The organism is Paenibacillus terricola (assembly GCF_014779765.1).
In the GTDB taxonomy this organism is placed as follows: Bacteria; Bacillota; Bacilli; order Paenibacillales; family Paenibacillaceae; genus Paenibacillus_T; species Paenibacillus_T terricola.
Genome location: NZ_JACXZA010000001.1, coordinates 1,095,757 through 1,211,099, shown reverse-complemented (window position 1 = coordinate 1,211,099; position 115,343 = coordinate 1,095,757). Strand labels below are relative to the sequence as shown.

Here is a 115,343-nt window from a genome sequence, read left to right as displayed (position 1 = left end):
TTACAGCATGTTTCGCTGCTTCCCGAGCAACCGTCAGAATCGTTCCCTCGACTGGCTTTACAACTGCTTTGTAGGCCATATCAACGCCATACTGCAGTGCAGCAGCCAATTGTGCAGGGCCTGCTTCCTCCGATGCGGCCAGCGATTTGGCGAAGCCGCGGAACAGCTGTGACAGGATAACGCCTGAGTTGCCTCGGGCACCCATCAGCAATCCTTTGGATAACGCTTCGACGACCTTTCCGAGATGAGGCGAGGTTTTGCCCTGCAGCTCCTTCATCCCCGATGTCATCGTCAAATTCATATTCGTACCCGTATCGCCGTCTGGTACTGGAAACACATTCAACGCGTTAACGCGCTCTGCGTTCCGATTCAATAGCTCAGCCCCGGCAGCAGCCATTCGGGCAAAATCGATTCCGTTAATCGTGCGCTTGCTCAACGACTATTCCCCTTCCTAACTACTTAAGTACCCGCACGCCTTGCACAAATATTTGTACTTGATCAACCTCAAGTCCGATCACATCATTGAGCACATATTTGACCTTTGTTTGAATATTATGCGCAACCTCGGATATTTTGGTTCCATAGCTCACGATTATATGCAAGTCGATGTGCAGGCGATCCTGCTCGTGCCGCACTTCGACACCTCGGGACAAATTGTCCCTTCCCAGCAGTTCAGAAATTCCATCTTTCAGTTGCTTGCGGGAAGCCATACCGACAAGACCGTAGCATTCCAATGCCGCAGACCCTGCAATAACGGCAACGCATTCATCAGTAATTAACACTTTTCCAAGTTCAGTGCTCAGTTGCAGTGGCATGGAAACTCGCTCCTTTTCCTCATGTATCTCTATTGTGGACTTTCCAACATTGTACTATAAAGAATACAGATATAGAAGCGTATGCCACTCCAACTTTCAAGTAGATGTAAACGCATCCAATCTTAGACAGACTAATGCCCTTGAGTCGAACGGCTCTACACCTGTGCAAGCATAGCTCCTTTGACACACTTGAAGCTTCAAAGTATGAGTATAAGAGGTAAGTACTTAAAGCTCAGTGTTAACGACATTCTACAATGTTTTTCGACATTCGGCTAGTTCTAATGCGATAGATTGGCTTAATTCGCTCGTTTTCTTAGGAATAGCGTATCGAATGGCCAGGAATCCGCAGCGAGCGCCCCCTCAGGACTAGACAAGGAAAAGGAAATTGTGATACGATACTTGGGTATGTTTATATGCCGCTTCTTATGGGAAGCCGCAGTATTCGATGACGTATAACAAGCGACTTTCAGCGGATGCTTTTCATGCTGTTCTGCTCTGCCTCATGTGGGCGGATGCTTGCGAAGCCGTATGCTCCGCTTCAATTAAGGAGGTGTATCCATGTCTCGCAAATGTGCAATCACTGGCAAAGCGCCAAGCACGGGCAACCACGTATCCCATGCTAACAACAAAAACCGCCGCTCTTGGGGCGTAAACGTACAAAAAGTGCGCATCCTCGTCGACGGCAAACCGAAACGCGTATGGGTGAGCGCTCGCGCGCTGAAATCCGGCAAAGTAACTCGCGTATAATAGCCTGCGATAACTCGCAGCAACGAAAGACCGCGTCCTACGGGATGCGGTCTTTTTGTTATTCATTATATTAGTTGTCGGCTAATCCAAGATCCAAGACACTCTATCACGCACAATAAGTAAGCTGTACCCCAATGGGGCACGCGACTCGAAGCACGTAGTAAATGAGGAACGACTCTGTCCCGCCATTCTCCCACTCCGAGATCCATGAATCGGAACCCTAGAGGAGTCCTCCCGAGCAGGAAGAATTCAGCTAGGCAGAGTTAGTATCAGGCAGCATGCGGCGCTTGAGGGCATGTTCCGAGCATGCGCAGATGGAACACCCCTCGTGTACCGTTCCACGATCGTACTATCGCCGAGCCGGCCGTATTTAGTTTTTTTGGAACGTATTCAAGATGGCCTTGACGAATCCGCCCAAAAATTTCGGCAGCTTGATCGTGTAAAATTTCATGCTCCATCCCTCCTCAAAGCGCGCTCATCGAAATGTGGTACTGACTGCCTACATAGATGCTGCACGAAGCTTGTAACCCCAGTTCATCTCAAGAGCCTTCGTTCATGTAACCATCCTATGCATGATCTAGTCGTCCTATTCCAGAGCGGACAAGAGGCTAACCGTTTGTGGGCAGCGGATTATCCTGTGCGTACTGAACAAAAGCAATAATGATCGTAAGCAGCAAATACCATATAATCGACAGGCTGACAAACCAAATACGCGGCCCGACCCGATCCAGCTTACCGAACATTTTGATCCCGACAATAAGCGCTAGAAGCGAAAATAAATATTTGAGCGGACCTGAGATCGAAGCAAACAAGCTCAGACATAGGCCGCAAACAAAACTGAATGCAATAACGATAAGGACTGTGCGCGGTTTGCGCTCTTCATCAAGATCGACGTCAATGACTGGTTTCACTTTTTTACTCATCGCGATTACCTCAGTGATGCGACAGCCGCTGCACGATCCGGCGAGCCGTATACATAGTTTCCTGCTACAAGCACATTCGCGCCTGCCTCACGTACGATTGCTGCAGTTTCAGCGTTAATGCCGCCGTCTACCTGCACATGCATATCCGTAAGTCCGCGCTCCTGCAGCATGCCGCGCAGTTGGCGGAGCCGTGCTGCCGATTGCGGAATGAACGATTGTCCGCCGAAGCCCGGGTTAACCGTCATGAGCAGCACGAGATCCACATCCTCCAGCACCGATTCAACGGCCGATACCGGCGTACCTGGATTGATCGCCACACCTGCCGGCAGACCAAGCTCCTTAATCATATGAATAACGCGGTGAAGGTGAACGCATGCCTCTGCATGAACCGTAATCCGGTCTGCGCCAGCCTTAGCAAAGGCAGCGATGTACAGCTCCGGCTTCTCGATCATCAGATGAACGTCGAAGGGCAGCTTCGTGTAAGAACGAATCGACTCGACCACGAGCGGACCGAACGTAATATTCGGAACGAAGTGACCATCCATAATATCAATGTGAATCCAATCCCCGCCGGCTTGCTCGGCTGATCGAACATCCTCCCCCAGCTTAGAAAAATCGGCCGATAAAATCGACGGTGCAATAATAGTCATACGTTAGTACCTCCGCTTTCTCTCTTTCATCTCATTCATAAACGTTATATAGTGGGCGTGCCGCCCGGCATCCACCGTACCTGCCGCCAGCCCCTCTAGGACGGCGCAGCCCGGCTCATGCACATGCGTACAGCCTCTGAACTTGCACGTTGGAGATAGCTCTCGCATCTCGCGGAAACAGTAGCCTAAGTCTTCAATGCCAAGCTCTTGAAAATCAAGCTGGCTGAAGCCTGGCGTATCCGCAACGAGACCTTTATTCCCGATGTCAATGAGCTCGACATGCCGAGTCGTGTGCTTGCCGCGTCCGAGTCGATCGCTTATCGCATTCGTCTCAAGCGTCAGGCCTGGCACAAGGGAGTTAAGCATCGACGACTTGCCGACGCCGGATTGACCGGCGAAGACGGATAAACGTCCATTCAGCGTCTCCCGAAGACGGTCGAAGCCCTCTGAACGATTGGCACTCGTCTCGAATATTTCATAGCCAAGCGGCTTATATACGCTCTTTACACGTTGAAGCGCTGCGCGGGCCGATTCGCCGTCTTTGCCCTCTGCTTCCGTCAGATCGCTTTTGCTTAGGCAGATGACGGTGTCGAGACCGGCATGCTCAATATGCACAAGAAACTTGTCCAGCAGTTGGAAGCTAAGCTCTGGTTCCGTCACAGAGAACACGAGCACTGCAAGCTCGATATTCGCGACTGGAGGACGAATGAGCTCCGTCTCGCGCGGTAAAATCTCTTCAACCGTTCCTTCTCCATTATCCGTCAGCGAATAATGGACGCGGTCGCCGACGAGCGGCGACACGCCTCTTTTCTTGAAAACACCTCGCGCACGGCATTGTACAGGTTCAGCCTGCACATCGGCAGGCTGAACGTAGTAGTAGCCGGCAAGCGCTTTGACGATCGTGCCTTGCAGCTCTTTATTATTAGTCATGTTGATGGGTATCCTCATCCCCGCCATCCGGCGGGTTGGTGTCCGTTGTGGGCTGATCATTGGTTGTGGCGGTTGGATCATCGGTTCCCACCGTACCGGTAGTCGGCTGCGATGGCTGCTCGGTCTCCGGCTGGCCTTGACCCGGCACCGTCTGGTCCGTAGGCGTTTGATCTTCATAGGTAACCGTAAACGAATTGACGAACTGATTATCCCGAATAACCGTGACTGTGGCATCCTTGTTCGGCGCTACAATCACTTTGACGGAAAATTTCTGTGTATCTTTAATTTTGCGAGTTCCCCATACTATATTCTCGCCTTTTGCATCCGAATACGTAATTTTGATTTCACTGGTCGTACCTGCCTGTGCCGGCGAAATCATGATCGGGAGCGTCTTCTCAAGGGCATCCTTCGGCAATCCCGAGCTTACCGTAATCGATACCTCGGCTCCTTTGCCAACGTCTTCGCCCTCTTGATATGGGAATTGCTTAATGACGGTGCCTTCAGGTTCGTAGCTTGGTTCTCTAACGATATTATCATCCTTCAGCACCAAGCCCAGCTGACTGAGCATTACCTTAGCTTCCGCTTCTTTCTTGCCTACCAGCTTCGGCATGACAACCGTTTCTTGCCCTTTACTTACTATAAAATGAACCGTTTCTGTCTTCGGATCGAATTGTGCATTCGCTTCAGGCGTCTGCGACAGAATCGTACCTGGCTCTTGGTCGCTAAACTCCTGCGTGGTCGTTATACGGTCGTCACCGACGCCTAATGCTGCCAGATCTTCCTTCGCATTCGCGATTGGCTGGCCGACATAGCTGGTCATCGTCGAAAGCTCGCTGCCCTTGCTGACATACAGCTTAATAGACGCGCCTTTCTTGACCTTCATGTTCGCTTTGGATTGATTATAAACATAGCCCGCTTCAACCTCATCCGAATATTCACGCTCAATCGGATCTTCAACAACGAGGCCAGCCTCTTCAAGCATCTGCTTTGCTTCATCCTCGGTATGATTGATGACATACGGTACGGTGACCTCAGGCACATCCAAGCTGTTAGTAACCGCCCGAACCGCAAAATAGAGTCCTGCGATAATGACAAGCGTCGTAATGATCATCGTTGCAGGACGCTTCCACCACGCTTTGCGCTTCGTATCCTCTTCCCACTCAATCTGCTGCGTACCAGACAACGCAGCCCCAGCAGCGGTCCGATCCCGAGACTGAACGGATTGGTCATCCGCTGAACGGTTGGCCCCCGAGGTCTGCCGAATCGCAGGCATAATACGCGTCTCGTCCATATCATCAGCGATAGGCGTGAATACCACTTTCGGCTCATGCAGCCGTTCCGGCAGCATGCACGTTTCCAGATCGCGCAGCATATCGCTAGCCGATGCGTAGCGTTCGGCCGGATTTTTGCGCATAGCGCGCAAAATGACGTTCTCAACGCTTTGCGGAATGAGCGTGTTAATGACACGCGGCTCCACGAACGTCTCCTGCAAATGCTTAAGCGCAACGCTAATCGGGCTTTCGCCGTGGAATGGCAGCTTGCCGGTCAGCATTTGGTACAGCACGATGCCTAATGAATAAAGGTCGGACTTCTCCCCCGTGCTTGTCCCCTTCGCATGCTCTGGCGAGAAATAATGCACAGAGCCAACGACCGAACCGGTCTGCGTAATCGTTGATGCGGTAACGGCGCGTGCGATGCCGAAGTCGGTCACCTTCACCCTGCCGTTCTTGCCGATAAGAATATTATGAGGCTTAATATCACGATGAATGATCTGATTCTGATGCGCGCTTACGAGCGCATCGCAGATTTGCGCAGCAATATGTACCGCTTCCTCAGGCTGCAAGGGAGCGCGTTCATGTATAATTTCGTTCAAATTGCTGCCTTCCACATATTCCATAACGATGAAGTGCACATCTTCTTCCTGTCCGACATCATAGATGCTGACAACGTTCGGATGCGACAGCGAGGCCGCAGCTTGCGCTTCACGGCGGAAACGGCGAATAAATTCCTCGTCATGCACGAATTGTTGACGAAGCACTTTCACCGCAACTTTACGGTTGAGCAGAACGTCATGGGCTTTATATACGAGCGCCATGCCGCCGCCGCCGATCCGCGAAATAATTTCGTAGCGTCCTCCGAGCTCATGGCCGATCATTGTAAGGTACCCCCCTCGATTCTGTTGGCGTCACCTTGCAAGAGAACGACGGTAATATTATCATCGCCGCCTGCATGCAGCGCCAGCGAAACGAGACGTTCCGCCTTCCCGTCAAGATCCAAGCTTTCTGTTAACAGCGTCTCCACCATTTGTTCATGGCTGACCATATCGGTTAAACCGTCGCTGCATAACAAGAGGATGTCTGATGGCGACAACGTATAAAAGGATACATCAGCACTTACCTCAGGATCTGTACCAACGGCGCGCATGATCACATTGCGGCGAGGATGAACAGCTGCTTCTTCTGCTGTAATTTGCCCAGACTTCACGAGTTCGTTGACTAGCGTATGATCGTCAGTTAGCTGTACGAGTCCGTCTGCATTTGCTTTATAGACGCGGCTGTCGCCGACATGGGCAATGACTGCCCTTTCACCTTCAACAAGCGCAATAATAACGGTTGTTCCCATATTGCTGTACTGTTCATTGCTCGAAGCTGTCGTGTATACGACTTCATTCGCCTGCTTGATAGCAGTCTGAAGCAGAGCTTCGCATTCCTCGTTCGTTAGCCCGGCAGCAGCGCCGCTAATCGTTGCCTGAAGGGAATCGACAGTCATCCGGCTTGCTACCTCGCCAGCCAGATGACCGCCCATTCCGTCTGCAACGACTGCAGCAACAATGCCGGAAGGCAGTTGTTCAACCCAAAGACTGTCCTCATTCACTTGTCGGACGCGTCCGATATCCGTCCGGTTAGCAATAATCAATCCGGATCACCTCGCAGTGGATTCCATATGCTTCGCCCGCAGCTGGCCGCATGCAGCCGCGATATCGTGGCCCTGCTCCCTGCGGATCGTCGCATTAATTTTGTTCCTTTCGAGAATGCGCTGGAATTCAAATATATCGTCGCGCGGTGTACGCACGTAGTTGCGTTCAGGCACGTGGTTAACCGGGATAAGGTTAACGTGGCACAACATGCCTTGCAGCACTTGCGCAAGCTCTTCTGCATGCTCAGGACGGTCGTTCACGCCGCCGATCAATGCATATTCAAACGTAATGCGGCGGCCGGTCTTCGCAATATAGTAGCGAAGCGACTCCATCACATCGTTGAACGGGAAGCGGCGGTTAACCGGCATCAGCTTCGAACGGAGCGCGTCATTCGGCGCATGGATCGAAATTGCCAGGTTAATCTGCGTATTCTCATCGGCGAAGCGATAAATGTTCGGTACGATGCCACTCGTCGAGACCGTAATATGGCGTTGACCGATATTGAGTCCCTTCTCATGAATCATAATACGCAAGAAATTCATCGTTGCGTCATAATTCTCGAACGGCTCGCCTATTCCCATAATAACAATACTCGAAATACGCTCATTAGTTGCATCAAGCAGCTGCTGCGCCCATACAACTTGTGCGACAATCTCGCCCGCTGTCAGGTCCCGCTTCAGGCCGCCAAGCGTCGAGGCACAGAACGTACAGCCGACTCGGCAGCCGACCTGCGTCGTAACGCAAATGCTGTTGCCGTAGTTATGCCGCATAACAACGGTCTCGATTGCATGATTGTCATGGAGATTGAACAGAAATTTGACCGTTCCATCCTTCGACTCGAACTTCGTAATTTCGGTAAGCGTAACGAAACCAAAATGCGATTCGAGCTTGTCACGCAGCGACTTCGGCAGGTTCGACATCTCCTCGAAGCTCCGTACGCGTTTGACATACAACCAGTCAAACAATTGTCCAGCACGAAATGCTGGTTCGCCGTTGTCCTTCATCCATTGCTGCAGCTCTTCGAGCGTATAGTCATATATGGCAGGCTTTTCCGGCGGAATAATTTTCTTTGCCATTATCGTTATCACACCTACGTCTAAAATAAGGCGGACGCGTCAATCACGCATCCGCTGATGATTTATTCTACCACAAACGTCCAACGCAGACCACAAAGGCCGAATTAGGCCCGTCTTCGAAGCGTTGCTATATAGAAACCGTCGCTTCCAACATGGCTTGGCAGCAATTGAACATCGCCGCGGAAGTCAGCGCCGACAGCGCCCGCCTCGCGAAGTGAAGCAAGCAGCTCGTCCGGCCAATTCGTATCCAGCTCATAGTCCGGATGCTGCTGGAGGAAACGATCGATCTGCCTTTCATTCTCATCGCGCTCGATCGTGCAAGTACTGTAAACTAGACGACCGCCAGGCTTCACTAGATTCGCAATCGAATCGATAAGTTGATGCTGAATCGATGCAATCGCCGCGATATCCTCTTCTGACTTCGTCCATTTGATCTCCGGCTTGCGTGCAACGACACCGAGACCCGAGCATGGCGCATCCAGCAGCACGAGATCGAAGCTCGATGGCGCGAATCGGCTGCCCAGCTCGGCCGCATCGCCTGTTACCGCTTCGATGCAGCTAAGACCAAGTCGTTCCGCTTGCTGCTCAATCAGTGCCCGCTTATGCGGATGAAGATCATTCGCTACGACTCGTCCAACGTTCCCCATCAGCTCGGCCAGATGGGTCGATTTGCCGCCCGGTGCCGCACAACAGTCGAGCACCGTCATGCCTGCCGCCGGCTGTGCAGCTTGAGCGACGAGCATCGAGCTCTCATCCTGCACGGACCAGCGGCCGTCGCGGAAGCCGATCGTATCCGCGAGGCTTCCGCCTCTGCGGGCGACGACGCCGTAAGGAGACAGCGTCGAAGCCTCCGCCTCGATGCCAGCGTCTGCAAGCATCGAGATCGCATTCTCGCGCGTCCCGCGAAGCGGATTGACGCGAATGCTGGCGCGCGGCGGCTCATTGCCGGCCGCGCAGATGCGCTCCGCCGCCGCTTCGCCATAGGCGGCGATCCAGCGGGCGGCGAGCCACTCGGGATACGAGTGGCGGAGCGCGATGCGGCGGGCGGGGCTAAGCCCTGGTTGGCCCGCCGCAGCGATCGGCGACAGCTCCTCGCGGCGCCGGATCAGGTTGCGAAGCATGCCGTTCACCATGCCTGAGATACCGGCATGTCCACGTCGCTTCGCGATTGTGACCGCTTCATTCACCGCTGCATGCGCGGGTACGCGGTCAAGGAACAAAATCTGATAAGCGCTAAGACGAAGCAGCTGCAGAACCCACGGCTCCAGCTTCGCAAGTCCTTTCGATGCCAGTTCCGCAAGCGCGTAATCGAGCGACAGCTTGCGCTGAATCGTCCCATAGACGAGCTCCGTGGCGAGCCCGGCATCCGGCCGGGACAGCTCTGCATGCTGAAGCGCCGCATTCAGCACAAGGTTGCTGAACGCTTGCTCACGCTCTACCTTAATGAGCACATCGAGCGCTACTTCGCGAGCCGTTGCAGGGCGGCGTTTGGCTGATCCGCCTTGACCGGCTGCGCCATTCGGCTTGGCGCCAGGCTTCTTGCCCGCGCCAGTGCCAGTTGCTCCTGCCGGGCGAGATTTCTTATTAAATTTATTCGCAGGGCGATTGCCGTTTCCGACGGTACTGCCGCCCGTTCTTTCCTGACTCATTGTCCGTCACCGCCGAACCGCTGTCCGCGCTCAAGTCTTGCACCCTTCAGCCATTCTGCTGCCAACATCGTACGTTTGCCTGCGGGTTGAATATCAAGCAGACGAAGCGTGCCCGCACCAGTCTGAACAACGATACCTTCTCCATCAGTGGATAGAACCGTTCCAGGCGCATATTCGCTGCTCGCTGCTGTTTCTGTACGTTCGACGACGCAGCGCCACACTTTGAAAGGCTCACCGTTCCACAACGTGAAAGCGCCTGCCATCGGCGACAATCCGCGTACTTGATTGAATATTTGGCGCGCGCTGCGGGACCAGTCGATCCGCTCGTCCTCGCGTGTCAGATTCGGTGCGTATGTCGCTTCATCGTGCGCTTGCGCTACAGCCGTAACGTTCCCCGCTTCAATCTCAGGCAGTGTACGCGCTAGCAGATCCGCACCTGCAAGACTAAGCTTCTCGAACAACGTGCCCGACGTATCCGAATCTTCGATCGGCACTTCGACACGGCTGATCATATCACCTGTATCAAGCCCTTCCGCCATATACATAATCGTAACGCCGGTAACGCTTTCCCCATTAATGATCGAACGCTGAATCGGAGCGCCGCCACGATAATGCGGCAGCAGCGAGCCGTGCACGTTAATGCAGCCAAGCGGCGGCACATCAAGCACAGCGCGCGGCAGAATTTGTCCGTAAGCAGCTGTGACGATCAGATCAGGTTTCAGCGATTCAACCAACTTAACCGCTTCCCTACTACGCATCCGCTCCGGCTGGTGAACCGGAATGCCATGGACAAGAGCAGCTTCCTTCACAGGAGGCGGCGTCAGTTCACGTTTTCTGCCCTTAGGGCGATCAGGCTGCGTGAAGACTGCGACCACTTCATGGCCGCTCTCCAATACGCGTTCAAGCGACGAGACCGCAAACGATGGGGTCCCCATAAACACGATCCTCATGTAAGACTCACTCTCCGTCCTTGCGCCGGCGCTGCTGCTGTTGTTTCGTGATATCGAATACATTCTCTGCAATATCGGTAAACAGAATGCCGTTCAAGTGGTCAACTTCGTGCTGGAACGCACGCGCCAGATAACCGACAGCGTCGACTTCAAATGGGTTGCCATTACGGTCTTGACCCGCTACTTTGACACGGTTGAACCGACTTACATCGCCGTTCAAGTTCGGAATGCTGAGGCAGCCTTCCGGTCCGTATTGTTCTCCTTCGGTGTATGTGATAACAGGGTTAACCATCTCGATCAGCCCAGTCTCATCGCCGACATCGACGACGATAACGCGCTTCGAAATACCGATTTGAGGCGCAGCAAGACCTACGCCCTCTGCGTCATACATCGTTGCTGCCATATCAGTAAGCAGTTTGTGCAGGTTCGAATTAAATTTCGTTACTTCCTTCGCAACCTCACGCAAAACTGGATCTGGATCTTTTACAATAATACGAATACCCATTAAGGTTCCCTTCTTTCTTAGATGATTACTAGTATAGGTAGTTCAAAAAGTACGCTTTTGATCGCGAACAAAGTTTTCGCTTTATAAAATCATATGAGGATCAACATCAATTCCGAACTGAACGCCGCGGCCCTCCGCCCCTTGCAGGAAAGGCTGGAGCGTCTTGTTAAGCAGGCCGGTGGCGTCGACGTTTCCACGATATTTTATCATACATTGAAAACGGTAGCGATCTTTCATACGTGCAATTGGCGATGCGACCGGCCCAAGGACGTCCAGCGCTTTCGGGCCGCTTGTGCCATCCACTCTGCCATATACGCCTGCAGCGCCTGCCGCATCCCTCAGCCGCTGAGCGAACCGCTCGCCAACATCGGTCAGCATCGGAAGCTGCTCATGGGACATCGTAATCAGAATAAGCCGGCAATAAGGCGGGTAACCCATCGCTCTGCGGTGCATCAACTCTTCCCGTACGAATGACTCATAATCATGATGTTGAGCGGTCTGGATCGCATAATGCTCCGGCGCATACGATTGAATGACAACCTCGCCTGGAAGCTCATGCCGGCCAGCTCGACCCGCCACCTGCGTCAACAGCTGGAACGTTCGTTCCGCCGAGCGGAAGTCCGGCAGGTGAAGCGAAGTATCTGCTGCAATAACGCCGACTAGCGTAACATATGGGAAATCCAGTCCCTTCGCCACCATCTGCGTGCCAAGCAGCACATCCGCTTTTCGCTCCCCGAATTGCTTCAGCCATCGCTCATGGGAGCCCTTCTCCGTTGTAGTATCGACGTCCATACGAATGACGCGAATGCCCGGGAACAGCTTCACGAGCTCTTCTTCCACACGCTGCGTTCCCGTTCCGAAGAATCGAATGTGCTCGCTCTCGCATGAAGGACATTTCGCCGGCGCACCTTCGGAATGCCCGCAATAATGACAACGAAGCAAACGTGTCTTCTGATGATACGTTAGCGAAATATCGCAATGCGGGCACATCGCCGTATAGCCGCAGGAACGGCACATGACGAAGGTCGAATAGCCGCGGCGGTTAAGCAGCAGCACCGACTGTTCCCCGCGCTCCAGCCGATCGGCTAGCGCCTCATACAGCTTGCGGCTGAACATCGAACGGTTGCCCGCTTGCAGCTCGCCTCGCATATCAACGACTTCGACCGGCGGCATTGGGCGGTCCGCAACGCGGCCTGGCATCGATAGCAGCGCAGGTGCCGCTGAAGCGCCGCTTCCGTGCGGCGAACGAACGGCAGTCGCAGCTGCGTACGATTCAAGCGACGGCGTTGCAGAACCGAGCACAACGGCAGCGCCATGCTGCCTTGCCCGCTTCACCGCGACATCTCGAGCATGATATTTAGGGCTTTCTTCTTGCTTATAGCTTGATTCGTGTTCTTCATCAATGATGATTAAGCCAATCGATTCGAATGGCGCAAATATAGCTGACCGGGCACCGACCGCTACCTGTGCGCGGCGCTCACGGATTTTGCGCCATTCGTCGTACTTCTCTCCGTGCGACAGACGGCTGTGCAGAACAGCAACCGCATCGCCGAACCGCCCCTTGAACCGCTCTACCATCTGAGGCGTTAATGATATCTCTGGAACGAGTACGATCGCCTGACGCTCCATATCGAGACATTCTTGAATCGCCTGCAAATATACTTCTGTTTTACCACTACCCGTTACGCCATGCAGAAGAAACGGCTTCGGCTCTCGAGCATGAACGGATGCCGTAATCTGTTCAAGCACCCGTGCTTGGCTTTCTGTCAGCTTCAACGGCTCTGTCTTCTTAAAAGTACGGCCTGCGTAAGGATCGCGTTCCGTCTCAACCTCACGAATGGACAACCAGCCTTTATCCGCAACCGCCTTCACCACGGAAGCCGACGACCCAGTATCTGCGAGCAGCTGCTGCATAGGCACAGCTGCGCCGACGCTCAGCATGTGCGCAAGAATATCTCGCTGCTTCGCGGCACGGGCTGGCCATTGTTCAATCGCTTCCTCCGCTTCTTCCGGATTATCCGGCGGGAAGACGGTCGACACCTTGCGGATGCTCACCTTGTCGCGAATGGCAACCTGCTCCTCGAGCAAGCCTAGACGGATCGCAGCTTTTACGTATTCGCCGGCCCCAGGAAACCGATCCCGAAGCGCATCAAGCTTCACTGCCCCGCTTCGCTTCAACCATTCCCGCATGCCTTCTGGCAGCAGCACAGCATCAGCCGCGGCTGGCTCGCTCGCTTCGAATGCTTCGCTCCAGCGGACATGCCGCTCTGCCTTGCCCTTGAGCGCAGCCGGAAGCATCGCTTGCAGCGCAGCAATCATCGTGCAGCAGTATTTGTCGCTCACCCACTCGGCAAGCTCGATCAGATCAGGACGCAGCGGCGGCAGCGGATCGAGCAGCTCAGCGACTGGCTTCAGCCGCGACCGATCAACCTCCGCTGTATCCAGCGGTGCAAGGGCGATGACGAACCCTTGCAGCACCCGTCCCGCGAATGGTACGCCTACGCGGCTTCCAGGCTCGATCCAGCCTTGAAGCTCCTGCGGCACTTCGTAATCAAATGGCCGATCCGTCTGGCGGCTCGGCACGTCTACTATGACGCGCGCGATCATTCGCGCACCTCCCCGGCCTCCATCTGTGCCATCCGTTCTGAAGCAATCAGCAATACGCGTCTGGCCGCATCGAGCTTGGACATAATCGGCAGCGCTTCTACCAAGCCGCCGCTGTCATATACGCGAATGATGTTAGTGTCGGCATTAAAACCCGCGCCTTCCTCACTCACATCATTAGCAACGAGCAGGTCTGCGCGCTTGCGCTGCAACTTATCCATCGCATAACGATCTAAGTCGCCCGTCTCTGCAGCAAAACCAATCAAATATTGCGACGTTTTCTTCTCGCCGAGCGTCTGAAGAATATCCGTAGTTTTGACCAGCTCGAGCATAATGCGATCACCGCTCTTCTTGATCTTGGACTCTGCACGCATAGCTGGACGATAATCGGCAACAGCAGCCGACTTAATGACAAGGTCCGACCCTTCGAACCGCGACAATACCGCTTGAAGCATCTGATCAGCCGATTCAACGCGAACAAGCGAGACGCCATCTGGCGCCTTCGCCGTTGTTTTCGCTGCGACTACCGTTACTTCGGCGCCGAAGTCACGAGCAGCAGCAGCGAGTGCAAACCCCATTTTGCCAGAGGAATCGTTCGTAAGATAACGTACGGGATCAAGCCGTTCGACCGTTCCTCCCGCTGTAATGAGAACCTTCTTCCCTGCAAGCGGCTTGCGCGCGTACTCGTTAAGCATATCGCTGACGATCGCCACGATCGATTCCGGCTCTGCCAGACGACCTTTCGCCACATAGCCGCAAGCGAGCTGACCCGTCTCCGGCTCAATGAAGCGCACACCGCGTTCAGCAAGCAGACGAAGGTTGTGCTGAACAGCAGGATGCTCATACATATGTACGTTCATTGCTGGAGCAACAACAACTGGACAGGTCGCCGCAAGCAGAGTCGAGCTAAGCATGTCGTCAGCAAGTCCGTATGCCATCTTCGCAATCGTATTCGCCGTTGCTGGCGCAACAAGAATAAGATCCGCGCGATCAGCAAGATCAATGTGCGTAATGACGCTCGGGTCCTTCTCATCGAAGACGCCCGTATGCACCGGATTGCGCGACAGCGCCTGCAGGGTGAGCGGCGTTATGAACTGGCTTGCACCCTCAGTCATCATGACGTGCACATCGAAGCCTGCCTGTGTCAGCTTGCTGCACAGCGCTGCGCCTTTATATGCGGCAATGCCGCCTGTGATGCCGAGTACAATCGTCTTCCCTTTCATCCGAAGATCGCTCCCTTCCGAAAACAAAAAAATAACAACCGCAATCCGGTTGTCACTTTTCTGCCGTTCTGTTCGGCCAATATAGGGCGAGTTAAGCATGCGGTATCCCCGGCAGTTCGCTCGCCTCTGCCGATCTTACTTGTTGGATGCTGGAGGCTCAACCGATTCAACCACGAGCATGTCATGGTAAATCTCTTCAAGCGCCACGCCAACCTGCTTGTGCGACTTCGCATTGCGAATTTCCGGCTTCGCGCCTTCACGCAGCATACGCGCGCGACGGGATGCCGCTACAACCAGCTTGTATTTGCTGTCTACTTTCTCGATCATTTCATCAATGGATGGATACAGCATATCCTCTCACCTCATCTATGCTTTCTCTGAAGCTGCAGGCATTTGCGGCAGCTCAGTCAACAACCGATCCGCGCGGCAGTGCTCCGCAGTAATGATACTTTGGATTCGCTGGCAGGCAGCATCGATCTCGTCATTAACGACTGCATAATCGTAATGACGAAGCAAGTTCATCTCTTCAACCGCAACTGTCATACGGTGATCGATAACGTCTGCATTCTCCGTTCCGCGGCCTGTAATGCGCGACTTCAGCTCGTCGAGCGAAGGAGGCATCAAGAATACAAATACACCCTCAGGGAACTTCTGTTTCACCTTAAGCGCGCCTTGCACTTCAATTTCAAGAATAATGTCTTTGCCTGAAGCAAGTGTCCGATCGACAAAATCACGAGGCGTGCCGTAATAATTGCCGACATACTCTGCCCATTCCAGCAGCGCGTCATTCGCGATCATATCTTGAAATTGTTCCTGCGTTTTGAAGAAATAATTGATTCCATTAATCTCGCCTTGCCGTGGGCTGCGCGTCGTAGCAGATACGGAATAAACGAGCTCCGGCATACGATGACGCAAGCTTGCGCACACCGTTCCTTTGCCAACTCCGGACGGCCCGGACAAAACGATTAATAATCCTCTTTTCATAAGACTCCCCGTACTATTCGTCATTATCGTCATCTTTGGCGGACAGACGATGTGCCACTGTTTCTGGCTGCACAGCAGACAGAATAACATGGTCGCTATCCGTAATGATGACTGCACGCGTCCGGCGACCGTATGTTGCATCAATCAACATATGACGATCCCGTGCCTCTTGGATAATTCTCTTGATCGGTGCCGATTCCGGACTGACGATCGAGATGATCCGATTGGCGGACACGATGTTGCCGAATCCGATATTGATTAGCTTAATTGCCATCTCAACTTCCCCCTCCGGTCCTTCACATGCAACTGCGTACGTATGAAAAATGCTTGCTAAGATTCGGAACGAGCAAGTCCCGGCTGCCGGACAATAGAGAGAGGTTTGGCAGAGCCCTGCACTAGTGTTGACGAATTCAGAGGCCCTCATACTCTCATACCGACATGGCAAGTGCATTGTTTATCTATTTTAAAGGATTTCTATGCATCTCACAAGCTATTTTTGTATAAATCGGCTGAATATCGGCGAAAAACAACGAAATTCGACCAAATGCTCTATTTGCGGCTTTCCATCCTCGTACGGGATGAGGAATAATCTGCAAACTCTTATGCTCGTATCAAGCTGCAGCGCCGCTTACATTCATAGAGCACGAAGAGTGGGACCGGCTTCCCGATCCCACTCTTACTTCTTAATTAATGTAGCAATTAGAGCTGGCCTGCGAACACGACTGCTGCCGGTCCTGTCATGTACACGTGATTGTCCGCCTCGTTCCATTCAATGAACAAGTCGCCGCCCTTGAGCGAAACGGTCACGTTACGGTCTGTCAGACCGTTCAGTACGGAAGATACTGCCGTTGCACAAGCGCCGGTGCCGCACGCAAGCGTTGGACCTGCGCCTCGCTCCCATACGCGCATATCCGTGTGCGAACGCGAGTTGACCGTAACGAACTCTACATTTGTTTTACGCGGGAATGTCGGATGAGTTTCAATTTTGGGTCCCCATGCCGCGAGATCGAAATTGACGGCATCCTCCACATAAATAACGCAGTGAGGGTTGCCCATCGAAACAGCCGTGAATGTGAACGTACGACCTTCTACTTCGAGACGCTGCTCGATTACGCGCTCCGCATCAATCGTCGTCGGAACCTTCAAGCCGCTCAGAATCGGTTCGCCCATGTCGACGCGTACCGTCTCTACGATGCCGTCTTTCACGTTAAGTTGTACCGGCTGAACGCCAGCGCCAAGCGTTTCAATTGTAATATCGGTGCGATCGATCAGCTTGTTGTCGTACACATATTTGGATACGCAGCGAATTGCATTGCCGCACTGCTCGGCTTCCGAACCGTCGGAGTTAATAATGCGCATGCGGAAATCCGCCTTCTCGCTTGGCAGAATATAGACAAGTCCGTCTGCTCCAATTCCGAAAAATCGGTTGCACAGCTCAATCGCCAGCTCCGATGCATTGTCAGGAAGCGCCTGCTCTCCTGCGACGACGATAAAGTCATTGCCAAGTCCGTGCATTTTCACAAATTCCATATGAATCGTTCCCTTCTGCAAGTCATCCATGCGGCCGCTTACGTTGCAGCCACCGTCATTTTGGTACTAGCATAATGGAAAAGCAGGTCGAAACTCCATTCTCTAATTGCACATTCATTTGCACTATTCCGCTATAAGTTATGAAGCAGCAACAGCCTCCTGCCAAGGTTGCAGGAGGCTGTGAGCTTATTATCTTGCTGTAGAATGCTTGCTCGATGCGCTCCACTTCGCTTTTGGCTTTTTCCGACCGGAGCTGAGTACGCTGCCGATGCCCATTACGAAGGTCGGAACGCCCGCAGCAACAAACACGAGACACCATTCGCGGAAGTCGAGCGGCACTGTCTTGAATACCGGCTGAAGCGGCTTCAGATACAATACGCCCAGCATCAGGATGAGCGAAGAGAGTACAGCGAACACGAGATATTTGTTCTGCAGCAGATTGCGATGGAAGATCGACCGAGAGCTGCGGCAGTCGAATACATGGATGAGCTGCGCAAGCACGAGTGTTGCGAAGGCGACCGTCTGCGCAAGCACAAGCTGGCTCGCATCCCCTGGAGCTTTGGACAAGGTAAGCCAGAAGGCGCCAAGCGTACAGACGCCGATCAGAATGCCTCGGCTAATAATTTTCCAACCTAACCGCCGTGCAAAAATACTTTCACTCGCTGACCGCGGTTTCATCTTCATCAGATCTTTCTCCGCCTGATCAACACCAAGCGCCATGGCAGGCAGACCATCGGTTACAAGGTTCACCCATAAGATTTGAATTGGAATAAGCGGCAGCGGCAGCCCAGCCATCATCGCAAGGAACATGGTCAGAATCTCGCCAACGTTCGAGGCGAGCAGGTAACGGATGAATTTGCGGATATTCTCATAGATGTTCCGTCCCTCTTCAATCGCCGCTACAATCGTTGCAAAATTGTCGTCGCTTAGGATAAGCGCGGATGCTTCTTTCGAAACGTCGGTTCCCGAGATGCCCATCGCAATGCCGATATCGGATGCCTTGATCGCCGGTGCGTCATTGACGCCATCACCGGTCATTGCAACGACATGCCCCTGCCGCTGCAGCGACTTCACGATACGCAGCTTATGCTCTGGCGAGACGCGTGCATATACATAGATGTTATCTGACAGACGATCGAGTTGTTCATCATCCATCTGCGACAGATCGCGGCCGCTCATTGCGATACCTCCGCGCGGCATAATGCCGAGCTGGTTCGCAATCGCTTCAGCAGTAAGCTGATGGTCGCCCGTAATCATGACTGTCTTAATGCCCGCGCGGCGGCAAGTCGCAATCGCTTCACGCACCTCTTTGCGAGGCGGATCAATCATACCGGTCAGCCCGGCAAATACAAGCTGCGACTCTGCTTCCTCCGTCGTCTCGCAGCGATCATGCGAACGCAAGTCCCGATATGCGAAGCCGAGCACGCGCAGCGCGGAGCCTGCCATTTTCTCCGAGGCCTCTGCGACTTTGCGCTTGAGCGTGGCAGTGAACGGCATCACTTTGTCGTCCCACAGCACATATGCGCATTGTTCCATGAGCAAATCAGGCGCACCCTTGGCGCATACGAGCCTGCCGCCTTGGTGCGAGACGATCACTGACATCCGTTTGCGTTCAGAGTCGAACGGGAACTCGGTCACCCGCTTATAAAGCGGCTCAAGCGACTTCGAAGACATCCCCAGCTTGGACGCGAGTACGGATAATGCGCCTTCTGTAGGATCGCCCTTCAGCTGCCATTCTTCCTTGCGCTCTGCGCCTTTCTTCCGCTTGTTGTCCTTGTCTTCTGTTTCTACAGACCGAACGACCTCAGCGTTGTTGCACAATGCGGCAATTTGCAGCAATCGTCTAAGCGATTGGTCATGTTTCGGATCAACAGGCTTGCCATGCTCGTACGCTTCGCCGACAGGGTCATATCCTTCGCCAGTGATTTCGATCGCCCGTCCGCTGAGCCAAATGCCTGTGACGGTCATTTTGTTCTGCGTCAGGGTACCTGTTTTATCCGAGCAAATAACAGACGCACAGCCCAATGTCTCGACGGAAGGAAGCTTGCGGACGATTGCTTTGCGCTTGATCATCCGCTGCACGCCGAGCGCCAGCGCGATCGTAACGATAGCAGGCAGCCCTTCCGGGATTGCCGCGACCGCAAGGCTCACCCCGGCGAGGAACATGCCGTAGGCAGGCTGTCCATGCATGATGCCTGCGATGACGACGACGATAGTCAAAGCTACTGCGACGATAATCAATATTTTGCCAAGCTGCTCCAGCCGCCGTTGAAGCGGGGTTTCCATTTCTTCGGTCTTCTGAATGAGGTCCGCAATGCGCCCCATCTCCGTGTCCATCCCCGTTCGGATGACAACCCCTTTGCCTGTCCCGCCTGTGAGCATCGTGCCCATGAAGCCAATGTTACGCTGATCGCCCAGCGGCAGTTCTTCTTCTGTAATCGGATCCGCGTGTTTGCCAACCGGGACGGATTCGCCAGTTAGCGCGGACTCCTCCGCATAACAGCTGTTCGCTTGAATGAATCGAATATCGGCAGGAACGCGGTCCCCGCTCTCCAACATGATCAAATCGCCAGGCACCAATTCACTTGCAGGCACAATATCGGTGCTTCCGTCACGAACGACCTTCGCTGTTGGTGCCGACAGTGCCTTCAGCGCACGCAGCGAACGCTCGGCCCGAAACTCTTGTACGAAGCCAAGAACAGCATTCAGCACGATAATGGCAACAATCGTAATAGCATCAAGGAACTCGCCGAGCAAGCCGGAAATGAGCGTAGCGCCCATTAAGACGAGCACCATGAAATCTTTGAATTGATTCAAAAACAATAACAGCGGTGAAATTCGAGCCCCTTCTGACAGTTCATTGTGGCCATACTGCCTCAGCCTTTCCTCCGCTGTCGCCTTTGTCAACCCGCGAGCTGTATCGCAGCTTAACGATTGCTCCAGCGTCTCTGTTGGCAATTGATGCCATCTGTTCTGATCCATGCGAATAATCTCCCTCCCGCGATAAGCCGAATCGCCAACAATGCCTTTGCACAGGCGGACAGCCTTCCTGCCTCCAATCTATTCGGACAAACCGCAAATTATCCCAGTCCAGGGCTTAAGTTTTTCGCTTGACTATGGCATGATAGGAGGAAGACGCTAGAGCTAAAGGAGATTTCAACTACTATGTCAATGGACGGCATCGTTATTCGAGCTGTTGTGCACGAGCTTCAATCGTGTGTAGGCAGCCGCATTCATAAAATTCATCAACCGACCCCGCATGATCTTGTGGTACAAATTCGCGGAGGAGCAACGCCAGGCAAGCTGCTCTTGTCCGCCAACCCAACGTATCCGCGCGTGCATTGGACGGACGCTTCCTTCGTTAATCCGCAGGAAGCGCCAATGTTCTGCATGCTGATGCGCAAATATTGCGAAGGCGCAGTCATTGAATCCATTACGCAGCCCGGCAGAGAGCGCGTCATTCATATCGACGTTCGCCAACGCGACGAGCTGGGCGATCTATCGTTCAAACGGATCGTCATCGAAATTATGGGACGGCACAGCAACATTATTCTGCTGGATCCTTCAACGGGGACGATTCACGATGGCATCCATCACGTAACGCCTGCGCTCAGCAGCTATCGTGTTGTTATGCCTGGCGCAGCGTATACGACGCCACCTGAGCAGCATAAAGCTGATCCCATTCATGCAACTACGGAAGAGGCATTCCGTGCAGCATGGGATCAGGCAGAAGGCACTGAAGCGCCGGACAAACGACTTGTCGCTTCATTCGGCGGCATTAGCCCTCTTCTTGCAGGCGAGATCGTACACCGAGCATCCGCGGCGGAAACGGTGCAAGACGCTGCTGCTCTAACGCCTTCCGCGTTATGGCATGCGTTCAACGAGATGATGAATACATTCCGTGCCGACCGCTATTCGCCGAACATCGTAACGGAAACGCGCAGCGGCAAGTCGTATTTCTCTGTCACCGAGCTTACGAGGTATGAAGGCGAAGCTGCTCGCTTCGACTCGATAAGCGCTTGCCTTGAAGCCTATTACGGCGACAAAGCCGAACGCGATACCGTCAAGCAGCGTGCATCTGACTTGCTCAAATTCGTAGTGAATGAGATTGCGAAGAACAAGATCAAGCTGGAGAAGCTGAAGGAAACGATCGAAGAAGCCAAAGGCGCCGACCGCTACCGCGTACTGGGCGAGTTGTTAACCGCCTACATGCATTCGATCAGCAAAGGCGACACCGCAATCGAAGTCATTAACTATTATGACGAAGAACAGCAGCCGATTACGATTGAGCTTGATCCGCTCATGACGCCATCGGATAATGCGCAGCGTTATTTCCGCAAATATAACAAGCAGAAGAACAGTCTGCTCGCTGTCGAAGAGCAGATTAAGATTACCGAAGAGGAAACGGCTTATTTCGAGCAGGTTTTGCTGCAATTGCAGACGGCAGCACTTCAAGATTTGCAGGAAATTCGCGACGAGCTGGTGGAAGGTCAATATTTGCGTGATCGCGGCAGCAAGAAGGGCGGAAAGAAGAAGAAACCGACGAAACCTTCGCTTCTCTGTTATACGTCCTCAGAGGGCATTCCGATCTACGTAGGCAAGAACAATACGCAGAACGAATATTTGACGAACAAGCTGGCCTCCTCGTCCGACACATGGCTCCATACGAAGGATATTCCGGGCTCCCACGTCGTCATTCGCAGTGAAAGCTTCGGCGACACAACGCTGCAGGAAGCAGCCATGTTAGCTGCCTTCTTCAGCCAGGCGCGAGAGTCCAGCCAAGTGCCGGTTGATACGACGCTGATCCGCAACGTGCGTAAGCCGAATGGCGCGAAGCCGGGCTTCGTCATCTACGACAAGCAGAAGACAATCTTCATCACGCCAGATGAACAGCATATTCGCTCGCTGCCGTCCGTCATTAAGAATTAACGATACGCCAACGCTACAATAAGGATGAACAGAGCTTTACACTCTGCTCATCCTTTTTTTCGCACCTAATTCCTAACATCGTGCAGCGTTAAATAGAAAAGCCGTCCGATGCGACAGGTGCCGGTTGGTTCGCCATCGAATCGAACGGATCCATGGCTCGCCGCTTCTAAGCCGGCAATCCGAAGCAGAGTGCTTTTGCCGCAACCGCTTCTGCCTACCACACCTAGAAATTGCCCCGAAGGGATGGATAAATTCAATCTTTGAAGAACAGTCAGCTCGCCAAACTGAACACTTGCTCCTTGAATATCGATCCGTATGCCGCCTTCCGGCTCGCTCTTTCGATATTCCAACCTGTCAACTATGAATTATAGAGTACGTCCCCATTTCGGAATAAAAAAAGGCAAGCGCGGCCTGTTATTCAGCCAACGCTTGCCCTTACCCATATTTGATTATTCACTACCCGCGAGTGATAAACTGCTTCAATTGTTCCACTACGCTTATATCTACCGATCTGCCGCCCAGCGGGCCATGAAACACAACGCCGCGTTTCTCACCGTGGAAGTCCGACCCGCCAGTCATCACAAGTCCGTAACGTTCCGCCATAGCAGAATACCGCTGCTCATCTTCAGTGCTATGATCGGAATGATACACTTCAATGCCATGTACCCCATGTTTGACGATCTCTTCTACGATTGCATCGTCGCCATACAACCCCGGATGAGCGATTACACACACACCTCCAGCCTCACGAATCCAATCGACTGCCTCTATAGGGGTTGGCCTCGGCGGGTTGCAATAAGCAGCACCATGTTCACCTAGGTAACGGTCGAAAGCTTCTTTCATATCCGCAACGGCACCTCGTTCGATCAACGCCTCTGCAAGATGAGGCCGTCCGATCTGTTCGGCGCTATCCGCCTTCTTCCCGTTCCGCCGGGCGATCGATAGAACCTCTTCGAGTGTAATCGCAATCCCAAGCTCTTGCAGTTTCTCAATCATCATCAGATTGCGCCGGCCGCGAAAGCTCTGCTGTATCTTAATCCGTTCCTGCCACTTAACATCGTTCGTATCGCACCAGTAACCTAGAATATGAATGTCTCGGCCACTCATCGCCGTACTCAGCTCTATGCCAGGCATCACTTGGATGCCGATGCGGCTGCCTTCTGCCACTGCTTCCGCGCAGCCAGCCATCGTATCATGATCCGTTAATGCAACAGCTGCCAATCCCGCTTCCTTCGCCAGTCTAACGACAACAGCCGGCGCATTCGTCCCATCCGATGCTGTCGAATGAGCATGAAGATCTGCCCGTTCCCTTACAACCATTGCTTCAGATCCCTCTCCCGCAAAAAAGTTAAGAACGTCACTGCAGATATCGGCAGCAGCGCTGATTTCAGATGAATGGAATAAAAATGCCGTCTAAAGTTAACGTCAGCAAGCGGGACAACCCGTATTAATCCAAGCGCCACTTCGTGCTTGATTGACGATTTGGAAACAATCGAGATGCCGACGCCTGCCTCCACTGCTGATTTCACCGCTCCTGTACTACCAAGCTCCATTACAATTTCAAGCGAGTTCGGATCAATATCCTGATTCCGCAGCTGATCCTCCATAACGAGACGCGTACCAGAGCCCTGCTCGCGCACGACGAACGGATGCTTCACCGCGTCAGCCAACGTCACCTTCTCCATCGATGCAAGCGGATGGTTCGGCGCCACGATAAGAACGAGCTCATCGCTAAGAACCTTGTCCATCTGCATGTCTGCATGGCTGACCGGCGCTTCGATAAGTCCGAAATTAAGTTGATTATTCATAATATCTTCTATGATTTGGGCGGTGTTCATGACCTTCATACTGATCGAGATATGCGGAAACTCCAAACCGAATGGCCCCAGCAGCCTTGGCAAAATATATTCACCGATCGTTAAGCTCGCTCCCAACTGCAGGCGACCTTTGAGCTTGGTCGTAAAATTAGACATCGCTTGATCCGTCTCTCGAATCAACTCGAGACTTCGCTGCGCATACGGAAGCAGTGCGCGACCCGCTTCGGTCAAATCAATCCGTTTCGTCGAGCGCTGCAGCAGCTTGGTGCCGAAGTAATCCTCAAGCGATTGAACCTGCATTGTAACTGCCGGCTGCGTCATATGAAGCGCTTGCGCTGCGGCAGAGAAGCTGCCTTTCTCCGCTACGGTGAAGAAAATGTGTAATTGATGAAAGTTTAACGCCATAATCCGTCGTTCCTGCCTTCCCGATAGTGGCTATATCTTTCTATTATACCGCAAACGACCAGCGGTTACCGCAAATAAAAAGAAGCGCCGCCGGGCGCTTCTTCTGACTGCCGATTCATTATTTTCTCTTCCTGCTGTTCTTAATCAGCGTCATTCGGCGAGAATGACGAAGCCATGAGTAATAAGATTTCAAGTCACGAAGCTCAATGGTCTCCGACATCCGACCTAAGAACGTGACAACAATCATCTTATGAAGTGGATTACCAATCAAATCCTTTTCTTTCTCCAGCTCCGCGAATTCAGCGACAAATACGAGATCATCATCAATTAAGTATACGTCCTGCTCGTTGCGATAATAGGAAGCAACACGTCCTTGCTTCAAACATTGCCACATAAACTCGGCGATATCGGCGAAGCCGGTCTTACTGCTCTCAACGCGATCCATCCAACGACTCTTGGCGTGATTAGTAATTACGATGTCAGCGACCTTCTTATCAGCCAATTCCACATAAAATGGTTCGTAAGTACTCCATCTCTCGGTTAACTTGTCTCTCATCCCGACTCACCCCTCCCCGGGAAGCAGGCCTTTGTAACTATAAGTATGCACGCTTCCATTCTATCATTCCGTGTCGATATTTCAACATAAAAATAAGTCGGAGCCAATATTGTTATAAAATGTATTACTTATGAATTAAGTATACCACATATAATTCGCTTCGTTAAAATTAAAAATGTATAAAAAAATTCTCTGCGCCTTCCGTTTGGAACAGCGGTACGCAGAGAATTCTCTTGTTATTTATACACGCTAAAGACTGTAGGTACGAGTCTTGTCCGGCACTTTGCTCGTATACTCCGTCTTCAGTTCATTGCGGTAGGACCGCTCAAGCTTGCGTACAAAAGGAAGACGAGCAATATTACGCGATGTTTCCTCAGCACGATCCGCATCCACATACATCACGACATAGTGCATCTTCCTAGACATATAATGCACAGTGCCGTATTTATCCAACGAACGGGCCGCCTTCAAATCCGACACCCATATGATATAACCGGTACGTTCCGACAACATGACGACCTTCCCCCTCTATCTCCGCCTGCCCCATGAGCGTTATTGATACTTCCGATTATCCGCAGCCGCCGCTTCCACAACCGCACGAACCGCCGCCGCCGCATCCGCTTCCTTTTGGATTCGGATCGTTGCTCGGCACCTTCACCGTCTCGGAAACAGAATCGGCGATCAACCGTGATACGTCATAGAGCATGGTGTCTACAACCTGTTCAGCGGCCTTGAAGCTTCGCACTGCCTCGAATGTATTCAGATGCGCTTGCGCCTCGCGAACGCGATCCTTGGCTGCATGATAATCCGGATGGAATCGGCCGAACCGCTCACAGTCTTGGAACTGTTCCTTCGCCTTCTCCAGCAGTTTGACGCCAACCTGAACTTCGGCATCTTGATCAACAACGGATTTCCAATATAAATAATCGGCGACTTCAGCCGACTGGTTAATCATCTCGCCTAATTCATAGGCCCTAAGAACTATATCGGTCATATCTAGATCCGACATGAACTCAGCATCAGCATAGGAGATTGAATCCAATTCAAATCGCTCTTCAACCGTTGGCATCCATACACCTTCTCTCCTGTAAAAATGTTCGATCCTCTTTACTATACCATTTCGATGGACAGAACGATAGAGCATGCTTACAGTGGGATAATCAGCCTCATCTCTTCCCACATATCGGGCAGCAGACGAACAGGCTCGTATACCTCTCCCGTTCGCAAGTACCCTGCCACCGCCCACGAATCAACGTCATCATCTAGCCGCTCTGGGACAAGCTCAACGATTCTTCCGCCTGTCCGCAGCTGCAGCGGCGCACCCCACGCTAAAGCTTGCTCAATCATCTGCTTACGCGTCGATGGATGATAATGCCTCAGCTGGGCTGTCCACGCAGCAGGCCAATCCGAGGGCGCTTCTTCTGTACGCGCTTCATCAGGCAGCTGTTGTGTCGCAGTAAGCAGCTCGTACAGGTGAAGCGCATGCTCGTCATAAATGAACGATACAGGAGCAGCAGCGCCAATCACGTTAAACCGTCTCTCCTCGGGTTTGCGTTTACGATTAGCGCTTGCCGATAGCGGAGCTGTCGTCTGCAGCGTCTCCTCACGCTTCGAAGCCGGCCATCCCGCCCGTTCCAGCTCTCGCCGTACTACCGCCTCGTCCTTAGGCCGAATCACGAAAGTCTGATCGCCCAGCCGTTCAACCAATAATCCCGCGAGGCTGTCGCGCCCTGCAGCCGCATCTGCAATTTCCTTCGAGTCGCACCGCAGCAGCAGCACTTGTTCAATGGCTGTACGCCCAGTCCGCGATACCCAGTGTCCTATAGCATACTGCAATTCATCAGGCAGCGGCTCACCGCCAGACGCGCGTTGGAGGCTGGTTATAAGCTGTTCATCCGTAACCCCTCGTTCTGCGGCAGCCATAATAGATTGCGCGGTCAATCGATAGATCGATACCGTATCGTCCTGTACCCACTCTGCGATTTGTTCAAGCATCCACCGATCTGCTAACGATGCCCCTGGCGGAACGATCACCTCTCCGTCCGGCAGCACAAGAATGGACTCTCTGCTTTCATCATCATTAGCAACAGCCCAAGGATCAATAAGCCAGCGGAATGTCCAACCTCCATTAGAGGCCGCTGACATGCTTGCCCAGCCGCAGGCACACATCCCGTCAATCCATCGTGCGAGCAGCGGATGTATCCGTTCGCTTATTGGATAACTCTTATCCGGTTTCAACAATAACAATCCGGACACCAGAGCCGCCTGAATAGAATTACGGAAGCCATATCGGATCGCAAAGAGTCGCAGAAGCTCCGCCTCACGTACATTAGGATCGCCTGTGAGCCACCTCCCAAGGTTGTCGTCCGACCAGTTCCATCGCGGCTCTCCGTCGTCCTGGTGGACGATCAACCCAAGCCATGAAGCGGCATCAAGAGCAATCGTGAAACCGAGCGGATAATGTTCCTGATACATGGAGCGAAGGTCACTGAATGCCTCCGTTGATCGTAACGCAACAATCGCTTCAACACCTGCTGCTGTCTTTTTCGGAAAAAGCCCTTTCGCCGTCGTTTCCAGTCCGAGCAGTTGAAGCGCAGCATATGCGCGCACCAGCCGTCGTCCTAGCGGGGTAGGAACGGCAGCCCTGTCTACATCCCCAAAGCTCACGCTGCATCCATCAGCTCCAGCATCAGTGCCTGAAGGGATTCCATCATTCAATTCCTCAAGAGAATCAGATGAGTTGAAAGCGCGCAGCCATGCCAAGTAACAGTCCGCAGGCATGAACAGCAGCTGTTCGCCCCACGACTTGCGCACTGCGAATAGAAGCCCGTTCATTCGGAGCTCCCGAATGGCTGCTCTCAGCTCTGCGCCAGCCAGCCCAGCCTTTTGGATAGCGCGCGCGCGAAGCTGCTCTTCTTGTATCGGGAGCGGTCCGATTGTTCGCAGCCAATAACGCAGCAGCCGATCCGCAAGCGGCGACAATTGGTGGGCAGCGCTGCGCAGCAGATCGGGACATAAGACGGCATCCTGCCACTTATGATTGCTCCCCCATATAGGTGCTTGATTCAACCGATTCAGTTCTTCAGAGGGAAGCCGCTTGAGCAGCTCATTAAGCCTCATAGTCCGTCTCCTCCTTCATGACCGCAGAAGTAAGGCTATAGCGATACCCTTGCTCCAGCATAAAACGCTGGCGTTTCAGCGCATAATCAACCTCCATCGTCCCTTCCGTTACGAGGGAGTAGAAGATTGCGCCGCTGTGATCACGCTTGGGACGCAGCAGCCGTCCGATTCGCTGCGCTTCCTCCTGCCTTGACCCAAAGCTGCCAGATACTTGGACTGCCACCGAAGCATCCGGCAGATCGACTGCGAAATTCGCAACCTTCGATACGACGAGTACCGGGTACTCGCCGCGACGGAAGGAATCATACAACAACGCACGTTCCTCTTGATCGACCTCGCCTGTAAGAAGCGGCGCTCCCAGCTCTTCTGCAATCTGCTTCAGTTGACGAATATAAGCGCCGATGACGAGTGCTGAACGTCCAGGATGACGAGAAAGCAGTTGTTGTACGATCGCCGTTTTATTCGGGTTCTCAGCCGCAAGCCGAGCGCGGGCACGTACATTGCCGTCCCAGTACGCAGGTTCGTCGAACAGCGGGACACGCACTTCTTCGCAATGAATCGCTGCTATATCCCCCGTATGTTCCAACTGCTTCCATGGCAGTTCATATCGTTTGGGACCGATAAGCGAGAATACATCCCGCTCCCGTCCGTCCTCTCGTACGAGCGTTGCCGTTAGTCCAAGCCGCCGAGTTGCCTGAAGATCGGCTGTCATTCGAAAGACTGGCGCAGGAAGCATGTGCACCTCGTCATAAATGATCAAGCCCCAATCACGCTCTCGGAACAGCTGCAGGTGGCGGTACTCCTGTTCTTCCCCATTGGTTGCCATCATATTGTAGGTTGCGATTGTAATGGGTCTTATTTGTTTGCGTTTCGATGAGTATTCGCCAATCGATTCGCTGTCGATCGTTGTTTTATCCAACAGCTCATTCTTCCATTGATTCACAGAAGTCAGATTCGAGGTCAAGATCAACGTAGCGCATTGCAGCCGTGCGAGCACGCCAATGCCAACCATCGTCTTGCCTGCACCGCAAGGAAGGACGATCACACCGCTTCCGCCGCCTGCATGGCTGTCTTCGAAGAAGCGGTCTACCGCTCGCTCCTGATAGTATCGCAGCTTGAACGCAATGCCGCTTCTTGTCGTGTCGGCCAGCGAGACAGACAATGTTTCGCCGCTCCGATAACCTGCAGCATCAATGACGGGATAGCCAAGCCTAAGCAGCTCTTGCTTCATCGAGCCCCGTCTACCATGGTGCAAAGACAAGGTACTGCTATCAACATGCTTATCTGTCAACGACTTCAATGAAGGCTCGGCGGCAACCTCAGCCATAATTGCCTCATCACCTCTGAGCAGCAATTGCTCTTCATCGCCTGCCGACCTTTCAAGCGTTAACCGCCCATATCGCCCCATCGTTTGCTTGATCGATCGGATAACATTCTCGGCTATGTTGTAGCGGGCACTCTGCGTCAATGCGGCCACTACCTCATCTGACGTAGTCCCTAAAGAGGCTGCGTTCCATAGCGCTAACTGCGTCATGCGATAGGTGTGCAGAGGACCTGCTTGTTTGACAAGCTCAGCGAATGCTGGCAGCTGTTCACGAATACATTCCTCATCAACTGTTCGTTCATCATAAAGAATCGTTAGATCCGATAGAACGATAATCGGTTTCCCTCTCGACTCCGTCATAACCTCACTCCGATTCCACATAAGACTCATTACACAATTAGTTTCATATCCTGCTCCCCTTTTTATCCACTTCACGGCTAGTTCATTCGTGTATGCGACAGCTATTGTCGTAAAAATTCATCGTTTCGCCATAACTCTTCACTAGGAACGCCTGTTCACGAATGACAAAAAAGCAGCCGAGCTGCGCTCGACTGCTTTAACTTGCCACCATATATTCGCTTCGTAAAAATGGTTGGAATAACGATGATCTCTTACAAAGCTGCCCGATGTTCAGCCATACCGATTAACAATCTAGCGGATATGAGCATCGACCGCTCATCAATGTCAAACCTTGGATGATGATGCGCATGGATTGCGCCGCATGCCTCATTGCCCGCTCCAACGAACATGAAACATCCCTTCTTCTGCTGCAAATAATAAGAGAAATCTTCTCCAGCCATAATGAGCTCGGACCGCTGCACGCCTTCCGGCCCGAATAACTGCGCTGCCACTTCATCGAAACGAGCGGCTTCGCCCTCATCATTCACAACCGTAGGATAACCTTCCCGGTAGTCCAACTCAATGCTTGCGCCGAACATCGCAGCTGTATGGGCAATAATCGAATCCATGCGTTCTCTAATGAGCTTCTGAACATCACGATTAAACGTTCGTACGGTTCCGTTCAGCACGGCTTTCTCAGCTATGACATTGCCGGTCGTTCCCGCCTGGAATGAACCAACCGTTACGACAGCCGGATGAATCGGATCGACATTGCGGCTTACAATGGTCTGGAGCGCCCCTACTAATGAAGCGCCTGTCACGACAGCGTCGACCGTCTGATGCGGCATGCCGCCATGACCTCCGCGTCCGCTTACCGTAATGGTAAACTCGTCTGGCGCCGCCATTAGAGCGCCGCCGCGCGATGCAACGGTGCCATATGGCAGAGGCGTCCATAAATGCACGCCATAAATCGCATCGACGCCATCGAGCACTCCATCTCGAATCATCGCTGCCGCCCCGCCAGGACATAACTCTTCTGCCGGTTGGAAGATCAGTCTTCTCGAACCCCGCCATTCTTGGCGATTGGCTGCGTACAATCTAGCTATAGTTAATAAAGTTGATGTATGTCCATCATGGCCGCAGGCATGCATGACGCCCGGTACAGTCGATGCATATTCGCACGACTTCAAATCTTGAATGGGCAGCGCATCTATATCCGCCCGAAGCGCTATGCAAGGTCCGCTCTCCGCGCCTTCAATGTCTGCTGCCACGCCATAACCGCCTACCCGCTCAGTCACCTTGCAGCCGAACGAACGAAGCTTGTCCGCAATCCATGCAGAGGTTCGTTCCTCCTGAAACGAGAGCTCAGGATGCCGATGCAAATATCGGCGCCATTCCACCATTTCCGGGTAGGCGCTCTTCAACTCGTCCGCAGGATCCCAATGTTTATTCATCCTGATCCCTCCTATCCTTAATGCAGTCCTGATTAATTATTAATTGTAACAGAATGACCTTCCGCAAGGTAGTCATAGAACAAATTCATTTGACTGCCGGAAGGCTTGCGTACAAAGGTGAAACATACTATCATGAGTTAAGAATGGATACTAAGAAATGTGCAAGGATTTACAGCTCATTTCAACTTTCTTTGTGAACTATAGGAGGTCAACTGCTAATGATTATCGAGAATACGGGATTAAACGGCATGACAAGCGACCTGGCTCATCTGGACGAATCGTCGCATAAGCTCGGTTTCGTAAGATGGCAATGGGAATATACGCGCGCTACATACGATCTGAAACTAGAAGATAGTGCAAGCCACGAAACATACTTCGTGCGCATCAATACGCATGCAACGGAAGGCAAGCTGGAGAATCCGAATACTGTTCTGTCGCTCGACGATGTTTATATCGGTCGTGCTACTTTCCCGCATGGTCTGGATTATGAATCGCCAGTGCCTAGCCAAATCTTGAATATCGCGAACCAGCGTCTGCAGCAGCTTCGCGCACTGCTTGCATAAAGGGCGTCCTCATGAAATCAAAGACGGGATCCATATCAAAAGGGCGGCCTGATTTTTTACTGCTTGTGCTCATTTTGCTGCTTGTCGGCTTTGGTCTCGTCATGGTGTTCAGCTCAAGCTCCAATATTGCGGTTGCGGACTCGCGTTACAACTATGACGCGCTCTATTTCACGAAGCGTCAGATCATGTTCGCATTCTTCGGGATGATCGGCATGTTCATATTGATGAACATGCCTTATCTGTCTTTTCAGAAGGGAATCGGCATGCTGTACGCTGCAGGATCCATCGGATTGCTGGCAGTTGTGCCGTATATCGCGACAGAAATGCACGGAGCCCGCAGCTGGCTCTATATCGGGGGCTTCGGCATACAACCTACCGAATTCGCCAAGCTCGGACTTATTTTATATTTAGGCAGGCTGATAGCGAAGAAAGGCGAGCAGTTCCGAGATTTCCGTCGAGGTCTGCTGCCGGTATTTATTATTCTCGGCCTTGTCTGCGGTCTCATTATGGCGCAGCCCGATCTCGGGGGCTGTCTCATCATCGCAACTGCAGCCGCCATCATGATGGTTGGAGGCGGCGCTAACTTCAAGCAGCTGATGTCTGCCGGAGTTGTAGCCGCGGTTGCAGCGGGATTATTCTTATCCGTATCCGCGATGATCAATCCTAAAGGTTCGGCGTATCGGCTATACCGTTTCACTTCCTATCTGCACCCGCTTGAGAATGCGCAAGGAGCCGGCTTCCACCTCGTCCGTTCGTTAGGCGCATTGGGCCACGGCGGCTTGACTGGCGCAGGATTTGGGCAGAGCGTGCAGAAGCTCGACTATCTTCCGTTCCCGTACAACGACTTTATTTTTGCCATTATCGGGGAAGAATTCGGCTTTATCGGCAGTGTCGTCTTCCTGCTCATCTATCTTCTCTTCTTGTGGCGCGGTCTTATCGTCGCTCTTCGCTGCCCGGATGTGTACGGAACGATAGTTGGGACGGGCATCGTTGGTCTTATTGGTGTACAAGCCTTCATTAACATCGGCGGTGTTATCGGCGCAATCCCGATTACCGGGGTTACGCTGCCATTCATAAGTTACGGAGGATCATCGATCATCGTTGTCTTGTTAAGCATGGGCGTACTGCTCAGCATATCGCGAGAATATTATAAGACCGGCAAGGCTGATGCTCCCCAAACGATAAGAAAACAGCAAACAAACATCTCCATCCGATAAATTAATAACGCCCCGTTCAACACTGCGATATGGCAGCTGAACGGGGCGTTATTGTTGTTAGTATATGATTATTTCACACGCAGCGCTTCTGGATCGACGGGCTCATCTTCCTTGAAAGCTACGCCTTCAACCTTCACATTCACTTCTACAACATGAAGGCCTGTCATGTTCTCGACCGACTCGCGTACATTAACTTGCAGCGAACGGCATACTTCATGGATTGGAATGCCATACTTTACGATGACGCGCAAATCAATTGCCGCTTCCAGTTGTCCGACTTCAACGGAAACGCCCTTCTGGACGTTCTTGCCGCTGAGACGCTTCGCGAGCCCTTCTGAAATACCGCCGGACATTGCAGCGATTCCTGGCGTTTCTAGCGCAGCCAGGCCTGCGATTGTAGCGACGACGTCGTCGGATATCCGAATAAGGCCGGTTTGAAGTTGTTCAGTCATGTCGCTCTCTCCTCTAGTTACCATTTGATAATATTGTATCGGAACCGTGGTGCGGAAGCAAGCCGCGAATGCCGTCGAATTGGGGAAAGTTTACATACCCACCGATTTCCAGTATAGTATGGGCAGACTTAAACAATCCGTTCACTAATGAGGTGTACGCCATTGAAAAAGAAATTGTTTTTCACAGGTCTAATTGTCATGTTCGCGCTAAGCGCCATCGGCCATTTTGGCCACTGGGATATGACCGCCCAGTTCATTATATCGGCTATTGCAATCGTGTTCGTCGCAGGCTTCCTCGGCAAAGCAACAGAGAGCGTGGCACACTATGCCGGTCAACGGCTTGGCGGCTTTCTGAATGCCACATTCGGTAACGCAGCCGAGCTCATCATTGCGATTTTCCTCGTTAAGGAAGGTCTGTTCGACATGGTGAAGGCGAGTATTACCGGTTCCATCATCGGCAACCTGCTGCTTGTGCTTGGTCTTAGCTTCCTGCTGGGCGGGTTGAAGTACAAAGTGCAAACGTACAATATCAAACTTGCTGAACACAACGGCTCACTTATGATTCTTGCCATTGTCGCGCTCTTCGTTCCCGCTGTATTCATTAAGATGGAGAAGTTCTCCATCGACGAAGATAAGCTGCTCAGCATTGCCGTCGCTTGTATTCTCATCGCTTGCTACCTGCTATGGCTCGTGTTCTCGATGATTACCCATAAAGATATGCTTGCTGATGAAGTCATGAATGCCGACCACGGCGAAGAGCCCTCTTGGTCCAAGCTTACATCGATCATTATGCTCGTCGTCGCTACCGTAATGGTCGCTTTCGTCAGCGAGTGGCTCGTGCATACGCTGGATACATTCACGCACAAATTCGGGCTTTCTGAACTGTTTGTAGGTGCATTCGTCATTGCGATTGTCGGCAACGCGGCTGAACACAGCGCAGCAATCATGCTCGCGATGAAAAATAAAATCGGCGCAGCCGTCGAGATCGCAATCGGCAGCAGCTTGCAGATTGCATTATTCGTCGCACCTGTGCTTATTCTCGTCAGCATCCTATTCAATCATAACTCGTTCATGGACATCGTCTTCACGCCAATCGAACTAACCGCTATTGGCGTATCGGTATTCATTGCCAAGTCCGTCAACAAGGACGGTTCGACTAACTGGTACGAAGGCGTGCTGCTCCTCATGCTATATGCCATTCTCGGCTTCGCGTTCTACCTCGTCTAAACTAGCTATAGCAATTTGAACCACCGTCCTATATAATGGCAGTATCGGTAGCGATTCAAGCGGCCGATATCCAATTTAAAGGCAATGCTACCTGCGCACAAGCACAAGGTACAACCTCGAACGTCATTGATGACGGATCCGACGGTTGTGCCTTTTTTTGTTATGATCATGTGCGCCATCCTAGCGGCTTTGCAGTGCCGCACGCGAGGAGACGATGTCAATGTTGAGAGAAGCAATCTATCACCGTCCGAAAAATAACTGGGCGTTCGCCTACGATGCTGCACATATTTATCTCCGTATTCGGACGAAGCGCGGCGATGTGACGTCTGTAACAGCCGTTTATGGCGACAAATATGCATGGGAGCAAACAGTACAGCACTCTGAAATGCGCGTGTTCGCTTCAGACGAGTTGTTCGACTATTGGGAGACGGTCGTTAAACCGCCTTTCCGCCGGCTTCGCTACGCGTTTGAGTTGACCGATACAGAAGGAACCGTCGCTTATATGACGGAGCAGTCTTTCCTGACAGAGGAACCGAAGGATTCGCTGTCCTTCTTCGATTTTCCATACATTAATCCGATCGATCTGTTCCAACCGCCAGCCTGGGTGAAAGACGCCGTCTTCTATCAGATCTTCCCTGAGCGATTCGCGAGCGGCGACCCTTCGCTTACGCCAGCCAATGCGGAACCTTGGGGCAATGAACCGACCCCAAGCAATTTCTTCGGAGGAGATTTGCAGGGCGTCATCGATCATCTGGACTATTTGAACGAGCTTGGCATTAATGCCATCTATTTCACTCCAGTGTTCCAAGCACCTTCTAACCACAAATATGACACAACCGACTATATGAAAGTCGATCCAAGCTTCGGTACGAATGATAAGCTTAAGGAACTTGTAGAAGCTTGCCACTCGCGCGGCATACGCGTGCTGCTCGACGCGGTCTTCAACCACGCCGGCGGCACATTCCCGCCGTTCCTGGATTTGCTGAAATACGGCTCTGAATCGCAATACGCAGATTGGTTCCACGTGCGGGAATGGCCGATCTCGGTATCCGAGGAAGGCATTCCAAGTTATGAGACGTTCGCCTTCGTAGCATCGATGCCGAAGTTGAACACCGAACACCCCGATGTGAAAAGGTATCTGCTTGAAGTAGCGCAATATTGGATTGAAGAGATCGGCATCGACGGCTGGCGTCTTGATGTCGCCAACGAAGTGGATCATGCGTTCTGGCGCGAATTCCGTCAAACCGTCAAGTCCGTAAACCCGGATGCCTACATTCTCGGCGAGATTTGGCATGATTCGCTCATGTGGCTGCAGGGCGATCAGTTCGATGCGGTCATGAACTATCCGTTCACGAACGCCGTGCTCGATTTCTGCAGCTATGGCAAACTGGACGCGAAGCAATTCGCAGACGCCATCGGCAGTCAGCTTGCAGCTTACCCGCTGCAGGTGACAGAAACAGCCTTTAATCTGCTTGACAGCCATGATACGCCAAGGCTGCTGACGATCAGCGATGAAGATGAGCGGCGCATGAAGCTTGCAGCGTTGTTCCAGCTTACGTTCCCTGGCGTGCCATGCATCTATTATGGCGATGAGGTAGGTCTGACCGGCGGCGGCGATCCCGGCTGCCGCAAATGTATGGAGTGGGACGAAGAGAAGCAAAATCGCGATCTCTTCTCGTTCTATCAATCATTAATTGCAATGCGCATGGAACATGCTGCGCTCCGCGGCACCGGCTTCACCTTCCTCTCAGCCGAGACCGGCAGCAAGCTGCTTGCTTACGAGCGTCAGGAAGGCGCTGAGCGCTTCGTCATCGTGCTGAACGCATCTGAAGAGGCAGCCAGCTTCACCCTGCCTGCCGCAGGCACAGGCGCGCGTTGGGCAGAACAGCGATCCGAAGGGGCACAACTGAATTCCAATGGCACGATCGCACTAGACGCTTACAGCTACGCCATACTGCGAGAGCTGGTTTAAAGCGCTTGTCATCGATTCGGCTCGCAGATCATTAAGCACAGCCGGCGCCAACCAACTAGTTACTACATCGAGACGAACAAAGCCGTCCTAGAAGTCTTCCGACTTCTGGGACGGCTTTTGCATTTACCTGCTGCCGCGTTATTTAATAATGACAGTGCTATACGGTGGCAGGCTCAACGAATGCTTCTCCAGCGCCGCAGAGGAATCCGTCGTATGCACAATGGTCGAGAACGCACCATACGCCGTCTGATCGCTAATCACAGCTTGAAGCGGCTTGCTCGATAAGTTATGCACGACAAGCACTCGCTCATCTACCGTCATTCGAATGTAGGCCGACAGCCCCTTCTCATCGCCGAGCTTAAACGAATCAATTCCACCATCATGCAGCGCCTTCTCCTCGTTACGCCATTGTATAAGCGTTTTGTACCATTGCAAGAGCGAGCCCGAATCCGCCTCCTCCCGCTCCACGGAAACATCGCCGCCTTTGGCAAACATCGGTTCAATCCAGCGTGTATCGTCCGAGTCATTGAGCGAAGCCGTCCACGGCATCGGTTCCCGCAATCGTTCATCCGGCTTGCTGCCTGTTAAACCTAGTTCCTCACCGTAATAAATGAAAGGATTGCCCGGCATTGTCAGCAGCATCGCCGCAGCCATGCGCGCATGCTCCACATTGCCATTCAGCGCCGTCATGACGCGTGTCTGATCGTGGTTGCTTAAGAATGGCGCATCGACGAATGCTCCAGCAGAAGCGTGCTCATATGCGCCATATGCTCTTGAGAGACTAAACGCAATATCCGAATCCTGCTCGCGATCCGCTCCGCTAAGCAGCTTAGCTGCGAGGTCAAAGTTGAAGCCGCTATCTAGCGCATGATTCAGCAACGGGGCGATAACAGATGTGGAGTCCCACACTTCTCCCACAAGATAGACATCAGGCTTCTTCTGAATCAGTCCCGCGCGGAACTCCTGCCACCAAGCCTGGTTCAGATCCTGCACTTCTTTCGTATGAATCGTAGAGGCATAATCTCCATAAATATGCTTGGCTGCGTCCAGACGGAAGCCGTCGATGCCTTGGTCCAGCCAGAATTGGCCTGCATCGATCATTGCCTCGCGCACCTTCGGATTATCGAAATTCAAATCCGGCATGCCGCCCCAGAAAATGCTCAAATAGCGGTTATCCCCGCTCCCATGCCATGCACTATCCGCTCCTGCTGCGCTGTCCGTCTGTACTTTCTCATCCGCTGCCGCAAAATGATACCAACTCCTATACGGACTCGATGGGTTCGTCAGCGCTTCTTTGAACCATGGATGCTCGCTGCTAGTATGGTTGACCACGAGATCCATAATGACTTTGATGCCGCGTTTATGCGCTTCATCTACAAGCCGTTTCAGATCGTCAAGCGTACCATAATCCGGCTCAACCTTCTTGTAGTCTGTCGTATCGTATCCATGGTAGCTTGGCGATTCTGTAATCGGCATCAGCCAGATGCCGCCAACACCAAGCGAAGCCAAATAATCGAGCTTCGCGGTAACGCCATTCAAATCACCGATGCCATCGTCATTCGAATCTGCGAATGAGCGGACGAACAGCTCGTAATATACGGTAGACGGTTGTTCGTCGACAGCGCCCCAACCTGCCGTTGTATTCTTGGCGGTTCCAACCGCTTCCTGTTGCTTATCAGTTGCTGGCGATGGCTGTTCAGATGCTGTATTGTCGCTACTATCCCCGCAACCTGCAAGAAAGGACGACAGCAATAATGCTGCCGCCCCTGTATGAATCCACCGTTTCGCATGTTTCTTCTGCAATTTCATAAGACTTCCTCCTATTAGCCTTTGGACGCGCCGGACGTAAGTCCTTGCACCAAGAAGTTCTGTAGGAAGATAAACAAGATTGTAATCGGAATTGCAATTAATACCGCACCAGCGGCAAACAAAGTAAAGTTACTGTTCTGGAACGAGTTCACCATATCCCACATGCCGACAGCGAGCGTCCATTTCTCCTTCGTACGCAGCACAAGTCGAGCGAATATAAAATCTACCCATGCGCCAGCAAACGATGTGAGTGCAATGTACGTCAATACCGGACGGGACAACGGCAGCATGATCCGAACGAAAATTTGCATATGGTTCGCACCGTCGATTCGTGCCGCCTCATCCAAGCTGCGTGGAACCGTGTCATAGAAGCCCTTGACTAAGAAACCTCCAAGCACAGACCCTGCCGAATAGACGAGTACGATCGCCGTATGCGTATCGAGCAAATTGAGTTGAAGCAGGAAAATATAGATGGCAATAAGACTCATGAAGCTTGGGAACATACCCAGTACGAGCATAACCGTCAAGGTTGTCTGACGCCCCTTGAACCGGAAGCGAGACAACGCGTACATGCTTAACGTCATAAGAATCGTCGAGAATATCATCGTAAGGGTTGCGATCTTAAGCGTGTTCACATACCACGTTCCATACTGGAACTGCTTATTATGGAAGAGCTCCTTATAGTGTGCAAACGTGAAGTGATCTGGCCATAGATGCTCGCTGTACAACGAAGCGCCTGGCCGTAAGGAAGACAACACGACCCATAATGCTGGGTACAGCGCACCGATCGCAATAATGATGAGAATGATATAGCTGATAGTCAGCCGCAATACACTTTTACGCTTCCTCATTGGATCATATCCTCCTCTTTAAACGACCGCGAACGGCGATAGTTAATAATCGAGAACGTCGCGACGATTATGAAGATGATAATGCCGATCGCCGAAGCCATGTTGAATTGACTGAAGTTCAACGTCAAGCTGTACAGCCACGTAACGAGCAGGTCGGTATGGCCTGCATACTGATAATCGCCATTCACTGGCGCGCCGCCCGTGAGCAGGAAGATAACGTTAAAGTTGTTGAAGTTACCTGCAAACTGCGTAATAAGTATCGGTGCTGTCGAGAACAAAATGAACGGCAGCGTGATGATGCGGAATTTTTGGAATGCGGTAGCGCCATCCACTTCTGCTGCTTCATACATATCTTTCGGAATCGAAGTAAGTACGCCAAGAATGAGCACCATGGAGACTGGAATACCAACCCACATGTTGACGACGATAACGGTCACTTTAGCCCAGAATGGATCTGTCAGCCATGGCAGCGTGCCAAGGCCGAACGCCTTCAAATATTGATTGATCGGACCAAATTGGCCATTGAACAAATTCCGCATGACGAGCAATGAGATCAACTGCGGAATCGCGTAAGGCAAAATGAAGATCGTCCGCCACATTTTTTTGAAACGAATACCGGACTGCTCGATGAGAAGCGCTACTAACAAACCACCGAAATAGGTCGTGATTGTTGCAATAACTGCCCAAATAACCGTCCACTTCAAAATACCGAGAAACGTTCCGCTCCAAGATTTCAACTTGATCAAATCAGCGAACGTCTGGAAGCCGACCCAATCGACCAGCTTGGCCGGCGGTATATGTCCAGGCGACGAATAGTTCGTAAACGCCAGCATTATCGTAAACAAAATCGGCATAATGGTCAGGAACAACACACCAAAAGCCGGAACCGAAAGCAATAGATGCGGGAAATATCGGTCCGTTACAAAATGATAGGTTTGATAGATATTGTTCGGCTTGCCGCCCGTATCTCTCACTTTACCGATACGATGCGCATCATAAATGTTAGCGAGATAGATGCCAACCACAATCAAAATAATCAGTGCAATAATAATGCCGTCAATCATCAAATAAATCGAATGATCCCCTTGGATCACCTTCGTAATTTTCCCCACTTTAACACGCTGCTGCGCTTGATCGCCAAGCGTAATCAATCCCCACAGGCCATGTCCTGCTCTCGGAATCAAATAAATAAGGCTCGCGATCTGTATGCACAGAAACAAGATGCCTTTGCCAAACTGGCGGTTGTACAGTTGCCCTAGTCCCATCGACAGCACGGATAAAACGGCTGCGGTCGCGCGATGACGTTTCATTCCCGTCTCGCTCCCCTCCTGCAAATTCGCTGCTTCATTTATCTATTCATCCAGTATAAAAGCATCCCGCCGGGCCGAACCCGGCGGGTGCTTATCTGCTGCAACTCCGTTATTTGGAGTTTACAGCGTTTGCGTCTTTAATCTGTTGTACAGCATTGTCGAGCGCCGCTTTCGCGTCTTTGCCATCATTCCACACTTCGGACAACGCTGCTGCCGCTGGGTTCCATACGTTGCCCATCTCCGGAATCGAAGGCATCGGCTGCGATACAGCGAATTGGTCGAGGAATGCTTTGGATACTGCGTCGCCTTGAACCGAAGCGTCGTTGATCGCTTCTTTGTTCGCTGGGAGCGTGCCGTTCATCGTGAACTCTTTCAGTTCCGATTCTTTGCTCGTCAGGAAGTTCGCGAACAATTTAGCTGCTTTCGGATATTTCGTGAAGGAGTTAACATACCAAGCTTTAACGCCCGAGAACGAAGTCATTGGCTTACCTTGGATCGTTGGCAGTGGTGCTACGCCGTAGTCGACACCGGATGTTTTGTAGTCAGCCAGCGTCCATGGACCGTTGATGTCTATACCAAGCGTACCGCCCGTGAAGAGACCTTTCTTGATGTCGTAAGTTACGTCTCCCGTGTTCATTGGCAGAATTTCTTTGAGCGAAGCGAAGAATTTCGCACCTGCAACCGCCCCGTCGTTGTTCAAGCCGATATCATCAGCTTTCGTGCCGCCGTCGCCGAACAGGTAACCGCCGTTGGAGCCGAGGAAGCCATAGTTGAAGTAGAAGTTGCCGACTTCCCACATGATTGCATATTTGTTCTTCTTCGCATCGTTGTATGTCTTAGCGAACGATACGATATCTTCGAACGACTTCGGAGCGCCTTCTGGGAAGATTGCTTTGTTGTAGATCATCGCGTACGTTTCTACCGTACGAGGGTAGCCGTACAGGATGCCCTCATAAGAAACTGCTTTTACAGCATTCTCTTGGCTGTTGTTCGTTGTATCATCAGCGAACTGGTCATTCTCGAGCACGAGACCTGCCGATACAGCGCGGCCCAACTGGTCATTCGGGAAGTTTACAATGTCAGCGCCAAGGCCGGCAGGACCGTCCGTCGTCAACTTGTTCACTTGGTCCGGCGATTCAACTTCTTCGACTTTGACGGTTACGCCATATTTCGTTTCGAATTCCTTCGCCATTTCGTCGATAAAGCCGCGGCCTGTTTTGCTATCCCATACGACCAGGCTTGCTCCTTCTTCTGGCGTCAATGCGTCATCCGCTTCTGCGGGTGCCGGATCATCTGACCCCGTTGTTGCTCCTGTATCCGTCGAAGTCTCCGTTTGCGTTTCCGTTGTTGTCTTGTTGTCATCTTTACCGCCGCTGCCGCAAGCCGCCAACATAAATACCATCGTACCAATCGCCATCAATCCAACCCATCTCTTCATCGAAAAGAACCCCTCTCCTATTGTTGTTCCCGAACAGATCCGCGTCCTGACTACGATTATTCTGCTAGCAACGAGGTGCGCACCGGTACAGCCTGTTCTTAATGAATTCAGCGCGCATGAATGTGCAAACGTTTGTTCAATCGTGTGCACTCAGCCCTCCAAATTCATAAAAACAGCTGTATTCCCGACCGTTTAACCGCTCATTTCAGCATGTAAGCGTTCTATTCACGTCCCCATCATACACGACAGTGCCCACCTTTGTAAAAACGTTTGCACAAGCTGTTTTGGCCGATTTTTATTCAAAAATGCCATAAAAGTCCTTTATATCTCTCGTTTCCTTACCTATTCAACCGTTTTCATTGTCCGATCATGGTCAACCAGCCTGTCTATTTACATTCCCGTCATCTTGGATTAACATAAAGTGCAGCAAGATTACAAACGATTGCACAGAAAGGCTGTTGTCGTCATGGTAACGATCAAAGATATCGCCAAGCTGGCTGGCGTCTCCCCGTCCACCGTATCGCGCGTTGTTTCGAATCACCCGCGAATCAGTCTGGACACCTCGCGTAAAGTAAAACAAATAATGGATGAGCTCGGTTATCATCCGAATATGATGGCGAAGAGCCTCGTATCGAAGACGACGAACACGCTCGCGATATTGCTGCCAAGACCTGCAGAAGAGCTGTTTCAGAACGATTTCTTCGGCGAGCTGCTGCGCGGCATTCTGACACAAGCGAACCGGGCGGGCTATGACATGCTGCTTACAACAGCAACCGGCGAGCATGATGAGATCGAAACCGTATCGCGGCTTGTACGCGGCCGACGTGTTGATGGCGTTATCTTGTTAAGCTCCAGAGTGAACGATCCAATTGTCGCTTTCCTGGCCAGCTCGGATTTCCCATTCGTCTTAATCGGACGCAGTGAGTCCCATCCGGATGTACTGTCTATTAATAATGACAACAAGCAAGCAGCCTATGATGCTACGCAGCACTTGATTGCACAAGGCCACGAACGAATCGGTTTTGTCAGCGGCCCAGCGAATTTGACCGTCTCGAATGATCGTCTGCAAGGGTATCGCCAAGCGTTAGAAGCATACAAACTGCCTATTCGCTCAGACTGGACGGTTGAAGGCGAATTTCTGCAGGAGAGCGGTTACCGTGCAATGTCTCTTATCATGAGCTTGCCAGAACGGCCAACTGCACTTGTCGTCATTGACGATGTTGTCGCCTTCGGCGTTCTTAGAGGGTTGACAGAACTGGGTTACAAGGTGCCTGATGATATTAGTCTTGTCAGCTTCAACAATATATCGCTTTCCGAGCTCGCGACGCCTCCGATCAGCTCGATCGATATCGGCACGTACCAACTTGGCTATACAGCGGCGCAAACATTGATTCGCGCAATTAACGAAGAGACAATTCACCAGAAGCAGATTATTATCCCGCACCGATTGATGGTACGCGAATCATCGCTCACACCGATAAAGAGAGGTTGAAGCTTATATGAAACCAAACAAACCTTATTTGATTGATGCTATTGTTGGCAATGGCAAACTGCTCGCCGCCCTTGGGCGGACGGGCACCCTTTACCGCCTATGGTGGCCGCACATCGATTTCCCTCAGCATGCGGATGCAGTTCGCAGCGGTATTCGTTTCGGCGGACAGACGCAATGGCTCGATCATGCGGATGGCGACTGGTCACACACAGCCGAATATGTAGAGAAAACGAATATTTTCGAAGTGCGCTCCGTTAGCGGCAGCCATCCTGTTGCTATTCAAAGCCGATATTTCGCTGTGCCAGAACGCGACCTTCTCGTAATGGAGCATACTTTCACGAATACTGGAGATCAGTCTGTCGATTTCGAGTGGCTTACCCATTCTTCTTTCCATGTATGTGAGAGCGAGCTCTACAATACGACGATGTTCGAGCCTTCCCAGGATGCATTGGTGCATTACCGCAGCAATCATTTTTTTGCGGTCTCGAGTGCAAACGTATGCACTAAATTCCAAGCAGGTCATGCATGGAGTTGCGCACAACATGGCGAACTGGGCGGTTCCATCATTGACATGCAGCCGGATGGCGCGCTCGCTTGGCCTATTCAAGCACTTGCTCCAGGTCATTCGATTACCCTTCCGATCTACATCGCTGCTGGACATGACCGTGAATCGACTTATGCTGCACTGACCGAAGCGAAGAGCAAACCATCGTCGGAGTGGGTCCAAAAGACTGTCGACTACTGGCATCGTTACCTGGAGGCTGCAGCTCCTTGTCCTACAGAACGCGCAGATGTGAAACGTCTATATGAACGCTCTCAGCTTCTATTCAAAATCATGTCCGACGAACAAACGGGCAGCATCGTTGCTGCACCAGAATTCGACGAGACGTTCTCCCGCTGCGGCGGATACGCTTACTGCTGGGGCCGTGACGCTGCATTCATTACGACTGCGCTTGATAAAGCCGGGCTTCATCATCTCTCCGATTCGTTCTACGATTGGGCGCTGACAGCACAGGATGAAGACGGTTCATGGCAGCAGCGTCATTATCACGACGGTTCGCTTGCCCCAGCCTGGGGATTGCAGATCGATGAAGGCGCTTCGATTATATGGGGCATGTGGCAGCACTATACAACGAATAACAATCAAGCATTCGCAGATCGGGTGTGGCCAGCCGTTCAGAAGGGCGCTGACTTCCTCCTGCAATTCATTGATCCAGAGACGAATCTCCCCCTCCCAAGCAATGACTTGTGGGAAGAACGTCATGCTGAGCATACTTATTCCGCTTCAGCTGTATATGGGGCGCTTCGTGCCGCCGCTTCGTTCGGACAACTGCAGGGCGATCAATCTCGTGCGCAGCAATGGAATGAAGCAGCTGAACGGATAGCAGCTGCAATAAGCAACGATTGCTGGAATGCGGACAAAGGAAGCTTTTATCGTGGACGCAAGCTAACTGTGTCGGCAACCCGTTATGCGGATGAAATCGCGAAAGGCAGCGCTGGCTCAATAGAGCCAGGTCTCAAAAACTATTCCCGTCACGTGCTGGAATACGATCCAATCGTTGATATCAGCCTATTAGGTCTATCGATACCGTTCGCAGCTGTATCCGCGAATGATCCACGTATGGCCCAAACAGCGAATACAATCGAACAATTGTTAACCATACCTGGCGTCGGCGGCATTAAGCGATACGAAGACGACAACTACATTGGCGGCAATCCTTGGATTCTAACGACACTTTGGCTGGCTCATTACCGGACAGAGACCGGAAACTACGAAGCAGCGCATAAGTTGCTTCAATGGGCGATCGATCACCAGACAGAGACGGGTCTGCTGCCCGAACAGATCGACAAGACGACTGGCGCTACCGCATGGGTCGTGCCGCTCACTTGGTCGCATGCCATGTTCGTCCTTGCCGTAACGATGCTCGCTGAGCATGGTCAGATCTAATTCACCTTATACGTGTAAAGAAAAGCCTCCTTCCCGTTCATGGGAAGGAGGCTTTAGTGTCATACGCTTATCTACTTGGTTGCTGCAATTAGTAAAAACATCGGTCTACGAAGTTCGTCCTTCATACCGGGAATATGCATCATATCCGGAGATGGCTCCGGCTCCTTAACAGCTGTAATACGGAAGCCAGCACGAATGAGCGAATTCATATAAGTCGATAACGTACGATGATATTTGATGACGTTGTCAGTTAAGAATGAAGTGTCCCTCATCCCTTCCGACTGGTATCGATCGACTGGCCAATGCAGCGGTTTCCCCTGCTCATCATAGTGCCAATCCTGCTCATCCCGTGCGGTAAAGATCGGATGCTCGACCGAGAACACGAACGTCCCTCCCGGCGCTAAGCAAGCATACACATTCGAACAAACATCATCAAATGCTTCAATGTAATGAAAGGCCAGCGAGCTGATCACAACATCGAAACGGCCATTCTCGAAGTTTAAATCTTCAATGGAGCTGTTGACGTACGTGACTCGTGGATCATCCGTCAATTCCCGTGCCCGCTTCAGCATGTTATCGGATATATCAACGCCAACGACCTCACTAGCTTGCTGTTCAAGCGCATAGCGGCAGTGCCATCCGAAGCCGCATCCAAGATCCAGCACACGTTGGTCTTGCAGGTCTGGCAGCATGGCTTGCAGAACATGCCATTCGCCAGCAGCTTTCAATCCATCGATAGACCTAGGCATTTGTTCATAGGCAGCGAAAAAAGTTTGATCATCATATTTATTTTGTTTCATAGATACCCTCTCCTATGTACAAAAAAAGCAGTCTCGGATTTCCGAGACTACTTCTTGTTATTCAAAGCTTCGTAAAGTTTGGCCAAATTGCGTTCAAGCTTGCTCACAATATTACGACCTACCATCTCATCGACGAGTCCGGCACGCACTGCGAAGTCTACTTCACGGGAGAAACCATACATTTGCGTGTCCAATACTTCTTCATACAGCGGACATTGGCGGGTAGTCAAGTTCTCCATCTGAACTTCGATCAGCTTTTCGATTTTATTAGCATCTTCCTCAAGAAGATTGAGCGCTTTCTGGTGCAAATGATCCAAAACATCCGGTGAAGACATCGTATTCCCCCCTGTGTGCGTTCTTCGCCGTCTTCTATAAACCCTTCCTTTATATTAGACGAAAAACAAAAGAAGTACAAGGAGCAAACAGAACAAAGCGCCCCGTAGGGACGCTTTGTTCTGAATAATCGGCCTCATACGCCGACTTATAATCGATTACTCACCAATAACCGTAACATTCAGGTTATGTCTGCTGAATACTTCAGCCATTGCTTTCTTAGCCTCTTCAGCATCTGGGCCATGAACATGGAGCTCATACGCATGTCCGCCAAGAAGTGTCGTAAACAGTCCAAGGATGCTCTTCACATCGATATATTTGTTCTCTGCTTGAAGAACGATCGAGGACCGGAATTGGCTCGCCGTTTGGGAAATTTCTACGATTGCTGCGTTGTTGGACATATGAATCCCTCCACCATGGATAGTTACCTGTAACGTCTTCATCATACCGTGAAAAACAGCCGCATTCAAGAGAAAAAAGACCGTTATACCCAGTAATATCAAAAATTCAGCATCATCCTCTAACAATCACCGATAAATACGCTAGCGATGATTGTAAACGCAACCAATATCGCTTCCGTTGTTAACATTTACACATTGCCGCGAACTTAAACAATTTTGTTGAAGAGACTAAATAGGTATCTTGCCGGAAAAATTATATACTTAGAGTGAAAACCATAATAATCACTGGAAGGGGTACCGCTATGTTCGATCCACGATTAGATAAATTGGCAGATGTGCTGGTCAACTATTCAACTAAGGTGCAGCCAGACGAAAATGTTCTAATCGAAGCTTTCAACATCGATAATCCGCTTGTTAAAGCAATCATCGGAAAAGTTCACCAGGCAGGGGGCAACCCTTTTGTAAACATACGTGATCAGCAGGTAACGAGGGAGCTGTTGTTTAATGCGACAGAGTCTCAGATTCAGACTTGGACTGATTTTGACGCTTATCAGATGTCCCTGATGAACGCATACATCGGCATCCGCGGATCCAATAACCTCTACGAGCTGTCCGATGTGCCGGATGAGAATATGAAGCTCTACAGCACCGTTTACAACCATAAGGTGCATTCCTCTATTCGAGTCAACAAAACCAAATGGGTTGTGCTGCGATATCCGACGCCATCTATGGCACAGTTGGCTTCCATGAGCACCGATGCTTTCGAGAAGTTCTATTTCGATGTGTGCACGATGAACTACTCGTTAATGGACAAGAAAATGGATGCTCTCGTAGAGCTCATGAACGCAACAGATCAGGTACGCCTCGTTGGCCCTGGCACCGATCTCACATTCTCAATCAAAGATATTCCAGCTATCAAATGCTCTGGCCTGCGGAACATTCCAGATGGCGAAGTTTATACAGCGCCTGTCCGAGACAGCGTGAACGGCACGATCAGCTACAATACGCCAAGCCCGTACAACGGCTTTGTGTTCGAGAACGTAAAGCTGCGCTTTGAGAACGGTAAAATCGTTGAAGCGACCTCGAATGATACGGAGCGAATCAATAAAGTATTCGATACGGATGAAGGCGCTCGTTATGTCGGTGAGTTCGCGATCGGGGTCAACCCGCATATTTTGCACCCGATGAAAGACATTTTGTTCGATGAGAAAATTGCAGGCAGCATTCACTTTACGCCAGGGCAATGCTACGATACAGCCTACAACGGCAATGCTTCGGGAATCCACTGGGATCTTGTCCTCATTCAGCGTCCGGAATACGGCGGAGGAGAAATTTACTTCGACGGCCGTTTAATCCGGAAAGACGGCATCTTTGTTGCTGAAGAACTGAAACAATTAAACCCAGATCAGTTGAAGTAAGCGGTAGTCTTATCTATAAAGCAAAGGCAGATCATCTCGATCTGCCTTTGCTTTTGCTTATGGTAGATAAAGCTTTACATGTCGCCGAACGTCACTTCACCTGTGTAAGACTCTTCTCGAGATTTGCCGCCGGCTTGAAAATAAAGCTTGGAATGCTCCACCACGCGCTGCGGCAGCATCGATCGCTTGTCTGCCGTCACCTCATACCGTGTCTCCGCCGATAATGTGCTGAGCATCTCTGTAAGCTGCTGCTTCGCTTGCGTTATCATCTCAACCTGTTTCGAATTACCCTGCAGGTTATTGTCAATCAGCGCGCTCCATTGCTGCTCTATCCGGCTCGTCCATTCTTCCCGCGCTGCCGAAGGCTGCATCTCAATGACAATGACACGCTGCCCTGAGCCGACGGAGGTATCTTCCTTATAGGCAACATTCTTGGCTGCGTCTCGTATACGTTCCAGCTTCTCCAGCGGGTTTAAGCCCGCCCACAGCCCGTTAGAAAGCCCCTCTTCTTGGGTCCCCCCATCTACGCTCGCGGACGCAAGCGGCCGTATCCCGTCTTGTATGGCGCTTGGCAACCATCGGTCTGGTCCGCGCTGCGCCAACAGCCTCCACTGCCCGCTCGTCGATTGCAGCCCTATACCGCCAACGCCGCCATTATCGTCGCCGTTCCCCGTCATTTGCACCTTCATCTCGGAATGTCCCGTTACTTCACCTTTATAAGACAACGAACCGATCGTGACACCTACAGGAAGCCCAACCCCGCTCTGTCCAGTGAACGTGAATTGATCGACACCCGCAAGTCCAGAGATGGACAAAGCAAGGAATCGGTCGGCTGACATTCGATCCGTCATGCTTCCACAGCCTGTCACGCCGAATAAAGACGATATGCTATACAGCGTCAACAGCCAGATTTTCGATCGAACCGTCGACTTCCGCTTGATCATACTTCCCCCTCCAATTCCTTATGGGTTCGTGACAATCAAGCCTAATGTATCCATAACAAAAGGACACTATGCGGATACCCGCCAGTGTCCTTTATCCAACAACTACACAGTTTCGTCCATTATGCTTCGCTTGATACAGCGCCATGTCAGCACGATAGAACAACGCCTCGACGCTTACTTTATCGTCCTCGAAGGTCCACTCCGATAGACCGCATGACACCGTCACTTTAGGATCAGTGTCACTCTCGACCTTCGCACGAATCCGCTCCGCTATCCGGTATGCCTGCTCTCTTCGAATCTCCGGCAAGTAGACGGCCAGCTCTTCGCCGCCCCACCGCGCAGCTGTATCGGTGCCTCTGATCGAGGATTTAATCACATCCGCCACTTGCACAAGGATACGGTCGCCGACTTGATGCCCGAATGTATCGTTCACATCTTTGAATTTATCGATATCGACGAGAATGAGCGATCCGCATCGATCTGTCCGCTGCTTGCGTTGAATCCGGTCGTTCAAATAATGACGAGCATTCAAGTTCGTCAGATGGTCGGTAATGACCATCCTTCTGACCTCAGCATGCAGTGATGCGTTCGACATCGCGAGCCCAATGTGGCTCGACAGCACCTGCAGAAGCTTGTAGTTATCGTAGGAGAAATAATGCGGCATCCGATGTCCGACCATGATGATGCCCGCAACTTCGGATCCTGCCAATATAGGAGCAGCGATCAACGACCGTGAGCCTGTCTCCTCCATCCAGCGGGACGATACCGCATTCGTAAGCCAATAGTCCGAAATAATGACTGGCTCTTGCGAGCGATATACAACACCGGTAAATCCGTATTCGGTCGAAAATTGTTCGTTCTCAAAAGACGGCAGGCTGCTCGACATGACGACAAACTGCTGTTGAGCTGGATCGTAGCTGAGCAAACAGCAGCAATCAGCCTCATAGATCCGCATCAACTCACTCGTCGTGTAGTGGAACACATCTTTCAGCTTCAGCGACTGATTCAGCCGTTTCGTCAATTCATTAATAAGTCGCAGCTCGCCAATCATAACGTTCGACTGCTCATACAGCTTCGCGTTCTCGAATGCATTGCCAGCTGTATCCGCCAGAAGCGTGAGAGCCGTGAAATCGGCTTGATTCCACTGTGCAGCAGGCAGTACGAGACGCAGGACGCCATATACCGCTTGCTTGCCTGTCATCGGAACGACAACATCAACGAATCCTTGATCCCGCTTCCGCATATTCGGCTTAGCCTCGAGAAACGCCTTCGCGACGAAATCGCCTGTCGGATGGTTGAATTGGAGCGACAATACGCGAGGATCGCCTTCAAGATGGTCCTGTGACAGATACAGCCGAATCTGTGATTCGGGATATAACGTGCTAAGGCTGTTCATCATCTCCGACAGCACGGAAGCGACATCAATCCCGTCGTACAATCGTTTCGCTGCCGCGAACCAAGATGCGCGATTACGCGCTTCCTGCTCGGATTCGCGCTGCGCCCGCAAAATATCCGTAACGAACATCCGCTCGAATCGTCTATAGAAACAGTTGCGCAAATGAAAAGATGCAGATTGAAGCTGCCCTGTGATCGCTTCGTCAATAACCTTCGCCGAAGCTGTCAGCACTACAAATGGAAAGCTGTTGTCTGACCGACGCTTGATCGGCACCGCAACTGACCTCCAACCCTCGTGCTCGATAGTTTCAATATTATGGGATACGAAAGTAAGGCAAGAGGCTTGACGCGCTGCCTCCAATTGGCTTGTCTCATCGTGGAAGATGCCCGACCGGCAGATCACCATCATATCCGACGTCAGCAGACAAAGCCCAGCCTGATTGAAGAGCGGTAAACCGCTGGACTCTGCCATCCAATCTTGAAAGCTATCGTTAAGCAGCGAAATCAAGTACGGAATATCACTGCTGTTAATGTCTTCAAACTCATACCACAGATCCTGCATTCTGGCAGGATTGGACGTTGAAGCATCCGCGTTGCTGCTATAGTCTCGCAAGGAAGCATACCACCCTTCCGTCTCTAGAAACCAGGAGTGTACAAAGTTGCAGCCGTTCATTCGTTAGTCGCTGTTTCTCTCTCTTTCTATCATACTTGAAATTTGTGATTTGTGCACTATCCGCGTAGGTCTTTTGTATCAAAATGTTGGACAGAATTGAAATGTTTAATGAATGCAGTATGCTTGACAATGGCAGTCTGAATCCTATAGAATTTATTAATGATCATTGGGCGGGGCTTTTTGTGTCACCCTTAGGAAACAATCGCTGATAAACCTGCGGCTGAACTCGTTTATCAGATCTGTAATTGAGGCTTGCTTCGATGAAGTGAAGATTGTTTCCGGCGAAACAGCAACCCCCTTTTCAAAATCCCAATTTGAAGAAGGAGTTACACACATATGTCACGTTATACAGGTCCTAAATTTAAACTTAGCCGCCGCCTCGGTATTTCCCTGAGCGGTACGGGCAAAGAAATTGCTAAACGCCCATTCCCACCGGGCCAACACGGCGCTAACCTTCGCAAGAAAATTAGCGGCTACGGCATGCAATTGCAAGAAAAACAAAAGCTTCGCCACATGTACGGTTTGAACGAGAAGCAATTCCGCAACCTGTTCGACCGCGCTTCGAAGCTGAAAGGTATCTCCGGCGAGAACTTCATGTTCCTGCTTGAGAGCCGTCTGGACAACCTCGTTTACCGTCTTGGCTTTGCGAACTCCCGTGCAGGCGCACGTCAGCTCGTAGCACACGGCCACGTAACGGTTAACGGCAAGAAAGTCGACATCGCTTCCTTCACGGTATCGCTTGGCGATGTAATCGGTCTGCGTGAGCGCAGCCGCAGCCTGAAATCGATCAAAGAAGCTCGTGAAGGTCGCGTTCACGTGCCTAACTATCTCGACTTCAACGAAGCAGCTCTCGAAGGTAAATTCCTTCGCCTGCCAGAGCGCGCTGAGCTGTCGCAAGACATCGATGAAAAACAAATCGTCGAGTTCTACAGCCGTTAATCTTAACGACTGCGAACCGCACAATAAAGCCCTTGGACATATGTCCAAGGGCTTTTTGTTTAACCTTCGAATCAGCTGTTCGCGCTCTTCACTTCAACGACCTGCACAATCCCCTTCGCTTTGCGTCTAGCATGAATCCAGTGAGCCAAGTACGTCTGCCCGATCATGAACACGCCGCCCACTGTCCAATAAAGCGGCATCGCTGCTGGTGCCGAGAATGAGAACAATCCCATCATAATCGGCGACAAGTAGACAAGACCTGCTAGCTGTTTCTGAGGACCACTCTCTGCACTCGAACCCGACATCCGCTGCATGATGATCGATTGAACCAAGTAAACCGCTGCTGCGACCAACGGCATAATATGGTCGGTTGCACCAAGCTTAAACCATAGGAATGAATGTTCCTTCAGCTCCGGCGTCATGCGAATGGCATAATACAGGCCAGTCAGAATCGGCAGCTGGATAATAAGCGGCAGACAGCCCATCGCCAGAGGATTCACGCCGTGCTTCTGATACAGCTGCATCGTCTCCTGCTGCTGCTTGCGAGCCGACTCCGGGTCCTTCTTCGATTGATACTTCTCCTTCAGCTGCGCAAGCTCCGGCTGCATCGCCTTCATTTTCTCGCGCATCGCCATTTGCCCCGTCTGCTGACGAATCATGAGCGGCATGAGCACAATACGTACCAATAGCGTCATCATAATGATCGAAATACCATAACTGCCGCCGAACCAGTCCGCTAGATGCTGAATGAGCTCAGAGAACGGATAAACAACGTAATGATTAAAGGTGCCTGGCGTGCTGCTGTCGATCGTTCCCTTTGCTCCACAACCGCTAAGCAGCGCTAGAATAATAATTAGGAGAGCAATGCCGTATCGACGCGAAATGGGTAACCCGAATGTTGTTTTGTTTGCCATTGTGTATAGAATCCTCCTCGTATGATAGCAATGATGTATTCATACGAGGACGAACAGTTGGATGTATCATCATCGGGCGCTTCCTTGCGTTTGACCTTTCGGCATAAACTATGTCGCAAATTCGCCCATTCTCTAACGCGAGGCGTAGACGGTTCTGCCAGAGTCAGCACCATCTGCACGCTTGGATGCCGATCGTGTGACGTGCCGCCGGTCCACCACAAATATACATAGGCAAAAGAACAGAGCACGCTGATCGAGAATAAATACGGAATAATATCCTGCAATTCAAACATCGGGGTCACCTCCTCTCTACGTCGCATTTTTTCTCTATTGTAGCTTGTCGTCAATATGCACTGCAAGCGTCTTGCATGTTTCCGACATTAGGGTTATGCTGGATTCGTTTTGATATCATTTAATCTGTCGGAGATGTGACCCATGCTGCAATTCACTGGCAAAATAAAGAAATTCAAGCTTACGCCGCCTCAAGTGCTGACGTACGGCTTCCTTATCATCATTCTAACAGGCACCTTCCTATTGGCTTCAGGTCCAGCCAACACAGGCGATCCGATGTCTTACATCGATGCATTGTTCATGGCTACGTCCGCGGCATGCGTAACGGGTCTGACGAGCGTTAATGTAGGCACTGATCTAACCCACTTCGGCCAAGTTGTATTGCTGCTGCTCGTCCAGATCGGCGGTTTGGGTTTTACGACAATGGCCAGCCTTATCGCCATCGTTCTGCGAAGACGCATTTCGTTCCGTGAGCGGCTTATCTTACAAGAAGCGATGAACCAATCGACGCTAGAGGGCATTGTCCCACTCATTAAGAAAGTTATCTACTACTCGCTTATCATTGAGGGATGTGGCGCAATCCTGTTCTCCGCCCGTTTCCTAATGGAAATGCCGGTAGGACAAGCCATATATTTCGGCATATTTCATAGTGTATCTATTTTCAACAATGCGGGCTTCGATCTGTTCGGCATGTTCCCGGAACGTGCGTCCAGCCTCATTCATTATGTTGAAGATCCGTTGATTAATGTTGTATCGATGATGCTCATCATACTTGGCGGGTTAGGCTTTATCGTCATTTCGGACTTAATTACGTACCGTATCAACCGCAAGCTGACCCTTCACTCGAAGGTTGTCTTGATTACATCAGCGGCACTAATCGTGTTCGGCACTCTCGTCATCATGATATTCGAGTATACGAACCCCAATACGATGGGCCCCCTTAACTTTGTGCACAAGCTATTCAGCGCCATGCTGCAGTCGGTAAGCTCCAGATCCGCGGGCGTTAGCACGCTCGACACGGGCTCCTTACGTCAAGCTACTCAGTTCATGATCGTCCTGCTCATGTTCGTTGGCGCAGCTCCTGGTTCAACTGGCGGCGGTATTAAAGTAACGACGCTCGCCGTTCTTATCGGTGCCGTATATACAATGGCGCGTGGTCGTCAAGACGTCGTTCTGTTCCGCAATCGTCTCGATCAGGATCGCATCCACAAAGCGATTACGCTGACATTGCTATCATTCTTCCTGATCGTTATTGCAACGATGGTGCTATCAGCGACAGAAAGCGCGCCATTCCTTAGCATTTTGTTCGAGGTGACCTCCGCATTCGCTACGACCGGCATGTCAGCTGGCTTATCTGGACATCTGACAACATTCGGGAAGCTATTCCTCGTACTGCTCATGTTCGTCGGACGGCTGGGTCCGGTCACACTCGCCTTCGCACTAACGAATACGCCGGAGAAAGAGAAATTCCGATATCCCGAAGGACGTATAACGATAGGATGAGAATACATGCGATGCCAATAAACCGGCCCGTGTCTACGGGTCGGTTTATTGTTTATAGGCCTTGTTTAATACAAGAATGGAAGCGGCACCTTCGACTGGCAATTTGAGCCCGTGAATAGATGCCTAAGCAATTCTAATTATGCTATAATAACTCTGTTAATCAGAGGAGGAATTCGCTTTTATGACAGACGGTCAGAAGCCATCATCACCCGCGGTACATAGCAAATGGCGAGTGTTCGGACTCGTTGTTTGGATCACGTTCAAGTGGATGTTTATTTTCGGTTTAATGATCGGCTTATTCGCAGGTGGTATTGCAGCAGGTTATGTAGCCTCGCTCGTTAAGGACGAGCCGGTACGGCCGCGTGCTCTTATCGAGCAGAAGCTTGATGAAAACTCGGAGACCGGGTTCGTCTATTTCAACGATAACGTCACACCTATCGGACAGCTGCGAACGCAGGAAGATCGGCGTCTCGTTGAGACGAAAGACATTCCGCAGCAGGTTATCGACGCGGTACTTGCTACCGAGGATAACAACTTCTATAAGCACTTCGGCATCGATCTGAAAGGTACGGCACGCGCCGTGCTGCAGAAGGTGCTTAATAAAGAAACGCAAACCGGCGGCAGTACGCTCACACAGCAAATTGCACGTCGTATGTTTCTAAGCTTAGACAAGACCGACAGCCGGAAAGTCAAGGAGATCTTCCTATCCATTAGGATGGAACGATTCCTGACAAAAGATGAAATTTTGACGGCCTACTTGAACAAAGTTCCGTTCGGCAACAGCTCGAGCGGCTACAACCTGTACGGTATTAAAGCTGCAGCCAAAGGCATTTTTAATATTAATGATCTTAATCAGCTCAATATTGCACAGGCCGCTTATCTTGCAGGACTACCTCAACGTCCATCCGCTTACACGGCGTATACGGGTAAAGGCGAATGGAATGAGAAAGGTCTGAAGCTCGCGATTGAACGGCAGCATAATGTGTTGTCTTACATGCTGAACAAAGGCCGCATCAACCAGCAGCAGTACAATGAGGCCATGCAATTCGACATTCGCTCTTCGATGGCGAAGCCAGCTAAGAAAGCCTATTCGACATTCCCGTACCTCATGCTGGAGTCTGAGCGTCAAGCGGCGCAAATATTGCTCATGCAAGAGAATCCGGATATGACGAAGGAAGAATTAGCAGCAAATCCGACGCTGCTCGAAGATGCGCGCGATCAGCTTCAGCGCGGCGGCTACCGGGTATACACGACGATTGATAAGAAAGTGTACAACCTGATGCACGAGATTGGCGAGAACCCGGATAACTTCGCTCCAGACAGCAAAGAGAAGGGCATTGAGCAGATCGCTGCCATGATGATCGACCATAAGACTGGCGCAATTCTTGGCATGCTGGAAGGACGCGATTTCTATGAGGAACAGATGAATTTCGCGACGCAGATGACAAGGCAGCCAGGTTCGACCATGAAGCCGATAGCAGCGTATTTGCCAGCGTTGGAGAAAGGTCTGATTCAGCCGGCAGGCGTCCTTGACGACTCGCCGATTGTTCTGAAGGACTGGCAGAAGGGCTTCCACATCCCGAAAAACTCGAACGACCGCTATCTTGGTCTCGTGACGGCACGCGAAGCACTCAATCGCTCCTTGAACCTGCCAGCACTCAAGCTGTTCTTGAACAAGGTTACGATTCCGAACGCATGGAGCTTCGCTCGTTCACTCGGCATCACGACGCTGCAACCGGAGGATGACAATGCACAAACCGGTGTAATCGGCGGTTTGAGCAAAGGTGTAACCGTTGAAGAAATGACGAATGCATATGGTTCAATCCCGAATAACGGCGTTTTCAATGACGCCTATATGATTTCGAAGATTACCGATGCAACGGGCAAAGTGATCTACGAGCATAAAGCACAGCCTAAACGCGTTTATTCCGAACAAACCGCGTTTCTGATGACCGATATGCTGCGTACCGTTATTTCTGATCCGAACGGTACAGCACATTCGCTCATTTCAAAGCTTAAGAATTACAACAAGATTCCGATGGCAGGCAAGACGGGCTCTACGTCTGATTACGGCGATGTATGGTTCATGGGCTTTACACCGGACATTTCGCTTGGCGTATGGGCTGGCTATGAGAAATCGATTCATACGCTGTCCAAGGACGGACGTACTCGCGCCCGCTCCATCTGGGCTATGATTATGAACGCTGTAACAGATGCCAAGCCAGAGTTGTTCCCAACGAAGGAATGGTCTAAGCCAGACGGCATCGTACGGGCTACCGTATCCAGCGTCAGCGGCAAACTGCCGACCGACCTGACCAAGCAAGCCGGCAAGCTTGTTACTGACTGGTTCAACAAGAAGTACTTGCCGAAAGAAGCGGACGATGCTCTTGTGAGCATGGCATACATTCCGTACAACAAAATCAACTATATTCCGAACGAAGCAACGCCTCTCGATATGGTTCGTCAACAGGTTGTCGTCAAACGCGAGAAACCGATTGATCAGCTGATGGCCGAAATCCAGAAGGCACAAGAAGCACTGCCAGCCGATAAACGGCGTCCACTCTCGTTCTTCATGCCTGAGGATGCGAAGAATGACGCACCATCGACTGTCGATCCGCGCATAGACGATGGCGCTGCACCTAGCGCACCAATCAATGTTCGGTTGAACACTGTCAGCACGACGTCAGCGAACATCTCGTTCAATGCGAATTCGGAAGCAGATGTTGTCGGCTACCGACTCTACCGTGCAGACTCGCCAACCGCTTCCTTCAAGCAGATCGGTACAACGATTCTAGTTGGTGAGCAGACCGTATTCAAAACCGATACAGCAGGCGGCAGCGGATACAGCTATTACATTACAGCGGTTGACGTTGTAGGTCACGAATCAGCACCTAGCCGTATCGTCGGCGCGAACTCAGGCCAGCAGCCAACAGGCACGGGCACTGGAGATGGGGCTGAAATTATCGATCCGAATCTTGGACTTGGGGATGGTACAGACGTCACCGGATCCACTGGTACCGATAACGGAAGCAGCACTGGAGACGTTTCGCTTGCTTCCCCTTCCGCCCCTACGGGACTTAAGGTTGAAGCTTCGGATCTCGGTGTCAAACTGGCGTGGAACGCCAATCCGGTATCCGACCAAGTTACGGAATACACGGTCTACTTCAGCGCCGACAGCAATGGCAAATACGTCAAGCTTGGTTCGACGGCAGATACGCACTTCGAGTACATTACCATCATGACGAAGGGCACCTATCAAGTACGTGCAGTGAACGAGCAGGGCGAGTCCGCCGAGTCGGCAAGCTTCTCGTATACGCCGTAACCTAAAGCAAAACATAAATAAGGCTGAGCAGGTTAGATACCTGCTCAGCCTTATTCGTTATGACAACATCTAGTTATATGTTAATCCTCAATTGTCGATAAGTCGCCTGTCGGGAGATTCAGCTCCCAAGCCTTGAGCACACGACGCATAATCTTACCGCTGCGCGTCTTCGGCAGCTTATCTTTGAATTCGATCTCGCGTGGTGCAGCATGCGCTGACAACCCTACCTTGACGAACTTCGCGATATCTTCCTTCAGTTCATCCGATGGCGTGAAGCCCTCACGGAGTGCGATAAACGCTTTAATAATCTCGCCGCGAATAGGGTCCGGCTTGCCGATAACGCCAGCTTCCGCAACCGCAGGATGCTCAACCAGCTTGCTCTCTACTTCGAATGGACCTACCCGTTCGCCCGACGTGTTGATGACGTCATCGATCCGTCCTTGGAACCAGAAGTAGCCATCCTCATCCATATAAGCGGAGTCGCCCGAGATATACCAGCCTGGGATGCGGAAGTATTCTTCATACTTCGCATCATTGTTCCAGATGCGGCGCATCATGGATGGCCATGGCGTAGCAACTGCTAGATTACCCATTCGATATGGCGGCAGCTCATTGCCTTGATCATCGATAATCGCAGCGCGAACGCCGGGAATCGGTTTGCCCATCGAGCCTGGTTTAATGTCCATTGACGGGTAGTTACAGATAAGCTGTCCGCCTGTTTCAGTCATCCACCATGTATCGTGAATTCGATGGCCGTACACCTTCATGCCCCAACGTACAACCTCAGGGTTAAGCGGCTCGCCTACACTAAGCACGTGACGGAGGCTGGAAAGGTCAAAGCCATTCACAACGTCCTCGCCTGCACCCATGAGCATACGGAACGCCGTAGGCGCGCTGTACCATACCGTAACGCCGTATCGCTGGATCGTACCATACCAATCCTGTGGACTGAATCGGCCGCCGCGAATGACGTTCGTAGCGCCGTTCAGCCATGGAGCGAATATGCCGTAGGATGTTCCCGTTACCCAGCCTGGGTCAGCCGTGCACCAATACACATCGTCTTCGCGAAGATCCAATACGATCTTGCCCGTGTAATAATGCTGAAGCATTGCATTCTGTGCATGGAATACGCCCTTGGGCTTGCCAGTCGATCCTGATGTATAATGCAGAATCAATCCATCTTCACGATTGAGCCATTCAATCTCTGCCGCATCGGAAGCCGTGCTCATCTCCTGCTCGAAGTTGATGATACCGTCTGAAGCTTCAACTTGTCCGAAGACGATGATGCTTTCCAGGTCAGGCAGTTCATCACGCTTAATACGGCCGAGCAGCGAAGGCGTTGTTACGATCGCTTTGGCTCCGCTGTCCAGCAGACGATCCTTCACAGCTGTTTCCATGAAAGCTTCGAACAGCGGTCCAACGACGGCACCTACTTTCAGAATGCCGAGCAGACTGATATATAATTCAGGTGTACGCGGCATGAATATAAAGACGCGGTCACCCTTCTGTACGCCTTGCTTGCGCAATACATTCGCGAATCGGTTCGAGTGTTGGCTAAGCTGTTCAAACGTCCAGCTCTCATCTCTTGCAGCGTCGCTGTAATGCAAAGCAATCTTGCTGCCTCTTCCTTCTTGGACGTGCCGGTCAATCGCTTCATGAGCCATATTCACTTTGCCCGTCGTGTGCCAAGTGAAATGCTGCTCGATTTGTCCCCAGTCGAATTGCTCGCGTGCCTCTTCGTAGTTTCCGATATTGGAGCGGTTCGTTGTTGCCGGTATACGTTCTTGATGCAAGTTGATCATGTATGTCATCCTCCCATCAAACTATGTTCTTTCCAAGTGAAAGATTGATTTCGTATTGCCCACAATTTAAAATCATACGCATCTAAAGAATGCGTTTTCATTTGCATGTATGTTATTATACCATAGAGTCGTACAGCAACAATATCCTTTTCAACATGCCATCATTATGCTAGGTAAGCTGTTCATTTCCGTATGACACAAAAGAAGGTGATCAGTTGGAACATTTGAAGGTGTACCAGCGGCTTACACTCCTCATTCGTGACCGTGAGCTCGTCATTGAAGGGCCTATTCCGCCTGAGCGGCTGCGTCAATTGCACATGCATGAGCAGCTGCACGCTTTTCGCCGTCCGGCTGAGCAGCTGGAGGCGCTGATCGAGATCGCCGGTTTGCCGGAAGGACGGATTATCGCGTGTATCGACGACGACACCATCGTAGGCTACGTTACGTTCCATTATCCTGACGAGCTTGAGAGATGGTCCGATGCGAATATGGAAGATCTAGTCGAACTAGGTGCAGTCGAAGTCGCGCCGAATTACCGTTCCGGCGGCATTGGCAAGCATATGATCCAGACTGCGTTCGCAGAAGGACAGCTGGATCGAATGATCGTTTATACAACCGAATATTACTGGCATTGGGATCTCGAAGGGATGAAGCTTAGCGTCTGGGAATACCGCTCGATGATGGAACGCGTCATGCAGTCCATCGGAATGGTCTGGTTCGCTACAGATGATCCCGAGATATGCTCTCACCCCGCCAATTGCCTGATGGTTCGCGTAGGGCCTGATGTACCGCTGTCATCAGTCGAACAATTCGACCGGGTACGTTTCCGCCAAAGGTTCATGTATTAAAAAGCAATTGCCAAGTATATGCTTACGAAGCAAGCAATTTGCTTGCAAGTAGTTATTTCGATGAAGAAAGCAAATTGCTTTTAGGAGGATCGTCCATGTCGGCGAAGGCCGTATTCATCCATCATCCTGACGCAGAGCTCTACCGATTTCACGAGCATCATCCCTTCGACCCGACCCGTCTGCAGTCGACGATCGATTTGCTTATCCGCTGCAATGCGCTGGAACCCGACGACATCATTATCCCTCAGCCTGCGGATGATGAGGCACTGCTTACCGTTCACCGGCCAGATTACGTACAAGCTGTTCGCCAGCTAAGCGAGCCAGCGCCGCCTGCAGACGCTGCAGCTGCGGCTGATAAATACGGTTTATCGGATGAAGATACGCCATATTTTCCAGGAATGCACGGAGCAGCTGCCGCAATCGCCGGAGGATCTATCTGTGCCATTGAGGCTGTCATAAGCGGACAAGCCAAACGTGCTTTTCATATGGCTGGCGGGCTGCATCACGCCTTCCCGCACCGCGGTTCCGGCTTCTGCGTCTACAATGACGCTGCAGTCGCTATTAAGCGAGTACAGGCTCAGAACGATCTGCGCATTTTGTACATCGACACCGACGTTCATCATGGCGATGGCGTCCAATGGGTATTTTATGACGATGCCTCGGTCTTTACTTATTCGATCCATGAGACGGGCAAATTTCTGTTCCCTGGCACCGGTTTCCTTCACGAACGGGGAACGGACAGCGGCATTGGCGCCTGTATGAATGTCCCTCTGGAGCCCTATACGGAGGACGACTCTTGGATGGACAGCTTTCGAGCTACGGTAGAAGAGGCAGCTCGCTTATTCAAGCCGGACATCATTGTTAGCCAGCACGGCTGTGATGCGCATGCCTACGACCCACTCTCCCATATGCACTGCAGCATGCGTATTTATAACGAGATGCCGCTCGTCATCCGCGATCTTGCAGACCGCTATACGGACGGCAAATGGGTCGCATTAGGAGGCGGAGGCTATGACAAGTGGCGCGTTGTCCCACGCGCATGGTCGTTCGTCTGGCTGGCTATGACCGATCATCCGCTTCTAGCCCGGATTCAAACCTCAGCTGAGTCACCTCTCACCTTGTCAGAGGATTGGCGCCAAGCGTGGGCTGACGAAGCTGGCGGCATTGACGCGTTACCTGAGGAATGGCTGGACGATCTGCTGCAATGGACGCCTATGCCGCGCAGAGACGCGATTCAAGCGGCTAATCAGGCTACATGCAGTCGTGTCCTACAGAAGTAACCCACCTATGTCCTCCCTCATAGGGAGGACTCCAGGGGCTTTGCCTCTGGGACCCCTTATTTCAAAAACTAAAAAATTTAGATTTAATAATATATTTTCCCCTCGGCGGGGGCCATGTAACCCAGTTTATCTACCCACCTAAATCCTCCCTGCAAGGGAGGACCCCATGGGACTCCCGTCCCCTGGACCCCGGAAGGGGCGTGCCAGGGACTGTTGGTGATGTTTAGTGACAGCGTGCTGAGAGTCGCGTACCCTGAGGGTACAACTCTTGTTCGAGCTTTTTAGTGTGTTGATGGAAATAAACAGCTACTCAGTTGCTTTTATTTCGGAAAAGCTTGCAAATAAACAATAAAGGACAGCCTCGCTAAGTACGAGGCTGTCCTTTATTGTATCTAAATACATTACACCAATCGTTAGACTACTCCGCCTACCGAATTGCGTGTAATGACTTCGTGCGGCAAAATAACTTTGGCCTGCTCGACAGTTTCCTTCTTCATCAGCTTCGTCAGAAGGCGCATCGATACAGCTCCGATATCGTACATTGGCTGTGCAACCGTCGTAAGCTGTGGACGTACCATCGACGCCATACGGCTGTTATCCACGCTGATGACCGAAATATTCTCAGGAACTTTCAAGCCAGCATCTTGGATGCTGTGGATTGCACCAATTGCCATCTCATCCGTAGCTGCGAATACCGCAGTAGGACGCTCTGGTAGCTCCAAGAAATATTTGACCGCTTCGACGCCGGATTCATAACGATAGTTGCCCGTACGAACGAGCGACTCATCATACGTAATGCCTGCTTCTTCAATCGCACGCTTATAGCCGTGGTAACGGGCATAGCCGTTCGACGGATCCTGCAGTGTACCGCTGATCATCGCAATGCGGCGGTGACCATTCGCAATAAGCGTACGGACAGCATCATAAGCAGCTTCCTCATGGTTGATATCAACGGAAGGAATGACGCCATGCTCGTCCGTCGTCGCGCAGAGAACAACGGGTACGTTCGCCGTCTTAAACGCTTGCAGATGCTCGTCCGTTACAGCCCCGCCCATGAACAGCAGACCATCGACCTGCTTCTCCAGGAGCGTGTTAACGACGCGAATTTCTTTCTCTTTGCGCTTATCGGCGTTACACAAAATAATATTATAATGATACATGTTGGCAATATCTTCAATACCGCGCGCGACTTCAGCAAAGATCGCATTCGAAATGTCGGGAATAACTACGCCGACAGTCGTTGTCTTCTTGCTGGCCAAGCCGCGTGCTACAGCGTTCGGACGATAGCCAAGGCGTTCGATCGCTTCGTATACTTTCTTGCGCGTCTGCGGCTTCACATTGGGGTTATTATTCACAACCCGCGATACTGTGGCCATGGATACGCCCGCTTCTCTTGCTACATCATAAATGGTTACCGTCACGGTCCTTCTCTCCATTGCTTCGTATTTTATCGCACATCATTTTACCGTAATGATACGACAAAAATTTACTTTCCGCAATGTTCACGGAGATGTTCCTCTAGCGAATCATACGTAATATGCCAGTGCGAGGCATTCCAAACCGACTTCCCGTCCACGATCAGAATCGCTTGCGGGGATGCATGCGTAATTCCTGTCCGCTCTGCAACAGCATTCGATACAGGACGGTGTTCCACAACATGCACGAGTGTTTGACGTATGCCGCTCTCCTGATGTTCGTTCACCCACTTCTTCCAAGCCGCGAACGCCGCAGCGCTAATTGGGCAGCGCGTGCTGTGCTTGAAGATGAAGAGCGGTTTATCGGTCGCTGCTGTCGCAGTTTCCCACTGCTCTAAGGTGGTTAATACATCATAGTGAGACATGTCAAATCCCCCTAACGAATCGCATTCACATCCATTCAACCTAATGAGTATACCCTAGTGTTTACGGTGCGATGGCGCTTCTATGTATGGAGGCTGTATGACTGAGCTGCGTCAAACGTTTCGAAATATCGTTCTTCCACTCATTGTCACCGATTTTCTCGGCAAGCGAATAAAGGTCCAGCAGCATATCGATCCGTTCACCTGCTAGCCGATCGATCAATGCCGGGTCCGGCTGCTTCTTATGAACATCGAATGCTTCCACAAGTAAATTCGCCCATTCGTTCCAATCATCGAAACGAAAAGTTTGTTTCTCTGGCTGCGCGCCTAATTTGCCGATCAGTCCGGTCAAATCAGTCTTGACCACAGTATACACCTCACTGCGGCTGCACGCTTTGCAAGTATACACGGGAACGTTATCGATTTCCACTTTACTCGAATAAATGACGGTACGAAGCTTCATTCGCATCGTTTCACCGCATGAACACGTCTTCAGCAACAAAAGTCACTCCTTCACCTGAAGGGCAGTACGCCGCTTTAATGCAACGTAAAACTGATTCGACTTTTGTTATATAAAATCCTTCTCATAAACGCATGTAAGTTTTGCTAGTTCGCCACACGCCGCCACCACCGTCTTAATGTCGGAATGCTAATTAGCAGTACAGCGGCGCTCGCTCCAATCGCATCATGCAGCAGGTCATGATAATCCGGCGTTCGCCCTTCCACAAACTGCTGATGATATTCGTCCGTTATGCCGTACAGCGTACATAATAAGACAATGATGAGTTTAGCCGACACACGATCTGACCCTTTACCGCCATAATAATCAAATGCCAGCGCAAGCGCAAAGTAGGCAGCATAATGTCCCCAATCAAAACCCTCCATAGAAGGGAATAATTCCTGGAACCATGGAAGAAAAACAGTGTTCATCTCGCTTGCCGGCTGATCGGATAACCAGAATATAGCAGCCATCACCAGCACAGCTGGCAGCAAACGATATAACCGCAGCCGCGATTGCTTCATTGCCTCACCTTCGTTACAATTGAAGTGCTCATCCAACAATAAGCGTTACCCTGTATTACCCATCATATGGAATGGAGAGGAGTTCACTAGAATGAGCCTACATAACCAGACGGTCATCTGCCTGCTTGATGACGAGTTTGAAGATTTGGAATTGTGGTACCCGGTATACCGTGTACGAGAGGAAGGCGTCAAAGTATTGTACGCCGGACCAGTCAAAGGCAAGACCCATATTGGCAAATATGGCGTCCCTGCAACAGCCGATTTGTCCTATGACGAATTGAACAGCGCAGCGATTGACGGCCTGCTCGTGCCTGGCGGCTGGGCGCCTGATAAAATTCGCCGATATCCGAAGGTGCTTGAGATCGTGCGGGAGCTTAACGAACAGAACAAGCCGATCGGCCAAATTTGCCACGCAGGCTGGGTGCTGATTTCTGCGAAAATTCTTCATGGACGCAAAGTGACATCCACCCCGGGGATTCGCGACGATATGGAAAATGCAGGTGCGCAGTGGTTCGACGAGCCCGTTGTTGTCGACGGCAACCTCATCTCCGCTCGCAGGCCGCCGGACCTTCCCGAATACGGCCAAGCCTTCGTCGAAGCGCTTCGTGCACGCGGATAAGACTATAGCAGCCGGTCCTCCTTGCAAGCGCATGGAAAGGCCGGCTGCTCTTATTTACCCCACAGTCATTGGATCGACGCATCATAAGCTTTAAGCTTGTCGTGGATGTCCACGCTAGTACGGCAGCGCAGCAGCTCCGCGAACAGCTCTTGGCTCTCCTGCTGGCAAGTGCGCAGCAGTCGTTCCTTCAACTCAAGAATCGCATGCCCAGACATGCTGAGCTCGTCAACGTCCAGCGCAAGCCATATCGGCAGCGCGCACAAATCGCTTGCCATTTCCCCGCATACGCCAACCTTGATGCCTTTGCTCTTCGCTGCTTCAACCGTCATTCTTAACATTCGCAGTATGGCCGGATGGAAAGGATCGTACATGTAAGAGATTTGCTCATTCATACGGTCAACAGCAAGCGTGAACTGAACAAGATCGTTCGTGCCAATACTGAAGAAATCAACCTCTTCCGCAAGCAGATCCGCGATCTGCACAGCTGCCGGAAGCTCAATCATAATACCGGTCTGCAAACCTTCGTCGAATGGCAAACCTTCAGCTCTCAGTTCCTGCATCACTTCCTTCAGCAGCCGATTCGCAGCTCTTACCTCTTCAACGGAAGAAATGAGTGGGTACATGATTTTGACCTGACCATAATGGCTCGCCCGAACGATTGCCCTTAGCTGAGTCTTGAACAGATCCGTCCGATCCAAGCTAATCCGGATGGCGCGATAACCTAGGAACGGATTATCTTCTTCCGGCAGATCGAAATAATCGAGCTGTTTGTCGCCGCCAACGTCAAGGGTGCGAATAATTAACGGTTTGCCGTCAAGCCGCTCCGCTACGCTGCGATATACGTCGAACTGCTCATCCTCGCGCGGAAAACGTTGCCGATCCATATAGAGAAACTCGGTACGGAAAAGTCCGACGCCATGCGCACCGCTGCTAAGCGCAACTTCCAGCTCCTTCATCGAGCTGATATTCGCTGCAAGCTCCAGCTTCTTGCCGTCCGGCGTAACTGGCTGCACGTTAGCGAAGCCGCGAAGCCGCTGACGGTCCTCGCGCTCCTGCTTCTGCAGTTCGCTATAGTGCTTTACTTCGTCAACGGACGGATCAAGGATAACGATACCTTCAGAGCCATCGATGACAAGCATCTCGCCCGTCTGGAACGGGTCATCCTGCATTTCATCGATATCAAGACCCACAACTAATGGAATACCCAGCGCGCGCGCCATGATGGCAGAATGCGATGTCGTGCTGCCCGACAACGTTACGATGCCTAACACGTGCTGCGGGTTCAGATGGGCCAACTGAGAAGGCGAGAGTTCCTTCGCTACTAGGATGAACGGCTGCGTATCTGAAGGCAGTGTAATCTCAGGTGCGCCAAGCAGATGTTTCAGCAACCGGTTGCCGACATCCTTGATGTCGAGCGCACGCTCCTTCATGTACTCATCGTCAAGCAGATCGAACATGGCAACGAAGTGGTCGATCGCTTCTTTCACCGCCACCTCTGCCGCCTTGTACTGCCGCTGAATCATCCCTTGTATTTCATTCATAAAAGCTGGATCATCCAGAATCGCCAGATGCGCATCAAAAATCGTCGTCTCCGCAGGTCCAACAACTTCTCGAAGCTCATCCTTCATCTGCTCGATCTCAAACTTCGAAGTGCGTATTCCCTCATATAGGCGATCGAACTCGCGGGCTAAATCCGCGACATCGATTTTTTGGTCGGTCATTTCCCATTCCCAGTTGGGTAGAACGAACGATTTGCCGATAGCTATTCCAGGCGATGCACCAATTCCGTTAATCATCGCTTCTCCCCCCACCGTCTCTCTCTGTTAAGACGACCGACATAATCGAAGCCTGACCCTTCTTCACCGCTTTGAATGGTGCGAAGCGCCACGTCTTGACCATATCGGAATTTGTAATGACCATCGGTGTCGCAAGCGATTTGCTCGCCTTGCGCACGCGATTTAGATCAAACCGAATGAGCAGCTGTCCTGGCATGACAGTCTCGCCCTCTTGCACAACCGCTTGAAAATAACCTTTGTCCGTCAACTTCGAAGTCTCGATTCCGATATGCAGCAGAACATCGAGTCCAGACTCGGACCGGATGCCAATGGCATGCATCGTCGGGTAGATCATGAGGACAGTACCTTTCACCGGTGAAACAAGCTCTCCCCTGTCAGGCATGAACGCAACGCCCTGCCCAACCAGCTTGCCAGCAAAAATAGGATCCGGCACGTCCTCCAAAGGCATCATACGGCCCTGCATAGGCGAACAGAACAAAACTTGCGATTGCCCATTGCGAATGACCTTATTCATCTCTTCCTTGATCAGCTCAGAGAATGTGCCGAACACAACCTGCACATGTCCACCGCCAAGCCGGATTACACCCGCTGCGCCAAGATTCCGCAGGGCGTTAATGTCCAACTGCTTCTCGCTTTCCACCTTCAGGCGAAGTCGGGTAATGCAAGCTTCCATCTGTACGATGTTTTCTTTGCCGCCGATTGCTTCGAGAATAAGTGGTGCACGGTAAGGAATATCTCCCGCCCATTCATCGAGCTGAGAGCCTTCCTCGCGTCCAGGCGTTGGAATGCGAAACCGTCGAATGGCCCAACGGAACAACACATAGTAAATAATGCCAAAAACAAGACCGATCGGAATGATAAGCCACCCTCGCGTTGCCAGATGCTCATTAAGTACATAATCAATGGCACCTGCCGAGAACGAGAATCCATGGCGAATACCGAGCTCATATGTCACCCACATCATGACACCTGATAAGAGGGCATGCACGACGAACAAATACGGCGCAACGAATAAGAATGCGAATTCCACTGGCTCGGTAACGCCTGTTAAGAATGAAGCAAGAGCAGCCGTTAGGAACGTTTTGCGAATTTTGGGCTTCAAGTCCTCACGCGCTTCCTGAATAATCGCGAGCGCGATTGCGGGCAGTGCGAACATCATCGTTGGATACAGTCCTGCCATATAAGCCCCTGCGGTTGGATCTCCTGCGAAGAAGCGCGGCAGATCGCCGAAGGTAACCGTGCCGTCCGGCGCTGTGTAGCCGCCAACCTGAAACCAGAAAACGTGGTTCAACAGATGGTGCAAGCCAAACACAACGAGTATCCGATGAATAAATCCATACAGGAACACGCCAAACCCGCCGGCAGAATCAACAATTTCCCCTAAACGAATCAAGCCGTTCTGAATATCATCACTTGCGCCAACCATCATGGATGAGAAAATAACTGCAAACACACTGACAAACAACGGGACAAACCGAGGTCCGCCGAAAAACTGTATGTATTCGGGAAGCTTGATATTTTTGAAACGTTCGTAACTTAATCCAGAAACAATGCCCATAATCGCACCGATCATTACGGTTGGTTCGATCTCCGGATTACCGGCATTCGTAATCCCCTTATAAATAAACATAGCGACAAGTGCTGCCATTCCAGCCGTTCCTGCATTGCCGGACATGCCAAGTGCAACGCCTATTGCAAATATATACGGCAAGAATGTAAAAATAGCCTGGCTCGCCAAAGCCAGATAGTCCGCCATCTGAGGCAGATGGATCCGGTCCCATGGCAGCACGCTTAAGCTAAGAAATATGGATGCTGCAGGCAGAGCGATCATTGGCAGCATGAATGATCTGCCGAGCTGCTGCAGCCGTCCGAGGATGTTCACTCGCTGCTGCCTCCTCTCATTTGTTCAAGGTGAAACGACTGTCGCCGTCCTTTAAAGATCGTACGCGCTGCTGTGCGTTTTGTCAAAGAGGTGTGTACGATAAGGAAGGCTGTTTTCAGCATTATCGCCGAAAACAGCCCTCGTTCACTGCCTCATCTACACTTAGTGCTGATTCGATTCATATCCGCCAAAATGCGAAATAACAGGACCTGCTTGCTGATACGCGTTCGTCGCCTCATATACCGGATGCTGGCCAGTGTGGCTTTGTGCAGCATAACCTGCGTTCATATGGGACGCACCGAAATGCTGCGGCTGGTAGAATCCTTGGTTAGCCTGATTTGATTGGTTCGATTGTTGATTGAACACTTGGTTAACCGGACCCATGCTGTCTTGACCCGCTTGGTAACCATAACGGGAAATCACTGGACCTACGCCATATTGGCCTCCCGTTTGCGCTTGCGAATAGCTATGCGACTGCTGAGGCTGTTGCATATGTTGTTGATACTGTTGCTGTTGATGCTGTTGATGCAGGTCCGGGCCTGCTTGCCAGCCCACGCGAGAAATAACAGGACCAAGCGATTGGCTCATCGGCGTATATTGTTGGTAGTGTTGATTTCCGCCGAACGCCGATTGGTTGGAATAGTTGTGTTGGCTGTTCGATTGATAACCTGAAGGAATAACACCTGGTTGACCGAAGCTTGGTTGGCTCAATTGGCCTTGGTAATGGGACTGTACATAGTGGCCTGCTTGATTCGGTTGCTGCTGTTGGAAATTGGACTGGAACTGCGAACCTTGCTGGTTAACTGGATACATTCGATGTCATCCTCCTCAGATGCTTGCATAAGTGGGCTTCACAAAACAGTGCGTCATCGCCGCTGTACCATGTCGGAAACCTGTTTTATTATGGGAAGAGACATCGAATAATATCACATTATTTTTTTGTTTTTCCGTGCGGGAGAAGAATGGAATCTTCTACCTTGATGCAGCGATCCATTACAACGAACAGGCCATTGTCTTGTGCTGTGGCAGCTGCTTCCTCATTGGCTATGCCAAGCTGCAGCCACAATGCCTTCGCGCCGATTGCAACAGCCTCCTCGGCTACTGGCGGCGTATGCTCGCTGCGTCGGAATACGTTGACGATATCGACAGGTTCTGGAATGTCGCGAAGCGTCGCGTAGCTTTTCTCGCCAAGAATCGTCTCGGCGTTAGGATTGACCGGAATAATCCGATACCCCTTCGCTTGCATTGCTTGTGACACCATATAAGACGTACGATCCGGTTTGTCGGACAAGCCGACGACTGCGATCGTATTCGAACGCTCCAACAGCTCCTTCAGCTGCTCTCTAGAAGGATGTGCATATGCCATGTTCAAAGCCCTCCTGCCCTACCATGTAATGATCGTATAAGCATCATCTATATTGCCCTATTGCAATATATCCGAGTTCATCAAATATTACTCCACCCATTCCACTTGCGCGCCAAGCGCCTTCAGGTGGTCGAAGTAGATTGGATACGATTTCGCAACATGATGCGCATCCTTGATGCGGATTGGACGCTGCGAGCGCAGGCCTACGATCGTCAGCGCCATAATGACACGGTGATCGTAGTGCGCATCGATCTCAACGCCGCCTTCTACACCTTCAGGACGGCCATGGACGATAATCTCGCTCTGGCGCTCTTCTACGTTTGCGCCAGCTTTACGAAGCTCATTCAAGTAGTCCGTAATACGGTCACATTCTTTGTAACGAAGATTCTCAACGTTATAGAAACGGGAAGTGCCTTCAGCGAATACAGCTGCTGCTACCATCGCAAGCACAGCATCCGTTGCAACGTCCCCGTCGAATTCCACTGCTTTCAGCTTCTTGTTGCCTTGAATGCGAACTACCGCGTCTTCATGCGTAAGAGGTACTTCCATCATGCGAAGCACGTCAACGATCGCACGTTCGCCCTGCTTGCTCTTCTCTTCGAGACCGCGGAGCGTAACATCGGATTCCGTAACCGCTGCAGCAGCAAGAACCGCTGCAGAACCTGGGTAGTCACCTTGCACGCGGTACGTCTTCGCAGCATACTTCTGACGGCCTGGGATACGGTAGTGCATCAAGTCTTCGCTGGCATGAATAACGATACCGGCTTGCTCGATAACTTCGAGCGTCTGACCGATGACGATCTTCGATTTGAGATCGTGCAGCACTTCGATTTCGCTATCTTCTTCAAGAAGCGGCGTCAGGAATAGCAGTGCGCTAAGGAACTGCGAGCTGATGTTGCCGGATACCGTGATTTTGCCGCCTTTCAGATTGCCGCCGCGAATCGTAATCGGCAGTTTGCCTTCACGGTGCTCAATCTGTGCACCAAGCTGCTGCAGCGAATCAATCAGATCGTCATGAGGGCGCTTGCCGAGCGAATCCGGGTACGTATTCACGAACGTAATCTCAGGGCTAAGCGATGCGATTGCCATCAAGAAACGAAGTACCGCACCTGCATTGCCTACGTTCAATTCTTTCACATTGCTTGGGCGGCTGCCGAAGCCGGTAATGACGATTTTCTCATCATCCTCTTCAATCGTCGCGCCCAAGTCGCGAATGCAGCGGCGCATTGCATCGCTGTCTTCGCTATGTGCGGGATAGTACACCGTGCTCGTACCTTCTGCAAGTGCTGCTACAAGCAGGTAGCGAGTCGTATAGTTCTTAGAAGAGAGTGCTTGAATATCACCTTGAAGCTTTGGTGTTGGGGTTACGATAACATCCATATTCGTCGATTCTCCTTTAAAGTTATGTAGAAGTAGAAGTTGTCCACTGCTCAATAATTGCGCTGCACACCTCATCCGGGGTTAGACCGGTTGTATCGATCGACAATGTGGCAAAATCATATGCCGTTCTGCGTGCATCGAGCAAACGCCGTACATTAGCGGTTGCATCTCCTTGCAGCAGCGGTCTTGAAGGGTCATTGCCCACACGTGCAATAATATGTGCTTCGTCTGCCTTAAGGGCAACGACGAAGGAGTTGCTCAGCATGCAAGCCCGATTGGCCTCGCGCAGTACGGCACCACCGCCTGTTGCAATAACTGATGGTTGTTCCAATGCCATGAGCGCCTGCAAGGCAGCTGTCTCTACATCACGGAAATAATCTTCTCCACCTTCAGCGAACAGTTCGGGGATTGACTTGCCTGACCGGCGTTCAATCTCTTCATCTGAATCGATTCGCTGCCAGCCCATCCGCTCTGCGAGCAGCCGCGACACCGTCGATTTGCCTGTCCCCATGAAACCAACGAGGACGATTTTGTTGAATGTGCCTTTGTTAGGTGCAGCCGTTTGTGGATTGGGTTGTCCACTCATCCATAATCCCCCTAAAACTGCTTTCTTCGTCAGCATATGCTTAGCAAATTGCTTTCTACGTACGCGTCTTCGTAAGCGCATACCGCCTTATCATACCATTTTTTCCGTAAAGCCGTGTATAAAAATCTTTCTTTTGCCGTAGAGATGATAGTAGTACATATGAAGTGGAAGGGGCCGTCGTTCATGAATGTCAATCCAACGTCGAATTCAAGAAATAATCCTGCCGCGGAACGCGTCAACCGTCTGCTGGACAGCAGCTATCCGCTCTGCCGCGATGATGTTATCTGGCTGCTGGAATTTATTAAAAAGAAAGTGGCTGACGCAGACCCAAAGTTAATGGATCTGTCGCAGCCACATTTGCTTAAAACGTTTCATTCGTTCGCCGAAGCGTCCATGAGCCTCATCCAGCGCAAGAGTGGCGACCATGAGGTCGACCGTCTTCGCCGTTGGCTGAAGGATGCAGTGGAAGGCGTGTCGTCCCCGTTACATTAGGACAACCCCCATCCTCCTCACCCACTCAGGCAATTAGTTGCTCATCCAGTTGTGGTGGAACGTGCCTTCTTTGTCCAGACGTTTGAACGTGTGAGCGCCGAAGTAGTCGCGTTGCGCTTGCAGCAGGTTAGCAGGCAGACGCTCCGTACGGTAGCTGTCGAAGTATGCGATCGCGCTTGCGAACGATGGCACTGGGATACCTTGTGCCACAGCCGTTCCGACAACTTCACGCCATGCGCCTTGGTACGACTCGACGATCTCTTGGAAGTAAGGATCGAGGAGCAGGTTGGACAGCGCAGGGTTGCGGTCGTATGCGTCTTTGATGTTCTGCAGGAAGCGTGCACGGATGATGCAGCCGCCGCGGAAGATCATTGCGATATCGCCGTAACGCAGGTCCCAGCCGTACTCGTCGGATGCCGCGCGCATTTGTGCGAAACCTTGAGCGTACGAGCAGATTTTGCTCGCGAACAGCGCTTTGCGCACGTTCTCGATGAATGCAGCTTTGTCGCCTTGGAATGGAGCAGGCTTAGGCCCTTTGAGCAGCTTGCTAGCTTGAACGCGCTCTTCTTTCATTGCGGAGAGGAAACGTGCGAATACCGATTCCGTGATGATCGACAGCGGAACTCCCAGGTCGAGCGAGCTTTGGCTCGTCCATTTGCCTGTGCCCTTCTGGCCAGCGGAGTCAAGGATGACGTCAACCATCGGTTTGCCCGTCTCAGGGTCGTATTTGGAGAAGATGTCAGCCGTGATCTCGATCAGGTAGCTGTCGAGTTCGCCTTTGTTCCACTCCGTGAAAATTTCGTGCAGTTCTTTAGCATCCAGGCCAAGAACCGATTGCAGCAGGTTGTACGCTTCGCAGATGAGCTGCATGTCGCCGTACTCGATGCCGTTGTGAACCATCTTAACGTAGTGGCCTGCGCCGTCTGGTCCGATATATGTGCAGCATGCATCGCCGTTAACTTTAGCCGAGATTGCCGTCAGAATTGGCTCAACCAGTTTGTAAGCCGACTCTTGTCCGCCTGGCATGATGGAAGGACCTTTCAGTGCGCCTTCTTCGCCGCCGGATACGCCCGTGCCGATGAAGCGGAAGCCTTTAGCTTCGAGGTCTTTGCTGCGGCGCTGCGTGTCAGGGAAGTATGCATTGCCGCCATCGATGATGATGTCGCCTTCCGTCAGGTGAGGAACGAGCGAATCGATCGTTGCATCCGTACCTGCGCCAGCTTGAACCATGATCAGGATCTTGCGTGGAACTTCAAGGGATGCTACGAACTCTTCAATGGAGTACGTAGGCACCAGGTTTTTGCCTGCTGCTTCTTGCATCAGATCGTCCGTTTTCTCACGGGAGCGGTTGTATACAGATACAGTGAATCCTCTGCTCTCAATGTTAAGGGCCAGGTTTTTGCCCATTACTGCAAGGCCAATGACGCCGATTTGCTGTTTAGACATCTGTTTCTTCCATCCTTTATCTCACATAATTTGTTTCACAATACTACCTATTGTACTCGTTTTATCCGCTGATGAAAACTGTCGTTTAGGAAAAAAGCGCCTTCATTCATTACTTTTTCTAATCGCATTATTAAGTCTTTGTTATTCTACGCCAAATGAGAAACCCTCTATCGAGAAAATTCAGGGATGAACGTCCCCGCTTCGCCTCGCCAATATCCTTTCCAAATTCACTCGAAAATTAAAAATTCTTATATGGAAAAAGCAGGTTCGACGCCATGTTGGCCGCCTCCCCTGCTTCACGTAACTTCCTGGCTATATTTATCCGCAATTCGTCACAGTTCCAGCTGGAGCATCTCCGAACGGAGGCCGACAAGCTTCTCCTTCGACGATGCAACCGTCTCCTCATCATTGTTCGACAACGCCTCGTACAGTACCGACAACTCATAGTCGAGCTCGTAGCGCAGAACAACCGCTCGTTCCTCCGCTCTTTTCGACTGGAACGCCTGAATCATCTCTTCGATCGTTACAAACGGTTTTTTTTGATAAATAATCCGATGTTCCATGCCGGACACCTCCACTAAACGTATAATTTCACCGAACATAATGTTCTCGATTACGATTTGACGATCTTTAATCCGCTTCACGACCGCGTGGCCGCGTGTGTCGTTGATCAGCTTCTCAATTAACTCCGACAACTTCTCGTCCTTAATCAAATAGTCGCCAACAATCTTGTAACGCTGCTTGATGCGCTGGAATCGCAGCTTGACTAGCTTGCGCCCCGTACGAATCGAGATTAGAAATTGATATTCCGTTTCGCTCCAATACAGAGAGTAGCCTTCCTGAATCAGATCCCGAATGAGATTCTGGATTTGCCGGCGGTCGAATCGCAGCTCCAAATTGCAATATTCAACTTCGTGGCTCTTGTTCAACGGCAATCCCTCCCTTGCTTCGGAGATAATCAATCAGTAATTGGCGAAATGTTCTGACAATTACCTCTCGTATCTAGTTTATACTTCATCTTATGTTCTGGCAACTTGGATTATTGACTATTTTTGAACGTTGGAGCGCCCGATTTGTCTCGGCCGTAGACAGATCGACCATCCAGCGCGTGCTGTGACAATTACTTGTTGAAGAAGAGGGGTATTGTCATCCTATTCACCCTCCCCGCTCCAATATCCATCTTCGGCAAAAAAAGTTCTTGCTCTGCGCGTCCGAAATTTCGAACCTATTCGTGAGTGGAACGAAAACAGGACGATACAGCCTATTCGGCCGCATCGTCCCCCTTCATGTTACGTTGTAATTAACCACTAATAGCCTGTTTGCTGGGCCGCAGCACCACTGCGCCGAATGCAAGCAGCACCACTGCGAATAACAATATAATAAGGACAGGTACAGCAACCGTACTGATGCTTCCGCCGCCTGATAATCGGTCGGCAGCTTCCAGCAGCCACTTCTGGGGCGTGAAATTCGCAAGCTTCTGCATAAAGTCCGGCATAATGGAGATCGGCCAGAAGCATCCGCCAAGCATACAGGTTGGAGTTATTACAAGGTTGCCGATATTGCTCAGCTGCATGCTGTTGCGCACAAGTCCAGCGATGGCACTCGCTAGACCAACCGAAGTGATAAGGAAGCATTCCAGGAGCAGGAACAGCATGAAAGGCGAGAAGCCTGGGTCATAACCGAATAGGTAGCAGCATAGGCAGACCATTATAAATAGCTGCAGCGTCCCTACCGCAACGATACCGAGGAAGTTGCCCAACGCAATTTGGTATCCTCGGACAGGAGCCGTGAACATGCGCGCCATCGTCCGGTGCTCGCGATCTTCCATAATTAATGAAATCGAACGCATGACGAGCAGCAGAACGAATAATAGCATCAAACCGATCACTTCGGGATTGGCGATCGTCTCGCCGATCTGCATATCAGCAGCTTGCGTCGCGATCCGATTCTCGTGCACCGTTGCCAGCAGCTCGTCTAGACTCTCTTTAGTCAATTGATTGTTTTGTGCCAAAAGAGCAGCTGCATGAGACATTCGCTCCGTCTCCGCTTCTAATGATAAGGCAAGCGATGCGTTCCACAGCTGTTCATTCATTCGATAGAACACAATCGATGGCGACTTCCCGGCTATCAGCTGATCGGAGTAATCTGCCGGAATGATAATGGCGGCATTGATATCCCCATCTTCGATCGATTGCTTCAATTGCTCATCCGATCCCGATGCAACAGTCGCAATATCATACTTCGGTTCCTGCTCGAGCTGCTTGCCGATCATTGCTCCATAGGAGCCTTTATCTTGGTTTAAGATCGTAATCTTCGGTTCTGTATCAGTGGTCGATGCGAACAAGGCAACAATACCTGCGAGCACAAAAGCCGGGAGCAGAAGACTCATAAAAACATCTCGCCTTGTGGACAAGACACGGCGAATAAGCAGCTGCGCAATCGTTAGACTAGGCATTGACCTTCACCACCTTTGACATTCTTGCTGCGCCTACTGCGAGCAGAACGGCAGCTATTAGAGCAAGCATCCCAATCGGCATCCATAGCTCGGCGCCGAGAGCGCCGTTCATAATGCCTCGCAATCCTTTGGTCGACCAGTAATTAAGCGTAAACTTGCCAAGCTCGCCAATCGTCCCTGTCAAATTCGCCACCATACCTCCGCTTAAGAAGGTCGCAACGAAGATGAAGATGCTGTAGAAGGAGCGGAACGCTTGATTCGATTTGAAGAACGAAGCGATCACGATCGCAAGACCGATTCCTGCTGCAATCGATAGTAGGCAAACTAACGCAGTCAGATCGAGTCGATTGCCCCAATCGACATCGTAGACGAAGGTTGTGAATGCAATAATGACAATGCACTGAGCAATGCCGAAGCAGACAACGCCTGCCAACTTCCCGTAGACGACCATATTGAAGCGAGATGGCTGCGTATAAATTCGCTGCAGGGTGAAGTTCTGCTTCTCGTTCTGCAAAGCGATCGTTCCGGTCAATCCCGCATACAGCAGAAACATAATCAGATTCGAAACTGCGTAATACTGATTGGCGTTCACAGTGCCGAACAGATGGCCTGCGCTCGCTCCGAGCGTTCCGACTTGTACAGTCTCTGCCGAAGCGTCCGTGTTCGTACTTGCCGCTGCCCCTTCTGCATTCGCGGCATTGCCGATGCCATTGATCGCTGCCGCCTGCCTCAAGTTCATCTCTGACAAATACCGATCAGCCACAGCCCGCACGGCGATGTTGCGAGAATCGTCATGACCCGGCATCAATACCCAGTGCGCTGGTTTCCCTGCTGCGATATCAGCCGAGAAACCTTCTGGAATGACGATGCCATAATCGTATCGACCGCTCTCTACGGATTGAAGCGTCTCTTCCTCTGACTGTACAGATTCAACCCGTGCGTATTGCTTTATTGCATCCGAATGCCAATAGTCATTGACGGAGCTGCTTAACGAGCCTGTATCTTCAATAAAAAGACCCACCTTGGCAGGCTTCATCTCCCCGCCAAACGCATGACCTAGCAGCAGAATAAGGACAAGCGGCTGAAGGAACAACGTCAATACGAGGTTGCGCATCCGGCTGAATGCGAGTATCTGATATTTAGCTGCCGTTAAGAATGCATGCATGTTCGATCTCCTCCCCTATCCTTACTGATCGCGAAGCGATCGGCCCGTTAATTGCAGAAACAACGTCTCGAGTCCTGGCTCAGTGCGTGTCATCGTTCGAAGTGAAATCCCGTGCTTGTGGAAAATAAAAAGAATATCTTGCAAAATCGCAGCCGAATCTTTGCAGATGACCTCGATAATCCCTTCACCGACGGAGCCCGCCTGCTTAACGCGCGGCAGACTGCTGATCTCCTCTAATGCCTGCGGCTCTTCGCGATCCAGTTCGAACGCCAGCTTCGTGTCTTGACCTGCTTGCAGACGAAGCTGTTCCTTCGTTCCGCAGGCAATCAGCTTGCCTTGATCCATTACACCAACTCGCGAGCATATCGCTTCAACTTCTTCCATGTAATGACTCGTGTATATAATCGTCGAGCCTAGCCGATTGAGTGTCCGAACCGAATCAAGAATATGGTTGCGGGACTGCGGATCAATGCCGACCGTCGGCTCATCCATAATGATAAGTTTCGGACGGTGGACGATCGCGCAAGCAATATTCAGCCGGCGCTTCATGCCACCTGAGAACGTCGAGGGCTTATCCTTCGCACGGTCCAGCAATCCGACGAATAACAGCGCTTCGTCCACTCGTTCCTTTAACAGCTTGCCGCGCAGCCCATACAGCTTAGCGAAGAACGTTACATTTTCTCTGGCGGTAAGGTTCAGATAGATCGCCAGCTCCTGCGGGACAAGACCGATCTGACGTTTGACATCGATCGGTCTGCTCTTAATCGAGCTTCCGCCAACCGTGATATCCCCTCCATTTATATCGATTAGCCCAGACAACATCCCGATCGAAGTACTCTTGCCGGCACCGTTAGGACCAAGCAGCCCGAAAATTTCTCCTTCTTCTATTTCAAGGGTGAGATGATTCACCGTCATTACCGAATCGTACTTCTTCACAACATCGCGGAAATTTACAAATGCGTTCATCGTTTCGCTCCACTCCTCATCTCTCATCTATTGATCCCATTGTATAATGAGGACTTCGCGCCGACAGGTATAGAAAGTCATCAACTGCATATGACGAAAGTCATCTTCATCCAAACCTCATCCGAACCGGAAGAAAGTTATGCTATAATTGTTCAAAAAGTCAGATGGAGACTCACCTTGATGACGCTGCTCATGACATGGCTACGCCATTTATTCATCATCATCCCCGCAGCCGCAACATTGTTGGCACGACCCATCGATTTGTCGACCAGCCTCTTCGTCATCTGCGTCCTGCTCGCCGTGCTCGCGGTGAAGCTTGGTGAACTATTTCCGCGTCTAGCTGCGTTTCTTGCTGCGTGCGAGCTAATCGGCTTAGGGGCTATGTCCTATAAGTGGGACGGCTATCTGTTCTTGATGCCGTACTCTACCCTGATCGCCATCTATTCGCTTTCGTTCAAGCCGAGGAGCTTATCCGTGTGGGCAATAAGCGGACTTGCTGTTCAGTTCAGTGCGATGAACGGCAGGGAACCGGAGCTGATGTTTACTGCTTGCTTATTGTGGATGCTGTTATCTGCTGTCCTGACTGCTGCGAAGCAATATGACGAGAAACGGAATCGGACGGAGCAATTATACGATCAACTCGCGATGCAGAACGAAGAACTGGATGCCGCAAGGCGGCGTGTCGTGGAGTACGCTGCACAGATTGAGCTGTACGCACAGACAGAAGAGCGCAATCGAATCGCGAGAGACATTCATGATGATCTAGGACATCGGTTGATTCGGGTCAAAATGATGGCGGAAGCCGCTCTGCATCTATTCGACCACGATGTAGGTCGTGCGCGCGGCACCGTTGAACAGATGCGCGACCAGCTTCAAGACAGCATGGATCGTATGAGGCATACGGTGCGTAAGCTGTCGGCATCCGATGAGGAGAGCCGCGTCTACTCGCTCGACAAGCTTGTCCGGGAAGCTAGTGACATGCTTGGAATTGAGCTATCTTTTACGATTACGGGACGTCCGGAGCCGCTGTACCCAAGCATCGAATATGTACTATATCGTAATGCGCAGGAAGCCATCACGAATGCCGTTCGTCATGGCGGTGCGTCGCATGTTTCGGTAGATTTGGATTTTCGGCCAGATGGTATAGTATTGTCTGTCGATAATGATGGATCATTGCCTGAGGAGCCTGTAACAAACGGACTTGGTTTGCGGGGGATGCAAGAGCGTGCTGCGCTCGTTGGCGGTACAATGACTTACCAAACCGAAAGACGTTTCAGTGTGAGGACCTGGATTCCAACCCATCCACAGACACGTGCAAAGATTCAAGGAGGATAAACGCTATGATTTCGATTCTAATCGTGGACGACGATCCTTTCATTCGCGAGAGCATGAAGGTTATACTGGACCTCGACGATGAATTGACTGTAGCCGGCACATGTCAAGATGGTCTAGCCGCTTATGAATTCGTACAGAAGCAGCATGTCGATGTCGTGCTGATGGACATGCGGATGCAAGGCTGCGATGGCGTGGAGGGAACGCGATTAATTAAGTTGCTTCCTAATTCTCCATCCGTGCTCGTCCTAACGACATTCGACGATGATGCGTACATTGCTGCAGCCATTCGGAATGGCGCTAACGGATATTTGCTCAAAAATGTCCCGCCAAGCCGCATCATTAGCGGGATCAAGACGGTTCACGAGGGGTCCCTGCTCATCCACCCCGACATCGCCCGCAAGCTGGCTGGCATGATCGGTTCGGCGACAGTTGATGGTTCAGCGGTTGTGAAACCACCTGTCGGCGACGTGCAGGAGCGTGATTTGACCCGATACGGCTTGACTGCTGCGGAGCAATCGATCGTCAGGCATATCGCCGACGGCTTATCGAACAAAGAAATAGCGGCCGCACTCTATCTGAGCGAAGGAACTGTGAAGAACTATATTTCCGAAATCTTAGATAAGCTGGAGCTGCGCGACCGGACGCAAATTGCTATTTTCTATTTGAAATTACGTGGATAAATGAATTGGAGTGACTTACAACCATGACAACGACGACGAATTCGACTGCAGCACTGCCTGTGGCGCCATTGAATGAGGCGGGCTTCGTGCAAGATGACTTCGCTACGTTTACGATCGATGGACTGGAGCAGCGCATGGCTGCCATCCAATCGCGTATTCAGCCTAAGTTTCGTGCGCTCGGCGAGCGTCTGACACACGAGCTCATGCCCGCTGCCGGGGACGAGTTGTTCCTGCACATTGCGAAGCATGCACGCCGTACGGTCAATGCACCGAAGGACACATGGATGGCGCTGTGCAACAACAAGCGCGGCTATAAGCAGCATCCTCACTTTCAGCTTGGCCTGTTCGACGACCATTTGTTCCTGTGGCTTGCTTTCATCTACGAGCTGCCGAACAAGCCGGAGATTGCTTCCAAGCTGCTCGGAGAATTGGATATGGTCATCCGTACGGTACCAAGCGATTACGTGGTTTCGTTCGATCATATGAAGAAAGAGAGCATGCCAGTCGCTGGTATGACGGAATCGGACTGGCGCGCTGCGCTGACCCGTTTCCGTGACGTGAAGTCGGCGGAGCTTCTTATCGGTCGCCATATGACACCCGGCGATGCGGTTGTGCAGAGCGGCGAGAAACTGCTGGCGAAGGCCATTGAGACGTATGAAACGCTGATGCCGCTTTATCGAGTAGCGATGAAGTAGGTTGGTGACTAGCAAGCTTTTTCACTTGGCATATCGTGTGGTGGGAGGCAAATAGAAAAGCGCTGCTGGCATTTTCGCCGGCATCGCTTTTTTTTTTGGAATGCAAAACATCTGATGCTGTTCGAACCAATCTAATCAAAGTGGCAGGAACAGATCTTTGTTTAACTAGTAAATCAAATCTTCCCTGATTTCAATGTCATGCTGCGTGCAATGATCTCGATACTTCTTCAACACCGAATAGATATCATCTTGGCCTGTGATTTGGTTGTTATCATCGAAATATTGGAGAGCACCGCCAAGTATGAATAAGGTGATGACTTCTTCGTCTTCCGTGATGAGGGTATGGATGTCACCTGGCGGTTCGAATACGAAAGTGCCTGGCGTCGCAACCCATGAGCGCCCTTCGTATCGCCATTTTCCTTGTACATTGTAACCGATGACGGAGCCTCCTGTGTGCCGGTGTTTGCCGAGTATTTGATTGCTTGCAATTCGGAATAAGTAGATCCACGTCCCTGTGCTCAGGTCAAATCGAAGCGGCTTGAAGTGACAGGATTCATTGTCTGTGAACGGAACCCACGGCAGTTCTTCAATATTCACAACCCGTTCGGGCAGTTGAAATCGTTCCGCCAGTTGAATGACAGTCTCTTGAATGATGTTGGTCATACAATTACTCCCTTCTTGCTTTATATAGCTGATCTTTCAGCATCTGCATACTCTCAGCAATGGAGTGATGCGCTGTATCGATGGTAATAGGTTCGCGATCCCATATTTCAAAATCACGATTAACGACTTGTTCCCACGTAGGGGGAACTAATCCGGGAATATCGATTGTTCGCGTCTCCACTCGATGTCTGTGCTCTTCCTTATCCGAGCAGATAACCTCGATTTCAGCATAAGGAATATGTAGGGACTCCGCTACTTCTCGCCAAGCTAAGCGTGTTATAGGGATGGGATTCACTGTATCGGCTATCACATCCAGACCCAATCGGAGATTGTGCGAGGCAAGTCCATAACAAACCATATATCCCTCAGGTCCTTCGATTCGAACCCCCGCATCCCGCATCGCCTGCTCTACGACATCAACTCGCAGGTGCACCGCCTTGAGCTCTTGCGCTAAAGCCGATGACAACGTAGATTTACCAGTGCCAGGCAAGCCGCTGAAAATATAGAGCATCGTGTCGACTCCTTCTATGCATCGTCAATATGAATAAATGCTAGTTAAATAATAACATATTTAGTGAAGTGTAACTTCGAATCGGCTGCCATATTGGAGTTTAACATTCCAGGTCTGCTTCGTGGTTTTGCCTTCTTCTTGGAATTGAATTTGCTTGGGCATATCCAATTCCACAATGTAAGTTCCAGGCTTTCCGCTGTCATTATGGAGGAACCAAGGGATATTGATCTCGAACAATTCTCGAGGAGCAAGCTTCCCTGCCATTGGTGGTATTCTATACGTATAAAGCGCCTTAATATTGGCTGCATTACTACTGTCTTTCTTGTAAACATTCAAGGTCATTGTAACGGCGCTTATATCAACTGTGGTTGTGCCGGTATTCATTAAACTAAAGTTAAAAGGGATTACGGGTCGTTCCGCAAATTGAAACTCATCTCCTGATGGAACGATAAAACTATAAATCGGTTTCTCGACAGCAGGATTGTTAAGATCAAGCTGCGTATTCGTTGTCACATGGACAATCGGTTGAACGAGGACACGATAAGTAACATCGCCGTCATGTGCAAGCAGCGCTTTAAACGATCTTATATCTCCTGGCCTAGGAGGGTTAATTTCTTCGTCATTGATATAGACGTATTCAGAGGTTTGTGTAGGTCTATCCTTACTAATAGCCTGTATCACGATTTCCTTGCCGCGTATATCTTTATTAATCTTCACTGTACCTTCAATTAGTGCTTTATTGTCCCCCTTACTGACGATATTGCCAAGTGATACTGAGCCATCGCTGCTGGTGATGTTCATTCCATCAAGCGTCGATGAGCCAAAAACTTCAATTTGATTAAGCTTGTCGCTCTGACCTGAGGCAGCTTTGAATGTAACAACAGACCCTGTTGCCTCTGCAAATAATCTTAGAGGGATGTAGGCTTGATTATTGAAGCTAATAACAGTGGCGCCAGTGGATGTGCTGATTTCCTTGACCTTGTTACCATCGTGAATCGTGATCTTACTTGGATACAGAATACCTTGAATAGTGTCAGGAGCCGCAGCAGCAATAGAGAAACTGAGAACAACACCGCATAACAATCCAACCCAAAACTTTCTCATCCTTTCACTGTCCTTTCCTCTTTCTCTTTATTCATAAACGGTAATAATATCCAATTGTTGCACGATAATGAGTACCAAATAAAAAAGGAGCGCCCTTTAAGCTTGGGCGCTCCTTCATAAGTAAAGGTATATTGCTTAATTCTGTACAGCAACGTTAGCTGCTTGCTGTTTAGCCGTCTGCGTTGCATTGCGGCGTTGTTTGCGCGACTTGAGGAAGAAGAACAATTCATAAATGCAAGGCACAATGATGAGCGTGAGCAGCGTTGCAGCCGTCAGACCGCCGATGACGACGATCGCCAAGCTTTGCGAGACGATGCTTCCGCTCTCATGCGAGCCGAAGATCAGAGGCAGCATCGCACAGATTGTAGCGACAGCTGTCATGACGATCGGGCGCATACGTGTCGTTGCAGCTTCGATCAGCGCTTCGCGGATCGACATCGTTTTCTCGTTCTGCTTCACGCGGTCGATCAGTACGATCGCGTTCGTGACAACGATGCCGACCAGCATGAGGCCACCGAATGCGGCTGTGAAGTCCGGCGTAACATTGCCGATGATCAGACCGATAACAGCACCGATTGCTGCGAGCGGCAGAGAGAACAGAATCGCGAGCGGTGCGCGAAGCGTTTTGAACGTGAGCACCATAATCAAGTACACAATAAGGATCGAAATAAGCGCTGTAACCCCAAGGTCTGCGAAGTCGCCCGACTGGTCGACCGAAGCGCCGCCAACGATCAGCTTCACGCCATCCGGAACTTTCAGCGAATCTGCTTTCTTCTTAATGTCTGCGCCTACGACGGATAACTTCTTCGGATCGGCCACTGCCGTTATGCGTACATACGGTTTGCCGTCTTTATGGTAGTACATGCTTGGCTCTTCCGACTTCACGAGCTTCGCCACTTGCGCGATCGGCGTCGGTCCGTTATCCGTCATTACCGTCAATTCTTTCAGGTTTTGCTCTGTTTCTGGTTTAATCGTTGGCTGCAAAATTACAGAGGAATCATGGCCATCAATGTTCAGCGTACCAATCGGCATTGGGTTCAGCAGCGCTTGAAGCTGCATTGCCACGTCTTGACCACGCGCTTTGAGCGGATCGATATCGAACGTGTAGACCGTCTTCTTCTGTTCTTGGTTACTGGATACTTTCAGTACGTTATCTACTGTTTTGATTTCAGTCATGAGGCTCGCTGCCGCTGTGCTAAGATCATCGAGATTATCGCCAACGACGTCGACGAATACGGACGAACCGCTGCTGTCGCTCATTAAGCTTGATGCACTTGCTTGGATGTCGCCGTTATCAAGGCTGGACTGCTGCGCTTTGATGTCCGACATCAGCTTATCTGCATCTGCCCCTTCCTTCACAAACACCATGAACGTAACAACGGTCGGCGACGATACACTGCCATACTTTGCATTATCCGAGCTATTGCCGTACTGCATAAATTCTTTGTCAACCGATTGGTTGCCGATCAAATATTGTTCCAGCTTCTTGCCGTTGTCCAGCACCTTCTCAACTGTCGTATCGCTTGGATATTCCAACGTCACGTTCAACATGTCTGCGCTGGAGGAATCAATAGCACCCTTCGGCAAGCCTATATAAGCACCTATCGATCCGACGAACAGAACGACTGCGATAAGCAGCGGCACCCATTTGTGCTTCAGATTCCAACCGAGGAATGCGGCGAAGCGTGGTGAGCCTTTATGTTCAACAGCTTTCGTATTGCGAAGCAAGACTGCACTTAGGATAGGTACGACTGTCAATGCGACGAGCAGCGATGCTAGCAGCGAGTAACCAACCGTCAGTGCGAATGGCAGCAGAAGCGCTTGGAGCGAACCGCGAAGCAGTGCCATCGGCAGGAATACCGCTACCGTGACGAGCGTCGAAGACGTAATAGCAGTCGAAACCTCCTTCGTTGCATCGATAACGAGCTTGAAGTTGAACGACTCCTTTTGCAGCCTGCGGTATATGTTCTCGATAACAACGATACTATCGTCTACCAGACGTCCGACTGCTACTGCGACACCACCGAGCGTAATGATGTTCAGCGAAACGCCGGAAATTTGCAACAAGTAAAGCGTAATGCCGAGCGACAATGGGATTGAAATGATCGTAATGAGCGTTGCACGGAAATTGCGCATGAACACGAGAATGACAATCGTGGCGAACAGAGCGCCCATCAGCACCTCTTGCATCATGCTGTTGACCGAATCAACGACCATATCCGACGTGCTAATAAGAATGGATGCTTCAATATCTTTATGGTTTGCATTGAGCTGGTCCACGATGTCTTGAACCGACTTGCCAACGGTTACAGCATTCGCATCCGCAGCTTTGGATACCGTGAGCATAATCGTATCTTTGCCGTTCATACGACCGATGCTCTCCTGCTTCTTCGCCATCTCAACGGTTGCTACATCGCTAAGCGTTACACCTTCTGCAAGCGGCAGTTTACGAAGCGTCCCCAAATCATTGATCGATGCGACGACGTTCACGTTGCCTGCTGAACCGTCGATATTTTGCTCACCGATCGATGCCGACACGCCGCGACTTTGCAAGAGACCCATAATAGCTTGGACTGTCAAGCCTTTGCTGGAGAGCTTTGCAGGATCAGGCGTAATCGTAATTTGAGGTGCTACACGTCCGGAGACCGACACTTGACCCGCGCCGTCCGCTTTCTTAATCTCCGTCTCGATTTCCTTGATACGCGCTTCTTTCTCTGCATCCGTCATGGTCTGATCAAACGTTACAACTACCCATGAAATCGGAATCATTGATGTATCGAATTGGACAACGAACGGCTTCATAACGCCACTCGGCAGCTGAACATTCGCTACGCTGCGCTCGATCTCCGCCTTCGCTTCCTTCATATTCGCCTTAGAGCCGAAGGCAATCTGAATGCTCGCATATCCGTCACCGGTCGTCGAGAACATGTCGGACTTGCCTTTGGTGAATTGAACCGCCTCTTCAATCGGTCCAGTTACTTGCTTCTCTACTGATTTGGCATCATAACCTGGTGCTAATACGGTCACAGCCACCGAAGGTTGATCCATTTTGGGAAGGAACTCCATCGGCAGTCTCGCATAGCTGATCGCACCTAAGCCTAGTGCCATAATAATTAGCAGCACAACGGCCGAGCGGTTGCGAAATGCCCACTCCGTCAACTTACTCATTCTCTATCCATCTCCTTTAATTTCCTCTCTCATATCCATTAGCAATCATACAGGAGAGCAGGGAACGCTCGAAAACGTCCGAGGTCGGTTTTCTGACTCGTCTATGGTTGGAGCTTCCACTCCGTCTAGAGACCGAGGAAAAAATGAGTGATTACTCACTACTCAACATTCTTTATTAGTAATATACTGGATAGTGAGTAAACACTCATTCCATCCGATCGGAGTGAAATCGATGATGAGCGTACCATTAGAAAGTTCTCTTCCCCCAGCGATCGTACTGGACGAAGTGACGCGTTCCTTCAATCATCGCACCATTATTGATCATGTGTCCTTAACCGTCCAGCAAGGCGAGCTATTCGGATTGCTAGGCCCTTCTGGTTCCGGCAAAACAACGCTAATCAAGCTGATGGCCGGTATCGACCGTGCGGACAGCGGCAGCGCACATATGTTTGGTGTTCATCTCCCAAAGCTCGAAATGCTCCATCGTTTCGGCTATATGGCGCAGTCCGATGCGCTGTACATGGAACTGTCCGGCCGGCAGAACATGGCTTTCTTCGGCAAACTGTACGGACTCAAACGAGCGGTTCTGAAGCAGCGGATCGAAGAAGCGGCACGCCTCGTCAATCTGACAGAGCATCTGAACAAGCAAGTAGCCGCTTATTCCGGCGGCATGAAACGCAGGCTGTCTCTAGCCATTGCGCTCATGCATCAACCTTCCCTGCTCGTACTGGATGAGCCAACTGTTGGGATCGATCCCGTCCTTCGCCGCTCGATCTGGCAAGAGCTCCGATCACTAGCTGCGCAGGGTACAACGATTATCGTGACGACCCACGTGATGGATGAAGCAGAGAAGTGTGATCGTCTTGGACTTATTCGGGAAGGACGATTCATTGCAGTTGATACGCCTGCCAACCTGCTCGCGCAAACAGGCAGCAGCAGCATTGAAGAAGCTTTCATTACATTGGGCACCCGCATGGAAGGGGGCGCAGTCCGATGAGAGTTAGTGCATTAGCTCTGCGCATTATGCAGCAGTTTGTTCGAGATCGCCGCACGCTCGCCCTGCTGTTCATTGCTCCACTGTTTGTATTAACGCTCATGAAGTTCGTGTTTGACGGTCAGTCGGTATCACCGGACATTGGCATCGCTGAGATGCCTGCTGCCTTGACGGAACAGCTTACTTCATCGGATGCGGATATCCAGAGCTATTCCAGCATCGATGAAGCGATGGCAGATCTGCGGAAGGGAAATTTAGATGCCGTATTGACGGTAAACAACGGTCGTCCGTCAATTACCCTAGAGGGCAGTGATCCTTCGACCAATAAAGCTGTGTTGCTCCTGCTTCAGAACATCCTGCGCGAACACGTGAACATCGATACGTCACTTGTCGTGTCTTACTTGCATGGCAGCGCTGATATGGCCTCATTCGATTCATTTGGTCCTGTCCTCATCGGTTTCTTCTCGTTCTTCTTCGTCTTCCTGCTGGCGGGTGTCTCCTTCCTGCGCGAACGAACGAGCGGCACGCTTGAGCGATTGCTGGCAACTCCGATACGAAGACATGAGATTGTTGTCGGCTATCTCGCAGGCTTCGGCGTATTCGCCCTGCTGCAGGCGACATTGATCGCTGCTTATTCCGTCAAAGTGCTCGATATGTATATGGTAGGATCGATTGGCTACATGCTGCTGATAAACCTTTTGCTGGCTCTGACTGCTTTGACCTTAGGAACATTGCTCTCCTCATTCGCAAGCACCGAATTTCAAATTATTCAATTCATTCCGATCGTTATCGTACCGCAAGCATTCTTCAGCGGGTTGTTCAATCTTGAGGCAATGAATCCGTGGCTTCAAAAGATAAGTAACATTATGCCGCTGTACTATGGTGCGGATGCGATGCGCGGCATTATGATTCGCGGGGAAGGCTGGGGAGATTTCGGAGTGGATGCTTATGTGCTGCTTGGCTTCTCAGCCTTATTCGCGCTGTTGAATGTTATCGCACTTCGCAAACATCGCCAGCTATAAAGCAATAAAGGAGTGACACAGCATGACGCAGCAGCAGCCAATCGATGAGTGGCTCAAAGAATTGATGCAGCAAGACGATCCGCAGCTTAAGATGACTGACAAACAAGCCCGGATCGTCGCTGCCGCTGCGGAAATATTCGCCCGCAAAGGGTTCGCAGCCGCCTCCACCAGTGAAATCGCTCAGCAAGCGGGCGTTGCCGAAGGGACGATATTCCGCCATTACCGCACGAAGAAAGATTTATTGCTATCCATTGTCGCGCCCGTTATGACGCGCCTGGTCACGCCTTTCGTCCTGCGTGATTTCGGCCGCGTATTCGAGGACCGATACGACAGCTTCGATCAGTTTCTTCGCGCGGTCATTGAGAATCGGATTCTATTTCTGAAGAAGAACATGTCCATTCTGAAAATATTCGTGCAAGAGGTTCCCTTTCACCCCGACCTGCAGGAGCAGTTCCAGAAGGTGGTCCTGAAGCAGGTGCTGGCCCGAATGACGGTTATCGTCGACCGATTCCGCGAAGACGGCATGCTCATCGACCTGCCCTCCTCCACGATTATTCGGCTCGCCGTATCTACTATGATCGGTTATGTGGTCGTTCGTGCGTTGTACGGCGAGAAGGAAGGAGCGGAATGGGACGATGAGCAGGAACGGCAAGCGACGATCGATTTTATCATGAGAGGCCTTGCCGTTCCAACGCCTTAACGACCAGCTACTGCTGGGCTTCCCGAAGGGCCTCGGCCGGTGCGAGCTTCAATGCTCCGCTGGCCGGGGCCATATTCATAACCAGAGCTGCGACAAGCAGTGTAAGCAGGAGTGGAATGATCGTATCGAATGGATAATGATAGAGCACGGGCTGATCGCCAGGACGTGTATCTTGTTTAAGCGTATTGATAAAAACTTGTGCGCCTGTCGAGCCGATCAACCAGCCCACCGCAAGCCCCGCTATACTAATGAGACTGCCTTCCAGCATAAACATCCGGCTTATATGACTGCGGGATAATCCGACGCATCGAAGCATTGCAATCGACTTCGCCCGCTCCTGTACAGCACGAAGCTGTACAATAACAAGGCCGAACAGACCAATCAATGCTGCTACCATCGTAAATCCAATGAAGCCTCTAACTAGCTGCTTATTAATGAGCTGCTGCGCCCGATTATTCGCATAAGGCGATTCGAACGTCGTAATGCCATTCATCAGCATCGTCTCTTCAAGCCGCTGCGTAATCTTCATATCCCGGTCATTGTATTGAAGAAGCACTAAACCCTCTTTGAATTGGTCCGGCCACTTGTAGCCATACTTGCGTAGCTCCTCATGTACGGCTGGATTCACGTAATTTGTTCGAAACAAATAGGTCTGCATCTTCGATTCCGAGTTATTCTCGGCAAATCCTGCAACGATGAACGTCCTTGTTTCATTCGCTACCCACTTCTCATTCATCATTCGCAGTTTCGACTCATAGATCGGAATTTCAATTGTATCGCCAGCCTTAACGAGAACCTGCTTATCGAAATCCGCCCGATCCGGATAAGGATACAAATACCACATGGGCAAAATGATATAACGCGCATCATTCTTCACCGCCGACCACGCTTCTTCATCACTAGTGAATTGAGAAGCCCGCTGTCGCAGTTGCAATCCCCCGCCAGCCAACAATTCGTCCGTTACCGGTACGAATGCGTGGCCGACTCCATTTTCGTTTATAGTCAGCATGTAAGGTTCCAATATCGTGCTTCGCTCCACGATAGACTGTACTTCTTCATTACTCGCCACAACATCCAGGATGCGACGCTTCTGTTCCTGCGTATCGTAGCCTACGTAGCCGTTATACCCAAGTACGGTCTGGTTCGTTTTCTCTACGTCCTGCCGTTCATAGATAGTTATATACAGCGAAGTTGTCAACGTCAGCATCATCATCATGAGCGCGAATAACAGCGCAATCGTATAGGTCCTTGCTGGATGCTGCCTGGAGAATCGGCTGGCAAGCAAAATCGATACTTGTGGGAATCGAAGCGTTTTAGCGATCCAGTCTATCGGTCCCGCAGCGTGTCCAGCCAAACGAAGAATGATGTAGAGTGCGCCAAGGCAACCAGCCAGCCAAGTCATCAGGATCAAAAGAATGAATTTGCCCGTTGCTTCTGGCGGATCCGCAACAAGTTGACTTAGATGAAGGATGACCGCACAACCAGCGAGAACCAACATCAGTATCGATTTCTTGTGCCGCTTCTTAGTTGTACGAGCATCGCTGATCGTATCGTAGCCTCCTCTGAGGGCATCGATAATCCGAACTTTACCGGCTTTGCGTGCAACAAGCAATGCAACGATCATCATGAACAACACGATGATAGCCATGACGATGAGCAGACCGCCAATCGAAATATGCGGCACGACCGTTATGTTCATCCCTGACGAACGCGCTAGTTCTTCCGCATATGTACCATAGAACAACTTGACTAACAGAACGCCGCTCCCTATACCTAATGCAGTACCCAGTACAACACAAATAATAGACAGCACCATCGCCTCTGCAACGAACATGCTGCGAATGTGACCGCGCGACAACCCGAGCGCTCGAAGCACTCCGAACATCTCACGCCTTGCATCCGCAATCATCGCGAGGATTTGACGGAGCAGCAGTAAACAAGAGGCGATGGCTACAGCACAGATTAAGAATACCGTAATATACTGCTTTCTCATCTGATCAGCCTGACCCATTGCCTCCCATTTGACGAATTGAGACTGGAACATTGGTTCAGAAGGTGTTGAAAAACCGTTCAGTGCAGAAGATCCTACTGCATTACGAGCCAACAGCCGATCGTAGCCTTCCTTCATGCCGGTCAGTTGACGCACTGCGCCTTCGGACACGATAACAGTCCCAATACTTTTCGCGTTCTGCCCACGGTAGCCGGGCAGCCCTTGCGTCGGTACGATCTGCTTCACTTGTACAAGCAGCGAATTTCCATTCACCGCTTCCAGCCGGATCGCATCATCAACGTTCAAACCGCTAAGTGATGCCGTCTGCTCATCAATAATAGCGGAATCATCAGCCATCCCCGTTGACCAGAGCTCGCTCGTGCTGGTGTCATAGGAGGCTGCTGCTACTGAATTGAAGCCCATTACATGTACACCAGGCAGCGCTCCTGCTGCTTGTCCATCCGCTTGCAGCTTCACCATGTAAACATCCGTGCTAACAACAGGTAGAAGTTTTATCGAATCCCCTATACGCTTGTAACTACCTACAATCTGATCGACTTCCTTATTCGAGAATAAGCGATCAGCATCTTTATCCTTAGGGATCAACTCCCAGCTCACTACGCCATAATGGCGATTGATCCAATCATCGGCGCTTCTGCCCACAGAATGATATTGGACATATGCCATGACGATAAGCATCGTGCCGATTGCACCTGCAACGATCGTCAGCACCGTCTGCTTCCAGCTGAGCTTCGCGTTAGCGAGCGCCATCTTCCATACGATTCGCTGCCTAATCATTGCACCACCAACCCATGATCCAGCACACGTCCGTTATGCATCCGTATGATCCGATTCGCTTTCTGTGCAATGCTGCTATCATGCGTGACCGTTACAACTGTCGTTCCATCATGTTTGTGCAGCATGTCGAGCAGTCCAATGACTTGCTCCGCCGACTCGGAGTCCAGAGCGCCTGTTGGCTCGTCCGCCCAAATGATGGCCGGTCGTCCCACGATGGCCCGCGCAATGGCTACACGCTGATTCTGCCCGCCGGACAGTTCGGATGGATAACGACGCGCCTTGTCTGAGAGCCCAACACGATGGAGCGCCTCCATCGCCTGCTTCTTCGCATCAGATGCCTTGAATCCCCTAGCCGTAAGCGGAAGGGAAACGTTCTCCCAAGCTGTCAATACCGGAACGAGATGATACGCTTGGAATACGAATCCCATTCGTTCCAGACGCAGCTGTGCCAGCTCCTGCTCCTTCAGCTCATGAAGCGCGACATTTCCGATCCACACTTTGCCCTCGTCCAAAGTTTCAATGCCTGCCAGCACATGCAGCAGTGTCGTTTTGCCACAGCCAGACGGCCCCGTTACAGCGACAGACTCCCCTTCAGCGATCTCAAGACTAATATCTCGCAGCGCATATGCTGCTGCATTGCCTTGCCCGTACGTCTTCGTCAAATGTTCGACTCGAATCACGATTCGTCTTCCTCCCCATATCCTAATGAATTACTGCTACGGATAAGGTATCAGACTCATGTGCAGCCATTATCGAGCAAATGTGCAGAACTTGTGCAGATCGCTAAACCGTAATAACCGGAAGCTGCAAGCGGAAGGTCGTCCCTTCTCCCCATACGCTGTTCACCTCAATCGTCCCGCCATGCGCCTCTGCATACTGCTTAACTATTGATAGGCCCAGCCCAAGCCCACGGCGTTTATTATCGTTGGTATGTGAGGCACTTCGGTAAAATCGTTCAAATAGATGGGCGAGCTGCTCCTTCTCGATACCGAATCCATCATCCTTTACCGACCATGTTACGCTCCCTTCCTGCTGATGCACCGATATGACAACCTCTGTTCGAGCATGCTGAATCGCATTCCCGATCAAGTTGACGATCAACTGGCGGACACGAACCCGATCCGCATAAACCATCACATCGGTTGGCCCGTCCAATTGTATCGATAAGGTCTCTTCCTCAGCCTCGCCTTGCAACGCCTCAATAACAGCCTCGCTAGCTTCTCGGAGCGAGAACCAACTCTTCTCTAGCGGCAGCTTGCCCGCTTCTGCCAATGCGAGCTCCTGCAAATCATGAACGAGCTTCGTCAAATAGAGCAGTTCATCATGCATAAAAGCCGTCTTCTCGAGTGGCAGCGGCGTCTCGGCAATTAATGCATTCTCAAGCTGAGAACGCATAATGGCAAGCGGTGTACGCAGCTCATGCGCAATATCTGCAACCATCGACCGCCGAACAGTCTCCAGCTTGCGCACATAAGCATCGATATGCGCTAAATCGTGCTCCAACCGGTTATCAGTCGCAGCGAATTGTTCGTACGGATCAGCGACCGGGCTTATAGGGGGATAGATGTCGCCACTGCTTCGAGAAGGTACGATCCCCGCTATACGCTCCTGAACACGATTCATCATACGCGATGATTCGGAACGCCAACGTTTAATCAACAACAACCAGAGCGCATAGCAAGTTATAAAGGCGATAATCGATCCAATCCAAGCTGCACCTGGAATACTCGCTCCGCGACTAATCGCAGTCTGGGTATAGCCAATAATGGCGCCATCTTCAACAATCGGTTTGCGATTATCGCTGGACCGTTCAACTGCCGCGCCGCCTTGTGCCACTCGCTTGCCATTAACATCGAATACAAGTACGTTTAAAGCATGGAGCGGATAATCCCGCACATCTGCGGACAACCTCTCCTCCAGTCCTTGCCATCCACCTTGAGTTTCATAATAGTTCGCTGCATATCGATTCCAATAAATCGCCTGCTCTTCATTTCGATCCTTCAACGCTTGCCGTTGAACGAACCAGCCACTCCCTAGCAGCAATACAGAAGCGAACAACGCTGCTATTCCACCAATGTTTGCCGCTGTCACCCAAGTGGACCGGGACCCATTCGAATCGTTCTTCTTCATCAAAGGAATAAGGGCACCTCCTGGACGTCTAACCAAACTTGTAACCGACACCATAGACCGTAAGCACATATTTCGGCTCTGCTGCATTGTCCTCCAACTTACGTCTAACATTGCGAATATGAGAATCGATCGTGCGTTCGAAGCCCAGATAGTCATCACCAAGTGCAGCTTCCATTAGATGAGCTCTTGTATATACGCGTCCGGGATGCTGCGCAAGCTGCCAGATTAGCATGAATTCCGTACGTGTCAGATCGACCGGAACACCATTCTTCTCTACAACGTAACGATCAGGATCAATCGTCAGCTCACCCCGACGAACAATCGCAGATTCGCTGCTTGTTTCGGGGCCGGACACTTGCCCAGCACCGCGCTCCGCTCGGCGAAGGACAGCCTTAATCCGAGCTGTAAGCTCCCGTAGGCTAAACGGCTTTGCCATGTAATCATCGGCTCCTAATTCAAGTGCCAGAACTTTATCGAACTCGTCCCCCTTAGCGGTCAGCATAATGACAGGAAGACGCCATTCATTCGCATTACGCTTACATAGATCGATGCCGCTTGCGCCACCTGGCAGCATCCAATCTACAAGCAGCAGGCTTGGACGATGCGACTCGATGTGCTGAACAGCCTCATCAAAGCTAGCCGCACCATGGACTTCGAAGCCCTCCATCTGCAAATATCGAATCCCTTCTTCAAGAAGCGCTTGCTCATCCTCTACCCATACAATCGTTACCCCCACAGCGACTCTCTCCCCCGTATGACTTTTCCTATGCAAAAAACCGACCCGAACGTCCGCTGCAGGGACATTTCGGGCCGGCTTCTGGTAAGCCTAGCTTCGACCTTGATGTTGTAATCCTAAGCTGCCGTTATGCCGTCTTCGTATGCGGGTCATGCGCAGGCTGACGATCCATGCGTCTGAACTGTGCAAGCAGCAAGAGCGCTGCCAGCGATAGAACACCGCCAACGACGTATGGCAGCTGCAGATTCAAGCCGAACAAGAAAGCGCCAAGCAGCGGGCCAGTAATACGTCCCAAGCTGTCCATAGACGAGCTAAGCCCCGAGGCAACACCTTGTCCAACCGTCGTCTTCTGTGTAATAAGCGAGGTGACGCAAGGGCGAATGAGCGCATTGCCTACGCCGAATACGGCCAGCGCTACCGTTGCCCATACAAGAGAATGCGAGAACATGAGCAGGAAGAAACCGATTGCTGAGATGATAAGGCCCAGCATAATATACTTCGGTTCCTCGCCTTTCTTGATTCTTCTGCGAACAACGCCGCCTTGAATGAGCGCTCCGACGATTCCGCACACGAAGAACATGAAGCCGACCTGTCCTGGCGTTACATCAAACCGTTCGATTCCGAAAAACTGCAGCGTTGCTTCCATGCCTGCAAGGGAGAACGAAACGACGTACGCGAGTATGTACAAATATTTGAGCGGTCCCGTAAATGCCGTCCATCGGGATGGGTTGCGCTCACTCGATGAGCGGCGGCGCTCCGGCGCAAGCGATTCGCCGAGCTTCGCCCATGCGAGCAGGAAAGTTACGGTCGATAGACCGGCAGCGACATAGAATGGTGTCTCCAGCGACACTTGGCTGAGCAATCCGCCGAAACCAGGACCAATTGTAAAACCAAGACCGATCGACATGCCGACAAGTCCCATCCCTTTGGTCCGTTGTTCAGGGGGTGTGATGTCCGCCACATAAGCGACGATAACAGATGTAACCGCACCCGAGAACAAGCCGCCAAGGACGCGTGACGCATACATAAGCGGCAAGTTGCCTGCCGCAAGACCAAACAATAGGAAGCTGGCTGCAAAGCCGAGCACGCCTGTTAGAATAACCGGTCGCCGTCCGATACGATCGGACAAGCCGCCCCACATTGGAGACAACACGAACGAGACAGCGGAATAGATGGCAAGCATCAGACCGGTATGCAATTCGGCAGAGCCTGTGTTGGTCGCCAGAATGAGCTCCGGCATTACCGGTATAATGATGCCGAAGCCGACGAACGTAATCATAAGTGTTGCCATAACGATTAGCAGACGTTTGTCTTTCATTTGGTTAATCCCTCCATCTGCCTATCGTACCATAACCGCTGACTTGCGTGTGATGAACAAATGAAGAACGAACAGCGAGATCAGCACGACGCCGCTAACAAGAAACGGCGAATGCGGACCGTATGTATCCCACATTTTGCCCGATAAGATCGAACCGAACACCATGCCTGCTCCTTCAATCGTTAAGAAGAAGCCCCACACGGCACCCCGTTCTTCCTTCGGAATCGCTTCAGCAATTAAGGCATTCCAGGACGGTATAATGAACGCATAGCTTAAGCCAACGAGTGCGACGATCGGCAGTACGAGCAATAGGTCACGCGTATAACCAAGCAGCGTAAGCGAAATAGCAGCAGCCGGGAAGCCGAGGTGCAGAAACCACCGCGTCCCGTATTTATCGACTGCTTTACCGACCGGAATCAATCCGATTACGGTAAAAGCTCCACCAGCCAGCATGTACATACTGTACTGTTCTGGCTCCAAGTGAAGTACCGTCCGCGCATAAAGAGTCAATACCGGCACAAGAAGACCCAGCGCGAAATTCTGCATGAACATTGCCGGATACAGCAGTTTGCTTGCATGCATAGAGCTGCTGACCTTAGCCAAATACGTACGGATACGTTCCATCATAGGCCGACTCTTATGATCATGCTCTACGGCAGCTGACTCTTCCCGACCTTCGATCGCCCTAGATTGCTTCCGACCCGGCAGGAATATCGTCACCAGCGTTGCGATAACCATTAGCGCGATTAATATTTTGAACGACAATTCATAGGAGTGAGAAATGAAGAAATTAATGACGATAGGCCCCGCTCCAACGCCAATAAGCCAAGCCATATAGACGACACTCATGATCGTGCCGCTAGCCTCCGTGCCTGCAACCGCCGTCGTTCCTGTAATGACACAAGGCCATAACGGAGAAGTACCGACGCCAATCAACAGACAAGCGCAAATGATCCATGGCATATCATCGGTGACGGCAACGATGACGACAGCGGCGAATGTTAACAGTACGCCTGTCAGCATGACGGCTCGATAGCCAACGCGATCGATAATCCAGCCAAGCGGACTGCGGAACGCATTATCTCCTATATATTGAAGGGCTAGCGCCCATCCGACGGCATAAGCAGATAATCCAAGTACCGTGCCCATGTAGACCGGCAGAATGGAAACCATTAGCGCGCCTTTTACAAACTCAACAAAGAACATAATAATAAGCAATTGGATGACAAATGGGGAAGTGAGTACTCTTCTTCCTGCAATAGCGGTACTAATTGTTGACATGTGCTGCTCCTTTCCTAATTCGCAGTTCAAGATGCAAGGCAGACAACGGATGGCCTTCGGCCAAAAACTTGCTTGCATTCCCCCCTGTTTTTGCTATACTCAACTTTGTTTGTAACTACGAGGCTAGATGAAAGGCTGGGATGAAGCGATGGATCATAACAAGACTCCGCTCTTCAGTGCGCTTCGCCGCCATGCGGAGCAAAATCCTTTACAATTCCATATCCCCGGACACAAGAAAGGCATGGGCAGCGACCCTGAGTTCCGGGAATTTATCGGTGATAATGCGCTATCAATCGACTTAATCAATATCGCACCACTGGACGATTTGCATCAACCGACAGGCGTTATCGAACAATCGCAAAAATTGGCAGCAGATGCCTTCGGAGCCGATTATACCTTTTTTTCCGTCCAAGGTACAAGCAATGCCATTATGACCATGATTATGTCGGTGTGCGGCCCCGGCGAGAAAATTATCGTTCCGCGCAACGTACATAAATCGGTTATGGCTGCGATCATCTTGTCCGGCGCTCGCCCTGTATTCATATCGCCTGCCCGTGACGGCAATCTCGGGATCGACCACGGCATTACGACCCGCTCCGTCCGCCGCGCGCTGGACAAACATCCGGATGCCAAAGCCGTGCTCGTCATTAACCCGACTTACTACGGCATCTGTGCCAACCTGAAAGAAATCGTCGAGCTGGTTCACAGTTATGATGTACCCGTACTCGTAGACGAAGCGCATGGCGTGCTCATCCACTTCCACGAGAAGCTGCCTATGTCCGCGATGCAGGCTGGCGCCGATATGGCGGCAACAAGCGTTCACAAGCTGGGCGGTTCGATGACGCAGAGCTCTGTCCTTAACGTTCGTGCCGGGCGCGTCAATCCAACTCGCATTCAGACGATTATCAGTATGCTGACGACGACGTCAACGTCGTATATTTTGCTCGCATCGCTTGATACGTCTCGCCGTCATCTGGCTCTCAACGGACATGAAATGGCCGAACGCGCGATTGAGCTTGCCCAATATGTTCGGGCAGAAGTTAATACGATTAAAGACCTGTACTCCTTCGGCGAGGACATCTTGGGCGGAGAAGCGACGTATGACTATGATCCGACCAAAGTAACGATCCATGTCCGCCATCTCGGCATTACGGGCTACGAAGCAGAGAACTGGCTGCGCGACCGCTACAATCTCGAAGTCGAGATGAGCGATATGTATAACATTTTGTGCCTGATTACGACTGGAGATACCCAAGAAACGGCAGAAAAGCTGATTCATGCGCTGCGCACGATGTCCGACGAATTCCATTCGAAGGGCGAAGTGAAGGAACTTGTGGTCAAAATCCCGGAGATTCCGCATCTGGCTCTCACGCCGCGCGACGCGTTCTACGAGGATACGGAAGTTATTCCGTTCAAGGAATCGGCAGGACGCATCATTGCAGAATTTATTTATGTTTATCCGCCAGGCATTCCGATCCTTCTGCCGGGTGAAGTCATCTCGCAGGAGAACATCGATTATATCGTTGATCACGTGGAAGTCGGACTGCCGGTCAAAGGTCCGGAAGACCGTACGATTCAATTCGTGAAAGTAATCGCTGACGAAGAGGCGATTTTCTAAGTTAAATTGAGGTTTATTGATGATAAGCCGTTCTGCATTAGCCGCGTTCAGCGCGCTATGTCGGACGGCTTTTTTGCATGACGCATCGCAGTCATTGTCAGCTTTTCCCTGGCCATGCTATGATGCGTATAGGAGGTGTGCGCAGATGGGAAATCACGCTTACATTCGGTTAGTTCAAGGCTCAGCCGCTCCGTCGGGCATCACATTGGAAGAGCTGGAGCAGTCGCTTGAGCTGTATCAGGATGCGCTGAAACGAACCGGTCATCAGTTGAATTGGGAATATGAAGAGGCAGCATTTCCTTACACGGTTGAGAAGGTTGTTAAACCGTCAGGCAGTGAACCGGCATGGCTGTACCTACGAGGCAATGCTTCCCGTTATCGACACATCGCATTAAGCGCAACGGCAGCGAATGAGCAAGCCGAAGAGAGTTGTCCAACCGTGCAAATCGTCCTCCCCGATGGCGCTACCCATGGCGATAAGGGCAAAGCGACTGAATTGTGCCGGTTCATCGCACAGCGGTTGAAAGCCGAACTTACGCTGTTCAACGGACGGGTTATGTATTTCAATCCTCGTAAATGAGGGATTTCGCAGACAGCGTTTATACAATCCATCTTTCTTAATTCCAATCAAATTTCTTATATGGACAAAAAATGCCTGCAGCATAAGCTGCAGGCATGTCTTCTTACTAGAAAGCTCGAACGAAAGTTGTGCCACACAAGGGGCACGCGTCTCTCATCACGCAGTAACTAGACTACGCAATCGTCTTGCCACCAGCCCTTTCCGGGGTCCAGGGGACGGTAGTCCCATGGGGTCCTCCCTTGCAGGGAGGATTTAGGCGGGTAGAAATCTTACTTGCTGTTCTCTGCAGCAGCAATTTCTTCGTATACTTTCGTAACGCGATCCCATTCAGCATCATCTTCGATGCCTACGAGGAACGCTTCTTCGTTCTCTTCTTCGATACGGAAGATGAGACCGTCTTCTTCTGGATTGTTGCGGTCGATCAGAACAGCGTATACTTGCTCTTCGGATTCAAACGTGTAGACCATTACCATCTCACGCTCTGTACCGTCTTCATCCGTCATTACAAATACATGCTCTTCATGTTCATGATCGTGGCCGCAGCCGCAATCATCGCCATGTACATGTTCATGTTCGCTCATATGTTTTACCCCATTTCGCTCATTAATACGCCTATAGGCGCATATACCCTCGTATCGTATCATGTTCGACCCATGTGGTCAAACGCAAAACACCGGCCGAATAATCTCAGCCGGTGTCACCTTTTCTTATTGCGCCGTAATCATTTTCTCCGAAACTTGCCGCCACTCATCGTTATCGTTAACCTTCATATAGAAGCGAACCGAATATTTGCCTGCGGAGTCGAAGAAATATTTGAAATCGCTTGTACGGAACCAGAAATTATCCTTCGTCACATTAACCGATTGCTGCTGGATGACCTTCTCGCTGCCGTAAGGATCAAAGATCGAGACTTTAACCGCAGAAACGCTGGTCAACAAGTTATCGATCTGAGCGAACACCATGAACGACACGCGGTTATTTTTGTCCACGTTGCCGAACGTAACTTCTTTATCGGACGCCTTAAACAAGAACATATGCACATTCGGTTTATAGACCGTTACTTTCTTCGTATTCTCATCCCAAGCGATGAGCGCCTGCAGCGTATTTGCAATTTGACGAAGCGGCAAGTATGTCTTGTTGTCTTCCAGCACTCCGGTATCGTCTAGTTCACTGCCATTCACAATGACGCGTACCTTCTGTACGGCAGCATCAGCGAATATCATGCTTCCTCCCCACACGGACAGCAGCATAAGTGCAATGAGCACCTTTCTCAACCTCATAGATGTATACCCTCCATCGCCTGTCTGATGAAAGGTTATACTCTCCTTTCCCGGTAAAGTTGCGCCTGTAAAAACAGATTATGAATAAAATTTCATAAAGCTGTCGTAACCTGTAGAAACTCGCGCTTCCCCGGGAAATGAACCCACCGTTAATTACCCGTTGTTAATGATAAGTTTTGGTTAGCGGACATGGAATGCCCTTGCCGATCGCGCCTGGCTCCTGCATCCGCTCCCAATACTGCGTACCGCGTGCGCAAGGCGTCTTGCATACGGCACAGGTGTCTGACAGGACCAGCTTCATAAAGGCTTGTTTGCGGTCCGATGCTGACTTTTTCTTCTTCTTCGATGCTTTCGCTTTACCCTTGCTCATAGATGTCCAACACCTTCGTTCTTCATAATGCGTGTTCTCAAAGTTCGGTTCGCAGCGAGCTTTGAGAACAACCTCTTAGTCATGGCGGATCTATCACCATCATATGAAGGTAGGTGCGGACGCGTACCCAGAATGGGCTTAGCTGTTAATAGGCTGATATCCTTTAGGCAATCGTATAGAATACATCGTGGAAACCGTACATGGTAGGATAAAGGTAGGTATTGGCGCTTCGTTAGATGAGGAGGAATTAAAAGTGACAGCTGCAATTACGATGATTGGGACGGGCAGTGCGTTTGCCAAAGTATACGATAACAACAATGCAATCATTGACGCGGACGGGTTTCGGCTGCTCATCGATTGCGGGATTACCGCACCAGCCGCACTACATAAGTTAGGCGTCTCGTTCGGCGACTTAGATGCCGTTCTCATTAGCCATACCCATGCTGATCATGTTGGAGGACTTGAGGAATTTGCGTTCCAAATGCTGTTCGTTCATCAGCGCAAGCCGGTTCTATATATCCCCTCTCCACTGCGTGAACCGCTGTGGGAGCATACCCTCAAGGGCGGGCTCGTCCAAGGGTCGTTGCAAACATTAGAGGACTTCTTCGAAGTCCGTGAGCTTACGGTCGGTGAACCAACCGAGCTTGCGCCCGGTCTGGTGATTGAACCGATCCGGACCGAGCACATCGAGGGCCGGCTCAGTTACTCATTCCTTATCAACGAGCGGTTCTTCTATAGCGCAGATATGATTTTTGACCGTGAGCTTCTGCAGCAGTTGGTGGATGAACGCGGCGTTCGCTCTATTTTTCACGATTGCCAGCTTACTGCCCCGGGTACGGTTCATGCCTGTCTGGATGAATTGCTGACACTGCCGGAATCCATCCAGACGATCACGCGGTTGATGCATTACGGGGATACGATGCAGCAGTTTATCGGACGTACTGGTCTTATGAGTTTCGTGGAGCAGGGTAAATCATACGATATTTAATGTCATTCAGCGACGCTTGGCATCTTCCGATCCCAACCCGACTCTTCGTCCGTAAGCGTTGGCGAGTACAGCTTGTCCACTCTATTGGACGGTGCGTTAATGCCGCCATGCTCAATCTTAGGCTCACCATATACATCCTTACGGACTCGACTGCCATATACATCTTCTCTCACAGTCTGTACATGCTGTGTCGCACTTGCTTGGCGAGCCTCAAACCATCCATACTGGTGTGCAGCTCTAGTTCCCATTACACACAAAAGCAGCGCAGCCGCAATTCCAAGGGCTGCGCCGATCCATGCCGATTGAATAAATCTCAACGTCATTCCTCCAATTGATGTCGCTCGTGATGTTCGCTAGTATATCCTGTTAAGAGCTTCCTCAATCTCGTCTATTGTCTTTGGGAAGCTTTCTTCGCCAGACGAATGTCTCATCATAAGCTAATGAATCTTTGATCACAAACCGTGCAACATTCGCAATGACTACGCCAACAATCCCAAACAAACCGATTAACCAGACGATCAAATGGGCGTATTCCTCCGCCATCGACACTTCCGCCTCCTATGCGCTTTCTATAAAGTTATGCATATGAGGTATGTCTATAGAACGACAATATGGCGCTTGGTGCGAATAGCGTCATCACTTCGAGTCATACTAATGGCTGTTCCAACCAACTTCCATTAACGACTCGAAAGGAGTGCCTTCCGTCTTGACTCACAACCTGGAATCGAATTACGACTGCTCAAGCGCATCCGCAGATCTGCCTGAGCTCATAAGCGAGCTGCAGCATCTGCAAGCGCAGCACCCACTGTCCGATGATCAACAGCAAGAAGTGAATCGGCTTGAGAATCAAATCCGGTTCATCCGCAACAAATGCGATATTCCGCATGAGCAGTCTTAATGCAGGTTGATGTTTTCGTATATGGTTAAAGCCGCTCATTGGGCGGCTTTAACTTTTTTATGACTTAAACGATTCATGTCGTTATGTATTATTTCGGCTCAATTTGTTAAGAAAAGAGTAGACAAACGTATCGGCAGCGTGATATATTATTCCATGTCGCTTCAATAAGTCACGTGATCTGTTAGCTCAGCTGGGAGAGCACTATCTTGACAGGGTAGGGGTCAGTGGTTCGAGCCCACTACAGATCACCATATCTTTAAACCGTTAATTAAATACCCATTATGATCTGTTAGCTCAGCTGGGAGAGCACTATCTTGACAGGGTAGGGGTCAGTGGTTCGAGCCCACTACAGATCACCAAATTGCAATTTCACTCCCGACTTTCGTCAGGGAGTTTTTTTGTGCGCTCTCCTCCCCTATTCCTTACCAATAAACAGTTGAAACGGGCTTAAGAGATTAGTATTAATAGATGAAGCTGCCGATCCTATCGACAGCTTCATCTTTTTACTTACTAACTAAGCCGTCTCTTAGAATCAGCCTGCCCAATAAATAAGAATATAATTGTTCATGTCCTTGCTACCCGTACACAATACTAATTCTGATGAACGAATCCGTCCTGTTTGGAATAGCCCAGCGAATGCGCCATAAGCAGCGGTTCTAACTGTTCGAAGAATACAGGTGCTGTAGCTGGCAGGTCGAGCTTATCGGTGTCAAGAGCGTATACGGCCAGACGATAGAGATGATCACCCGAATAACGAGGAGGTTCGGCACCGTAATACTCGTTTAACTCTACTGCACCATCCGAGAATTTGCCTGATGCACCTTCTGCGATTCCCCCGTCTGATACCGGTATATTAAGAACGCTCCAATGAATAAAGTTGTCAGCAATCGGGTGAATATCATACATCACCACAGCAATTGATTTAGTCCCTTCTGGCGCGTCTTTCCAACTGACAGGCAAGCTAATATTTTGCCCGTAGCCATGCGAATATTTGTCAGGGATGTTATTGTAGGCCGTGAATGCATCTGACCAAGCCTTAAAGCCCGATGTTGAAGTTACCTTTGAAGCCAACAACATGCGGTTTGCCGAATCCCAGCGCAGCTCCAGGCCTAAGGCAGCCTCAATAATTCTGGAAGATACCATCATATTGCCGTGATCGAGGACAGCCTCATGATCCAGCTCATATACAACCCCATTAACGTTAACTTTAGATTCCCCGAGCTTCTGCGTGGCTGTGAATCCTTCACCTTTAGCTGACCACGACTGCATATCGCTATGCCACTTCACAACCGCTCCAGCTGCTTCGAATACAGCACGTAGAGGGATAAGCATTCGCGTATTCACCATCTCGCCTTTCGTTCCGATCTTCTTGCCGTTCACCGTCAGGTCAAATTCCGTATTCCACTGGAGATAGCTTGCTACATTGCTAGCGACATCTTTGTGAATAGTTGACACAGCGTTGGTAACATCTTCAGTTGCATAAACTTGCGGTATGGACAAGGTCAACATAAGCCCGAGACTCAATGCGATTTTGCCAGCCTTCAAGGTCGTTTTTTTCATACTGAAATCAAATCTCCTTCGATTTGTGTTTACGAAGCAGCGCCACTTTGTAACATTGATTTGTGTTGTCGACGCTTTTTATGTTATATTCGTTTATGAGAATTTGTCAATACGAGGTGAAGAAAAGAAAAATGCTATCCGTGGAGAAACAAATGCTTTTCTTATTGTCCAAAACAGATCAATTGCAATCTCAAGATCTCATCCGGATCTATGAGAAGCGAGGGTACTCTGCTCCTTATATACGTAATGGACTATCTAAGCTGAAGAAAGAGCAGTATGTCGATAGCCCTACTCGTTCCACCTACAGCATTACGGAATCTGGACGGACGTATATTCGCTCCATCAATCGTAAACCAACGCTTTATTCCACTTATTGGGAGGGAACCTGGCATCTGGTTCTTATTTCTTTCCCGGAATCGGAACGCAAACGCCGAGATCAATTACGCGCCGATTTGCTCCAAACTGGACTAGGGCTGTTGTATAGCGGAGTGTATGTTTCGCCATGGCCATACGAGGAAGAGCTGTCAGAATTATTTCACAAGCATAATGCCGGGCAAAATGTAACTGTATTTACTGGGAAGTTGGATCACGGAGAAATCACCTCTCAAGAGGCAGAGGAAATTTGGTCACTAAAAGAGGTTACGAGAGTCTACGAGCAAAAACTGCATTGGTACGAGGAGCATTTTGAACCGCTCTTGCAAGATACTTTGGACAATCGTTCATCCGTATCTTTAGAGGTGTATGCCTTAGAGATGTTTGTCCTATTCCTTACATTGGGAGAAGCCATCAATGAACTTTATCTCATCGATCCCATGCTTCCGCCGCAGTTGCTTCCTGATAACTGGAGATGCCGTGATATTCTTCAACAGCTGTCAGTTGTCTTGACCACAATTATCGATGCCATTCCTTCTGAATCTGATTATGCAAGGTTTGTCAAATAGTTGACATTAAGAGTCCTGGGAGAAATCCCAAGACTCTCCTGTGTACACTTTGTTGATCATTAGCCACCGATGATTTCAGAAAATTGTAACGATCTTGCCATCAGAAGAGACAATCATTTTGAACCTCTGCATCATCGCACACCTCCGTTTAGGTATCTAAATAGAGACAACTTCTCGACTTATCGTGCGTCCTGTCGGGAGATGTATGCTAGTAGCCATTTGGTGAAATACGGAACTTTATTCTTGAGCCCCCTTCCCCTGATTAAGTTTCTTCATACATGCCAATAATCTGAATCATGGATAAAATAATACTTTGGTCCGTATGGATTCTTACAGCAATTCTTCTGCTTGTATTTATCAAGCGTGACAACTTCATAAACGCCCAGCTGAGTTTCATGTTCATGCAAATACCTTGCTGGTTATTCGGCACGCTGGTCGCTGAAGGCAAACTAATCGAATATCCGATTGGTTTTCTTAACAATGTTTATAAAGCTAGCTTTACGTTCGAATTCTTCGTGTTCCCATCCATAAGCGCAATATTCAATGTATACTTTCCGACCCATAAGAGTTGGTTCATCAAAACGGTGTATACGTTGTCTTTCCCGGCAGCTATGACGATTGTGGAGGTTCTGCTTGAGAAAAATACGGATATAATTACTTACATCAGATGGTCGTGGTACTGGAGTTTTATCACGATATTGATTACATTGTTAATCTCCTACTGGTATTATCTTTGGTTTTTCAGGAAAATAAGGGCGATTAGCAAGGCATCATCCTAGTAAAAGCCTCGATGCCGTGTTACCACTGGCTCGTTGGAGTTCTACGAAAGCCTAGACGGTTCCTACACAGTTAATAAAGACATAAAGGTCATGTTTTACAAGTCAGCCATTACTTCAATTACTAAAATAGATCCGCTCGCTCCCTCCCCATTTCGCATAGGATATGGCGGAGGGATTTTATATGCCTAATTATCGGATCATCGTCGATCTGTCCGATCGTAGACTCTATTTGCTTGATGGAGATGTTGTGACACGCGCTTTTCCTGTTGGCATTGGCAAAATGCTGACGTTGACGCCTACTGGAGAGTACCGGATCGTCAACAAGCAGCCGAACCCAGGCGGCCCCTTCGGCGCCTTCTGGATGGGCTTGTCGAAGCCGCATTATGGCATCCACGGAACGAACGATCCATCTTCCGTCGGTCATATGGTGTCGCACGGCTGCATTCGGATGTACAATCAGGACGTTATCGAGCTGTCCACGCTCGTTCCGATCGGCACACGAGTGACGATTCGTCCTTGATTGAAGCACGCGATCCAGACAGAAGTGCCTCGCCGCTTTGTCTGGGTTGCGATTATTACATGACACGGGGACAATCATCTAAATAACTTGTGCAACATTTCCTACATACTCAACGTTACTAATGTCAAATACGATCATCGAAAGGAGCCATACCCATGAAGAAGACCTTGAAACTCCCCCTTCTGATCGCTTTAATGACAAGTCTCCTATTCCTCATCGGACAATCCGTCTTCGCATTCTCCGATACGCAGAGCGACGTCAACGCAGACAAAATCACCAGCCTGCAGAAGCAGGGCATCCTGTCCGGAAGCGGAGGCAAATTCCGACCGAACGACAAGCTAACGTACGCGGAGGGCATCAGCCTGCTGGTGAAAGGTTTTGAACTGAAAGATACGAATGTGTACATTAAGAAGCCCGAAGCGAGTGACTACTACACACGAATTCCTAACAATGCTTGGTACGCCGAGTCCTTTGTTATTGCGCATGCAGTTGGTCTTGATGTCCCGAAGGACGTAAATCCAGCGGCGGCATTGACACGTGAACAGTTCGCGCATTACCTATTCCAGTCGATCATCCACGACCGCGACATCGCCTTCATCGAGCTGTTCATACTCATTAACGACGGCGATGCCATTAACACCACCTACATGGATAGTGTGCAAAAGCTGATCATCTCCCAAATCGTAAAACTCGATGATAAGCAAAACTTCTATCCGAAGCAGAAGATTATCCGCAGCGAGGCTGCCGGTTGGCTGTATGACGGCATCGAGTTCGCGAAAGCTCACGACACGGATAATAGCGGCGGCGACGGTTTAACGGATGTGTATAACACGCAGCTGTCCGTTACTCCAGTTAACAAATCGGTCAACGAAGTTACCGTAACCGCAACTGTTCCTCACCCTGGCTACGGCCTTCGCATTGCATCGATCAAATTCGAAGGCAGCAAAGCGCTCATCAATGTCGAGATCGTCCAGCCTGATCCTGACCGTATGTATGCGCAGGTCATCACGGATCTGAAGGCCGTTACTTATGTATCCTCCTCTTATACGCCGGAAATCGTCATTGCGAGCGCAGTCAGTAATAGCGGCAGTGGATCGAACGGATCGACGAGTATCGTTGATTCGCCAGACACTGCTGTAAGCTCAGAGCCTCCAGTCAAAGCTGCTGCCGGAGCTTAACCGAACAGTTAGGTAATAACACAAAAGAGCGCATCGTGCTGCATCCCCCTTATCGAGGGAGACGCAGACGATGCGCTCTTTTTTCAAATTAATACTAGTTCAGTTCCGTAGAGGATGGAATACGCCAATCGATTGGTGGCTGCCCCCAGCTTGTAAGCATCTCGTTCGTCTTCGAGAACGGCTTGCTGCCGAAGAAACCGCGATGTGCGGCTAACGGACTGGGATGAACGGATGCGATGACGCCATGTTTGTACGTATTAATGAAAGCGGCTTTCTGCTGCGCATAGCTGCCCCACAGAATGAATACAACCGGCGTCTCACGTTCATTAAGCGCAGCAATGACAGCGTCAGTGAACCGCTCCCACCCCAGCCCTTTGTGCGAATTCGGCTTACCATCCCGCACCGATAACACGCTGTTGAGCAGCAATACACCTTGCTTCGCCCATGCGTCCAGCGAGCCATGATCCGGCACTTCACAGCCAACGTCGGCTTGAAGCTCCTTATATATGTTCCGCAGCGAAGGCGGAATCGGAATCCCTATTGGCACCGAGAAGCTGAGTCCATTCGCTTGGCCGGGTCCATGATAAGGATCTTGCCCGAGAATAACGACTCGCGTCTGCTCGAACGGCGTATACTCCAAAGCTTGAAACAGTTGCTCTCTCGCCGGGTATATGGACTCCCCTTCATACTGCTCGTCCAACATCGTCATAAGCTGCTCATAATAGGGCTGTGTCAGCTCATTCTTCAGCTTGTCTTTCCAATCTTGCTGCATGATCATAACCATCGATTCGTCCCACCTCATCACTTGCTATTCCTCTAAGTATATCGGACATGAACGCACAGTGACAATGAATTCGAAGATGATTTGATTTCCCATATCCAAGTGTAATATGCTCTTAGGGAGAGAGAGGAGCGATTCCATGAATTCGCATGATCAGATTGAGCAGCTTAAACTTTTTAAAAATAAAATTACCCGTTTCCTAATGGTGTACAAGTTCGCCTTGGACGAGATGGAGACGAAGATCGAAATCTTGAAAGAAGAGTTTCATCTTTTGCACGATTACAACCCGATTGAACATACGAAGTCTCGGTTGAAATCGCCGGAAAGCATGATGAACAAGCTGTTCCGCAAAGGCTGCGAGCTATCGCTCGAGAGCATGAAGCGCAACATTAAAGATATCGCCGGATTACGCATTACGTGCTCATTCATATCGGATATCTATCAGATCAGCGACATGCTGCGCCGCCAGCATGACCTGCGCATTATTGAAACGAAGGACTACATCAAACATCCAAAAGCGAATGGCTATCAGAGTCTGCACCTGCTCGTCGAGGTCCCTGTTTACATGTCTGACGGGATGGAGAGTGTATGTGTCGAGATACAAATTCGTACGATCGCGATGGATTTCTGGGCGAGCCTGGAACACAAAATTTTCTACAAATACAACGAAGCCGTCCCTCAGCATCTGCTGCAAGAATTGAAGGCTGCTGCGGACTCTGCGAACGCGCTTGACAAGCAAATGGAGCGGCTGCACCGTGAAATTTCCGAGATCAAGGAAGCCAACGCCGCCGATGAGAATGAGCTCATCAAGCGGATTACGATAAGCAATCAACAGTTCTCGTTGCCAAGCTCGCTGCTCGATTTGATCGTGGAAGAAACGAAAGAATAGATTGTAGAGTGAATGAGAAACCTCCACAGCCGCCGAGCGGTTGTGGAGGTTTGTTTGTAATATCTGAACTATTGGCAAAAACCGAAGAAATTCAAGCATTCTATACAAGTAATAAAAAAATAGGTGCAGTGTCCAATACTCGGGGTTTAAAGCGGTTTATAAGAATTTATCTAAAAAGAAAAAGAAGCGCCATAGAGAAACTTTCTTCTCATATGGCACTTCTTATACGTTAACAAGCTCTACTTTTCTTAGTGGCTTTTACGGTGTTGAAATAAAAGAACCACTTGCCTGCTGAATATAATGGATTTGGTTTCCATCATAACCAGTTACCCCTAAAATAATTTGCAATCGTTCATTAACAGGTAAATCTCTAATTACTATAGTATGTTCAGGGTTATCATCACTTAGTTGATACCATCCTGAAGTATAAAGAAATTTCTGTTGGTCGATACTCCAAACTCTATAATCATAACCCGCATATAACATTACGGGTCTAGAGGTGGACATATTAAATGTAACTAACATAGTGCCATCACAATGGTTACAAATAACAGGTGTTGAATTGTTTGTCTCAGGAAGCGTTATATTAATATAAAAAGGTTGTTCATAAGCAAACGCACTAGTAGAAGTTCCGAAAATAGCAAAAACAATTACTAAAACAAGAACTAGCTTCCTACCAATTTTATTAAATAACAATTAAATTCCCTCCCATATAGTAGTGGTCAGCCGGCCAGCTAATCAAGGTATATTATATCACAAACAACCAACTTATTCCATAAAAATTTAATAATTTACAATTGCGATTTATAAAAGGAAATATAAAGATTTTCATTGGACTTTTCACTTCAACAAACATAAAGAACTGCTACGGCTAAAACCTCTCTCAGAACAATCGTTGTGTCAGAAACGAACTTGTCACGAGAGTGGAAGAATCCGCTAACTATTTCGAGATGGCGATTTGGAATGCCTTCAATAACTGCGGCAAACTAACCGTTACCAGAAGTTAGACACTTATTACGAGTCAACATTAACCTACTTCAAAGACACGAGACACATAGTAATCTCGTCTTCCTGGTACTCGGACCTTCCTGAAAGGCCAGTGGTCACCAGTTGACTTGTCCCATGTGCTCATAAATGGAATTTTCAAGATGGTCATAAGAATGTGTTGCATCAGGAAACCCTCTTAACATGCATCTGAACTTGTCAGATCCTGCAAAGGAGGTATTATCAGCTTTTTATGAACTTCTATAAATCCTATGTACCTAGATTCAACACTCTGGGCTCATGAATATACAGGTTCGCAAAAAAAAGAAAAAACCTTGATTTCTCAAGGTTTTTTCTGGTATGCCGAGGACGGGGGTCGAACCCGTACGATGGTCACCCATCGCAGGATTTTAAGTCCTGTGCGTCTGCCAATTCCGCCACCCCGGCACAATATGATGAAACTCTGGTGGGCCCTACAGGACTCGAACCTGTGACCAATCGGTTATGAGCCGACCGCTCTAACCAACTGAGCTAAAGGCCCTGATAACATCCACCATCGCTGCTGCTGTAAAGCTATCAGCGACTAATTTCTCAAACGAAGACAAAAATTAATATACTATATTTTGCCGCTCTAAGTCAACAGTTTTTTGAAATATTTGCGATTAATCATGGTAAATACCGCACGCCGTACCTGCCTTTGCGCGATCGGAACACTTCAACCTCCGATGGGCTGTCATATCCATAAATCCACCAATCGTTCTCCATACGCCGTACCAGGCAGCCAGCTTGGAATTTCGTCTCGTAGAGCCGGCCCCAATAAATCCATTTCATGTGTATCGCCTCCACATTCTGTGTGACTAAGAAGTTGTTCTTAATGTACCCAAAAAAATAACCCGCAATCGTATTTGCGATTGCGGGTTAGCGATTGCGGGTTTTCCTTATCGTGCAACAGCAGCATCCGTTGATGTTGCTTCAGTCGACTCTGTCGCTTCAGCCGAATCCGTCGACGTTGCTTCACCAGAAGCTTCTGCGAGCGGCTTCACATCAATAGTACCGCCGCCATCGCCGCCGTTCGGGTTCGCCTTGAGCTTCTCGAGAACGGCGTTACCTTTCGTCTCCCAATCTGCAAGCGCCTCCTTCGCCGTCTTGTTGCCTTTGACGACGTCGTTGAATGCATCATTGCCGGCGTTGGTCGCTTCCCAGATGCCTGGCTTCTCGCGGTACAGTTTATCCATATCCGTCGCTGAAGGCGGGATTGGCTTCAGCGAATAGAACGCTGCAATGTTGAACGGCGTAGCACTTTCAGACGCCTTAATGAACGATTTGCGGGACGATAGCTCGTATTGGCTTCTCGACTTCAGCTTCGCGAGCTCAGGGCTGTTCGTGAACTTGATGAACTCCCAAGCGTCATCCGGGTTCTGCGCTTTAGCATTAATGCTCATCAACTGGCTGTAATAGATGTTGCCGCCGATGCCTGCTGCCTGTTGATGCTGAGGAACGGTGACTACGTCCCAATCGACTGGAGTAAAGTTTTTGATCTTCGATGCATTGTCTTTCGCCAGCGTCAGCTCATTCACATAGCTGAAGTCGGAGATTGTCATTGCAACACGGCCGCTCAGGAACCAGTCGTTATCTACTGGATTGTAGATGCCGGCATCGCCGCCCTCTTTGTTTTCATTCATCTTCTGAACGTCATCGGAGTCCGGAATAATATCATCTTTATATAGGCCTGCAACGACCGTCAGCGCGTCTGCCCAGCCCTGCGTATTCACGAGCATCTTCTCGCCTTTGTCGTCCCACGTCTTGAGCTGCAGCGTGCTTGCATAATTCTGAACGTCATAGATGCCGTTGCTGCCCGGCCAGCGGTTGAACGAGAGACCGTATTTGCGGTCCTTGCCCTCGCCCTTGGAGACGCGACGTGCCAAGTCCACGATGTCTGGCCAGAACATGCCGTCCGTCGGAACGCTGACGCCTGCGTCTTGGAACAACTTCTTATTATAGAACAATGCGGAAGCGCTGAACGTCGGTGTCAGTGCGTACAGGTTGTTGTCTCCCACTTGCTTGATGCCATCCAATACGGTTGGTACATAGTCCGTCAAATCGAATTTATCTTGTGCGATCAATGGATCCAGCTGTTGAAGCAGATTGTCTTGGACCAAACGTTTCAGCTGCGTATAGTCAACCACTACAACGTCTACTGGATTCTGACCGGTCAACATCTTCTTCAATTCTTCATAAACGTCAGGCTGCTTCTGCTGGTTGTTCGGATCGTACGTCTGGAATCGCGAATCATCATTGTTGATCGCGCCAACGATCTCAAGCTCGATATTCGGATGCGTGAATTCGAACGTATCCGTATATTGTTGGCGGAACCAAGGTTCATTGTCCTTGCCGCCATACAGCGTGCCGATACGCAGCACCCGCTTCTCCGTTGAACTATCTTTCTCTCCCTTGCTGCATGCCGCCATCAACGGCACAAGCATTGTCAGAGCGACCGTCGTCGCTGCAGCACGTTTCATCCAAACTCTCTTCTCCATGTTATCTACCCCTCCAATGTTCTAGGCGGCGTGATGACGATGCGTTCGCCATCAAACTCGATCGATGCCTTATCCTTAATGTTCAGCGCGGACAAATATTCCTTCGGAATTTGCATCCGGCCGACGCGGTCAATGACCACGTATTCCTCGTGAACCTGCTTCAGCCCGCTGGCCCCTGCCGCGATCTCTTCATCCAGATGATGATTTCGCTTAATGAACTCAGTACTCGTCATGCCGTCACGGATTGCGACAACACGGTCAACCTTGCTTGCAAGCGACAAGTCATGCGTAACGATAACGATCGTAACCCCAAGTTCACGATTCATTCGGCGAAAAATATCCATGATCATATCGCTCGTACGCGTGTCGACCGATCCTGTCGGTTCATCCGCGAGCAGCATCTTCGGTCGGTTGGACAGCGCGATTGCAAGCGCAACGCGCTGCTGCTCACCGCCCGACAACTGATGGAGCTTATTGTACATGCGCTCCTTCAAGCCAACCCATTCCAGCAGCTGCTTCGCATAAGCGCGATCCGTGCGGCCGGCAAGCATCATCGGCATCTCGACATTCTCGAGTGCCGACAAGTACGGCAGCAGGTTGCGCGCGTTGTTCTGCCAGATGAATCCGACGGTATCACGCTTGTATTCAACGATCTGCTCTTCCGTAATCTTGAGCAGATCCCATGGCCCGACTCTGACGGAACCGGCCGATGG

Annotated in this window: 108 protein-coding genes and 4 tRNA genes (2 of these 112 only partly in view); 33 read left to right on the top strand and 79 right to left on the bottom strand. The window is 50.7% G+C overall.

Annotation, left to right across the window (positions count from 1 at the left end):
• Together H8B09_RS05300 and H8B09_RS05295 are read right to left on the bottom strand one after the other, a co-directional pair.
• Positions 1-436: the 5' end (the start) of a DAK2 domain-containing protein gene (locus H8B09_RS05300; RefSeq protein ID WP_502572606.1), read on the bottom strand. It extends 1,367 nt beyond the left edge of the window; the window shows 436 of its 1,803 coding nt (coding positions 1-436); it begins with the start codon at positions 434-436; the stop codon falls past the left edge of the window.
• A gap of 19 nt (positions 437-455) precedes the next feature.
• Positions 456-815, bottom strand: a complete 360-nt coding sequence (locus H8B09_RS05295) for an Asp23/Gls24 family envelope stress response protein (protein WP_191202380.1) — start codon at positions 813-815, stop codon at positions 456-458.
• Positions 816-1,373: 558 nt separating this feature from the next.
• On the opposite strand from H8B09_RS05295, the gene rpmB reads away from it, so the two are divergent.
• Entirely contained in the window at positions 1,374-1,562 is a 189-nt protein-coding gene (rpmB, locus tag H8B09_RS05290) for a 50S ribosomal protein L28 (RefSeq protein WP_127534156.1), read from the top strand.
• 370 nt (positions 1,563-1,932) lie between these two features.
• On the opposite strand, the gene spoVM is transcribed toward rpmB, so the two are convergent.
• The 17 genes from spoVM to H8B09_RS05205 form a co-directional block, all read right to left on the bottom strand.
• On the bottom strand, positions 1,933-2,013 hold the full coding sequence (gene spoVM, locus H8B09_RS05285; RefSeq protein WP_010345573.1) for a stage V sporulation protein SpoVM: 81 nt from the start codon (positions 2,011-2,013) through the stop codon (positions 1,933-1,935).
• Positions 2,014-2,170: 157 nt separating this feature from the next.
• Entirely contained in the window at positions 2,171-2,485 is a 315-nt protein-coding gene (locus H8B09_RS05280; RefSeq protein ID WP_191202379.1) for a hypothetical protein, read from the bottom strand.
• Between the two features lie 5 nt (positions 2,486-2,490).
• Positions 2,491-3,135 carry a ribulose-phosphate 3-epimerase gene (rpe, locus tag H8B09_RS05275; protein WP_191202378.1) on the bottom strand — a complete coding sequence of 215 codons (645 nt, stop codon included), beginning with the start codon at positions 3,133-3,135 and terminating at the stop codon, positions 2,491-2,493.
• Positions 3,136-3,138: 3 nt separating this feature from the next.
• Positions 3,139-4,065: a ribosome small subunit-dependent GTPase A gene (gene rsgA, locus H8B09_RS05270; RefSeq protein WP_191202377.1), complete on the bottom strand. Its 927-nt coding sequence runs from the start codon at positions 4,063-4,065 to the stop codon at positions 3,139-3,141.
• Positions 4,058-6,220, bottom strand: a complete 2,163-nt coding sequence (gene pknB / locus H8B09_RS05265; RefSeq protein WP_191202376.1) for a Stk1 family PASTA domain-containing Ser/Thr kinase — start codon at positions 6,218-6,220, stop codon at positions 4,058-4,060. Before pknB ends, rsgA begins: the two co-directional genes overlap by 8 nt.
• Entirely contained in the window at positions 6,217-6,981 is a 765-nt protein-coding gene (locus H8B09_RS05260; protein ID WP_191202375.1) for a Stp1/IreP family PP2C-type Ser/Thr phosphatase, read from the bottom strand. The genes pknB and H8B09_RS05260 overlap by 4 nt, the downstream gene beginning before the upstream one ends.
• Before the next feature lie 6 nt (positions 6,982-6,987).
• Positions 6,988-8,058: a dual-specificity RNA methyltransferase RlmN gene (gene rlmN / locus H8B09_RS05255; RefSeq protein WP_191202374.1), complete on the bottom strand. Its 1,071-nt coding sequence runs from the start codon at positions 8,056-8,058 to the stop codon at positions 6,988-6,990.
• Positions 8,059-8,162: 104 nt separating this feature from the next.
• Positions 8,163-9,707: a 16S rRNA (cytosine(967)-C(5))-methyltransferase RsmB gene (rsmB, locus tag H8B09_RS05250; protein ID WP_191202373.1), complete on the bottom strand. Its 1,545-nt coding sequence runs from the start codon at positions 9,705-9,707 to the stop codon at positions 8,163-8,165.
• Complete coding sequence (fmt, locus tag H8B09_RS05245) at positions 9,704-10,657, bottom strand: methionyl-tRNA formyltransferase (RefSeq protein WP_191202372.1); 954 nt, start codon at positions 10,655-10,657, stop codon at positions 9,704-9,706. The genes rsmB and fmt overlap by 4 nt, the downstream gene beginning before the upstream one ends.
• A gap of 7 nt (positions 10,658-10,664) precedes the next feature.
• Positions 10,665-11,162, bottom strand: coding sequence for a peptide deformylase (def, locus tag H8B09_RS05240; protein ID WP_191202371.1), 498 nt, complete (start codon positions 11,160-11,162; stop codon positions 10,665-10,667).
• A gap of 81 nt (positions 11,163-11,243) precedes the next feature.
• The gene (priA, locus tag H8B09_RS05235) at positions 11,244-13,769 is read right to left on the bottom strand and encodes a primosomal protein N' (protein WP_191202370.1); all 2,526 of its coding nucleotides are present in this window, start codon (positions 13,767-13,769) and stop codon (positions 11,244-11,246) included.
• Positions 13,766-14,989 (bottom strand): bifunctional phosphopantothenoylcysteine decarboxylase/phosphopantothenate--cysteine ligase CoaBC, encoded by a 1,224-nt coding sequence (coaBC, locus tag H8B09_RS05230; protein ID WP_191202816.1) that lies wholly within the window; start codon positions 14,987-14,989, stop codon positions 13,766-13,768. Before coaBC ends, priA begins: the two co-directional genes overlap by 4 nt.
• 135 nt (positions 14,990-15,124) lie before the next feature.
• The gene (gene rpoZ / locus H8B09_RS05225) at positions 15,125-15,340 is read right to left on the bottom strand and encodes a DNA-directed RNA polymerase subunit omega (protein ID WP_191202369.1); all 216 of its coding nucleotides are present in this window, start codon (positions 15,338-15,340) and stop codon (positions 15,125-15,127) included.
• Positions 15,341-15,355: 15 nt separating this feature from the next.
• Positions 15,356-15,973, bottom strand: coding sequence for a guanylate kinase (gene gmk / locus H8B09_RS05220; RefSeq protein ID WP_191202368.1), 618 nt, complete (start codon positions 15,971-15,973; stop codon positions 15,356-15,358).
• A 13-nt stretch (positions 15,974-15,986) separates the two neighbouring features.
• Positions 15,987-16,247, bottom strand: a complete 261-nt coding sequence (remA, locus tag H8B09_RS05215; protein WP_044479181.1) for an extracellular matrix/biofilm regulator RemA — start codon at positions 16,245-16,247, stop codon at positions 15,987-15,989.
• Between the two features lie 425 nt (positions 16,248-16,672).
• Entirely contained in the window at positions 16,673-17,503 is an 831-nt protein-coding gene (dapF, locus tag H8B09_RS05210) for a diaminopimelate epimerase (RefSeq protein WP_191202367.1), read from the bottom strand.
• Between the two features lie 189 nt (positions 17,504-17,692).
• The gene (locus H8B09_RS05205) at positions 17,693-20,485 is read right to left on the bottom strand and encodes a calcium-translocating P-type ATPase, SERCA-type (protein ID WP_191202366.1); all 2,793 of its coding nucleotides are present in this window, start codon (positions 20,483-20,485) and stop codon (positions 17,693-17,695) included.
• Between the two features lie 183 nt (positions 20,486-20,668).
• Between H8B09_RS05205 and H8B09_RS05200 the strand changes: the two genes are divergently transcribed.
• Positions 20,669-22,432 (top strand): Rqc2 family fibronectin-binding protein, encoded by a 1,764-nt coding sequence (locus tag H8B09_RS05200; protein WP_191202365.1) that lies wholly within the window; start codon positions 20,669-20,671, stop codon positions 22,430-22,432.
• A gap of 65 nt (positions 22,433-22,497) precedes the next feature.
• Here the strand turns inward: H8B09_RS05200 and H8B09_RS30845 are convergent, their stop codons facing one another.
• The 9 genes from H8B09_RS30845 to H8B09_RS05155 all read right to left on the bottom strand — a co-directional run bounded on the left by H8B09_RS30845 (position 22,498) and on the right by H8B09_RS05155 (position 31,447).
• Positions 22,498-22,782: an ATP-binding cassette domain-containing protein gene (locus H8B09_RS30845; protein ID WP_318152536.1), complete on the bottom strand. Its 285-nt coding sequence runs from the start codon at positions 22,780-22,782 to the stop codon at positions 22,498-22,500.
• Positions 22,783-22,888: 106 nt separating this feature from the next.
• Positions 22,889-23,752, bottom strand: coding sequence for a PHP domain-containing protein (locus H8B09_RS05190; protein ID WP_191202364.1), 864 nt, complete (start codon positions 23,750-23,752; stop codon positions 22,889-22,891).
• Positions 23,743-24,654, bottom strand: a complete 912-nt coding sequence (locus H8B09_RS05185) for a selenium metabolism-associated LysR family transcriptional regulator (protein ID WP_191202363.1) — start codon at positions 24,652-24,654, stop codon at positions 23,743-23,745. Before H8B09_RS05185 ends, H8B09_RS05190 begins: the two co-directional genes overlap by 10 nt.
• A 118-nt stretch (positions 24,655-24,772) precedes the next feature.
• The gene (locus tag H8B09_RS05180) at positions 24,773-25,210 is read right to left on the bottom strand and encodes a hypothetical protein (protein ID WP_191202362.1); all 438 of its coding nucleotides are present in this window, start codon (positions 25,208-25,210) and stop codon (positions 24,773-24,775) included.
• Between the two features lie 249 nt (positions 25,211-25,459).
• Positions 25,460-25,723, bottom strand: a complete 264-nt coding sequence (locus tag H8B09_RS05175) for a YlbG family protein (protein ID WP_191202361.1) — start codon at positions 25,721-25,723, stop codon at positions 25,460-25,462.
• 55 nt (positions 25,724-25,778) lie between these two features.
• Positions 25,779-26,279: a YlbF/YmcA family competence regulator gene (locus tag H8B09_RS05170; RefSeq protein WP_191202360.1), complete on the bottom strand. Its 501-nt coding sequence runs from the start codon at positions 26,277-26,279 to the stop codon at positions 25,779-25,781.
• A gap of 77 nt (positions 26,280-26,356) precedes the next feature.
• Complete coding sequence (locus tag H8B09_RS05165) at positions 26,357-28,330, bottom strand: helicase-associated domain-containing protein (protein WP_191202359.1); 1,974 nt, start codon at positions 28,328-28,330, stop codon at positions 26,357-26,359.
• Positions 28,320-30,014 (bottom strand): DNA repair helicase XPB, encoded by a 1,695-nt coding sequence (locus H8B09_RS05160; protein WP_191202814.1) that lies wholly within the window; start codon positions 30,012-30,014, stop codon positions 28,320-28,322. The genes H8B09_RS05165 and H8B09_RS05160 overlap by 11 nt, the downstream gene beginning before the upstream one ends.
• Positions 30,015-30,265: 251 nt before the next feature.
• Complete coding sequence (locus H8B09_RS05155; protein WP_191202358.1) at positions 30,266-31,447, bottom strand: M20 metallopeptidase family protein; 1,182 nt, start codon at positions 31,445-31,447, stop codon at positions 30,266-30,268.
• A 218-nt stretch (positions 31,448-31,665) separates the two neighbouring features.
• Here H8B09_RS05155 and H8B09_RS05150 point away from each other — a divergent pair, with 218 nt between their 5' ends.
• Together H8B09_RS05150 and H8B09_RS05145 are read left to right on the top strand one after the other, a co-directional pair.
• Positions 31,666-32,010: a YugN family protein gene (locus H8B09_RS05150; protein ID WP_191202357.1), complete on the top strand. Its 345-nt coding sequence runs from the start codon at positions 31,666-31,668 to the stop codon at positions 32,008-32,010.
• 11 nt (positions 32,011-32,021) lie between these two features.
• Complete coding sequence (locus tag H8B09_RS05145; protein ID WP_191202356.1) at positions 32,022-33,227, top strand: FtsW/RodA/SpoVE family cell cycle protein; 1,206 nt, start codon at positions 32,022-32,024, stop codon at positions 33,225-33,227.
• Between the two features lie 68 nt (positions 33,228-33,295).
• Here the strand turns inward: H8B09_RS05145 and H8B09_RS05140 are convergent, their stop codons facing one another.
• Complete coding sequence (locus H8B09_RS05140) at positions 33,296-33,679, bottom strand: Asp23/Gls24 family envelope stress response protein (RefSeq protein ID WP_191202355.1); 384 nt, start codon at positions 33,677-33,679, stop codon at positions 33,296-33,298.
• A 162-nt stretch (positions 33,680-33,841) separates the two neighbouring features.
• Between H8B09_RS05140 and cax the strand changes: the two genes are divergently transcribed.
• Together cax and H8B09_RS05130 are read left to right on the top strand one after the other, a co-directional pair.
• Positions 33,842-34,906, top strand: a complete 1,065-nt coding sequence (gene cax, locus H8B09_RS05135) for a calcium/proton exchanger (RefSeq protein ID WP_191202354.1) — start codon at positions 33,842-33,844, stop codon at positions 34,904-34,906.
• Positions 34,907-35,126: 220 nt separating this feature from the next.
• The gene (locus H8B09_RS05130; RefSeq protein WP_191202353.1) at positions 35,127-36,878 is read left to right on the top strand and encodes an alpha-glycosidase; all 1,752 of its coding nucleotides are present in this window, start codon (positions 35,127-35,129) and stop codon (positions 36,876-36,878) included.
• A 138-nt stretch (positions 36,879-37,016) separates the two neighbouring features.
• Here the strand turns inward: H8B09_RS05130 and H8B09_RS05125 are convergent, their stop codons facing one another.
• The 4 genes from H8B09_RS05125 to H8B09_RS05110 form a co-directional block, all read right to left on the bottom strand.
• Positions 37,017-38,687, bottom strand: a complete 1,671-nt coding sequence (locus H8B09_RS05125) for an alpha-amylase family glycosyl hydrolase (RefSeq protein WP_191202352.1) — start codon at positions 38,685-38,687, stop codon at positions 37,017-37,019.
• Positions 38,688-38,701: 14 nt separating this feature from the next.
• On the bottom strand, positions 38,702-39,538 hold the full coding sequence (locus H8B09_RS05120; RefSeq protein WP_191202351.1) for a sugar ABC transporter permease: 837 nt from the start codon (positions 39,536-39,538) through the stop codon (positions 38,702-38,704).
• Complete coding sequence (locus H8B09_RS05115) at positions 39,535-40,848, bottom strand: carbohydrate ABC transporter permease (protein ID WP_191202350.1); 1,314 nt, start codon at positions 40,846-40,848, stop codon at positions 39,535-39,537. The genes H8B09_RS05120 and H8B09_RS05115 overlap by 4 nt, the downstream gene beginning before the upstream one ends.
• A gap of 109 nt (positions 40,849-40,957) precedes the next feature.
• Entirely contained in the window at positions 40,958-42,286 is a 1,329-nt protein-coding gene (locus H8B09_RS05110; protein ID WP_191202349.1) for a sugar ABC transporter substrate-binding protein, read from the bottom strand.
• Between the two features lie 466 nt (positions 42,287-42,752).
• Between H8B09_RS05110 and H8B09_RS05105 the strand changes: the two genes are divergently transcribed.
• Both H8B09_RS05105 and H8B09_RS05100 read left to right on the top strand, forming a co-directional pair.
• Positions 42,753-43,778: a LacI family DNA-binding transcriptional regulator gene (locus H8B09_RS05105; RefSeq protein ID WP_191202348.1), complete on the top strand. Its 1,026-nt coding sequence runs from the start codon at positions 42,753-42,755 to the stop codon at positions 43,776-43,778.
• Positions 43,779-43,785: 7 nt separating this feature from the next.
• Complete coding sequence (locus H8B09_RS05100) at positions 43,786-45,726, top strand: glycoside hydrolase family 15 protein (protein WP_191202347.1); 1,941 nt, start codon at positions 43,786-43,788, stop codon at positions 45,724-45,726.
• Between the two features lie 71 nt (positions 45,727-45,797).
• Here the strand turns inward: H8B09_RS05100 and H8B09_RS05095 are convergent, their stop codons facing one another.
• The 3 genes from H8B09_RS05095 to H8B09_RS05085 form a co-directional block, all read right to left on the bottom strand.
• Complete coding sequence (locus tag H8B09_RS05095) at positions 45,798-46,526, bottom strand: class I SAM-dependent methyltransferase (protein WP_191202346.1); 729 nt, start codon at positions 46,524-46,526, stop codon at positions 45,798-45,800.
• Between the two features lie 47 nt (positions 46,527-46,573).
• The gene (locus H8B09_RS05090) at positions 46,574-46,861 is read right to left on the bottom strand and encodes an Fpa/YlaN family protein (protein WP_191202345.1); all 288 of its coding nucleotides are present in this window, start codon (positions 46,859-46,861) and stop codon (positions 46,574-46,576) included.
• Between the two features lie 156 nt (positions 46,862-47,017).
• Positions 47,018-47,260, bottom strand: coding sequence for an HPr family phosphocarrier protein (locus H8B09_RS05085; RefSeq protein ID WP_110042879.1), 243 nt, complete (start codon positions 47,258-47,260; stop codon positions 47,018-47,020).
• Between the two features lie 302 nt (positions 47,261-47,562).
• On the opposite strand from H8B09_RS05085, the gene H8B09_RS05080 reads away from it, so the two are divergent.
• Complete coding sequence (locus tag H8B09_RS05080) at positions 47,563-48,678, top strand: aminopeptidase (RefSeq protein ID WP_191202344.1); 1,116 nt, start codon at positions 47,563-47,565, stop codon at positions 48,676-48,678.
• A gap of 74 nt (positions 48,679-48,752) precedes the next feature.
• Here H8B09_RS05080 and H8B09_RS05075 read toward each other — a convergent pair whose 3' ends face one another.
• Positions 48,753-49,622 carry a hypothetical protein gene (locus H8B09_RS05075; protein ID WP_191202343.1) on the bottom strand — a complete coding sequence of 290 codons (870 nt, stop codon included), beginning with the start codon at positions 49,620-49,622 and terminating at the stop codon, positions 48,753-48,755.
• Between the two features lie 91 nt (positions 49,623-49,713).
• Complete coding sequence (locus H8B09_RS05070; protein ID WP_224753261.1) at positions 49,714-51,630, bottom strand: sensor domain-containing diguanylate cyclase; 1,917 nt, start codon at positions 51,628-51,630, stop codon at positions 49,714-49,716.
• 396 nt (positions 51,631-52,026) lie between these two features.
• On the opposite strand from H8B09_RS05070, the gene rpsD reads away from it, so the two are divergent.
• Positions 52,027-52,629 (top strand): 30S ribosomal protein S4, encoded by a 603-nt coding sequence (gene rpsD, locus H8B09_RS05065; RefSeq protein ID WP_191202342.1) that lies wholly within the window; start codon positions 52,027-52,029, stop codon positions 52,627-52,629.
• Positions 52,630-52,700: 71 nt separating this feature from the next.
• On the opposite strand, the gene yidC is transcribed toward rpsD, so the two are convergent.
• Entirely contained in the window at positions 52,701-53,543 is an 843-nt protein-coding gene (gene yidC, locus H8B09_RS05060) for a membrane protein insertase YidC (protein ID WP_191202341.1), read from the bottom strand.
• Positions 53,483-53,836: a hypothetical protein gene (locus tag H8B09_RS05055; protein WP_191202340.1), complete on the bottom strand. Its 354-nt coding sequence runs from the start codon at positions 53,834-53,836 to the stop codon at positions 53,483-53,485. The genes yidC and H8B09_RS05055 overlap by 61 nt, the downstream gene beginning before the upstream one ends.
• A 142-nt stretch (positions 53,837-53,978) precedes the next feature.
• Here H8B09_RS05055 and H8B09_RS05050 point away from each other — a divergent pair, with 142 nt between their 5' ends.
• Both H8B09_RS05050 and H8B09_RS05045 read left to right on the top strand, forming a co-directional pair.
• On the top strand, positions 53,979-55,337 hold the full coding sequence (locus H8B09_RS05050; RefSeq protein ID WP_191202339.1) for a TrkH family potassium uptake protein: 1,359 nt from the start codon (positions 53,979-53,981) through the stop codon (positions 55,335-55,337).
• A 181-nt stretch (positions 55,338-55,518) separates the two neighbouring features.
• Positions 55,519-58,659: a transglycosylase domain-containing protein gene (locus H8B09_RS05045; protein ID WP_191202338.1), complete on the top strand. Its 3,141-nt coding sequence runs from the start codon at positions 55,519-55,521 to the stop codon at positions 58,657-58,659.
• An 80-nt stretch (positions 58,660-58,739) separates the two neighbouring features.
• Here H8B09_RS05045 and acsA read toward each other — a convergent pair whose 3' ends face one another.
• Positions 58,740-60,461, bottom strand: a complete 1,722-nt coding sequence (gene acsA, locus H8B09_RS05040) for an acetate--CoA ligase (RefSeq protein WP_191202337.1) — start codon at positions 60,459-60,461, stop codon at positions 58,740-58,742.
• A gap of 215 nt (positions 60,462-60,676) precedes the next feature.
• On the opposite strand from acsA, the gene H8B09_RS05035 reads away from it, so the two are divergent.
• Entirely contained in the window at positions 60,677-61,309 is a 633-nt protein-coding gene (locus H8B09_RS05035) for a GNAT family N-acetyltransferase (protein WP_224753260.1), read from the top strand.
• Positions 61,310-61,404: 95 nt separating this feature from the next.
• On the top strand, positions 61,405-62,589 hold the full coding sequence (locus H8B09_RS05030; RefSeq protein WP_191202336.1) for an acetoin utilization protein AcuC: 1,185 nt from the start codon (positions 61,405-61,407) through the stop codon (positions 62,587-62,589).
• 413 nt (positions 62,590-63,002) lie between these two features.
• Here the strand turns inward: H8B09_RS05030 and ccpA are convergent, their stop codons facing one another.
• From ccpA to H8B09_RS05010, 4 genes are all read right to left on the bottom strand, one after another.
• Complete coding sequence (gene ccpA, locus H8B09_RS05025) at positions 63,003-64,010, bottom strand: catabolite control protein A (protein ID WP_191202335.1); 1,008 nt, start codon at positions 64,008-64,010, stop codon at positions 63,003-63,005.
• Between the two features lie 65 nt (positions 64,011-64,075).
• On the bottom strand, positions 64,076-64,429 hold the full coding sequence (gene ytxJ / locus H8B09_RS05020; RefSeq protein WP_191202334.1) for a bacillithiol system redox-active protein YtxJ: 354 nt from the start codon (positions 64,427-64,429) through the stop codon (positions 64,076-64,078).
• Positions 64,430-64,490: 61 nt separating this feature from the next.
• Positions 64,491-64,925 carry a hypothetical protein gene (locus H8B09_RS05015; RefSeq protein WP_191202333.1) on the bottom strand — a complete coding sequence of 145 codons (435 nt, stop codon included), beginning with the start codon at positions 64,923-64,925 and terminating at the stop codon, positions 64,491-64,493.
• 107 nt (positions 64,926-65,032) lie between these two features.
• Positions 65,033-65,449: a VanZ family protein gene (locus H8B09_RS05010; RefSeq protein WP_191202332.1), complete on the bottom strand. Its 417-nt coding sequence runs from the start codon at positions 65,447-65,449 to the stop codon at positions 65,033-65,035.
• Positions 65,450-65,540: 91 nt separating this feature from the next.
• Between H8B09_RS05010 and H8B09_RS05005 the strand changes: the two genes are divergently transcribed.
• Positions 65,541-66,068, top strand: a complete 528-nt coding sequence (locus H8B09_RS05005; RefSeq protein ID WP_191202331.1) for a type 1 glutamine amidotransferase domain-containing protein — start codon at positions 65,541-65,543, stop codon at positions 66,066-66,068.
• Between the two features lie 65 nt (positions 66,069-66,133).
• Here the strand turns inward: H8B09_RS05005 and ptsP are convergent, their stop codons facing one another.
• From ptsP to H8B09_RS04975, 6 genes are all read right to left on the bottom strand, one after another.
• Positions 66,134-67,864 (bottom strand): phosphoenolpyruvate--protein phosphotransferase, encoded by a 1,731-nt coding sequence (gene ptsP, locus H8B09_RS05000; protein WP_191202330.1) that lies wholly within the window; start codon positions 67,862-67,864, stop codon positions 66,134-66,136.
• A complete protein-coding gene (locus H8B09_RS04995; RefSeq protein ID WP_191202329.1) occupies positions 67,857-69,746 on the bottom strand; it encodes a glucose PTS transporter subunit IIA in 1,890 nt (629 codons plus the stop codon). The genes ptsP and H8B09_RS04995 overlap by 8 nt, the downstream gene beginning before the upstream one ends.
• A gap of 162 nt (positions 69,747-69,908) precedes the next feature.
• Positions 69,909-70,559, bottom strand: a complete 651-nt coding sequence (locus tag H8B09_RS04990) for a hypothetical protein (protein WP_191202328.1) — start codon at positions 70,557-70,559, stop codon at positions 69,909-69,911.
• 118 nt (positions 70,560-70,677) lie between these two features.
• A complete protein-coding gene (locus H8B09_RS04985) occupies positions 70,678-71,112 on the bottom strand; it encodes a CoA-binding protein (protein WP_191202327.1) in 435 nt (144 codons plus the stop codon).
• Between the two features lie 87 nt (positions 71,113-71,199).
• Entirely contained in the window at positions 71,200-72,492 is a 1,293-nt protein-coding gene (aroA, locus tag H8B09_RS04980) for a 3-phosphoshikimate 1-carboxyvinyltransferase (RefSeq protein ID WP_191202326.1), read from the bottom strand.
• Between the two features lie 22 nt (positions 72,493-72,514).
• Complete coding sequence (locus H8B09_RS04975; protein WP_191202325.1) at positions 72,515-73,078, bottom strand: shikimate kinase; 564 nt, start codon at positions 73,076-73,078, stop codon at positions 72,515-72,517.
• Between the two features lie 183 nt (positions 73,079-73,261).
• Here H8B09_RS04975 and H8B09_RS04970 point away from each other — a divergent pair, with 183 nt between their 5' ends.
• Positions 73,262-73,570, top strand: a complete 309-nt coding sequence (locus H8B09_RS04970) for a hypothetical protein (RefSeq protein WP_191202324.1) — start codon at positions 73,262-73,264, stop codon at positions 73,568-73,570.
• A 33-nt stretch (positions 73,571-73,603) separates the two neighbouring features.
• Here the strand turns inward: H8B09_RS04970 and gnd are convergent, their stop codons facing one another.
• The 5 genes from gnd to H8B09_RS04945 form a co-directional block, all read right to left on the bottom strand.
• Positions 73,604-75,016: an NADP-dependent phosphogluconate dehydrogenase gene (gene gnd, locus H8B09_RS04965; protein WP_191202323.1), complete on the bottom strand. Its 1,413-nt coding sequence runs from the start codon at positions 75,014-75,016 to the stop codon at positions 73,604-73,606.
• A 332-nt stretch (positions 75,017-75,348) separates the two neighbouring features.
• Positions 75,349-75,945, bottom strand: a complete 597-nt coding sequence (locus H8B09_RS04960; RefSeq protein ID WP_191202322.1) for a YkzI domain-containing protein — start codon at positions 75,943-75,945, stop codon at positions 75,349-75,351.
• A gap of 371 nt (positions 75,946-76,316) precedes the next feature.
• Positions 76,317-77,471, bottom strand: coding sequence for an ABC transporter permease (locus H8B09_RS04955; RefSeq protein WP_191202321.1), 1,155 nt, complete (start codon positions 77,469-77,471; stop codon positions 76,317-76,319).
• A complete protein-coding gene (locus tag H8B09_RS04950; RefSeq protein WP_191202320.1) occupies positions 77,464-78,636 on the bottom strand; it encodes an ABC transporter permease in 1,173 nt (390 codons plus the stop codon). The genes H8B09_RS04955 and H8B09_RS04950 overlap by 8 nt, the downstream gene beginning before the upstream one ends.
• 21 nt (positions 78,637-78,657) lie before the next feature.
• Complete coding sequence (locus H8B09_RS04945; protein WP_191202319.1) at positions 78,658-79,602, bottom strand: ABC transporter ATP-binding protein; 945 nt, start codon at positions 79,600-79,602, stop codon at positions 78,658-78,660.
• Between the two features lie 180 nt (positions 79,603-79,782).
• Here H8B09_RS04945 and H8B09_RS04940 point away from each other — a divergent pair, with 180 nt between their 5' ends.
• The 3 genes from H8B09_RS04940 to H8B09_RS04930 are packed head-to-tail and all read left to right on the top strand — an operon-like array spanning position 79,783 to position 82,312.
• Positions 79,783-80,937 carry a sensor histidine kinase gene (locus H8B09_RS04940; RefSeq protein ID WP_224753258.1) on the top strand — a complete coding sequence of 385 codons (1,155 nt, stop codon included), beginning with the start codon at positions 79,783-79,785 and terminating at the stop codon, positions 80,935-80,937.
• Positions 80,938-80,942: 5 nt separating this feature from the next.
• Positions 80,943-81,617, top strand: coding sequence for a response regulator (locus H8B09_RS04935; RefSeq protein WP_191202317.1), 675 nt, complete (start codon positions 80,943-80,945; stop codon positions 81,615-81,617).
• A 23-nt stretch (positions 81,618-81,640) separates the two neighbouring features.
• A complete protein-coding gene (locus H8B09_RS04930; protein WP_191202316.1) occupies positions 81,641-82,312 on the top strand; it encodes a DUF1054 domain-containing protein in 672 nt (223 codons plus the stop codon).
• A gap of 165 nt (positions 82,313-82,477) precedes the next feature.
• Here the strand turns inward: H8B09_RS04930 and H8B09_RS04925 are convergent, their stop codons facing one another.
• From H8B09_RS04925 to H8B09_RS04910, 4 genes are all read right to left on the bottom strand, one after another.
• Complete coding sequence (locus H8B09_RS04925; protein ID WP_191202315.1) at positions 82,478-82,975, bottom strand: 2,4'-dihydroxyacetophenone dioxygenase family protein; 498 nt, start codon at positions 82,973-82,975, stop codon at positions 82,478-82,480.
• A 4-nt stretch (positions 82,976-82,979) separates the two neighbouring features.
• Complete coding sequence (locus H8B09_RS04920) at positions 82,980-83,486, bottom strand: P-loop nucleotide/nucleoside kinase family protein (RefSeq protein ID WP_191202314.1); 507 nt, start codon at positions 83,484-83,486, stop codon at positions 82,980-82,982.
• 60 nt (positions 83,487-83,546) lie between these two features.
• Positions 83,547-84,590 carry a hypothetical protein gene (locus tag H8B09_RS04915; RefSeq protein ID WP_191202313.1) on the bottom strand — a complete coding sequence of 348 codons (1,044 nt, stop codon included), beginning with the start codon at positions 84,588-84,590 and terminating at the stop codon, positions 83,547-83,549.
• 135 nt (positions 84,591-84,725) lie between these two features.
• Positions 84,726-87,758: an efflux RND transporter permease subunit gene (locus H8B09_RS04910; protein ID WP_191202312.1), complete on the bottom strand. Its 3,033-nt coding sequence runs from the start codon at positions 87,756-87,758 to the stop codon at positions 84,726-84,728.
• Between the two features lie 232 nt (positions 87,759-87,990).
• On the opposite strand from H8B09_RS04910, the gene H8B09_RS04905 reads away from it, so the two are divergent.
• The 3 genes from H8B09_RS04905 to H8B09_RS04895 are packed head-to-tail and all read left to right on the top strand — an operon-like array spanning position 87,991 to position 90,474.
• Entirely contained in the window at positions 87,991-88,755 is a 765-nt protein-coding gene (locus tag H8B09_RS04905; protein ID WP_224753257.1) for an ABC transporter ATP-binding protein, read from the top strand.
• Positions 88,752-89,774: an ABC transporter permease gene (locus H8B09_RS04900; RefSeq protein ID WP_191202310.1), complete on the top strand. Its 1,023-nt coding sequence runs from the start codon at positions 88,752-88,754 to the stop codon at positions 89,772-89,774. The genes H8B09_RS04905 and H8B09_RS04900 overlap by 4 nt, the downstream gene beginning before the upstream one ends.
• 22 nt (positions 89,775-89,796) lie before the next feature.
• Positions 89,797-90,474 (top strand): TetR/AcrR family transcriptional regulator, encoded by a 678-nt coding sequence (locus tag H8B09_RS04895; RefSeq protein WP_191202309.1) that lies wholly within the window; start codon positions 89,797-89,799, stop codon positions 90,472-90,474.
• Positions 90,475-90,481: 7 nt separating this feature from the next.
• Here the strand turns inward: H8B09_RS04895 and H8B09_RS04890 are convergent, their stop codons facing one another.
• From H8B09_RS04890 to H8B09_RS04865, 6 genes are all read right to left on the bottom strand, one after another.
• Positions 90,482-93,262, bottom strand: coding sequence for an ABC transporter permease (locus H8B09_RS04890; protein WP_191202308.1), 2,781 nt, complete (start codon positions 93,260-93,262; stop codon positions 90,482-90,484).
• Entirely contained in the window at positions 93,259-93,942 is a 684-nt protein-coding gene (locus H8B09_RS04885) for an ABC transporter ATP-binding protein (RefSeq protein ID WP_191202307.1), read from the bottom strand. The genes H8B09_RS04890 and H8B09_RS04885 overlap by 4 nt, the downstream gene beginning before the upstream one ends.
• A gap of 103 nt (positions 93,943-94,045) precedes the next feature.
• Entirely contained in the window at positions 94,046-95,392 is a 1,347-nt protein-coding gene (locus H8B09_RS04880; RefSeq protein WP_224753354.1) for a sensor histidine kinase, read from the bottom strand.
• 28 nt (positions 95,393-95,420) lie between these two features.
• Positions 95,421-96,128, bottom strand: coding sequence for a response regulator transcription factor (locus H8B09_RS04875; protein ID WP_191202305.1), 708 nt, complete (start codon positions 96,126-96,128; stop codon positions 95,421-95,423).
• Between the two features lie 127 nt (positions 96,129-96,255).
• Positions 96,256-97,446: an MFS transporter gene (locus tag H8B09_RS04870; protein WP_191202304.1), complete on the bottom strand. Its 1,191-nt coding sequence runs from the start codon at positions 97,444-97,446 to the stop codon at positions 96,256-96,258.
• A 21-nt stretch (positions 97,447-97,467) separates the two neighbouring features.
• Positions 97,468-98,727 carry an MFS transporter gene (locus H8B09_RS04865; RefSeq protein ID WP_191202303.1) on the bottom strand — a complete coding sequence of 420 codons (1,260 nt, stop codon included), beginning with the start codon at positions 98,725-98,727 and terminating at the stop codon, positions 97,468-97,470.
• A 148-nt stretch (positions 98,728-98,875) separates the two neighbouring features.
• On the opposite strand from H8B09_RS04865, the gene H8B09_RS04860 reads away from it, so the two are divergent.
• Together H8B09_RS04860 and H8B09_RS04855 are read left to right on the top strand one after the other, a co-directional pair.
• A complete protein-coding gene (locus tag H8B09_RS04860; protein ID WP_191202811.1) occupies positions 98,876-100,345 on the top strand; it encodes an aminotransferase class I/II-fold pyridoxal phosphate-dependent enzyme in 1,470 nt (489 codons plus the stop codon).
• A gap of 145 nt (positions 100,346-100,490) precedes the next feature.
• A complete protein-coding gene (locus tag H8B09_RS04855) occupies positions 100,491-100,925 on the top strand; it encodes a DUF1885 family protein (protein ID WP_191202302.1) in 435 nt (144 codons plus the stop codon).
• A gap of 269 nt (positions 100,926-101,194) precedes the next feature.
• On the opposite strand, the gene H8B09_RS04850 is transcribed toward H8B09_RS04855, so the two are convergent.
• The 3 genes from H8B09_RS04850 to H8B09_RS04840 form a co-directional block, all read right to left on the bottom strand.
• A complete protein-coding gene (locus H8B09_RS04850) occupies positions 101,195-101,506 on the bottom strand; it encodes a DUF1292 domain-containing protein (protein WP_191202301.1) in 312 nt (103 codons plus the stop codon).
• Positions 101,507-101,632: 126 nt separating this feature from the next.
• Entirely contained in the window at positions 101,633-102,205 is a 573-nt protein-coding gene (locus H8B09_RS04845; protein ID WP_191202300.1) for a stalk domain-containing protein, read from the bottom strand.
• 163 nt (positions 102,206-102,368) lie between these two features.
• Entirely contained in the window at positions 102,369-102,575 is a 207-nt protein-coding gene (locus H8B09_RS04840) for a hypothetical protein (RefSeq protein WP_191202299.1), read from the bottom strand.
• Positions 102,576-102,828: 253 nt separating this feature from the next.
• Here H8B09_RS04840 and H8B09_RS04835 point away from each other — a divergent pair, with 253 nt between their 5' ends.
• Positions 102,829-103,563, top strand: coding sequence for an MBL fold metallo-hydrolase (locus H8B09_RS04835; protein WP_191202298.1), 735 nt, complete (start codon positions 102,829-102,831; stop codon positions 103,561-103,563).
• A gap of 2 nt (positions 103,564-103,565) precedes the next feature.
• Here H8B09_RS04835 and H8B09_RS04830 read toward each other — a convergent pair whose 3' ends face one another.
• The gene (locus tag H8B09_RS04830; RefSeq protein ID WP_191202297.1) at positions 103,566-103,880 is read right to left on the bottom strand and encodes a hypothetical protein; all 315 of its coding nucleotides are present in this window, start codon (positions 103,878-103,880) and stop codon (positions 103,566-103,568) included.
• 61 nt (positions 103,881-103,941) lie between these two features.
• Positions 103,942-104,106 carry a hypothetical protein gene (locus H8B09_RS04825; RefSeq protein ID WP_191202296.1) on the bottom strand — a complete coding sequence of 55 codons (165 nt, stop codon included), beginning with the start codon at positions 104,104-104,106 and terminating at the stop codon, positions 103,942-103,944.
• 163 nt (positions 104,107-104,269) lie between these two features.
• On the opposite strand from H8B09_RS04825, the gene H8B09_RS04820 reads away from it, so the two are divergent.
• From H8B09_RS04820 to H8B09_RS04810, 3 genes are all read left to right on the top strand, one after another.
• Positions 104,270-104,461 carry a DUF2524 domain-containing protein gene (locus tag H8B09_RS04820; RefSeq protein WP_191202295.1) on the top strand — a complete coding sequence of 64 codons (192 nt, stop codon included), beginning with the start codon at positions 104,270-104,272 and terminating at the stop codon, positions 104,459-104,461.
• A 175-nt stretch (positions 104,462-104,636) separates the two neighbouring features.
• Positions 104,637-104,712: transfer RNA gene (locus H8B09_RS04815), tRNA-Val, on the top strand.
• A gap of 32 nt (positions 104,713-104,744) precedes the next feature.
• Positions 104,745-104,820: transfer RNA gene (locus H8B09_RS04810), tRNA-Val, on the top strand.
• Positions 104,821-105,052: 232 nt separating this feature from the next.
• On the opposite strand, the gene H8B09_RS04805 is transcribed toward H8B09_RS04810, so the two are convergent.
• Positions 105,053-106,021: a YbhB/YbcL family Raf kinase inhibitor-like protein gene (locus tag H8B09_RS04805; RefSeq protein WP_191202294.1), complete on the bottom strand. Its 969-nt coding sequence runs from the start codon at positions 106,019-106,021 to the stop codon at positions 105,053-105,055.
• Between the two features lie 131 nt (positions 106,022-106,152).
• Here H8B09_RS04805 and H8B09_RS04800 point away from each other — a divergent pair, with 131 nt between their 5' ends.
• The 4 genes from H8B09_RS04800 to H8B09_RS04785 all read left to right on the top strand — a co-directional run bounded on the left by H8B09_RS04800 (position 106,153) and on the right by H8B09_RS04785 (position 109,439).
• The gene (locus H8B09_RS04800) at positions 106,153-106,962 is read left to right on the top strand and encodes a PaaX family transcriptional regulator C-terminal domain-containing protein (RefSeq protein WP_191202810.1); all 810 of its coding nucleotides are present in this window, start codon (positions 106,153-106,155) and stop codon (positions 106,960-106,962) included.
• A 296-nt stretch (positions 106,963-107,258) separates the two neighbouring features.
• On the top strand, positions 107,259-107,741 hold the full coding sequence (locus tag H8B09_RS31175; RefSeq protein WP_397376041.1) for a CBO0543 family protein: 483 nt from the start codon (positions 107,259-107,261) through the stop codon (positions 107,739-107,741).
• A gap of 181 nt (positions 107,742-107,922) precedes the next feature.
• Positions 107,923-108,261 (top strand): L,D-transpeptidase, encoded by a 339-nt coding sequence (locus tag H8B09_RS04790; protein ID WP_191202292.1) that lies wholly within the window; start codon positions 107,923-107,925, stop codon positions 108,259-108,261.
• Between the two features lie 155 nt (positions 108,262-108,416).
• Positions 108,417-109,439, top strand: a complete 1,023-nt coding sequence (locus H8B09_RS04785; RefSeq protein WP_191202291.1) for an S-layer homology domain-containing protein — start codon at positions 108,417-108,419, stop codon at positions 109,437-109,439.
• Positions 109,440-109,533: 94 nt separating this feature from the next.
• Here H8B09_RS04785 and H8B09_RS04780 read toward each other — a convergent pair whose 3' ends face one another.
• A complete protein-coding gene (locus tag H8B09_RS04780) occupies positions 109,534-110,214 on the bottom strand; it encodes a uracil-DNA glycosylase (RefSeq protein ID WP_191202809.1) in 681 nt (226 codons plus the stop codon).
• 145 nt (positions 110,215-110,359) lie between these two features.
• On the opposite strand from H8B09_RS04780, the gene H8B09_RS04775 reads away from it, so the two are divergent.
• Positions 110,360-111,109, top strand: coding sequence for a GTP pyrophosphokinase (locus H8B09_RS04775; RefSeq protein WP_191202290.1), 750 nt, complete (start codon positions 110,360-110,362; stop codon positions 111,107-111,109).
• A gap of 258 nt (positions 111,110-111,367) precedes the next feature.
• Here H8B09_RS04775 and H8B09_RS04770 read toward each other — a convergent pair whose 3' ends face one another.
• The 6 genes from H8B09_RS04770 to H8B09_RS04745 all read right to left on the bottom strand — a co-directional run.
• Positions 111,368-111,805, bottom strand: coding sequence for a hypothetical protein (locus tag H8B09_RS04770; RefSeq protein WP_191202289.1), 438 nt, complete (start codon positions 111,803-111,805; stop codon positions 111,368-111,370).
• Positions 111,806-112,454: 649 nt separating this feature from the next.
• Positions 112,455-112,540 (bottom strand) — tRNA-Leu (locus H8B09_RS04765).
• Between the two features lie 17 nt (positions 112,541-112,557).
• Positions 112,558-112,634: transfer RNA gene (locus tag H8B09_RS04760), tRNA-Ile, on the bottom strand.
• A gap of 125 nt (positions 112,635-112,759) precedes the next feature.
• Positions 112,760-112,924, bottom strand: coding sequence for a hypothetical protein (locus tag H8B09_RS04755; RefSeq protein ID WP_191202288.1), 165 nt, complete (start codon positions 112,922-112,924; stop codon positions 112,760-112,762).
• A gap of 107 nt (positions 112,925-113,031) precedes the next feature.
• Positions 113,032-114,630, bottom strand: a complete 1,599-nt coding sequence (locus tag H8B09_RS04750; protein ID WP_191202287.1) for an ABC transporter substrate-binding protein — start codon at positions 114,628-114,630, stop codon at positions 113,032-113,034.
• Between the two features lie 5 nt (positions 114,631-114,635).
• Positions 114,636-115,343, bottom strand: partial view of an ATP-binding cassette domain-containing protein gene (locus H8B09_RS04745; protein ID WP_191202286.1) — the 3' portion only. The gene runs 168 nt beyond the window's last position; 708 of the gene's 876 nt are visible here — the last part of the coding sequence; its start codon lies off the right edge, out of view; the stop codon is at positions 114,636-114,638.

Coding starts and splice junctions, on each gene's coding strand:
- H8B09_RS05295 (WP_191202380.1), bottom strand. CDS start 815: ATGCCACTGCAACTGAGCACTGAACTTGGAAAAGTGTTAATTACTGAT.
- rpmB (WP_127534156.1), top strand. CDS start 1,374: ATGTCTCGCAAATGTGCAATCACTGGCAAAGCGCCAAGCACGGGCAAC.
- spoVM (WP_010345573.1), bottom strand. CDS start 2,013: ATGAAATTTTACACGATCAAGCTGCCGAAATTTTTGGGCGGATTCGTC.
- H8B09_RS05280 (WP_191202379.1), bottom strand. CDS start 2,485: ATGAGTAAAAAAGTGAAACCAGTCATTGACGTCGATCTTGATGAAGAG.
- rpe (WP_191202378.1), bottom strand. CDS start 3,135: ATGACTATTATTGCACCGTCGATTTTATCGGCCGATTTTTCTAAGCTG.
- rsgA (WP_191202377.1), bottom strand. CDS start 4,065: ATGACTAATAATAAAGAGCTGCAAGGCACGATCGTCAAAGCGCTTGCC.
- pknB (WP_191202376.1), bottom strand. CDS start 6,220: ATGATCGGCCATGAGCTCGGAGGACGCTACGAAATTATTTCGCGGATC.
- rlmN (WP_191202374.1), bottom strand. CDS start 8,058: ATGGCAAAGAAAATTATTCCGCCGGAAAAGCCTGCCATATATGACTAT.
- rsmB (WP_191202373.1), bottom strand. CDS start 9,707: ATGAGTCAGGAAAGAACGGGCGGCAGTACCGTCGGAAACGGCAATCGC.
- fmt (WP_191202372.1), bottom strand. CDS start 10,657: ATGAGGATCGTGTTTATGGGGACCCCATCGTTTGCGGTCTCGTCGCTT.
- def (WP_191202371.1), bottom strand. CDS start 11,162: ATGGGTATTCGTATTATTGTAAAAGATCCAGATCCAGTTTTGCGTGAG.
- priA (WP_191202370.1), bottom strand. CDS start 13,769: ATGATCGCGCGCGTCATAGTAGACGTGCCGAGCCGCCAGACGGATCGG.
- coaBC (WP_191202816.1), bottom strand. CDS start 14,989: ATGAAAGGGAAGACGATTGTACTCGGCATCACAGGCGGCATTGCCGCA.
- rpoZ (WP_191202369.1), bottom strand. CDS start 15,340: ATGCTGTATCCATCCATTGATGAAATGATCGAGAAAGTAGACAGCAAA.
- gmk (WP_191202368.1), bottom strand. CDS start 15,973: ATGAAAAGAGGATTATTAATCGTTTTGTCCGGGCCGTCCGGAGTTGGC.
- remA (WP_044479181.1), bottom strand. CDS start 16,247: ATGGCAATTAAGCTAATCAATATCGGATTCGGCAACATCGTGTCCGCC.
- dapF (WP_191202367.1), bottom strand. CDS start 17,503: ATGGAATTTGTGAAAATGCACGGACTTGGCAATGACTTTATCGTCGTC.
- H8B09_RS05205 (WP_191202366.1), bottom strand. CDS start 20,485: ATGGATCAGAACAGATGGCATCAATTGCCAACAGAGACGCTGGAGCAA.
- H8B09_RS05200 (WP_191202365.1), top strand. CDS start 20,669: ATGTCAATGGACGGCATCGTTATTCGAGCTGTTGTGCACGAGCTTCAA.
- H8B09_RS05190 (WP_191202364.1), bottom strand. CDS start 23,752: ATGGTTGTAAGGGAACGGGCAGATCTTCATGCTCATTCGACAGCATCG.
- H8B09_RS05185 (WP_191202363.1), bottom strand. CDS start 24,654: ATGGCGTTAAACTTTCATCAATTACACATTTTCTTCACCGTAGCGGAG.
- H8B09_RS05180 (WP_191202362.1), bottom strand. CDS start 25,210: ATGAGAGACAAGTTAACCGAGAGATGGAGTACTTACGAACCATTTTAT.
- H8B09_RS05175 (WP_191202361.1), bottom strand. CDS start 25,723: ATGTTGTCGGAACGTACCGGTTATATCATATGGGTGTCGGATTTGAAG.
- H8B09_RS05170 (WP_191202360.1), bottom strand. CDS start 26,279: ATGCCAACGGTTGAAGAGCGATTTGAATTGGATTCAATCTCCTATGCT.
- H8B09_RS05165 (WP_191202359.1), bottom strand. CDS start 28,330: ATGAGGCTTAATGAGCTGCTCAAGCGGCTTCCCTCTGAAGAACTGAAT.
- H8B09_RS05160 (WP_191202814.1), bottom strand. CDS start 30,014: ATGACGGAGTCGAGAGGGAAACCGATTATCGTTCTATCGGATCTAACG.
- H8B09_RS05155 (WP_191202358.1), bottom strand. CDS start 31,447: ATGAATAAACATTGGGATCCTGCGGACGAGTTGAAGAGCGCCTACCCG.
- H8B09_RS05150 (WP_191202357.1), top strand. CDS start 31,666: ATGATTATCGAGAATACGGGATTAAACGGCATGACAAGCGACCTGGCT.
- H8B09_RS05145 (WP_191202356.1), top strand. CDS start 32,022: ATGAAATCAAAGACGGGATCCATATCAAAAGGGCGGCCTGATTTTTTA.
- H8B09_RS05140 (WP_191202355.1), bottom strand. CDS start 33,679: ATGACTGAACAACTTCAAACCGGCCTTATTCGGATATCCGACGACGTC.
- H8B09_RS05130 (WP_191202353.1), top strand. CDS start 35,127: ATGTTGAGAGAAGCAATCTATCACCGTCCGAAAAATAACTGGGCGTTC.
- H8B09_RS05125 (WP_191202352.1), bottom strand. CDS start 38,687: ATGAAATTGCAGAAGAAACATGCGAAACGGTGGATTCATACAGGGGCG.
- H8B09_RS05120 (WP_191202351.1), bottom strand. CDS start 39,538: ATGAGGAAGCGTAAAAGTGTATTGCGGCTGACTATCAGCTATATCATT.
- H8B09_RS05115 (WP_191202350.1), bottom strand. CDS start 40,848: ATGAAACGTCATCGCGCGACCGCAGCCGTTTTATCCGTGCTGTCGATG.
- H8B09_RS05110 (WP_191202349.1), bottom strand. CDS start 42,286: ATGAAGAGATGGGTTGGATTGATGGCGATTGGTACGATGGTATTTATG.
- H8B09_RS05105 (WP_191202348.1), top strand. CDS start 42,753: ATGGTAACGATCAAAGATATCGCCAAGCTGGCTGGCGTCTCCCCGTCC.
- H8B09_RS05100 (WP_191202347.1), top strand. CDS start 43,786: ATGAAACCAAACAAACCTTATTTGATTGATGCTATTGTTGGCAATGGC.
- H8B09_RS05095 (WP_191202346.1), bottom strand. CDS start 46,526: ATGAAACAAAATAAATATGATGATCAAACTTTTTTCGCTGCCTATGAA.
- H8B09_RS05090 (WP_191202345.1), bottom strand. CDS start 46,861: ATGTCTTCACCGGATGTTTTGGATCATTTGCACCAGAAAGCGCTCAAT.
- H8B09_RS05085 (WP_110042879.1), bottom strand. CDS start 47,260: ATGTCCAACAACGCAGCAATCGTAGAAATTTCCCAAACGGCGAGCCAA.
- H8B09_RS05080 (WP_191202344.1), top strand. CDS start 47,563: ATGTTCGATCCACGATTAGATAAATTGGCAGATGTGCTGGTCAACTAT.
- H8B09_RS05075 (WP_191202343.1), bottom strand. CDS start 49,622: ATGATCAAGCGGAAGTCGACGGTTCGATCGAAAATCTGGCTGTTGACG.
- rpsD (WP_191202342.1), top strand. CDS start 52,027: ATGTCACGTTATACAGGTCCTAAATTTAAACTTAGCCGCCGCCTCGGT.
- yidC (WP_191202341.1), bottom strand. CDS start 53,543: ATGGCAAACAAAACAACATTCGGGTTACCCATTTCGCGTCGATACGGC.
- H8B09_RS05055 (WP_191202340.1), bottom strand. CDS start 53,836: ATGTTTGAATTGCAGGATATTATTCCGTATTTATTCTCGATCAGCGTG.
- H8B09_RS05050 (WP_191202339.1), top strand. CDS start 53,979: ATGCTGCAATTCACTGGCAAAATAAAGAAATTCAAGCTTACGCCGCCT.
- H8B09_RS05045 (WP_191202338.1), top strand. CDS start 55,519: ATGACAGACGGTCAGAAGCCATCATCACCCGCGGTACATAGCAAATGG.
- acsA (WP_191202337.1), bottom strand. CDS start 60,461: ATGATCAACTTGCATCAAGAACGTATACCGGCAACAACGAACCGCTCC.
- H8B09_RS05030 (WP_191202336.1), top strand. CDS start 61,405: ATGTCGGCGAAGGCCGTATTCATCCATCATCCTGACGCAGAGCTCTAC.
- ytxJ (WP_191202334.1), bottom strand. CDS start 64,429: ATGTCTCACTATGATGTATTAACCACCTTAGAGCAGTGGGAAACTGCG.
- H8B09_RS05010 (WP_191202332.1), bottom strand. CDS start 65,449: ATGAAGCAATCGCGGCTGCGGTTATATCGTTTGCTGCCAGCTGTGCTG.
- H8B09_RS05005 (WP_191202331.1), top strand. CDS start 65,541: ATGAGCCTACATAACCAGACGGTCATCTGCCTGCTTGATGACGAGTTT.
- ptsP (WP_191202330.1), bottom strand. CDS start 67,864: ATGATTAACGGAATTGGTGCATCGCCTGGAATAGCTATCGGCAAATCG.
- H8B09_RS04990 (WP_191202328.1), bottom strand. CDS start 70,559: ATGTATCCAGTTAACCAGCAAGGTTCGCAGTTCCAGTCCAATTTCCAA.
- H8B09_RS04985 (WP_191202327.1), bottom strand. CDS start 71,112: ATGGCATATGCACATCCTTCTAGAGAGCAGCTGAAGGAGCTGTTGGAG.
- aroA (WP_191202326.1), bottom strand. CDS start 72,492: ATGGATGTTATCGTAACCCCAACACCAAAGCTTCAAGGTGATATTCAA.
- H8B09_RS04975 (WP_191202325.1), bottom strand. CDS start 73,078: ATGAGTGGACAACCCAATCCACAAACGGCTGCACCTAACAAAGGCACA.
- H8B09_RS04970 (WP_191202324.1), top strand. CDS start 73,262: ATGAATGTCAATCCAACGTCGAATTCAAGAAATAATCCTGCCGCGGAA.
- gnd (WP_191202323.1), bottom strand. CDS start 75,016: ATGTCTAAACAGCAAATCGGCGTCATTGGCCTTGCAGTAATGGGCAAA.
- H8B09_RS04955 (WP_191202321.1), bottom strand. CDS start 77,471: ATGCCTAGTCTAACGATTGCGCAGCTGCTTATTCGCCGTGTCTTGTCC.
- H8B09_RS04950 (WP_191202320.1), bottom strand. CDS start 78,636: ATGCATGCATTCTTAACGGCAGCTAAATATCAGATACTCGCATTCAGC.
- H8B09_RS04945 (WP_191202319.1), bottom strand. CDS start 79,602: ATGAACGCATTTGTAAATTTCCGCGATGTTGTGAAGAAGTACGATTCG.
- H8B09_RS04940 (WP_224753258.1), top strand. CDS start 79,783: ATGACGCTGCTCATGACATGGCTACGCCATTTATTCATCATCATCCCC.
- H8B09_RS04935 (WP_191202317.1), top strand. CDS start 80,943: ATGATTTCGATTCTAATCGTGGACGACGATCCTTTCATTCGCGAGAGC.
- H8B09_RS04930 (WP_191202316.1), top strand. CDS start 81,641: ATGACAACGACGACGAATTCGACTGCAGCACTGCCTGTGGCGCCATTG.
- H8B09_RS04925 (WP_191202315.1), bottom strand. CDS start 82,975: ATGACCAACATCATTCAAGAGACTGTCATTCAACTGGCGGAACGATTT.
- H8B09_RS04920 (WP_191202314.1), bottom strand. CDS start 83,486: ATGCTCTATATTTTCAGCGGCTTGCCTGGCACTGGTAAATCTACGTTG.
- H8B09_RS04915 (WP_191202313.1), bottom strand. CDS start 84,590: ATGAGAAAGTTTTGGGTTGGATTGTTATGCGGTGTTGTTCTCAGTTTC.
- H8B09_RS04910 (WP_191202312.1), bottom strand. CDS start 87,758: ATGAGTAAGTTGACGGAGTGGGCATTTCGCAACCGCTCGGCCGTTGTG.
- H8B09_RS04905 (WP_224753257.1), top strand. CDS start 87,991: ATGATGAGCGTACCATTAGAAAGTTCTCTTCCCCCAGCGATCGTACTG.
- H8B09_RS04900 (WP_191202310.1), top strand. CDS start 88,752: ATGAGAGTTAGTGCATTAGCTCTGCGCATTATGCAGCAGTTTGTTCGA.
- H8B09_RS04895 (WP_191202309.1), top strand. CDS start 89,797: ATGACGCAGCAGCAGCCAATCGATGAGTGGCTCAAAGAATTGATGCAG.
- H8B09_RS04890 (WP_191202308.1), bottom strand. CDS start 93,262: ATGATTAGGCAGCGAATCGTATGGAAGATGGCGCTCGCTAACGCGAAG.
- H8B09_RS04880 (WP_224753354.1), bottom strand. CDS start 95,392: ATGAAGAAGAACGATTCGAATGGGTCCCGGTCCACTTGGGTGACAGCG.
- H8B09_RS04870 (WP_191202304.1), bottom strand. CDS start 97,446: ATGAAAGACAAACGTCTGCTAATCGTTATGGCAACACTTATGATTACG.
- H8B09_RS04865 (WP_191202303.1), bottom strand. CDS start 98,727: ATGTCAACAATTAGTACCGCTATTGCAGGAAGAAGAGTACTCACTTCC.
- H8B09_RS04860 (WP_191202811.1), top strand. CDS start 98,876: ATGGATCATAACAAGACTCCGCTCTTCAGTGCGCTTCGCCGCCATGCG.
- H8B09_RS04855 (WP_191202302.1), top strand. CDS start 100,491: ATGGGAAATCACGCTTACATTCGGTTAGTTCAAGGCTCAGCCGCTCCG.
- H8B09_RS04850 (WP_191202301.1), bottom strand. CDS start 101,506: ATGAGCGAACATGAACATGTACATGGCGATGATTGCGGCTGCGGCCAC.
- H8B09_RS04845 (WP_191202300.1), bottom strand. CDS start 102,205: ATGAGGTTGAGAAAGGTGCTCATTGCACTTATGCTGCTGTCCGTGTGG.
- H8B09_RS04840 (WP_191202299.1), bottom strand. CDS start 102,575: ATGAGCAAGGGTAAAGCGAAAGCATCGAAGAAGAAGAAAAAGTCAGCA.
- H8B09_RS04825 (WP_191202296.1), bottom strand. CDS start 104,106: ATGGCGGAGGAATACGCCCATTTGATCGTCTGGTTAATCGGTTTGTTT.
- H8B09_RS04805 (WP_191202294.1), bottom strand. CDS start 106,021: ATGAAAAAAACGACCTTGAAGGCTGGCAAAATCGCATTGAGTCTCGGG.
- H8B09_RS04800 (WP_191202810.1), top strand. CDS start 106,153: ATGCTATCCGTGGAGAAACAAATGCTTTTCTTATTGTCCAAAACAGAT.
- H8B09_RS31175 (WP_397376041.1), top strand. CDS start 107,259: ATGGATAAAATAATACTTTGGTCCGTATGGATTCTTACAGCAATTCTT.
- H8B09_RS04790 (WP_191202292.1), top strand. CDS start 107,923: ATGCCTAATTATCGGATCATCGTCGATCTGTCCGATCGTAGACTCTAT.
- H8B09_RS04785 (WP_191202291.1), top strand. CDS start 108,417: ATGAAGAAGACCTTGAAACTCCCCCTTCTGATCGCTTTAATGACAAGT.
- H8B09_RS04775 (WP_191202290.1), top strand. CDS start 110,360: ATGAATTCGCATGATCAGATTGAGCAGCTTAAACTTTTTAAAAATAAA.
- H8B09_RS04755 (WP_191202288.1), bottom strand. CDS start 112,924: ATGAAATGGATTTATTGGGGCCGGCTCTACGAGACGAAATTCCAAGCT.
- H8B09_RS04750 (WP_191202287.1), bottom strand. CDS start 114,630: ATGGAGAAGAGAGTTTGGATGAAACGTGCTGCAGCGACGACGGTCGCT.